Source organism: Sphingomonas faeni (assembly GCF_003053745.1).
In the GTDB taxonomy this organism is placed as follows: Bacteria; Pseudomonadota; Alphaproteobacteria; order Sphingomonadales; family Sphingomonadaceae; genus Sphingomonas; species Sphingomonas faeni.
The window spans coordinates 1-115343 of the sequence record NZ_QAYE01000007.1; the positions used below are offsets into that span (position 1 = coordinate 1).

The following is a 115343-nucleotide window of genomic DNA, read 5'->3' on the forward strand; positions in this document are numbered from 1 at the left end:
GCACTGCGCCGCCTGTCGCCAAAGTCCGACATGGCCAAGGCTATCGCCTATGGCACGAAGCGATGGCTCGCACTGTGTCGCTTCCTCGATGACGGACGCCTGGAGATCGATAACAACATTGCCGAACGCGCGTTGCGCGGCGTTGCCGTCGGACGGCGAAACTGGCTGTTCGCCGGTTCGAAGACGGGCGGCGAGCGCGCCGCAGCGATCTACACCGTCATCCAGACCTGCAAGGCCAATGGCGTCGACCCGCAGGCCTACATCGCCGACGTTATCGCCAGAATTGCCAGCGACTGGCCTGCCAGTCGCTGGGACGAACTGATGCCGTGGAATTGGGCACGTGAACCTGCCAGAATGACGGCATGAGTGCCGAGACCATCGCCCGCCTGCATATCCTCCTGGAGGACATCGAACCTGCAATCTGGCGCCGGGTCGAAGTACCGGTCACCGCCAGCCTCAAGATGCTCCACGACATCGTCCAAGCTGTGATGGGGTGGGAGAATAGTCACCTCTGGCACTTCGAGGCCGGCGACCGGCGCTACGGCGTGCCGGACCCGATGTGGCCGGAGAGCGGCATGGGCGCCGCGAAGAACGTGAAACTCGCTGCCCTCATCGACCGGGGCGTGAGTGAACTCTTCTATACCTACGATATGGGCGACGACTGGCGGCACACCATCACCCTCGAAACGGTCGGTCCCGGCGAGCACGACGTCAAATACCCGCGCTTCGTTGAAGGCCAGCGCCGATGCCCGCCCGAGGATGTCGGTGGCTTGCCCGGATATGAAATGTTCCTCGATGCCATGGCTGACCCTGCGCACGAGGAACACGACCGGCTGCGCGAATGGTACGGCGGCCCATATAACCCTGACGACATCGACGAACGCTTCACCCGCCGTGCCGTCGCCGCCATCGCCATCCGCCGCCATGCCGGTAAGGTCTCCTACCAGAATAGCCTCACCCGATAACAAGGCGGTCTATCGACCACGCTTACCCTTTCCTGCCCGTTTTTCAATCCGGGCAGCAAAACATTACAAACATGTTGCAGAGCTGCAACACGGATGCGTAACGAAAAAGCCGCGCCCGCCTGATGGCGGACGCGGCTTTCGAAAACCCTACGAAATCCTTAAGATCAGTAGCGGTAGTGGTCCGGCTTGAACGGGCCTTCGACCGGCACGCCGATGTAGCCGGCCTGCTTGTCCGAGAGCTTCGACAGCTTCACGCCGAGCTTCTCGAGGTGGAGCATCGCGACCTTCTCGTCGAGGTGCTTCGGCAGGACGTAGACTTCGTTCTTGTAGTTCTCGCCCTTGGTCCAGAGCTCGATCTGCGCGAGCGTCTGGTTGGTGAACGACGCCGACATCACGAACGACGGGTGGCCGGTGGCGCAACCGAGGTTCACCAGGCGACCCTTCGCCAGGATGATGATCTGCTTGCCGTCCGGGAACTTCACTAGGTCGGTGCCGGGCTTCACTTCGGTCCAGTCGTAGTTCGACAGCGCGGCGATCTGGATCTCCGAGTCGAAGTGGCCGATGTTGCAGACGATCGACATCGGCTTCATCGCCTTCATGTGATCGGCGGTGATGACGTCGGCGTTGCCGGTCGCGGTACAGAAGATGTCGGCGCGCTTCACGGCCTCTTCCATCGTCACGACCTCGAAGCCCTCCATCGCCGCCTGCAGTGCGCAGATCGGATCGACTTCGGTGACCATCACGCGTGCGCCGCCGTTGCGGAGCGACTGGGCCGAACCCTTGCCGACGTCACCGAAGCCGGCGACGCAGGCGACCTTGCCGGCGAGCATGACGTCGGTCGCGCGACGGATCGCGTCGACCAGCGACTCCTTGCAGCCGTAGAGGTTGTCGAACTTCGACTTGGTGACCGAATCGTTGACGTTGATCGCCGGGAACGGCAGCTCGCCCTTCTTAGCGATCTCGTACAGGCGGTGGACGCCGGTGGTGGTCTCTTCCGAGACGCCCTTCAGGTTCTTGACGGTCTCGGTCAGGTAGCCGGGGTTCTTCGCGACGTACGCCTTGAGCGCACGCTGCATCTCGACCTCTTCCTCGTTCTCGGGCTCGGGCATCGTGTGGCCGGCTTCGAGCTTGGCGCCCCAGAGTGCGAACATCGTCGCGTCGCCGCCGTCGTCGAGGATGATGTTGGCGGTCTGGCCCTCGACGTCGCGATCCCACGAGAAGATGTCGCCGACATAGTTCCAGTAATCGGCCAGGCTCTCGCCCTTGATCGCGAACACCGGCACGCCGGTCGCGGCGATCGCGGCGGCGGCATGGTCCTGCGTCGAGAAGATGTTGCAGGTCGCCCAGCGGACGTCGGCACCGAGCGCGGTCAGCGTCTCTATCAGCACCGCGGTCTGGATCGTCATGTGCAGCGAACCGGTGATCCGCGCGCCCTTGAGCGGCTGCGCGGCGCCGAATTCGGTGCGCAGCGACATCAGGCCGGGCATTTCGGTCTCGGCGATGTTGATCTCGGCGCGGCCGAAATCGGCGAGGCTGATGTCGGCGACGACGTAGTCGGTCGCATTGCCGGACTGCGCGGGGGCGAGGGTGGTGGCCACGATGGGTCTCCTGGAAATTCTGTGATCGGCGAGCCTCATGCCCGTGCCGGATGCCGTGCCACTTAGGCGATCGAGGGGCTCAAATCAAATATAAAGATATCTTTATATGATGCTCGGGGATGCCGTTGGCGTTAGCTGCATCGCCCTTCTTCGACTCTCCTCCCTGGAAGGGAGGGGTTGGGGGTGGGTCGGTTTGAGGCGTGTGCAGACCCAGCCAACCGGCCGACCCACCCCCAGCCCCTCCCTTCCAGGGAGGGGAGCAGAAGTCAGGCCCGCCCCGTCTCAGCAACGAGCAACCGGGGATCCACGCCGGCCTGCGCAAACGCCATCGTCCAGCGATCCTCCGCCGCGGTATCGAACAGCAGTTCGGTGTCGCCAAGGACATTGAACCACCCCGGCCGCGACAGCTCACCCTCGAGCTGCCCGCCATCCCAACCGGCATAGCCAAGCGCCACTACCCATTCCGACGGCCCCTTCCCCTCGGCGATCGCGCGCAGCACGTCGACCGTGCTCGACAGCTTCCACCGCCCGGCGACATCGACCGAGTCCTGCCCGCCCCAGTCGGACGAATGCACCACGAACCCGCGCCTAGGCTCGACCGGTCCGCCGAAATGCACGGCTGCGTTGGGGGCATCGCCCGGCTCGATCCCGAACTGTTCGAGCAGATCGTGGAAGCCCAACCCGTCGATGGTCGCGCCGATGCCGATCCCGATCGCGCCATTCTCGTCATGGCTGCACATCGCGATCACCGCGCGGGCGAACCGCGGATCGCTCATCCCCGGCATCGCGAGCAGGAATTGTCCGGAAAGAAAGGGCGTCTTGTCCATGCGTTCGAACATAGCGACGCGGACGAGTCCCCGCCACGCTTGAAATACGCGCGCCCGCGTCCAAGGTACGGCTCGCCCGCGACCAATGCGCGGCGACAGGAGATTTCAGATGACGATCAGCGTCGGCGACCGGCTTCCCACCACCAATCTCGTCAAGGCGACCGCAGACGGCCCCGACCAGGTCGATACCGACAGCTTCTTCAAGGGCCGCAAGGTCGCGCTGTTCGCAGTCCCTGGCGCGTTCACGCCGACCTGCTCGGCCAAGCACTTGCCCGGTTTCGTCGAGAAGGAAGCCGAACTGAAGGCCAAGGGCATCGACGAAGTCGCGTGCGTGTCGGTCAACGACGCGTTCGTGATGGGTGCGTGGGGCAAGTCGGCGGGTGCTGGCGACATCACGATGCTGGCCGACGGCAATGGCGATTTCGCCAAGGCGATCGGGCTGACGATGGACGGCTCGGGCTTCGGTATGGGCACGCGCAGCCAGCGTTACTCGATGCTGGTCAACGATGGCGTGGTCGAGCAGCTGAACGTCGAGGCCCCCGGCGAGTTCAAGGTGAGTTCGGCCGAGCACCTCCTCAGCGAGATCTAATCCTCCCCGGCACGGGGAGGGGGACCGTTCGGCACCTTTGCCGAAGGGTGGAGGGGGCTCACCGCGAGCGTTACGGTCGCGGAGCGCCCCCTCCGTCAGCCCGAGTGGGCTGCCACCTCCCCGACACGGGGAGGATTTAGGTGGTCTTGCCACCGTAACGTCCGCCACCTAACACTGCCCGATGACAATCGCATCCGACCTCGTCGCCGAACTCGACCGCCTCTACCGCGCCTCCGTCGAGCGCCTCCAAGCCGCCATGAGCGCGTATATCGCCAACGGCACGACGCCCGATCCCGCCAGCCGCACCGACGGCTCGTTCGCCTATCCTGAGATCCGCCTCATCTATAAGGGCGGCGTCGACCGCCCCACTCCGTTGCGGTCGTTCGGCCGCATGGTCACGCCCGGCGAGTACAAGATCAGCGTCACCAAGCCTGCGATCTTCGCCGAATATCTCATCGAACAGCTGACGCTGCTGATCGAGGATTACGACGTCACCGTCGAAGCGGTCGAGGGTCGCCAGGAAATCCCGTTCCCCTACGTGATCGAGCCCGGCCACGCGCTGAGCCTCGACGAGGTGTCCGCCACCGAATTGTCGCGGCATTTCCCCGCCACCGAACTCGCGCATATCGGCGACGAGATCGCAGACGGCCTGTGGATCGCGCAGGACGAGACGCGGCCGCTCGCGCTGTTCGACGGCCTGCGCACCGACTTCAGCCTCGCCCGCCTGCGCCACTATATGGGCACGCCCGCCGAGCACGCGCAGCGCTTCGTGTTGTTCACCAACTACCACCGCTACGTCGACGAGTTCGTCCGCTGGGCCGGCACGCAGCTTGGTGAAGGCTCGCGCTTTACCAGCCTGTCGGGCGCGGGCGGGATCACGATCTCGTCGGGCGACGACATCGACAAGATCATCTCCGACAGCGCCTGGCGCCGTCACCAGATGCCCGCCTATCATCTGATGGCGGACGACCGCACCGGCATCACGCTCGTCAACATCGGCGTCGGGCCGTCGAACGCGAAGACGATCTGCGACCATCTCGCGGTATTGCGTCCCGAGGCATGGCTGATGATCGGCCATTGCGGCGGCCTGCGTCCCAGCCAGCGGATCGGCGATTACGTTCTCGCACACGCGTACCTGCGCGACGATCATGTCCTCGACGACGTCCTGCCCCCCGAAATCCCGATCCCCGCGATCGCGGAAGTCCAGTTGGCGATGGCGAAGGCGGCAGAGATCGTCTCGGGCCAGTCGGGCGAGGAACTCAAGCGCCGCCTGCGCACGGGCACGATCGTCACCACCGACGACCGCAACTGGGAGCTGCGGTACTCGAAGTCCGCACTCCGCTTCTCACTGTCGCGCGCCGTCGGGATCGACATGGAATCCGCGACGATCGCCGCCCAAGGATATCGCTTCCGCGTTCCGTACGGGACGTTGCTCTGCGTCTCGGACAAGCCGCTCCACGGCGAGCTGAAGCTGCCGGGCCAAGCCAACCGCTTCTACGAGCGCGCGATCAGCGAGCATCTGCGGATCGGGATCGAGACGTGCGAGCAGCTCCGTCTGGAGGGCTCTAAGCTCCACAGCCGCAAGCTCCGGGCCTTCGACGAGCCACCGTTTAGGTAAAAACCGGAGCGCATCGCGCGGGAATGCGTTACGCTTCCGGAATCATTGCTGAGGGAAGATAGAAGTGGCCGACACCGACACGCCCGATACGGAAGCAAAGAAGCCCGCCGCCCGCCGTCGCGCGCCGCGCAAGACGAGCGCACCAAAGGCGGCACCGGCTGCCACGTCGTCGGCCAAGCCGGTCGCGTCCAAGCCCGTGCCGGTTGCGGACAAGCCTGTTACCGCCGCGTCGTCGAAACCGGTGGCCAAGCCGACGCCAAAGCCCCGCTCGACCAAGCGCAGCACGCCCCGCCCGGTGCCTGCACGCAATACGGCCACGCCGGTTCCGGTCGCCAAGCCTCCAGAGAATACCCGTGGCAAATGGGGGGCTGCCGCGATCTTCAGCGGAGTGGCGGTTGCTGGCGCTGCGGTTGGGGCTCTCCTGACTTTACGCGGCAGCACGCCAAAGGCTCAGACAGCACCCAAACCGAAGGGTATGCACGCGCATCAGGCTGACGGGACGGACTCTTCGAAGTCGTTCGACGCAGGCATCGCCGACCCGGGGACGGTGCCGGAGTAAACCACAGTTGTACCACCACCCCGGCGAAGGCCGGGGCCCAATTGGGGGACGCTGCTGACGGAGCGGTTCGCTTCGTTACTCAGGACGTTCCAATTGGGCCCCGGCCTTCGCCGGGGTGGTATTGTTTTGCGCGATCCGAGCACTCTTCTCGTTCCCCCGCGGAGGCGGGGGCCCAGCTAGAGCCACGGAAGCGTTCGTAACCCTGGCCCCCCGCCTCCGCGGGGGAACTAGGTGTTAGCGAACGAACGTCAGCTGGCGATAAGCCAACGCCCCCTCACCACCCGGTCGGCTTCCCCTTGTTCTGCACATCCAGCCAAGCCTTCAACGGCGCGAAATACTCCACCAGCGCCGCCCCCGACATCTCCCGGCTTCCCGTGAACACCTGCAACGCATCCGGCCAAGGCTTCGATTGCCCCATGCTCAGCATCGCGTTCAGCTTCGTCCCCACCGCCTTGTTGTCGTAAAACGAGCAGCGATGCAGCGGCCCCTTCCAGCCGGACTGGTCGCACGCCGCCTTGTAGAACTGGAACTGCAACACCCGCGCCAGGAAGTAGCGCGTGTACGGCACTGCCGCCGGAATATGGTATTTCGCGCCCGCATCGAACTTGGTCTCGTCGCGCGCGACCGGTGGCTTGATACCCTGATACTGGAGCCGCAACTGATCCCACGCCGCCTGATATCCGGTCGCCGGAATCTGCCCCGAGAACACACCCCAGCGCCACTTATCGATCAGCAGCCCGAACGGCAGGAACGCGACCTTGTCCATCGCCTGCCGCAGCAGCAGGCCGATGTCCTTGTCCGCGCTCGGCACCTTCGCCTGGCCGAGCAGGCCGATCTTCACCAGGTAATCCGGCGTGATCGACAGCGCGACGGTATCGCCGATCGCCTCGTGGAAGCCGTCGTTCGCACCGTTCGCGTAGAGGAATGGCTGTGCCTTGTACGCGCGCTGATAGTAATTGTGGCCGAGCTCGTGGTGGATCGTGACGAAGTCGTCGGCGTTCACCTTCGTGCACATCTTGATCCGGATATCGTCCTTGGCGTCGATATCCCACGCCGATGCGTGACAGATCACATCGCGGTCGGCAGGCTTGGTGATCTGCGACCGCTTCCAGAACGTCTCCGGCAGCGGTGCGAAGCCCAGCGACGAATAGAAGCCCTCGCCCTGCTTCACCATCTTGAGCGGATCATAGCCCTTGGCCTTGAGCAGATCGCCGGTGTCGAACCCCAGATCCCCCGCGCCCTTGGGTGCGACGATGTCGTAGATGTTGCCCCATTCCTGCGCCCACATGTTGCCGAGCAGGTCGCTGCGGATCGGCCCGGTCTTCGCCTGCACCGCGTCGCCGTACTTCTCGTTCAGCTTCCACCGCGTGTAGGTGTGGAGCGCCATGTAGAGCGGCTCGACCTGCTTCCAGATCTTGTCGGTTAGCGCCGCGAACTGCTCGGGCGTCATGTCGTAACCCGAGCGCCACAGCGCGCCGACGTCCTTGTAGCCGAGCTCGCGCGCTCCTTCGTTGGAGATCGACGTCATCTTCGCATAATCGCCACGCATCGGCGCGCCGACCTTGTCGTTCCAGCTCGTCCACATCTCGGTCAGCTTGGCGGGATCGCGCACCGAGCCCATCGCCGCCTCGATATCCGACCCGTTGATCGGCTTGCCGTCGAGCGTCCCCATCCCCTTGCCGTAGGACGACGACATCTTGGTGGTGAGCGTCGACAGTTCCTCCGAAGCGCCTGCCCGCGTCGGCGCCGGCAGCGTCAGCCCGCCGCGCAGCAGATCGAGCTTGCGCTTGGTATCGAACGAAAGCCCCGGCAGCGACGCATACCGCGCGGCGCCGAGCGCGTACTTCACCCCGAGATCGGTCATCTCCGCACCCGACTTCGCCGCCAGCGCGTCGGTATCGTCGGTGATGTACGTCGCGTTGACCCACGCCACGCGGTTGGCATCGAGCGAGGCCGCGGTCATCGCCTTCTCGGCCTCAGCAACGAACGCATCGGCCTGCGCGACGGTCGGCTTGCCGGTGGTGGCGGGAGCTACAGTCTGTGCCTGCGCTACGGACGGCACGGCGATCGCGCACGCAAGCGCGATCAGAGAGACGGTACGGATCATGATCTTCCCCTGGATTATGCCTCCAGAGTGATACCCCGCCTTCGCCTGGTCAACCGCCTAGGACCCAATCTGCAATCCTCCCCCGCAAGGGGGAGGATCAAGGACAGGCATCAGCGCGCCAGAAAGTCCGCGATCGCTTGGCCGAGTTCGGGCTTCACCACCGCGCTCATATGACCGCCCGGAGTCTCGACATACGTCCCGTTCGGCAATGCTGCCGCCAGATCCGGTGCCGAACCATTATCCTGATCCTCGCCGCCGCACACGACCAAAGTCGGCTGCTGGATAGCCTTCACCGACTCCAGCGGCGTGTCGACGAACGTCTCTAGGATACCCAGCAACGCGACCGGATCGCCGCCCGTCGTCTTCAGGAACGCCTCCGCCAGCCACTCCGGCGTACCCTGCACATGCTGCCCCAGCTTGGTCAGGATATTCCGGAAATGTCCGGCCCGGCGTGACGTCTGGGTGAGCCCTTCGAGACCCATCCCCGAAAAGATCACGCGCCGCGGCGTCGCGCCGGTCGCCAGCATCCGCGAGGTCGTCCGCGCGCCCAGCGAGTAGCCGCCAAGATCATAGTCCGTCAGCCCGAGGTGCGCGACCAGCGCGTGGCCGTCCTGCGTCAGCGCGTCCGCCGGATACGCCTCGAGCCCGTGCGGCTTCCCGCTTTCGCCGTGCGCGCGCAGGTCCGGCATGATCACGCGGAAGCCCTTGGCGGCAATCTTCGCGGCGTGGCCGTAGCGGATCCAGTTGGTCTTCGCGTCGGAGAAATAGCCGTGGATCAGCACCACCGGCCGCCCCTCGCCTACTTCACGCCACGCCAGCCGCGTGCCGTCGAAGCTCTCGAAAAACTGCGTGTCGCTCGGGGTACTGGCCACGGTCACATCCTGCATTGGTTCGCCGCCAAGTCGTAGCCGCCGCCGCCCAAGTCAACCCGCGCCCTCGTCTTCCCTGGCCTCCAACGTCGAGCGACCCTTAGCCCCAAACGAAAACGGGCGGCCCGAAGGCCGCCCGTTCCCAACTTCCAAAGACAGGATCAGAACTGATACCCGATCCCGCCCGATGCACCGGCACGGCCCTGCGAGTCATAGGTGCCGCTCAGCTTGACGACCGTGTGGCCATCGCTGAACGCCTTCGACATCCCGACCGCGACCGCCGACTGGCCGGCATAGGTGCCGCCACCCATCGCGATCATCCCCTTGCCCGCTTCGTACGCCTGCGGGAGTCCGGCTGCTGCCAGCGCGTTGGAGGTCCCGGCGAAGCTGTCCCGGCGGAGGTTCCGCAGATCGAAGTCGAGCGCCGCGATCCGTCCGTCGGTATAGGCGTTCGCCTGCGTCACCGCGGAGTTGATGCCCGAGTTCAGCTGCCCGACGTTGACCGCGTCGGTGGTCGACACGCCTGCCGCGACGTTGCTCAGAACGGTCGCCTGGCCGCCTGCGTTGAACGTCACGTTGGTACGCGAAGGACCGTATTGCACCGAGTTGCTGCCCAGCGCGAGCGCACTGTTCGCGGTGCCCTGTGCCGTCGCGACCGCCTGGTTGGTGGTGTAGAGCTGCCCACCGTTCACTGCTTCGGCGGACCCCGCCGCGACATTACCGGCGGCGACGTTGGCGATCGTTACCGGCGCCGCGGCATTGCCGCCCGCCAGCGTCACGGTGTTGGTCCGCGCACCGTTGGCATCGGTGTTGTACGACACCGCGTTCACCGCCGTCAGCGCCAGGGCATAGACCTGCCCGCCATTGACCGCGTCGGTCGAACCCGCCGCGATCGAGCCGCCCGCGACGTTGTGCAGGCCGACGGGGCCAGCCGCCGCACCGACCAGCGTCAGGTCGTTGGTCTTCGTGCCGCCGTTCGGCGTGGTGGCGCTGCCGGGGTTCGAGTATTGCACCGGCCCGGTCGCACCGTTGCTGATCTGGTTGCCCAGGTTGGTGATCGCGGTCGTATTGTTCGCCACCTGCGTGTTGGTCGCCGCAAGCTGCGCGCCGTTGACCGCGTCGGTCGACCCGGCGGCAACGTTGCCCGCCGCGACGTTGGTGATGACCGTCCCGCCGGCACCGCCGAGCGTGATCGAGTTCTTCGTGCCGTTGTCGTACTGGACGGTGGTGGTGCCCAGGGCCGCGACCTGCGCCGCGACGCCTGCGACCTGGCCGACATTGGCGGCATCCGTTGCTGCCGTGCCTGCCGCGACGTTGGTGATCTGGCGAGCGCCACCGGCCGACCCGACCGACACTTCGCCGACCGAGTTCTGCAGGCCGGCGAGCCCGAGCGCAGCATAGCCGAGCGTCCCGCCACGCAGTGCCGAGGATCCGGTGCCGATCGCGACACTGTTGTTCGCGGTCGCTTTCGCTTCCGGCCCGATCGCGATGCTGTCGGTGCCCGTCACGACACTGTCGCCGCGGGTCGAGAGGACCCGGAAATACCGGATGCCCGCGCCGCCGTTGATCGCACCATCGACCGCGTCGAAGACCGACTGGACGTTGCCATATTGGACCCCGCCGAACCCGATCGAAGCGAGCACGCGGTTGGTTGCCGCGTCGTAGCTCGACAGGCCGCCCAGACCCGCCGCGACGCTGGTGCCGAGCCCGACGAGCTGCCCGCCGTTGACCGCTTCGGTCGACGCTGCCGCTAGCGTTCCCGCCGCGACGTTGCCGAGCACGACCGGCGCGTTGCCTGCCCCACCGAACGTCACGCGCGTCCGGGTCGGATCGTCATACTGCACCGACAGCGCGGCGAGGTTGCCGACCTGCCCTGAGACGGTTGCCAGCTGGCCGCCGTTGACCGCATCGGTCGAGCCGGCCGCAACCACGCCGTTGCCGACATTGTGCAAGGCGACGGCACCAGCGGCACCTCCGACGAGCGTCACGTCGTTCGACGGTACGCCGCCGTTCGGCGTGGTCGGTGCACCCGCGCTCGAATATTGAAGCGCACCGATCGCGCCATTCGCGATACTGGTCGTCAGGTTGGTGACGTTGGTGTTGGTCGCGAACAGCTGGCTGCCGTTGACCGCCTCGGTCGAGGTCGCGCCGAGCGTGCCTGCCGCGACATTGCCGATCACGACGGGCGCTGCACCCGTACCGACGCCGCCAAGCGTGATCCGCGAGCGGCCGACATCATCATACTGGACCGCGAGTGCCGACAGGCCGCTGACCTGCCCGGAGACACTGGCGAGCTGACCACCGTTGACCGCGTCGGTCGATCCCGCCGCGACATTGCCATTCGCGACATTGTGCAATCCGACCGGGCCAGCCGCCGCACCGACCAGCGCGACGTCGTTGCTCGGCACGCCGCCGTTGGGCGTGGTCGGCGTCGCGGCGTTGGAATATTGCACCGCACCGATCCCGCCATTGGCGATGTTGGTCGTGAGGTTGGTCAGCGCCGTGTTGGTGTTGGTTACGTTGGCGTTGGTGGTGAACAGCTGGCTGCCGTTTACCGCCTCGAGCGAGGTTGCGCCCAGCGTTCCCGCCGCGACGTTGCCGAGCACCACGGGTGCAGCACCAGCCCCGCCGAAGGTCACACGAGAGCGGCTGAGGTCGTCATACTGGACCGCCAAACCGTTCAGCGTGCCGACCTGCCCCGAGACCAGGGCAAGCTGACCGCCATTGACCGCGTCGGTCGAACCTACCGCGACCGCGCCATCGGCGACATTGTGCAGCGCGACCGCGCCGGCGGCACCGCCCACCAGCGTGGCGTCGTTCGTCGGTACGCCACCGTTCGGCGTGGTCGGGGCACCTGCGCTGGAATATTGCAGCGCACCGATCGCGCCATTGGCGATGTTCGTCGTCAGGTTGGTAACGTTGGTGTTGGTCGCGAACAGCTGGCTGCCGTTGACCGCGTCGGTGGAGGTCGCGCCGAGCGCACCTGCAGCGACGTTGCCGAGCCCGACCGGTGCCGCACCGACGCCGCCCAGGGTCACGCGGGCGCGGGTCGCATCGTCATACTGGACCGCCAGAGTGTTGAGCGTGCCGACCTGATCGACGACCGTCGACAGCTGACCGCCGTTGACGGCATCGGTCGATCCCGTTGCGACGACGCCCGTGGCGACATTGTGCAGCCCGACCGGCCCTGCAGCCGCACCGACCAGCGCGACGTCGTTGCTCGGCACGCCGCCATTCGGCACGGTCGGCGTCGCGGCGTTCGAATACTGGACGGCGCCGATGCCGCCATTGCTGATGTTGGTGGTCAGGTTGGTCAGCGCCGTGTTGGTGTTGGTGACGTTGGTATTCGTCGCGAACAGCTGGCTGCCGTTGACCGCCTCGGTCGAGGTCGCACCGAGCGTGCCGGCGGCGACGTTGGTCAGCGCGACAGGCGCTGCGCCAGTCCCGACACCGCCCAATGTCGCCCGCGTCCGCGTCGCGTCGTCATACTGGACGGCGAGCCCGGCCAGCGCGCCGACCTGATCCGTCACGGTCGACAATTGTCCGCCGTTGACCGCATCGGTCGATCCGGCGGTAACGACGCCATTGGCGACATTGTGCAGCCCGACCGGGCCCGCCGCGACACCGACCAGCGCAGCGTCGTTGGAGGGAACGCCGCCATTCGGAACGGTCGGCGTCGCGGCGTTGGAATATTGCAGCGCGCCGATCGCGCCGTTGCTGATGTTGGTCGTCAAGTTCGTGACGTTGGTGTTGGTCGCGAACAGCTGGCTGCCGTTGACCGCCTCGGTCGAGGTCGCGCCCAGCGCACCCGGCGCAACGTTGGCGAGCGTTGTCCCGGCGGCACCCGTCAGCGTCACGTGATCGTGCGCCGCGCCGTCGTACAGCACGGTATTGGCCGCGACGGTGCCGATCTGTGCCTGGACACCCGCGAGCTGCCCGACATTGACCGCGTCGGTCGCGGCGACGCCGGCCGCGACGTTGGTGATCTGGCGTTCGCCGCCGACCGTGCCGACCGAGACTTCACCCGCCGAATTCTGCAGCGCAGCGAGCCCGATCGCGGCGTATCCCGCCTGCGGGCCGCGCGCGGCGAGGCTGCCGGCACCCAGCGCGACGCCGTTCGCACCGGTTGCACTCGCCCCCCTGCCCAGCGCAACCGCGCCGGTCGCGTTCGCGCCGACGGTCGCATCGGTGCCGAGCGCGATCGAGCCGAGCGCAGTCGCATTGGTCAGCGCCCTGTTGCCGAATGCGATCGAGTTCGCCTCGCCTGCAAACGCTTCGGCGCCGGTCGCGCCGAGTCCGGTGATCCGATTGCCGCCAATCGCGATGCCGGCCGGCGTCCGCAACGAGAAGCTGTCCGCCTGCGTATCGCAGCGATCCGCCGGTCCGACGAGCTGTCCGTTGACGTTGAGCACCTGCAAGGTGATGTTGTTGCCCGCCGCAGCATTCGTCAAAAGCGCGGATGCGTTGATGGTGAGCGTCGGCAAGCCCACCAGCGGCAACAACCCGTTGACGGCCCCGGTGATCGGGTTGACGGTGTTTTCGATCGGCGTGACGATGCCGTTGACCACCGGCGTCAGGATATCCGTGACGACCGACCGCGGCAGGCTGACGCCCGAGCATGCCCCGACGATGTTGGGTGGCGGAGCGATCTGCGCCGACGCCGACTGCGCCGCGAACAGCGACGTGGTCGCCAGCCCGATCAACGACGCGCCATCGCGCAGGCGGCGCAGCGAGCGGGTAAAGGTCGGCGACTTTGCAGGATGCGATCCGAGCGTCTTTGCGCCAGTCGGCGTCACGGTGTCTCGATTCTGCGGGCGAACAAACGCGTTGGACATCAAACAACCTCCACTGACGACTGCAACAGCAGCCCTGACTTTCCGCATCGTCGAACTCTAGATTCGACTATCGGAACGGGAGGATGTTCACCCTTGTAATACTAACAGTTTGTTACCGTAATAAAATAATACTAAATGTGGAACAGGCAACGCAATCTGTCGTTATTCAACACAACTTAAACTCAGATTGGCCAAGTTATAAACCCGTTTTTGTTTTAGATTTTGCGGCCACTCTCGAACCACTTGCTAATCCGACCCTTTCTATCGTTAATGAGCGCACCCAAACTGGTCGCTATCCCATTCGACCATCAAATTTAGCTCAATTTGGTTCGATCGATGCGTTTCGCCGCTCGCGCTCGTCGTCCGGCGCGAATCGCAAAACCGCGCCGTCACACGGGGTGACGACGCGGTTTCGATCGGTCGTTTGGAGCGCCTTGGAGGCGCGATGGCCCCGCCGGACTACGCCTTCTGCAGGTGCCGACGCCCGAGCAGTTCCGCGATCTGCACCGCGTTCAGCGCCGCACCCTTGCGCAGGTTGTCGCTGACGCACCACAGGTTGAGGCCGTTCTCGACGGTCGGATCCTCGCGCACGCGGCTGATGTACGTCGCGAAGTCGCCGACGCACTCGATCGGGGTGATGTAGCCGCCGTCCTCGCGCTTATCGACCAGCATGATGCCGGGCGCCTCGCGGAGGATGTTCTGCGCTTCCTCGGCCGTGATCTCGTTCTCGAACTCGATGTTGATCGCTTCCGAATGGCCGACGAACACCGGCACGCGGACGCAGGTCGCGGTGACCTTGATCTTCTTGTCGAGGATCTTCTTGGTCTCGACGACCATCTTCCATTCTTCCTTGGTCGAGCCGTCGTCGAGGAAGCTGTCGATGTGCGGGATCACGTTGAACGCGATCTGCTTGGTGAACAGCTTGGGCTCTGCGGGATCGCCGACGAAGATGTTGCGGCTCTGCTCGAACAGCTCGTCCATGCCAGCCTTGCCCGCGCCCGACACCGACTGGTAGGTCGAGACGACCACGCGCAGGATCTTCGCCGCATCGTGCAGCGGCTTCAGCGCGACGACCATCTGCGCGGTCGAGCAGTTCGGGTTGGCGATGATGTTGCGGACCTTGTAGCCGTCGATCGCTTCGGGGTTCACCTCGGGCACGATCAGCGGCACGTCGGGGTCCATGCGGTAGAGCGACGAATTGTCGATCACGACGCAGCCGGCAGCGGCAGCGATCGGTGCGTAGATCGCCGAACCCTCGGAGCCGATCGCGAACAGCGCCATGTCCCAGCCGTTCCAGTCGAAATGCTCGATGTTCGTGCATTTGATCTGCTTGCCGGTGTCGCCATAGTCGACCATCAACCCCTGGCTGCGCGACGACGCGACGCAGGCGATCTCGTCCGCCGGAAACTCGCGCTCCGCCAGGATGTTGAGGATCTCACGCCCGACATTGCCGGTCGCCCCTGCGACCACCACCCGATAACCCATGTCTTAACTCCGATTGGACTTAGGGCGGGCAGTACCGTCGTTGCGCGGCGAGGTCCAACGGCTTTCGACTTGTTGCGTGGATAGGGGGAGTTGGGGGGGTAGCCGAGGGCGAGCGTTACACTCACTTCCTTGTTCTCCCGCGAAGGCGGGAGCCCACTCTGGGCCCCCGCCTTCGCGGGGGAACAAGCTTCTTTCCGTTCCAATCCAATAGTAGCACCACCCCGGCGGAGGCCGGGGCCCAATTGGAAAGGTCGCAGTAACAGGGGACCGCGCTCCGTTAGCAACGTTCCCCAATTGGGCCCCGGCCTCCGCCGGGGTGGTGGCTGGGGAAGGTGCACAGCTAGATCAGTCCCACCCCTCAATCATGCGTCCGCGCCTGCCACGTCGCATGCTCGATCCCGTGCACCTTCGCCAGGTGATCCGTGATCGCATCCAACTCCTCCGCCGGCACGTTCGTCGCCACCAGCGTAGCCGCAATCTCCACCCGGTCCTCGCCGCGCTCAGTCACGTCCAGCTCCGCCACCTGCAACTGAGCAGCCTCCAGATGCTCGACCACCAGATCGCCGATCGGCCCCGCATCCCCCGCCGCCGCCGTCACCATCACGCTATAGGTGGCCTCGATCGTCCGCCCCTCGGTCGGGATCCGGTTGATCCCGTCGACCAGCGGCCGCAGCGCGGTGTTCGCCAGCAGCACCACGAAGGTGAGCAACCCAGCCTCCGCGATCATGTCGCTGCCCGCGCACGATCCCACCGCCGCCGAGCACCACAAGGTCGCCGCGGTGTTCAGCCCGCGGACGTTCATCCCCTCCTTCATGATCACGCCCGCGCCGAGGAAGCCGATCCCCGACACGACATAGGCAATGATCCGGATCGACTCGACGTCGCCGCCCAGCCGCTGCCCGAGATCGACGAACGCCGCCGACCCGAGCGCGACCAGCGTGTTCGTCCGCAACCCCGCGGTCCGCTGGCGGTATTGCCGCTCCGCCCCGATCAGCGTCCCGAACACGAACGCGGCGATATAGCTCACCACCGTGTCGAGGAACGGCCACAGGTGAAACGTCTCGACGAACCGCACCGGCTTTACTTCACCGGCGCCGCAGCCGCCTCGGGCACCGGCTTGTCCTTCACCGTCCGGTCGAGGAAGTTCAGGATCGTCCCCCAGACATGCTCGCTGATCCCCGGCCCCGCCACGCGGTGCGTGTAGCCGGGGTAGAACATCATCTCGAACGGCGTCGCGGTCGCCTGCATCCGCGCGGCCACCTTGGTCGAGTTGTCGAGGAACACGTTGTCGTCCGCCATGCCGTGGATCAGCAGCAACGGATCGACGATCCGGTTCGCCTCCTCTACCGCCGCCGACGTCGCATAGCTCGCCGGGTCCTTCGCCGGATCGCCCAGATAGCGCTCGGTATAATGCGTGTCGTAAAGCTGCCAGTCGGTGACCGGCGCGCCGGAAACAGCGGCCGCATACACGCCCGGCGTCTTCTCCAGCATCTTCAGCGACATATAGCCGCCATACGACCAGCCATAGGTCGCGATCTTGCTCGGTTCGACGAACGGCAGCGACTTCAGGTAATTCGCACCCGACAGCTGGTCCTCGACCTCGACCGTGCCCATCGCATGATAGATCTGGTCCTCGAACGCCTTGCCGCGGTTATACGAGCCACGATTGTCGATCTTGAAGTAGATCCAGCCGCGATCGACCAGATATTGCGGCAATCCGCCCTGCCACCCGCGCGTGACCTGCTGGCCGGTGCCGGGGCCGCCGTAATGTTCGAAGAACACCGGGTATTTCTTGCCGGGCTCCAGCGGCGGCGTGATCATCTCGTAATGGAGCGTCATGCCGTTCTTGGCTTTCAGTGTCCCGAACTTGGTCTCCTGATGGCTGGCGAGATACGGATAGTAGGGATGCCCCTCGACCACCGCATTCTCGTTGATCCACGAGAGCCGCTTGCCGGTCGCATCTGCCAGATACACCTGCGTCGGCTGCTTCGGGTTCGAGCGCGAGATGATGAACCGGCTTGCCGCCGCATCCATCGTCGCGCTGTTCCACCAGCCCGCTTCGGTCAGCTTGGTGATCGCATTCGGCTTGGCGACGTCGACCGAATATAGCTGCTGCTCGAGCACGTCGTCCTTGTTGCCGAGGAAGAACAGACGTCCCTTAGTCTCGTCAACGCCGACGAGATCGGTGACGACCCAGTCGCCCTTGGTGAGCTGCGTCCACTTGCCCGATGCGAACCGGTAGAGCTGGCCGTAGCCGCTCCGCTCCGACCGCCAGATCAGGCTGCCGTCCTTGAGCACGTGATACGCATCGGACAGGTTGAGCCAGCTCTTCACGCCCGACTTCTCGGTGAACAGCACCGTCGACTTGCCCGTCGCCGGATCGACGCGGAGCATCTCCAGCAGCTTCTGGTCACGGCTCTGGCGCTGCACCAGCAGCATCCGGCCATCCGGCGTCCAGTCGACGCGGGCGAGATAGATGTCGGGGTTGGTGCCAAGATCGACCTTCACCTGCCCCGAGCCATCCGGCTTCATGATGTACAGGTCGACCAGCACGTTCGGCGTACCGGCGGCCGGATAGCGCTGCTCATAAACTTTGGTGCCGGTCGCGCCGATCGACGCGCGCGTAGCTGTGTGGACCGGCGCCTCGTCGAACCGCTCGACCGCGACATATTGCTCTTCGGGCGACCACCAATAGCCGGTGCGGCGATCCATTTCCTCCTGCGCGACGAACTCCGCCTCGCCGAAATGGACCGTGCCGCCGCCGCCGGTCGTCACCGCGCGCGCGTCGCCGCCGGCGAGCGGCTGCACGAAGACGTTCTGGTCGCGCACGAACGAGACGAAGCTCCCCTTGGGGCTGACCACCGGGTTCAGCTCGCCGCCGGGCGTATTGGTCAGCCGCTTCACCTTGCCGTCAAGCCCGGCGAGATACAGGTCGCCGTCGAGTGGCACGAGGATCGACTTGCCGTCGGGCGCCCAGTCATACGCGACGATGCCCTTCTGGCCGCCGATCCGCGCCCGCTCGCGCTGCATCTTCTCGGCCTCGGTCAGTTCGGCGCCGCTGCCGACGGTCTTCGAATCGACCAGCATCCGCGCCTGCCCCGTCGCGGTATCGACCGCCCATAGATCGAAGCGCTCCTTCTCGTCGTCGCGGTTGCGCAAGCTCGTCAGCAACGTCCCGTCGGGCGACAGGCGGACCGCTTTCGGCTGCGATCCCGACAGGTCCGGATTGCCGAACACGCACGCCATCGTCAGGTCGCCGGGCTTGGCGGCTTCGACCGGACGTATCGGTGCAGGGGCGGGTGCAGCGGGGGCAGCCGGCGGCGTGACCTGATCAGCGGCCATCGCGGCGGTTCCGACCGAAGCAAGTGCAAGCCCGAGCAACCATGTGCGCATCCTGTAGTCTCCGTGGGATCATCCCGCCGGATACCGCCCGACGGACCCGAAAATCTTCGGTCGCGCGTTATCGCGGCGGCACGGCCCGTCGTAAAGGGCACATCGTGAGGCCGAGCGAACCGAAACGACTCCGACGCGCATCATCGTCATTTCCCTCCAACACGGCATAATGAACGCTCCGTAAACTCCGTCTTTACGTCCTTCGTTTATGGCAAGCGGGACATCGTCGCGGATCGAGTTTTCCGTGGTGCAGCACGGCCGGGGAATGATGGTTTCGAACGCGGGCATACAAGGCGGAGAGCCGAGCGAGCGGAGCGCATGGGATGCGTTCGTCGCCCTCGCCGACGCGGACGGCAGCGCAGCGCATCCGCATCATGCGCGCCTGACCGCCGGCGGCCCGGGCCAGCGCAACCTCTCCGACGCGGTCCACGCACTGTGCGCGGTCCACGGCGACCATCCCGGCCTGATCGTCGACGTGCTCGCCCGCGCGATCCAGCCGGAGGCATCGGATTGGCTCGCCGACGCCGCCAGTGGCTTCGCCGACGAGCGCACCTATCTCGCACACCTCACCGCCGCGGTCGGCCCCCTACCCTCGACCCCAGGCCAGGCGGAGAGCGAGTCGGCACTGGTCGGCGAACGTCATGCGCTCGAAATGCTGGCTCGCTCGGAGCGCCGCGGATGTGCGACCGGGGCGGTGGCTGCTCTGCTCCATGACTGGCGCGCGATCCGCCGCGTCCTTGATGTCGCCGCCGAGCGGTTCGGGGTAGCCGTCCCCGCGATTACCCTTCCGTCCGAGACCGACACCGCCGCGCTCGTTGCGGAACGCGGTGCATCGCCCGGTTGCCAGCGCGCGATCCTGTTCGGCGCGCAGCAACTTTTCGCGCAGCACCGCGGCCTGTGGTCGCTACTCGAAGCGCGATCGAGCGCACGCGGTGACCTCTGACCGCTTGCACTGACCGACGCTTCCCCTCTATCCATACCCGGTATTCAGAACCGGACGGGACATCGCATGAAGCGCTTCGAGGGCACCCAGAGCTACGTCGCGACCGACGATTTGAAAGTCGCGGTCAACGCCGCCGTGACGCTGCGCCGCCCGCTGCTGATCAAGGGCGAACCCGGCACCGGCAAGACCGTCCTCGCCTACGAGATTGCCAAGGCTTTGGGTGCGCCGCTGATCGAGTGGAACATCAAGTCGACCACCAAGGCGCAGCAGGGGCTGTACGAATACGACGCGGTCGCCCGCCTGCGCGATGGCCAGCTCGGCGACGCGCGCGTCCACGACATCGGCAACTATATCCGCAAGGGCAAGCTGTGGGAGGCGTTCACCCAGCCCGCGCCGCCCGTCCTGCTGATCGACGAGATCGACAAGGCCGATATCGAGTTCCCCAACGACCTGTTGCAGGAACTCGATCGGATGGAATTCCACGTCTACGAGACCAAGGAAACGGTGCGCGCGGTCGAGCGCCCGATCGTCATCATCACCAGCAACAACGAGAAGGAACTGCCCGACGCGTTCCTGCGCCGGTGTTTCTTCCACTACATCAAGTTTCCCGACCGCCAGACGATGCAGGCGATCGTCGACGTCCACTTTCCGGGTATTCAGAAGATCCTCGTCAGCAAGGCGATGGACCTGTTCTACGACGTCCGCGACGTGCCGGGGCTGAAGAAGAAGCCCTCGACCAGCGAGCTGCTCGACTGGTTGAAGCTGCTGCTCCACGAGGACATGCCGCTAGACATTCTCCAGAACCGCGACCCGACCAAGGCGATCCCGCCCTTGCACGGTGCGCTTCTGAAGAACGAACAGGACGTCATGCTGTTCGAACGCCTCGCCTTCATGGCAAAGCGGCAGAAGAACCAGGGGTGATCGGCTCAGCGAACCGGCGGCGTGCGTTCGCGCCGCCGGTTCACGCCACCCCGCTCAGCTGACGTTGGCACCGGTCGGGATATAGTCCAGCGCGAGGTGCGGGATCGTCACCGGACCACGGAAGTTGAACCGCGTCACGGTTGCCGGGTCGGGAATCCATAGCTTCTTGCCCAACGTCACCAGATACTGGGCGGGCGACGTCACGCTGACCGCGGTGAACGAACCCGAGGATAGCGCCGGTCCTCTCGGCATTTCGGCGACTAGATAGTCGCTGACGATGATGTCGTTCCAGTTGTTGAAAACGGTGTTGAAGGTCGCTGCGTCGGGAATTGCGAACAGCTGCCCCCACATTGCCAGATATACCGCACCGCCACTGGCGTTCGAGGCGATCCGGCTGCCGTCATATTGCTTCCAGTTGATGGTTCCGGCCAGTAAAGCCTGCGCCGTGTCCGCACCCATTTTCTCGCTGATGTCGACCGTCATTATCATAATCCTCATTATGTTTTTATGAAAACGCGAAGCTGTGATCATCCGTCCGACTCGATATCTGAACCGACATAAAAACCACGTGACATGCCTAGTCGACGTAGAAACCTGAAGTTAGCGGGGACGCGACCACTTTGGACGCAAAGCACGCGACGTACTGATGATTGCTGGGATGGCTCATTAATACGGTTACGTATCAAGGGCATCGCAAGACAACGACTCACATATTCCGATCGATTGTGATCGGGATTGTGATCGGGATTGTGGGAACCACGTCGAGCGAACAGTCGCGCATCCCTTCAACGACGCTGCTAGACCAAATGCTTGATGCACATTAACCATCTGCGGCAACAATAATGCCATACCTGTCCGGCAAGGTGACGGCATGAGATTGTATGCTTTCCGTCGTTGGGCGCCGGCACTGCTGGCAATCGGCATGGCCGCCCCCGCATCCGCCTCTCTGCTCGACTATGTCGGCCAGTGCGTCCCCTTCGCCCGCGCAGCGTCGGGCATCCAGATCTACGGCAACGCCTGGACATGGTGGGAGCAGGCCGACGGCAAGTACGAACGCACGCACAAGCCAAAGGAAGGCGCGGTCATCGTCTTCGCCAAGACCCCGCGCCTGCCGTTCGGCCATGTCGCGGTGGTCAGCCGGGTGGTCGAGAAGCGCGTCGTCATGCTCACCCACGCCAACTGGTCGCGCCAGAACGGCGAGCGCGGGCATGCCGAACAAGACGTCACGCTGTTCGACGTCTCGCGCAACAACGACTGGAGCGACGTCAAGGTCTGGTACAAGGACGTCGATGGTCTCGGTGGCGGGGTGTATCCGGTGTATGGCTTCATCTACGGCCACGCGCATGCTGCCGCTGAATTGACGAGCCGGAACCCGGATTATGTCGGTGCGCTGATCGACGCGTATGTGCCGGTAAGCGGCGAACCCATCGCACGCTGAACATCCCCTTCCTGCTACCCCCCCTCCCTGGAAGGGAGGGGTCGGGGGTGGGTCGGCCCGCTTTAGTCGCAACCGTGCCGCGATACTGAAACCTACCCACCCCCAGCCCCTCCCTTCCAGGGAGGGGGGGGCCAGAAGAGCCGCGCGCTCAAATACTAAGCATTGCCGCCACCCTCGAAACCGTGCCACCACCGTTGCTGAAAAGACGGTGAGGATGATGATGCGGTTCAAGGCTCTTACGACGGTCACGCTGGCCTTGCTCGCGACCACCGCCCCCACAATCGTCGGCGCACAGAAGGAAAAGTCCCCGCCCCCCGGTGGCGACATCCCCGCCAAGTTCGTCCCCGCCAATACGAGCTTCGACTTCGACCGCCGCGAGGTCGACATCAAGATGCGCGACGGTGTCACGCTCCACGCGGTCATCGTCCAGCGCAAGGGGCTCACCGACGCCCCGATCCTGCTCCAGCGCACGCCCTACAACGCCGAGAGCGTCGCCAGCCGATCCTCCAGCCCGAGCGGTGCGATGAACCTCCGCGCATCCGACGCGATGTTCTTCGACGCCGGCTACATCCGCGTGTTCGAGGACGTCCGCGGCAAGAACGGCTCGAACGGCGCGTACATAAACGAACGCCCGCTGATCGGCCCGCTCAACAAGACGAAAGTCGATCACTCGACCGACGCCTACGACACGATCGACTGGCTCGTGAAGAACCTAAAGAACAGCAACGGTCGCGTCGGCATCATCGGTGGCAGCTACGACGGCATGATGGCCGCGATGGCGCTGGTGAACCCGCACCCGGCACTCAAGGCCGCGGTGCCGATGAACCCGGTGATCAACACCTGGAAGGGCGACGACGACTTCCACGGCGGCGCCTTCCGCCAGATCGGCTACGATTATTACTACACGCAGGACGCAGCGAAGGGCGAAGCCGGCGACCTCTGGCGCGACGCGTACGACGACTACGACACCTTCCTCCGCGCCGGATCCGCCAGCGCGTTCGTGAAGAGCCGCGGGCTCGAACAGCTCCCCTTCGTCAATCGCCTCCACGATCACCCGACCTACGACGCATTCTGGCAAGGTCAGGCGCTCGAGACCATTCTGCCCAAGCAACCGCAGACCGTGCAGACGCTCTGGGTCGCCAGCCAATGGGATCAGGAAGACATCTACGGCGCGGTCGCGGCCTACGAAGCCGTATCGAAAGTCGACCCCAACCACGTCAACCACCTCGCGCTTGGCCCCTGGGCGCATGGCGGCGCGAACGGTGACGGATCGACGCTCGGCGCGATCCGCTTCGATGCCGACACCGCGCTCTGGTTCCGCAAGAACGTCCTGCTTCCGTTCCTGGACGGCGCGCTGAAGACCGGCGCGACACCACCCGCACTCGCCCCCGTCACCGCGTTCCAGACCGGCACCAACCAGTGGCAGACGCTCGGCGGCTGGCCGAACGCGTCCGCTACGCAGAAACTCTATTTCCAGCCCGCCAGCGGCCTCGGCGCCACCGCCCCGGCGCAGGACGGCCACGACGACTACATCTCCGACCCCGCCAAGCCGATCCCCTACCGCCTCCGCCCAATCCGCCCGACCTACGCGACCGGCTCGACCTGGCGGCAATGGCTCGTCGACGACCAGCGCCCGTTCTCCGATCGCACAGACGTCCTGACCTACCAGACGCCCCCGCTGACGACCGCGGTCGCAATCGCCGGCGCCCCCGTCGCGGACCTGATCGCCAGCACCACCGGCACCGACGGCGATTTCGTGGTGAAGCTGATCGACGTCTACCCGGCGGAATATTCCGACAAGCCCGAGATGGGCGGCTACCAGCTCGCCGTGTCGATGGACATTCTGCGCGGCCGCTACCGAGACAGCTTCGAGAAGCCGAGCCCGATCGTCGCCGGCCAGCCCACCCATTTCCGCGTCGTGCTGCCCAACGCCAGCCACGTCTTCCTCCCCGGCCACCGCATCATGGTGCAGGTCCAGTCGAGCTGGTTCCCGCTCTACGACCGCAACCCGCAGACCTACGTCCCCAACATCTTCGACGCGAAACCCGCCGACTACCGCAAGGCCACGATCAGCGTCTTCCACTCGGCCGCGCACCCCAGCGCGATCGAACTGCCGATCGCGGCTACCAAGTGAGGACGTGAGCCTGTGTTCCTGAACTTCCTCGACGAACTCCGCAGCGCCGGCATCCCCGCCAGCCTGAAAGAGCACCTCATCCTGCTGGAGGCGCTCGACGCCGAGGTGATCGAGCGGACGCCCGAGGATTTCTACTACCTCTCCCGCGCGGTGTACGTGAAGGACGAGGGGCTGCTCGACAAGTTCGACCAGGTCTTCGCCAAGGTCTTTCGCGGTCTCGCCTCCAGCTACGGCACACCCGCCGGCGAAGTCCCCGAGGACTGGCTGAAGGCGGTCGCCGAGAAATTCCTGACCCCCGAGGAGATGGCCGCAATCAAGTCGCTCGGCTCGTGGGACGAGATCATGGAGACTCTCAAAAAACGCCTGGAGGAGCAGAAGGAACGCCACCAGGGCGGCAACAAATGGGTCGGCACCGGCGGCACGAGCCCGTATGGCAATGGCGGCTACAACCCCGAAGGCGTCCGCATCGGCGGCGAAAGCACGCACAAGCGCGCGCTGAAAGTCTGGGACCAGCGCGAATTCCGCAACCTCGACAACACCAAGGAGCTCCGCACCCGCAACATCAAGGTCGCGCTCCGCCGCCTGCGCCGCTTCGCGCGCGATGGCGCCGCCGACGAACTCGACATCGACGGCACGATCGCCGGCACCGCGCGGCAGGGCTATCTCGACATCGTCATGCGCGCCGAACGCCGCAATGCGGTGAAACTGCTGCTGTTCCTCGACGTCGGCGGCTCGATGGACCCGTTCGTCAAGCTCTGCGAGGAACTGTTCTCAGCCGCGACCACCGAATTCAAGAATCTCGAATTCTTCTACTTCCACAATTGCCCGTACGAGGGCGTGTGGAAGGACAATACGCGGCGCTTTGCCGAGCGCACGCCGATGTGGGACCTGCTCCACAAATACGGCCATGACTACAAGCTGATCTTCGTCGGCGACGCGTCGATGAGCCCGTACGAGATCACCCATCCCGGCGGCTCGGTCGAGCATTTCAACGAGGAGCCGGGCGCGGTGTGGATGCAGCGGCTGACGAATACCTATCCGGCGGCGGCGTGGCTCAACCCGGTGCCCGAGGCGCAATGGGGCTATTCGCAGTCGGTCCGCATCATCCGCGAGCTGATGACCGACCGGATGTACCCGCTGAGCCTCGCCGGGCTCGACGACGCGATGCGCGAACTGACCCGCAAACGGTGAGTTTGGCGCGGTGAGCGGCTGACCGTAACGGAACCGTCACGGACGCGATCGGTTTATCGGGCATCATCCCCTACCGAAGGACAAGCCCTATGTCGTCGATCCCCAACTCCGCCATGCCGCACGCCAAGGTCCATCACGACGACGACCACAAGCCGAAGCCCGATGCGAAGAAGAACGCGGCGACCAGCGACTGGGTCGAGGACGCGACCGATGCGGCCAAGGCTGGCCTCGCGACCGCGACGGACGCGGTGAAGTCGCACCCGAAGACGGCGATCGCGGTCGGCGCTACGGTGATTGCGGGGATCGCAGCGGCGATCGCAGCGCCTGCGTTGCGCGCGAAGGACGCGGCGGAGAAGAAGGCGCCCGAGAAGAAGCCCGAGCCGAAGAAGCCGGCCAAGGCGAAGAAGCCGCACTGATACTTTAATACGAGATACGAGGCCGCCGCCCACCCCACCCTGCACCACCCCGGCGAAGGCCGGGGCCCAGTTGGAAAGGTCGCAGTGGTAGGGCGCAGCCTCAGTTAGCAACGTCTCCCAACTGGGCCCCGGCCTCCGCCGGGGTGGAGATCCGCCACCGGACGGGCTTGCATTTCCTTGTTCTCCCGCGAAGGCGGGAGCCCAGACTGGGCTCCCGCCTTCGCGGGAGAACAAGCTTTTACACGTTGGCCGACAAACTAAACCCGATCCACAACCCCACCAGCCATCGCCACCGGTACGCCCGTAGTCCCCGGAAAGCTGATCGCCAGCCCCTTCAGCGTCCGAACCGCCATATACGCAAACCCCTCGGCCTCCAGCGCATCGCCGTTCCACCCGAGCACATCGGTAGGCTCCACCACCAACCCGGTCCGCGCGGCGATCATCGCCAGCATCGTCGGATTATGCCGACCACCCCCCGCCACCAGCAACCGAACCGGCCGAGCCGGCAAATGCCGCAAAGCCTCCGCCACCGTCGCCGCGGTAAACGCCGTCAAAGTCGCCGCCCCATCAGCAGCGGACAACCCCCGAGCCGGCTGGATCGTAAAATCATTCCGATCCAGCGACTTCGGCGGAGGCGCATCGAAAAACGGGTGATCGAGCATCGCCGTCAGCACCGTCTCGTCGACCCGCCCGGACGCCGCCAACGCCCCCCCGGCATCATACCGGGCACCAGTCTCCGCCTCGACCCAGCTATCGATCAGCCCGTTCGCCGGCCCGGTATCGAACGCTACCAGCCCATCCCGGTCCATCATCTGCGCCCGCTCCGGCGACATCTCCCGCGAATCATGCATGTCCCGCCCACCGGGAATGAAGGTGATGTTCCCCACCCCACCAAGGTTCAGCACCGCGACCGGCCCCTCGAGCCCCGCCGCCAAGGCCGCATGATACACCGGCAGCAACGGCGCCCCCTGCCCGCCCGCGGCCACATCCGCCGAGCGAAAATCCGACACCGTCGTGATCCCGGTAGCCCGCGCGACCGCCGCCCCATCGCCGATCTGCCACGTCCAGCGCCGATCCGGCCGATGCGCGATCGTCTGCCCGTGGAAACCGATCACATCGACCTCCGCCGCCGCGACGCCAGCATCCGCCAGCAGCTTGTGCACCGCGAACACGTGCGCGCGCGTGATCAGTTCCCCCGCCGCGACCACCGGCGGACTGGCGCGCGGCTTGTCGAACGTCAGCGCCATCCGCGTGGCCTCCGCCAGTTGCGCCCGCGCCGCATCCGAATACGGCTCGCCACGAAACGCGATCGGCCGCACGAACGCCTCGCCGTCGGTCTCGATCAACGCGGCATCGATCCCGTCGAGCGACGTCCCCGACATCAGTCCAATCGCCAGCATATCGGTTCCTTCCCGCGCAATCTCCCCACCCATGGCGGATGCATTTTCCGCCGCCTAGAAAAAACCGAACTTTGCGCCTATGTGCGCGGGCTTCATGGCAACAACACTCCCCTCCCCGCCGAAGATCGGCATGGTCTCGCTCGGCTGTCCGAAGAACCTCGTCGACAGCGAGCGGATTCTCACACAGCTCCGCGGCGACGGCTATCAGATGTCGCCCGACTATGCCGGCGCCGACATCGTCCTCGTCAACACCTGCGGCTTCCTCGACTCCGCCAAGGAGGAGAGCCTCGAGGCGATCGGCGAGGCCATCGCCGAGAACGGCCGCGTCATCGTCACCGGCTGCATGGGCAAGGAAGCCGACGCGATCCGCGCGCGCTTTCCGCAGGTCCTCGCGATCACCGGTGCACACGAATATGAGCAGGTCGTCGGCGCAGTTCACGAGGCGGCACCGATGCCGCCGTCCGCGTTCCTCAACCTGATCCCCGACGCCGGCCTGAAGCTTACCCCGCGCCACTACAGCTATCTGAAGATCTCGGAGGGCTGCAACCACCGTTGCTCGTTCTGCATCATCCCGAGCTTGCGCGGCGACCTCGTCAGCCGCCGCCCCGACGCGATTCTGCGCGAGGCGGAGAAGCTCGTCGAAGCCGGCACCAAGGAACTGCTGGTCATCAGCCAGGACACCTCGGCGTACGGCGTCGACCTGCGCCACGCCAGCTGGCCGGTGAAGACCGGCGGTCCGATGTCGCGCAACGAATCCCGAGATGTCCGCGCGCACATGACCGATCTCTCGCGCGAACTCGGGAAGATCGCGCCGTGGGTCCGCCTCCACTACGTCTATCCGTACCCGCACGTCGACCACGTCATCCCGCTGATGGCGGAGGGCCTCGTGCTGCCGTATCTCGACATTCCGTTCCAGCACGCCGCACCATCGGTGCTGCGCCGGATGAAGCGCCCCGGCAACGACGCGAAAGTGCTCCAGCGCATCCACAACTGGCGGACGATCGCGCCCGACATCACGATCCGCTCGACCTTCGTCGTCGGCTTCCCCGGCGAGACCGAGGAGGATTTCCAGTATCTGCTCGACTGGCTCGACGAGGCGCAACTCGACCGCGTCGGCGCGTTTCGCTTCGAGCCGGTCGAAGGGGCGGCGGCGAACCTGCTCCCCGACCACGTGCCCGAAGAGCTCAAGGAGGAGCGCTACGCCCGCATCATGGAAAAGACCGCGGCGATCTCCGCGGCCAAGTTGCAGGCCAAGATCGGCCTCACGCTCGACGTCATCATCGATGCGGTTGACGAGGAAGGCGCGACCGGCCGCTCAAAGGCGGATGCGCCCGAAATCGACGGCGAAGTCTTCCTCCGCGATGCCGGCCATTTGACGGTCGGCGACATCGTCCCGGTTACGATCGAAGATGCCGACGACCACGACCTCTACGGCGTGCCTGTCGCCTAACCCCGCTTACTGTTCTCCCGCGAAAGCGGGAGCCCAGGATTCCAAGCGATATCGCCCGTAACTCTGGACTCCTGCGTCCGCAGGAGAACCAAAGTCAGACGACGTTGCGGCCGGTAAACAGCTTCACCAGAACGACGATGACCGCGATCACCAGCAGGATGTGGATCAGTCCGCCTGCGACATGGAAGGCAAAGCCTGCCAGCCAGAGGATCAGCAGGATGACGGCGATGGTATACAGCATGGTTGTGTCCCCTAAGACTAAAAAGGCTCCCGGTCGGACGATGAAACGTGCGTGTAACACGACGTGTTCCGTCAACATTTCTGCCCTAGCCTAACCCCTTCAACCGTCACGGAATAAAAATCACGGCGTTGCGCGCGCACGCCGGTTCTGCTTCGTTGCGCGCCATGATCCTCCGCCTCCTCGCCGTCGCCGCGCTGCTCCCCGCTCCCGCCATCGCGCAATCGCTCACCCCCGCCGAAACCGCGCAGATCGACACGCTGGCGACCGGCGCGCTCGGCGATACCGGCGTGCCCTCAGCCTCGATCGCGGTAGTCCGCGGCGGGCGGGTCGTGTTCGCCAAGGCGTACGGCAAACCGTCCGAGGCGATTGCCAAGGCAGACCCTAAGCTCCCCTACCAGATCGCCTCGATCTCAAAGCAGTTCACCGCCGCCGCGATCCTCATGCTCGAGGACGAGGGCAAGCTGAGCCTCGATGACACCGTCGCGAAATACATCCCCGGCATCACCGGCGGCGACCGCATCACGATCCGCCAGTTGCTCAGCCACACCTCCGGCCTCCAGGATTACTGGCCGCAGGATTACAGCTTCGCGGCCATGGCCAAGCCCGTCACGCCGCAGCAGATCGTCGATCGTTGGGCCAAGAAGCCGCTCGATTTCCAGCCCGGCACGCAGTGGCAATATTCGAACACGGGCTACGTCGTCGCCGGCCTGATCGTCGAGAAAGTCGCCAAACAACCGCTGTTGAGCTTCCTCCAGCAACGCATCTTCAAGCCGCTCGACATCCGCGCGCTCGACCAGGACAAGGCGATCGGCAAGGCGTTCCCGCAAGGCTATGGCCGCTTCGCACTAGGCCCGGTCCGCCCCGAAACCCCGAGCGCGGACGGCTGGCTCTACGCCGCCGGCGAACTCTCGATGAGCGCCGAAGACCTCGCTAAATGGGACGTCGCGCGCCTCAACCGCACCACGCTCCCCGCCGACGACTGGGCCGCGCAGGAAACCCCGGTCAAACTCGCGGACGGTAGCAGCAACGGCTACGGCCTCGGCGTCTTCACCGGCAGCGCGAACGGCCGTCGCTACGTCGAACACAGCGGCGAAGCGGTCGGCTTCCTGTCCGAGAACACCGTCTATCCCGACGACAAGGCGGCCATCGTCGTCCTCACCAACAGCTGGTTCAGCGACGCAACGGGCCGCATCGCCGCGGGCGTCGCAAAAATTGTCCTGCCGCCCGCCGCCGCCAGCGCCGAAGACACCGCCGCGCTCGCCCGAGCCCGCGCCGTCTACGACCAGCTCCGGACCGGCACACTCGACCGCAAAGGCCTGACCGAAGACGCGAACTACTACTTCAAGCCGGTCGCGCTGACCGACTACAAGACCAGCCTCGGCGCGCTCGGCGAGCCCACCGCGTTCGCACAAACCGGCAAGACCCGCTTGCGCGGTGGCTTCGTCAACCGCACCTACCGCATCACCTATCCCGACCGCACGCTCTCGCTCAGCACCTATGCCGAGCCCGGCGCGAACGGCCGATACGAACAACTTTTGGTGGCACCCGCACAATGACCGACTTCGCCTCGATGCTCCAACCCGACCGCGGCCAGCCAGCCCGGACGATCCACGTCGTCCAGCCCGACGCGTACGAAGGCTGGCTCGCCAAACAGTCGCAGCGCATCCGCACGACGATCGCGGCACACCGGCTGACCGGCAAGCCCGGCGACCGCGCGGTCCTGCCCGGCGAGACCGCGGACGACTGGTCGATGCTGCTGGTCTGCAACGAAGCCGTCACGTCCCCCTGGCGGATCGCCTCGCTCGGCGCGTCGCTACCCGAGGGCACGTATCGCCTAGCGGAGGGGCCGGTCGGCGCAGCCGGGCTTGGCTGGATGCTCGCCCAGCACCAGTTCACGCGGTACGTGAAGCCCGACGCAACCAGCCCCCGCATACTCCTGACCGCCGACGCTGCGCATATCGACGAGACGGTTCGCCTCGCCGAAGCCACCGCGCTCGTCCGCGACCTCGTCAACACCGGCGCGTCCGACATGGGCCCCGCCGACCTCGAAGCCGCCGCCGAGACGCTCGCCAAACGCCACGGAGCGACCGTCACCACTACGCGAGGCGATGCGCTAGCGACCGGCTACCCGATGATCCAAGCAGTCGGCCAGGCCGCCAGCAAGGACCGCGCGCCACGGCTGATCGAACTCGAATGGGGCGACCCGTCGCACCCCCGCATCGCACTGGTCGGCAAGGGCGTCACCTTCGACACCGGCGGGCTAGATATCAAGCCGTCCGCCGGCATGCGGCTGATGAAGAAGGACATGGGCGGCGCGGCGCACGCGCTGGCGCTGGCGAGCCTCGTGATGGCGGCCAAGCTTCCGGTCCGTCTCCACCTCCTGATCCCTGCGGTCGAGAACTCGATCGCCGGCAACGCCTTCCGCCCCGGCGACGTGCTCGCCACGCGCAAGGGCCTGACGGTCGAGAACACCAACACCGACGCCGAAGGTCGCCTTGTCCTTGGCGACGCGCTGACGAAGGCGGGCGAGAGCAATCCCGAACTGATCGTCGACTTCGCGACGCTGACGGGAGCGGCCCGCGTCGCACTTGGCCCGGACCTGCCGCCGATGTTCACCGATGACGAATCCCTAGCGGCGGACCTGCTTGCGTCGGGGCTCGAGCAAAACGACCAGATGTGGCGCCTGCCGCTTTGGAACGGCTATGACGAGATGCTCAAGTCGGACATCGCCGACATGGTCAACGCACCCGATGGCGGGTTCGCGGGCGCAATCACCGCCGCGCTGTTCCTCCGGCGGTTCGTACCGAAGACCGCGGCGTGGGCCCATCTGGATGTGTTCGCGTGGCGGCCGTCGGCCAAGCCGGGTCGGCCTAAGGGGGGCGAGGCTTACGCCCTCCGCGCCGCGTTCGCGATGTTGGCTAAGCGGTACGACGCCTAGCCGTTCCCCCGCGGAGGCGGGGGCCCAGGGTCTCACAGGATAGCGTTCGTGACCCTGGACCCCCGCCTCCGCGGGGGAACTGGGTATTTTACCGAGTTCCGCGCAGGACCAGCTAACTCGTCGCGAATTGCCCGAACGGCAGCAGCTTGTCCGCCAAAGCCTTCGTCGCATTCGCATCGCCAGCCCGCAACGGCACCAGAACCGCCACGGCAGCTTTCCGCACATACCCGTCGATCGCAGTCGGCGTCGGTGCCTTGCTCGCGGTCTCGACCAAAGCCCGTCCCCGAGCATCGTTCGGGTCCAGCTCCAGCCGCAGCAACCCGGCAAGCCCGGCAAACATCGCCCGGTTACCACCCAGCGCCACCGACCGATCCAAAGCCTCGAACCCGGTAGCCTTTTGAGCGCCCGCGACAGCCCGCCCGACGAACCGCCCGAGCTTCGCGATCACCCCGACATGCCACGCGCCCAGCGCCGCCTGCGCCTCGGCATTGCGCGGATAGCGGACGACCAGCGCCTCATATTGTTTCCGCGCGGCGATCGCCTCGCTCCGGTTGCCGAGCAGCTTGGCGCGATACCCCTTCGCCATCGCCTGCATGATCGCGGCCTCGGCGTCGTTCGGGGAACGGCTCAGCGCCTGCCCCGCCGCCGCCGCCGCCCGGTCGATCCGCGCCAGCGCGACATTGCGATCGCGGTCGACGAACCCGGCCTGCGTCAGCAACTCACGCGGCGTCTCGGCACGCGCCGCGATCGGACACAAAACGGCGCTCGCGATCAGCGAGGCACTCACGCAACCGGGGAACCACCTGGCCATATCAACCCTCGCACCGAAGTTGTCCGATCAAAGTCCCAGCCTGAAACTTGACCGTCGAATCGTGTCACGGACCATAAGACCGCCATGTTTATCGAGACTTAACACGCTCTATCCGAGATCCGGATCGTAAACGTCCAGATCCGGATCAAGATCGACCGGACCGCCCGTCACAACCCCGCGGCTGCCTCGATGATCGGCACGAACTTCTCGGCGGTCAGGCTAGCACCACCGACCAGCGCCCCATCGACATTCGGCGTATCGAGAATCGACGCTGCATTCGCCCCCGTCACCGACCCGCCGTACAGGATCCGCACCCCGGCCGCCGCATCACCGATCAGCATCCGCAACTTCGCGCGCGCGATCGCGTGAATCGCCGCGATTTCGTCCAACGTCGGCGTGCGCCCCGTCCCGATCGCCCAACGCGGCTCGTACGCCAGCGTGAACCAGCTCCCATCCGCATTGTCCGGCACCGACTTCTCGATCTGCGCCTGAACGACACGTTCTGCACGGTCCGCATCGCGCTCCGCCTCGGTCTCACCGCAGCACAGGATCACGTTCAGCCCCTGCCGCCGCGCCGCCGCCGCCTTCGCCCAGGCGTCGTGGCTGGTCTCATGCTGGTCCGCGCGACGCTCGGAATGGCCGACGATCGTGAAGCTAGCGCCGACTTCCTTGACCATCGACGCCGACACGCACCCGGTATGCGCGCCCGAATCCGCCTCGTGCACGTCCTCCGCGCCGATCGCCAACCCAGGCACGCGCTGCGACGCCGCGTCGATCAGCGTGAACGGCACCGCCACCGCGACGTCAACGCCCGGCGCGCCGGCCGCTGCCGCAGCGATCGTATCAAGTTCGGCCAGCGCCGCGCGCGACCCGTTCATCTTCCAGTTTCCGGCTACAAGCTTACGCCGCATCGTCATCTCCCGCGTGTTTTGCCCAGCGATAGCGCCGCACCCGCCCCGCACAACCCCACACAACCCCAAGCAACGTTGCGCGCCCGACTTGAAGAGCCGCCCTCGCCCCCGTAAAGCAACCGCGTTCCTATCCCTGTCGATCGGCTGTCCATGCTCGCTTTCTTCCGCCGCCTTACCCATTCGAAGGTCGGCGTGATCATCACGTTCCTGGTACTCGGCGTGATCGCGCTCGCGTTCGCGGCGGGTGACGTCACCGGGCTCAGCTCGATGACCGGCGGCGCCGGGATCACCGGCGGCGACGTCGCCAAGGTCGGCAAGGCGGACGTCACCGCGAACCAGCTGAAGACGCAGGCGCAGACCGAGATGGAGGGCTTCCGCCAGCAGCAGCCGACGCTCGACATGGCGACCTTCGTCAACCAGGGCGGCTTCGACGGCACGCTCGACCGGATCATCTCCAGCATGGCGCTCGAGCAGTTCGGCCGCGCGCAGGGCATGGTCGTCAGCAAGCGCGCGATCGACGGCCAGATCGCCAGCATCCCCGCGCTGCAGGGCCCGACCGGCAAGTTCGACGAGGATCTCTACCGCCAGGTGCTCGCCCAGCGGAAGCTGACCGACGCGCAGATCCGCAGCGATATCGAGCGGGATACCTTCGCGCAGCAGCTGACGCTGCCGTCGAACGGCGCGACCCAGGTCGCCAGCCAGCTCGCACTTCCCTACGCGTCGCTGCTGCTCGAAAAGCGCACCGGCACGATCGGCTTCATTCCTGCCGCCGTCGTCCCCGTCGGCCCCGCGCCGAGCGATGCGGACCTCAACACCTTCTATCAGCGCAACATCGCCCGCTATACCGTCCCCGAACGCCGCGTCGTCCGCTACGCGATGATCACGCCCGAGGCCGTCAAGGCACAGGCCGTCCCGACCGACGCCGAGATCGCCAAGACCTATCAGCAGGATAGCGCACGCTACGCCGCGACCGAGAAGCGTGACATCACGCAGGTCGTCGTCGCCGACCAGGCCGGTGCCGCCGCGATCGACGCCAAGGTGAAGGGTGGCGCCAGCCTCGCCGACGCCGCCCGCGGTGCAGGGCTCGAAGCCTCGACCCAGACCGGTGTCGAGAAGGCCGCCTATGCCGGAACGACGTCCGCGCAGGTCGCCGATGCCGTCTTCGCCGCCGCCAGCGGTGCGGTGATCGGCCCGGTCCGCACGCCGCTTGGCTGGACCGTTGCCAAGGTCGACAAGATCGAAAAGGTCGCTGCGCGTTCGCTCGATCAGGTCCGTGGCGAAATCGCCGCCGCGCTCGGTATCCAGAAGTCGGCCGAGGCGCTCTCGTCGATCCACGACAAGATCGACGACTCGCTGTCGAAGAACGCGACGTTCGACGAAGTCATCGCCGACCAGAAGCTCGCGGCCGTCACCACGCCTGCGCTGATCGCCAGCGGCCTCAACCCCGACGACCCCGCCAGCAAGCCCGACCCTGCGCTTACGCCGCTCGTCGCCGCAGCGTTCCAGGCTGCCGATGGCGACGGTCCGCAGTTGGTCCAGGTCGGCACCGATGGCGGTTTCGCCGTCGTGGCGCTCGGCCGCGTCGTCCATTCGGCCCCGCGTCCGCTGGCACAGGTTCGCGCCGCGGTGCTCAAGGACGTGACCGCCGATCGTGCTCGCCAGGCCGCACGTCGCGTCGCCGGCGAAGTGCTTGCGCGCATCAACAAGGGCATGCCGATCCAGCAGTCGCTCGCACAGACCAAGCTGCCGATGCCGCCTGCCCGCACGCTGACCGCCGCCCGTGCGCAGCTCGCCGCCGATCCGCGCGGCGCACCGCCCGCGCTCGCGCTGATGTTCAGCATGGCGCCGAACACCGCCAAGACGCTGGCCGCACCCGACGACAGCGGTTGGTTCGTGATCAAGCTCGACAGCGTCCAGAGCGGCAACGCGACCGGCAACGACGCGGCGATCAAGGCAGCACGCGGCAACATCGCCCGCTCGGTCGGTCGCGAATATGTCGAGCAGTTCGCCAAGGCGGTCCGTGCCGATGTCGGCGTGAAGACCAACCCGTCCGCACTCGCGCGCGTCCGTGCCGACCTGCTCGGCCAGGGCAGCGCCGGGAACTGATCGCATGACGAGCGCGCGTGAAGCCTTGGCCGAAGGGCGTCCCGCGCTCGTCTGGCATCGCCAGGTCGCCGACACCGAAACGCCGGTCGCCGCCGCGCTGAAACTGATCGAGCCGGGACGTGGCGACTTCCTGCTCGAATCGGTCGAGGGCGGCGAGACCCGCGGTCGCCACAGCCTGATCGGCCTCGCGCCCGATCTGCTGTTTCGTGCGCATGGCCATAGCGCAGAAATCAACCGTCACTGGGCAACCGATCGCGAGACGTTCGAGCCGTGCCCGGTCCCCACGCTCGATGCGTTGCGCGCGCTGGTCGCGGAATGCCGCGCGGACGTTCCCGCCGAACTGCCCCGCGCGCTAGCCTGCCTCGTCGGCTATTTCGGCTACGAGACGATCGGCTTGGTCGAGACCCTCCCGCAGCCGCCGGTCGATCCGCTCGGGCTGCCCGACATGATCTTCGTACGCCCGACCGTCATCTTGGTGTTCGACCGCCTGACCGACGCGCTCTACCTCGTCGCGCCCGCCTGGCCCGATCCCGCACGCGATGCCGATGCGATCGTGACCGAGGCCGAAGATCGTCTCGACGCGGTCGCCGCCAAGCTCGCCAGCACGCCCGTCCCCGCACCGATCCGCGCCGACGTCGCCGAGCCCACCTACACGCCCGCGCTCCCCGAAGGCCGCTACGGCGAGATGGTCGCGGCAGCAAAGGACTACATCCTCGCCGGCGACATCTTCCAGGTCGTGCTCGCCCAGCGCTTCAGCACGCCGTTCGCACTGCCGCCGTTCGAGCTCTACCGCTCGCTACGTCGCATCAACCCTTCGCCGTTCCTGTATCACCTCGACCTGCCCGGCTTCGCGCTGATCGGCTCGAGCCCCGAGATCCTCGTCCGCGTCCGCGACGACGAAGTCACGATCCGCCCGATCGCCGGCACGCGCCCGCGCGGCAAGACCGCCGCCGAGGACGAAGCGAACCGCATCAGCCTGCTCGCCGACCCCAAGGAGCGCGCCGAACACCTCATGCTGCTCGATCTCGGCCGCAACGACGTCGGCCGCGCCGCGGCGCCGGGGTCGGTGAAGGTGACCGCCAGCTACGGCGTGGAATTTTACAGCCACGTCATGCACATCGTCTCGAACGTCGTCGGCATGTTGTCGCCAGACAAGGACGCGCTCGACGCGCTCTTCGCGGGCTTCCCCGCCGGCACCGTCAGCGGCGCGCCCAAAGTCCGCGCCTGCCAGATCATCGCCGAACTCGAACCCGAACGCCGCGGCGCGTACGCGGGCGGGGTCGGCTATTTTTCCCCCGATGGCTCGATGGACTCGTGCATTGTCCTCCGAACCGCAGTGGTGAAGGACGGCACGATCCACGTCCAGGCCGGCGCGGGTATCGTCGCCGATAGCATCCCCGAATACGAACAACGCGAATGCGAAGCCAAGGCCGGCGCGATCATCGCCGCTGCACGCGAGGCTGTCAGCCGGGCCAAAGCTCCGGGCTTCGGTCAGTAGACCAGCCAGCTAACGCCACCCCGGCGAAGGCCGGGGCCCAGTTGGAAAGGTCGTAGTAACGAAGCGCAGCGATCGGTTGGCGCCGTCCCCCAACTGGGCCCCGGCCTTCGCCGGGGAGATTTAAATCTCAAAATCTCTTATCGCAAAAAAGGCTTACGGCGCGGTATTCGTCTCGCTAGCCGGCGCACGACGCTCCTGGGCATAGGCATTGTTCCGCGCCAGGAAGCAGCCCGACTGGCCACCAGTCCCGACCGCCGAGCATGTATCCGGCAACCCGCCGGCAACACGCCCGAGCTGATCCATCGACGCCGCACGATTGACCCAGCTCTGGTTCTGCGCGGCGATCGGCTTGTCGTCGCGCAACTGCTTCGGGATGCGATACGGCTGGTCGAGCGTCGAACACACCACGACTTCGCCCGCGGTCGACTTCGGGCACGCCTGATCCCCGGTCAGCGTCACGCTGCGAATGCGCTGCGGCGGGGTGTCGACCTGCGCCTCCTGCGCGTACGCCATGGCGGGGAATGCGATCAGTGCGGCGAGGACGGCGGTACGAAACATGGATCAGGCTCCTTTGAGCGAATAACGTCCGTCATGCAGCATTGCTCCGCACTGAATGATGGTCGCCTGCCCGGGCGATATAGGAACCGCCATCGCCGTTCGCGACCTTACCAAGGACAATTAGCGCCGAACCGTCCCGGCCGAGCGCTGTTGCACCGCGCCCCGCATCGGCTATGGCGGCGCCATGATCCTCGTCGTCGACAATTACGACAGCTTCACCTGGAACCTCGTCCATTATCTGATGGAGCTGGGTACCGAGGTGGAGGTCGTCCGCAACGATGCGATCTCCGCCGGGCAGGCTCTGTCGTCGGGCGCGGACGCGTTCCTCATTTCCCCCGGTCCCTGCACGCCGACCGAGGCGGGCGTAAGCCTCGACCTGGTCGCCGCCTGTGCCGATGCCGGCAAGCCGCTGCTGGGCGTGTGCCTCGGCCATCAGGCGATCGGCCAGCATTTCGGCGGCAAGGTCGAGCGCGGCGGCCTCATGCACGGCAAGACCTCGCCCGTCGTCCACGACGATACCGGGCTGTACGCCGGACTGCCTTCGCCGTTCATCGCCACGCGCTATCACTCGCTGATCGTCAACGCAGTCCCCGACACGCTGGTCGTCAACGCGACCACGCAGGACGGCACGGTGATGGGCTTCCGCCACGAGACGCTGCCGATCCACGGCGTCCAGTTCCACCCGGAAAGCATCGCCACCGAACATGGCCACGCAATGCTGGCCAACTTCCTGAAGATGGCCGGCATCCCGATCAAGCCACGCGAAGGCCTTGAGATATGACCGCCGCCCGAGCCCTCCGTCACCCCGGACTAGTTCCGGGGTCCATGGTCCCGCACGCTCGCGATCGATTGGCTACGCGAAACCGTGGATGCCGGAACAAGCCCGGCATGACGGAAAACATTGCGGTGGCGGCATGACCACAACCACCCTCCTTCCCGATCCGTCCTCACCCCTCTCCCGCGAATCCGCCCGAGAAGCGTTCGCCGACATCCTCGACGCTCGCGCGAGCGACGACGCGATCGCCACCTTCCTCACCGACCTCGCGACCCGCGGCGAGACCAGCATCGAGATCGCCGAAGCCGCGCGCGCACTCCGCAACCGGATGATCCCGATCGACGCCCCCGCCGGCGCGATGGACGTCTGCGGCACCGGCGGCGACGGCCACCACACCTTGAACGTCTCGACCGCCGTCGCGCTGGTCGTCGCGGCAACCGGCGTGCCCGTCGCCAAGCACGGCAACCGCGCCGCCTCGAGCAAGGCCGGTGCCGCCGACACATTGGAAGTCCTCGGCCTCGATATGAACCGCGCTGGCGCCACCGCGGAGGCAAGCCTCAACGAGATCGGCATCGCCTTCCTGTTCGCCGCCAACCACCATCCGGCGATGAAGCGCATTACCCCGATCCGCCAACGCATCGGCAAGCGTACGATCTTCAACCTGATGGGCCCGCTCGCCAACCCGGCCGGCACCACCCGCCAGCTCATCGGCATCGCCCGCCCGGACTATGTGTCGCTCTACGCCGAAGCACTCGAACAGCTCGGCACCGAAGCCGCGCTCGTCGTCTCGGGCGAAGAAGGCCTCGACGAACTGTCGGGCGCCGGCCCCAGCATCGTCGCCTCGGTCGGCAGCGTTACGCTCCCCGGCAAGGTCACCCCCGAAGACGCAGGCCTCACCCGCCACGCCATCACCGACATCCGTGGCGGCGACGCGCACCACAACGCCGACGCACTCCGCCGCCTGCTGAAAGGCGAGGCCGGCGCCTACCGCGACGCCGTCCTGCTCAACGCCGCCGCCGCCTTGATGGTCGCCGGCACCGTCCCCACTCTCGTCGACGGCGCTGCTAAAGCCGCCGCCGCCCTCGACACCGGCAGCGCCGACGCGCTGCTCGCCCGCTGGATCGCCTACTGACATGACCATGCTCGACCGTATCCTCGAGACCAAGCGCGCCGAAGTTGCCGCGCGCAAGGCAACGACCTCGCTCGCCGACATCGACGCCGGCATCGCCCGCATGTCGAAGCCCCGCGGCTTCCGCGCCGCGCTCGACGCGAAGACCGGATACGCGCTGGTCGCCGAGGTCAAGAAAGCGAGCCCCTCGAAAGGCCTGATCCGCGCCGATTTCGATCCCGTAGCCCACGCTCGCGCCTACGAAGCCGGCGGCGCCGCATGCCTGTCGGTGCTGACCGACGAAAAGTGGTTCCAGGGCTCCGACGCCTATCTGACGGCCGCGCGCGATGCCGTTTCGATCCCCGTCCTGCGGAAAGACTTCATGGTCGACCCATGGCAGTCGACCGAAGCGCGCGCGATCGGTGCCGACTGCATCCTGATCATCGTCGCCGCGCTCGACGACGTCCAGATGGCCGAGATCGAGGCCTCCGCGCTCGAATGCGGCATGGACGTGCTGGTCGAGGTCCACGACGCGCACGAGATGGAGCGCGCGCTGAGACTCAAGTCGCGCCTGATCGGCGTCAACAACCGCGACCTGCGCGACTTCTCGGTCGACTTCCAGCGCACCTACGACCTCGTCGGCAAGGCGCCCAAGGACTGCACCTTCGTCGCCGAGAGCGGCCTCACGACGCGCGCGGAGCTCGACGCGATGGCCGAACACGACATCCACTGCTTCCTGATCGGCGAAGCGCTCATGCGCCAGGACGACGTCGAAGCGGCCACGCGGGCGCTGATCGGGTGACCGGCCTGACCCACATCGACGAAGCCGGCGCGGCCCGCATGGTCGACGTAGGCGGCAAGGCAGTCACCGCCCGCGAAGCCGTCGCCTCCGGCCGCATAACCATGTCCACCGAAGCCGCAGCGGCGATCGGCGCCGGCACCGCGAAAAAGGGCGATGTCCTGGCAGTCGCGCGCGTCGCCGGCATCATGGCCGCCAAACGCACCAGCGATCTCATCCCCCTCTGCCACCCGCTCCCGCTCACTAAGGTGGAAATCGACCTGGTAGTCGACGAAACCGGCGTCACCGCCACCGCCACCGCCTCGACCGAAGGCAAGACCGGCGTCGAGATGGAAGCGCTCACTGCCGCCACGGTAACGCTCCTGACGATCTACGACATGGCCAAGGCGATCGACAAGACGATGGTCCTCACCGACATCCGCGTCCGCGCAAAGTCCGGCGGCAAATCCGGCAACTGGACCGCCTAAACAAAACCCTCTCCCCAAAGGGGAGAGGGAAAGACGCCAAAGGCGGCGAGGGTGAGGGCAAGCCAAGCGAGGCGAACTCACCCCTCAATCGTCATCCATAGACCAGTCGTGGCTCTCCACGATCGTCGACTCCACTGGTCGCCCCGCCGCATCCAGCGATGGATCATACCGAAACCGCTGCTCGATCAGCCGACACGTCAGTGCATCAAGCTCCCGGCTCCCACTAGACCGGGTCACCCGGCACCGCGACACGCGCCCATCGGTTTCGACCACGTACCGCACGAATACGCGCCCTCTGATCCCGGTCTCGGCACCGTCGTCCGGATAGTCGGAGTCCTTCAACCGCCCCTTGCGCCACCGCGGCGGCGTCTCCTCGCCACCCCCGCCGTCGCCGTCGCCATATCCCCCACTCCCGGTGCCATTCCCGACCCCGCCACTCCCCGTCCCCGGCCCGCGCACATCCGACGCGCCCGCCGTAGCTTGGGCCCCCACCCCAGCCTTCTCCGCAACGACGACCGGCGGCGGGATAACAACCGGCACCACCGGCGGCGGCGCCACCAATTCGGTAGCCTTCGATTTCATATTAGGCGGCGACGCAGCCCCCTCCGGCTTCCGGCTAGGCGACGGTCGAGGTCTGACCTTCTCCTCGGGCGGCGGCGGCGGAGGCGGTGCCACATCGAACACCTTCAACGCGTCGCTCACCGCCGCCGGCATCGTCACCACCAGCCCATTGAGCAGCGCATAGCCCAGCACCCCCGGCAATAGGACAGCGCCCACCGCCGCCCCGATCCTGTCTCTCGCCCGAGGCTGATTGCGTGTCATCATGCTGATCTGGTGTCTCTTTCCCCCAAACAAAGCCCTGCTCCGGATGAACCGGCGCTGGCCGAGCGTGCGAAGAGGCAACAGGCGATCACCTGCATTCCCCCGTTGGTTAGAAAGGGAGTAGCGCCTCTACACAGCACCACCCCGGCGAAGGCCGGGGCCCAATTGGGAAGGTCACAGTAACGAAGCGCGACGTCCGCCCAACCCCTGTTTCCCCGCGAAGGCGGGGACCCAGACTGGACTCCCGCCTTCGCGGGAGAACAAGAAAGATGTCGCAAACGTTCGATATCAAGCAGCCCAGAGAGCAACGGACCGTCCTGTCGCAACTCCAACAACACCTGTCCTACGTCCCAGACCCATGGCAAAGCACCAGACACGCCAAAACTCACCCCCTCCGCCGGACCTTCTACCGGACGAGACCGTTCCAAACCCGAAACCTCAGAACCGCGCCCGCCAAATGTCTCCCAGCGTGTGAACTTCCTGCACTTCCAGCAGGAGAGCCGCCCAGAAACAGAGCCTTACGCATGACCCTAGTCCCAGTCGCCGAAGCCCAGACCCGCCTCTTCGCCATGGCCCCCCGCGTCGCTAGCGAGACCGTGACGCTACGCGAAGCCGCCGGCCGCTGGGCCGCCGAGGACATCCTCGCCCGCCGCACGCAACCCGCCGCCGACCTCTCGGCGATGGACGGCTACGCAATCCGTTACACAGACCTCCCCGGCCCCTGGACCGTCATCGGCGAAAGCGCCGCCGGCCGCCCCTTCGCAGGCCAGGTCGCCGCCGGCCAAGCCACTCGCATCTTCACCGGCGCCGCCATGCCCGAAGGTGCCGACACCGTCATGGTCCAGGAAGAAGCCGAGCGTGACGGCGAAACCCTGATCCTGGCCGGCGAAGGCCCCCCGACGCTCGGTCGCAACACCCGCCGCAAGGGCCTCGACTTCTCCACCGGCACCCGCCTGATCGCCGCGGGCGATCGCCTCAGCCCCGCGCGCATCGCCGTCGCCGCAACCGGCGGCCACGGCAGCCTCACCGTCAACCGTCGCGTCCGTGTCGCCGTCGCCGCCACCGGCGACGAACTGGTCCCGCCCGGCTCGACAACCGACGGCGTCGCGCTCCCCGAATCGAACGGCATCATGCTCGCCGCGATGCTCGCCGACATGCCCGTCGACATCATCGACCTCGGCATCCTCCCCGATAATCTAGACATCCTCCGCGAAGCCTTCGCCGGCGTCGAGGCAGACCTGCTCGTCACCACCGGCGGCGCCTCAGTCGGCGACCACGACCTCGTCCGCCCCGCAATCGAAGCCGCGGGCGGCACCATAGATTTCTGGCGGATCGCGCTACGTCCCGGCAAGCCGATGATGGCCGGCCGGATCGGCGAGATGATGGTGCTCGGCCTCCCCGGCAACCCGGTCTCCGCGTTCGTCACCGCGACGCTGTTCGTGAAGCCCGTCGTCGCGCACATGGCCGGTGCGCGCGACCCGCTCCCCCAATCCACGCACGCACTGCTCGGCGAAGACCTCCCCGCCAACAACGCCCGAACCGACTATCTCCGCGCCGAACTGCGCCACGGGAAAGCCTATGCCTCGACGATCCAGGACAGTTCGATGCTGCTCACGCTCGCGCGGTCGACCTGTATGATCGTCCGCCCCGGCAACGCACCCGTAGCAAAGACAGGCGAATCGGCGGAAATCCTCGTGATCGCGTGAAGCGAGCGCTTGACGGCGTTAATTATGTTCCATAGAAGTTCCCAGTCTGTTCCGGACGGAGAACCGCCATGCTCACGCGCAAGCAGCACGAACTCGTCTGCTTCATCAACGATCGCCTCAACGAAACCGGCGTCTCGCCGTCGTTCGAGGAGATGAAGGAAGCACTCGACCTCAAGTCGAAGTCGGGCGTTCATCGTCTGATCAGCGCGCTCGAGGAGCGCAACTTCATCCGCCGCCTGCCGAACCGCGCGCGCGCGCTCGAAGTGCTGCGCATGCCCGAGCGCCCGGAAAAGAAGACGCCGACCAAGCCATCGAACGTCAAGGCCGCCCCAGCCGCCGCAACGCCGCAACCGGCCAACGACGTCATCGAGATCCCCCTCCACGGCCGCATCGCCGCCGGTGTCCCGATCGAAGCGTTCGAAGGCAGCACCATGCTAGCCGTCCCCGCCGCACTCCTCGGCACCGGCGAACATTACGCCCTGGAAGTCTCAGGCGATTCGATGGTCGAAGCTGGCATTCTCGACGGCGACTACGCCCTGATCCGCCGCACCGAAACGGCGCGAGACGGCGAAATTGTCGTAGCCCTGATCGAAGACAGCGAAGCCACCCTAAAATACTTCCGCCGCGAAGGCGCGATGGTCCGGCTCGACCCCGCCAACCGAGCCTACGACCCCCAACGCTACGCCCCCGCCCAAGTCCGCGTCCAAGGCAAACTCTCCGGCATCCTTCGTCGCTACGACTGAACGGACGCCTCCTACTCCGCGCGGTCGCAAGAATTTGTGCACGCGGAGACGCGGAGGTGTTACGCTCGGGGAGAACCGGCGGATTCAAACGACGTCGGATGAATCACGGGATAGCCATCAAACTGGTCCGGTTCATCGTTTGAGACACTGCTCCGCGTCTCCGCGTGAAAATTCATCGCCGACCACCGCGCGCTTCGGCTGATGATTTGGATCGCGCGAAGGCGCTAAGGCGCGAAGATGTTGCGTTTGGGGGGCGCCTACCTTCACTTCGAAGAGGTCAAGGCGACGACGCTCCCCGATCGCGCGCGGAGTTCGGGATGGTCTCCCGAACCGCATCATCTTCGCGCCTTTGCGCCTTCGCGTGAACATGAGACTTCCAGCGACTTCGGTCGGCCCAAAACCCAGACGTACCATCGTGAAACTCAGCGTGCCGCGATCTGAAAAGATGCGCTGGACGCTCAAGGACAGGCGGATCGCGCCAGGGGTGGCGGTCGCCGGAATTCAAAATCGTCACGACCGTCCCCGTCCCCAAGGTCAGCGCGATGCCGCCCGTATGCCGCAAAACACGGCGGTCCAGTTTCAGCCACCGCGGCACACAGCGTTTCGGCAGACCGCGTTCGCTGACGACGACGTCGGCGGTGCGACAAGCGGCAATCAGTTCCGCAATCGGGACCATATAATCGCTGCGAGTTGCAAGTATCCGCCACGTCCGTCCCCGAGAGGCGATGTCGGTCATACACAGATCGCGGCTGCACCGCGCATCGGGCTGGTCCGCCAACAACAAGGGCTCGCCGTCCACCCCACCATTCTCGGAGAGCATGTCCCGCGTGTAGTCGCCCGCCCGATCGCGCAGCATAGCCAGCCCCGCGGCCGTCCGTACCGCAACGTGGCGACCGTCGCCGGTGATCAGAATGTCCGGGGCGGGTGTCGCAAGTGCCCAGACCGCCCCAGCCGCGAGCGGCAGTAAACCCAGCCGCCGCCAGCGCGTTCGCCATAGCGCGATCCAGATACCGCCGACGATCATCAAGGCGAATGCCGCCGTGGGCATCGCGGGCAACGATCGGACCGATCCCGGCGCGCCGGCGACGACATGCGCGAGCCAGAGAAGCGCGTCGAGCGACCGTTGAACCAGCCACCAGATCGGCGCCCCAAGTCCGCCGGCATCGAGAAGCAACGCCAGCGCCTCCAGCGGCATGACCACGAACGTCGTCAGCGGGATCGCGACTATATTGGCAAACGCGCCGTACAAGCCCGCCTTGTGGAAATGGTAGACCGCGATCGGCATCAGCGCGAACTCGACGAGCAGCCCCGTGAGAAGCAGCGACGCGACGCCCCGTGTGAGACGACGGCCTCGCCCCTCCTCATGCGGTCGGAAAAAAGCGCGGATCGTCGGATGTTCGTGCAGCGCCATGATTGCGGTGATCGCCGCGAACGAGAGCTGAAAGCTGGGTCCCGCCGCCGATTCGGGGAGCACCAGCATGACGCACGCCGCCCCGGCCGCAACGAGGCGCAAGGTCATCGCCTCGCGTCCCATCGCCAGTGCTGCCAGCACGAGCAGCGCGGCGACGCACGACCGGATCGTCGGAACCTGGCTTCCGGTCAGCAACGTATAGCCGATTGCCGCCGCCGCCCCGGCCAGCGCGGCAATCAACGGCAGACGCGCGTGCAAAGCCAGCCAAGGACTGAGCGCCAGCAGCCGCAGCACGATCAACATCGTCGCCGCCACCGCAGCCGTAATATGCAACCCGCTCACCGACAGCAGATGCGCGAGTCCCGCACGGCGCATCGCCTCCGAATCCTCTTCGCTGATCGCACCGACGTCGCCAGTTGCAAGCGCTGCGGCAATCCCGCCAGCGCTGCCATCCAATCGCGAGACGATATGGTGCGAGAGCGCAACGCGGATGCCGGCACCCGACTCGCTCGGCGTTGTCACAGCCACTGGCGCGAAGCCCCGCCCTGTCGCGCCGATCCCGCCGAACCACGCGACGCGGGCAAAGTCGTACGCCCCCGGCACCGAGGGAAGCGGCGGCGGCATCAGCCGGGCCCGCAGATGCACTACCGCTCCCGTTCCCAGCAACTTGGGCGCATCCGCTTCCGCAAGATTGACGCGGACGCGGTACGGCAGGGCGACCGGTTGCCCGTCGGTCTCGGCGCCCTTCCCGATCGGCAGCAGCGTCAACCGGACCAGCTTCCGCGCGATCAGCGGCTCGATCGCCTCGACCCTCGCGGAGAAGCTAGCGATCGTCGGGCCACTCAGCACCGGTCGCGCCACCGACTCCGATCGCGCCCAGATAAGCCCAAGCCCCAGCGCCGCCGTCAGCAACCCGATCGCCAAAGACCGCGCCGCACGGCCACCCTGCCCCACCGCCAGAAACGCCAACGCGCTCGCCACCAACACCAATATCGCCATGCACCAAGCCGCCGGGTCCGGCAGCGCAAACCACAGCGCTATCCCGCCACCCAGCATCACCGGCAGCCACAACACCAACTGGTCGCGCTCCGCCTCGAGCCAGCGTTCCACGGCAAGCCCGACGACAGCCCCCCATCGCGGCACGCCCATTTGTCGCCGCCAAGGACGCATGCTAGGGGCGGCGACGGCTGTCATCGCCATCGTTTCTCCATCGTTTCATCAGTCTGGGAGCACCCGCGGTTGGGCGCAATATCTGATACGGGCACCGCCAACTCGGCCGCACCCGTGGTTACCCGTTTCGCTCCGTCGCCGACGGGGTTCCTGCATCTTGGCGGCGCGCGCACCGCGCTGTTCAACTGGCTGTTCGCCAAGGCGAATGGCGGCAAGTTCCTGCTGCGGATTGAGGATACCGACCGGGTCCGCTCGACCCAACCGGCGATCGACGCGATCATCGACGGGATGCGCTGGCTCGGGCTCGACTGGGACGGCGACGTCGTCATGCAGTTCGCGGGCGCTGAGCGTCATGCGCAGGTCGCGCACGAGATGGTCGCGAACGGCCACGCCTATCGCTGCTACATGACCAACGACGAGATTGCCGCGATGCGTGCCGAGGCGCAGGCCGCGAAGACGCCGCTCCGCATCCGCAGCCCTTGGCGCGATCGTCCCGAGAGCGAAGCACCGAACCTTCCCCATGTCGTCCGTCTGCGCGCGCCGCAGGAAGGTGCCGTCACGATCGAGGACCGGGTACAAGGCGCGGTGACGGTCAAGAACGAAGAGATCGACGACCTCGTCCTGCTCCGTTCGGACGGCACGCCGACCTACATGCTCGCGGTCGTCGTCGACGATCACGACATGGGCGTCACGCACGTCATCCGCGGCGACGATCATCTCAACAACGCGTTCCGCCAGTTGCCGATTTACCGAGCCATGAACTGGCCCGAGCCTATCTACGCGCACATCCCGCTGATCCACGGCCCCGACGGCGCCAAGCTGTCGAAGCGTCACGGCGCGGTGGGCATCGAGGCCTACCGCGACGAGATGGGTATCCTGCCCGAGGCGTTCGACAACTACCTGCTCCGGCTCGGTTGGGGTCATGGCGACGACGAGATCATCAGCCGCGACCAGGCGGTCGAATGGTTCGACCTGTCGGGCGTCGGCAAGTCGCCGTCACGCTTCGACCTGAAGAAGCTCGAGAACCTCAATGGCCATTACATCCGCGAAGCCGACGACGCGCGCCTTGCGCAACTCGCGGCGGATCGTCTCGGCCACGACCTCCCGACCGGCGGACTCGATCTTCTGACTCGCGCGATGCCCGTCCTGAAGCCGCGTGCCGCAAACCTGAACGAGCTCGCCGAAGGGGCGAATTTCCTGTTCAGCCAGCGTCCCCTGGCGATGGATGACGCCGCGGCGAGCCTTTTGCAGGGTGAAGCGAGTTCGATTTTGGTCAATGTCCATGCCGAACTTGACGCGCTCGCCACGTGGGATACGGAGGCGCTCGAAGGCGCGGTACGGCGCGTGGCCGAAGCGCGGGGCGTCAAGCTCGGCCAGGTCGCACAGCCGCTTCGCGCCGCGCTGACGGGACGCAAGACGTCGCCGGGGATCTTCGACGTGCTCGACCTGCTCGGGCGCGACGAGAGCCTGGGACGGATCGCCGACCGGATGGCTAGCTGATAAGATTTCGAGGAAGGATACAAGCATGAGCGAGACCGCAACCCTCAAGGTCGACGGCAAGGATTTCGAGTATCCGGTGATGTCCGGTACGGTCGGACCCGATGTCATCGATATCCGCAAGCTGTACGCGCAGACGGACAATTTCACCTATGATCCGGGCTTTACCTCGACGGCGTCGTGCCAGTCGAAGCTGACCTATATCGATGGTGACGCGGGCACGCTGCTGCACCGCGGCTACACGATCGGCGAACTGGCCGAGCAGTCGAACTTCATGGAAGTCGCCTATCTCCTGCTCAACGGCGAACTGCCGAGCGAAGACGAGCTGGCGAACTTCTCCAACACGATCACGCGCCACACGATGGTGCACGAGCAGCTTGCGCAGTTCTTCCGTGGCTTCCGCCGCGATGCGCATCCGATGGCGATCCTGTGCGGTGTCGTCGGCGCATTGTCGGCGTTCTATCACGATTCGACCGACATCCACGATCCGGCACAGCGCGTCATCGCGTCGCACCGCCTGATCGCCAAGATGCCGACGATCGCCGCGATGGCGTACAAGTACAGCGTCGGCCAGCCGTTCGTCTATCCTGACAACACGCTGAGCTACACCGGCAATTTCCTGAAGATGACGTTCGGCGTCCCCGCCGAGAAGTACGTCGTGAACCCGATCGTCGAGAAGGCGATGGACCGCATCTTCATCCTCCACGCCGATCACGAGCAGAACGCGTCGACCTCGACCGTCCGTCTCGCCGGGTCGTCGGGCGCCAACCCGTTCGCGTGCATCGCCGCCGGCATCGCCTGCCTGTGGGGCCCCGCACACGGCGGCGCGAACGAAGCCGCGCTCAACATGCTGCACGAGATCGGCACCGTCGACCGCATCCCCGAGTACATCGCTCGCGCCAAGGACAAGAACGATCCGTTCCGCCTGATGGGCTTCGGTCACCGCGTCTACAAGAACTACGATCCGCGCGCGGCCGTCATGCAGACGACCGTCAAGGAGGTGCTCGGCGAGCTGGGCGTCACCGACCCCGTGTTCGACGTCGCGATCGAGCTCGAGCGTCTGGCGCTTAGCGATCCGTACTTCATCGAGAAGAAGCTGTTCCCGAACGTCGATTTCTACTCGGGCGTGATCCTGTCGGCGATCGGCTTCCCGACCTCGATGTTCACCGTCCTCTTCGCGCTTGCCCGCACCGTCGGCTGGGTCGCGCAGTGGAACGAGATGATCACCGATCCCGACCAGAAGATCGGCCGTCCACGCCAGCTGTACAGCGGCCCGACCGCGCGTGACTACGTCCCGATGGCGTCACGCTGATGAAGGCCCTCCGGCCGATCCTGATGGTCGTCGGCGTACTGTGCGCGCTGATGGGTCTGCTCTGGATCGGTCAGGGGCTCGGGTACGTCCACTGGCCGCAGTCGAGCTTCATGCTCGACCAGCGGCCATGGGCGGATCGCGGCGCATTCCTCGCCGCGTTCGGCCTCGCGCTGATATTACTGGCGCGCCGGATCCGCCGGTAACGTCAAGACGAACCGCGCGCCTTCGCCGGGCGCGCTCTCGACCGTGAGATCCCCCTGCATCGCCCGCGCCAGGCGCCGTGCGATGTACAGGCCGAGCCCGTTGCCGCCGGCCTCCGACGGATCGACCCGCTCGAACTTCTCGAAAATCCGGACCTGATCCTCGGGCGCGACACCCTTGCCCTTGTCCGCGACCACGACGACTGCGTGGGTCTGCGTCCGCGTCACGGTGACGATCACCTGCGCCCCGCGCGGCGAATAGCGCACCGCGTTGCCGACGAGATTGACCAGCACCTGTAACACGCGGCGGAAATCGCCGAGCGCCGGAACACGCACGTCCAGCGCCGGGCGCGTGATCGTGACGCCTGCGTTCGCCGCGCGCACCGACAACAGCCCCGCCGCCCGTCGCGCCACATCGGCGAGGTCGATCGGCTCGGGCACGAGCGCGAAATCGGGCCGCTCGACCGCCTGGAGATCGACGAGGTCATCGACCAGTTCGAGCAGATGCCGCCCCGCACTGGCGATATCCGCGGCGTAATCCGCATAATCGCCCTGCACCGGACCATCCGCCTGCGCATTGATGCTGTCTGCGTTCGCGACGATACGCGCGAGAGGAACCCGCAACGCCTTGTCGAGTCCGCTCGTAAAGGTCGGCGACAGCGTTTCCGTCGACGCGGCAGGGGGCGGCGCGTCTTCTACCACCATGCGTGCAGCGCCAACGAACCCGGCAAAGTCGCCCGCCGCATCGTGTCGAACATTGGCCGTCAACGTCACCGCGCGTCCGGAACTCCGCAGCCGCGCGGGCTGCGCCGTCATCGGGCGTCGCCGCGCAAGTGAGTCGAGGATCGGCAAAGCCCCATCCGCACCGGTATCCAGCGAAAACATCGCCGTCAGCGGCTGGCCAAGCAACGCGAACGCGTCGAACCCGTGCTTCGGCCCCGCATCGAGCGTGACGAACGTCAGCCGCAGCGCGGAATCCGTCTCCCACCGCCAATCCGTATCGCTGCCATGGAAATCGCCCTGCGTATCGGGCGACGGTCGCGCCGGCCGCCACGCCGCGATCTCGCGCCAGCCGCTTACCGTCAGCCGTACGTTCTCACCATCCGGCTGAGCCCGTACCCAGAGGTCCACATCCGTCTCGTCGTCCGCGACGACCACGCCGCGCGACACGACGATCCCCAGCCGACGTGCGAGCCGGGCGATCGTCGCAAGCTGAGGCACGGCAAGTGGCGCACCGCGCATCCCGCCCGCCCGCTGGTTGAGCGCGACCAGCGCCGGATCCGCAAACGACAGCGAGCCGTCGGGCGCAACGATCGCGTGCGCAATCGGACTTTCGATCGAAGGGTCGAACACGCTCATCGCCGATCCGTACGCGCCAGCGCGCGCAACGCCATCCGAAAATCGCGGTTCAGCGCCAGCGGCGCCAGCGACGCACGTGCATCCTCGACCCCGACCGACACGATCGCGTCGAGCGCATCCGCAAACGCCTCGATATCCCGCCGCGGATCCGCCTCCGACAGCGCCAGCCCGATCCGCGCGATCGTCGGACGATCGAGATCGATCGCACGCAACGCCAGCCACAGCCGATCGCCCTCCGGATCGAGCGTGATCGCTCGCGCCTGATCGAACGCGATGCCGATCGCATGCGCCAGCACCGCGACGAACAACGACAGGCGCCGGTCGCCGATCGATTCGACCAGCACTGCGGGCAGCTCGTTCGGTCGCGCATCCAGCGCGCCGGCGAGCCGCGTCGCCACAGCATCAGGCCGCTCGCCCTCGTCATGCGCGGCGAGACTGCGCTGCGCCGCATCGGTGATCGCCCGGTCGCTCTCCCGCGTGACGGACTTCAAGCCATCGCGGACAGCCGCCGCCACCCACCAGACCAGCCGGTGATGCAGTTCGGCGGGCAATTCACTACCCCCGACCGATCCCTGCTCGTTCGCCACCCGCCGCCGGCTTTCCGCAGCCAGCAACGCAGACGCCGCCGACGCCACCACGCTGTCCGGCACCCCCGCCAGCCGTACCAGCAAGCTCGCTTCGTCGGGTTCCGCGACCTCGACCGGCAACGAGGCGGCAATCAGGTCATGGCGTACACGCGCGATCAGTTCGTCCATCAATTCTTCGTCGCGGAGCAATCCCGCCCGCGTGAGACGATCGAGAACGCCCCCCGCCCCGGCCTTCAGCATTGCTTCACCGGCCTGTGTCGCGCCACTACCCGCCAGCAGTCGCGCGGCATGTCGGCGGATGTCCCACTCGATCGCCCCGACGATCGCGCCGAGCACTTGCGCGAGCATCAGCCGCGTCCGGTCGTCTAGCCGTGCGTCGGCATCGAGAAAGAAATCCGCGATCGTTCCGGTCAGCCGCGCGTCCGCGCGCAGGCGTGCATCCTCCGCTCGCGCAACGGGATCATAGGGCGACACGACGTCACGCACTGGGTCTGGACCGACCGACATGATCCCGTGCTTAGCCTCCGGACGTTAAGGTCCGCCTAAGGCGTTCGGCGCAGTCGCTCGATAACGACAGCCAGCGTCGCGGTCGCATACACCGCGGTCAGGCCGAGCCCGAACACCGGGAACCCCAGGATCGCGAGCAGCGCGACGATCAGCAGATAGGCTGCCGGACTTCCCCACCACATCTGCCGTTCGCGTTCGAGTATGGCGCGTTCGGCCAGCGCGCCGATCGCGACGAGCGCGGTACCGATCGCCAATGCGGTGTTGTTCCCCGCATAGCCGCTGACGAAAAACGCGAAGACCAGGATCGATGCCGCAGCCACGCCGCCGATCGCGAAGGTCTGCCCACGGGCCATCGGCGCATCGTCGCGAAGTCCGCTCAGCACCGAGCCGAGTGCCAGGGCGATGCATCCGACGAGGGACAATACCAGACCGATCGACGGCAGCCCGAAGCCGATCGTCACCAATCCGGCCACGCCCAGCGCAGCGCCGGCGGCTCCAACCGTGGTGCCCGCCGCACCACGATCGACGAGCAGCGGCAATGCGAGCCGCGCGATCGGTGCGAGAACAAAGCGGTCGAACCAGCCTCGCCGCCCCGACACGATCGTCATCAGCACCGCGCGCCCGCGCTCTTCCAGCGTCCGCGCCTGACGCTCTATCCCGTGCCCACCGCGCACCGCGTCGGTCGGCAACAGCACGTGTGTCGCGCGCGATTGTACCGCAAACCGCAACAGCGAAGACTGGAGATCATAATCCTGCGGCAGGCCCGCGACTTCAGCGATCCGGCTCGAACTCAGCCGCGCGACACCGGCCCACGCCATCCGTCCGCCGACACGCTCGAATCCCGGCCCCGCGTCGCTCTCGGGGACGACGAGCAGGCAGTCGCCATCTTCGACCGCCATCGCCTTGACGATCGCGTCGGTGGTGACGAGCCCGTCGCCGAGCATCAGGACCGGCGCGAGCGGGTGAAGTTTCTCGCCCGCTTCCATCGCGGATCGTACCGTATCGACGCTCACGCCGCGCCGTCCGATGCGATTGATCGCCCCGAGCAATTCGGGGGTCATGCGCGCAACGACGATGATGATCTGCGAAACGCCGGCGGCGATCAGCAACCGCGCCTGATACTCGATCAACGTCACGCCACTGAAGGGCAAGGTCGCAGCAAGACGATCGGGGCGATCGTCGGCATCATGAATTGCAAATAATAGGCCGGCAAGCATCGCAGGCTGTTAGGCGGTACGCGCCGTCCTGCAAAGCCCGCGTTCGGCCGAACCGCCCTGCGCCAAGGCTCGGTTCGGCGTTGCAGGCGCGAAACCGCACGTCGATCGATACCCAAATTCTCGCGCGTTCCGTCGACCGACGGTCCCTGCCCCTATGGTGGTCGGACCATACGCCGTGCCGCCCTGCTTACCGGACGGATGAACGTGCGAAGACCGCATCATCCGTTTTGTCCCGCCGCAATTCATGATACTTCCGCAGTTCATGAACGGGGGTTCGTCAATGATCGGGTTTCGCGCGTCGGCAGGCATGCCCATCCCATTCGCGCGGATATCGTGATGGATCCAGTGATAGAAAACATGTCCGACACCGTCACAGAAACGGGCTTCGACGAAGTTTATCAAGAGCCTGCGCGCGACCGCGGACACCTTTACGTGGGTATCGCGGTTGCCGCCGTGGTCGTCTGGCTGGCGGCGATGCTGTGGCTCGCGCGCGGTTCGCTCGCGACGATCGAGCCGGTTGCCTTAGTCCAGTTCATCGCCGCGCTCTGCGTCGTCCCGGCGCTGATCGGCATCGTCTGGCTGCTCGCGATGCGTACCAGCCGTAGCGAGGCGCACCGGTTCGGCATCACCGCGCAGGCGATGCGCGACGAGGCCGCCAACCTCGAACGCACCGTCGCCGCTGTGTCGAACACGATCGATGCCAACCGCCAGCAACTCGCCGAACAATTGAACGCGTTGATGGCGATGGGTGGTGGCGCGACCGAGCAACTCGCAGCGATCGGCCGCGGCATGGTCTCCGAAATCGACCAGGCCGCAGCACACGCGCGCAACCTCGCGACGTCGACCGCCGGCGCGCAGACCAGCCTCGGCGTCCTGATCGCTACCCTCCCCCGTGCGCAGGCCGACATCGACGACGTCGCCAAGCGCCTCGAACGCACCGGGCTGTCTGCGAGCGAACACGCCGCAGCGCTCGACGCGCAGATCGTAGCGTTGGCCGAACGCGGCCGCGACGCCGACGCGATGGCCAGCGGCGCAGCACAGCGCCTCGCCGCACACATCGTCCGTATGGAGGCGACTAGCCAGACCGCGGGCGCGCATCTCGAATCGGTCACCGACGGCATGTCCGCCGCGGTCGACGCGCTGCTCAACCGCACCGCCGATGCCGTCGATCACTCACGCCGTGGCATCGCCGCGCAGGGTGACGCGATGTTGGCAATGGTCGGGGCGAACCAGGCCGCGCTCGACAGCGCCGCCCGCGACAGCGCCGAAGCGCTCGCCAAGCGGATCGCCAGCGTCGAGGACGCGATCGAACGCGTCGCGATCCGCCTCGATCTGCAACGCAGCGCCGGCGACCGGATCGTCGACGATCTTCACACCGGGCTCGGCGAAGTCGAATCCCGGATCGAATTGCTCCATCGCCACGGCACCGAGCGCACGCAGGACCTCGCGGCATCGATCAGCGCGCTCGGCGGCTCTGCCGACGCGATGACCGAGGCGTTGCGAGCCGGCGACGATATGGCGCACCGGACGATTGCGACGACCGAGACGCTGCTCGTCGCACTCGATGCCGCCGCGCGCGAGATCGACGAGACGATGCCCGAAGCACTGGGCCGCCTCGATACGCAGGTGCTCGCCAGCAAGAGCATCGTTGTCTCGGCACGTCCCGAACTACTCGCGCTCGTCACCGCTGCGGAGAGCACGCACGACGCGATCGAGGCGATCGCCGGGGTAATCGGCGAACAGCGTCAAGTTCTAGACACGCTCTCGACCGACCTGCTCAACACGCTCAACACCGGCCGCGCGAAGGCCGATGCGCTCGGTCACATGGTCGATGAAGCTATCGGCCGGACGCAGCATTTCGCCGAAGACGCCGCGCCGCAGTTGATCGAGGCGCTACACCGCGTGCGCGAGACCGCCGCGGTGGCCGCCGACAAGGCGCGCGAGACGCTGTCGAAGGTCATCCCCGAAGCCGCGGCCGCGCTCGAAGCCGCCAGTGCCGACGCGATGCGCCGCGCGACCAACGACACCGTGGAACGTCAGGTCAAGGCGCTCACCGACGCGACCGGCGCCGCGGTCGACGCCGCCACCGGCGCGACCGAACGCCTCGCGCGCGAAGTGCAGGCGATCGTCGACCAGACCGCGATCGTCGAAACGCGGATCCAGGAAGCGCGTACCGAACGCGAAGACGCCGACCAGGACACCTTCGCGCGCCGCGTCTCGCTGCTGATCGAATCGCTCAACTCGGCGTCGATCGACATTACCAAGGCGATCGCGCCCGAAATCTCCGACAGCGCATGGGGCGCGTATCTCAAGGGCGACCGCGGCGTCTTCACGCGACGTGCAGTCCGTATCCTAGACGCCAGCGAAGTCCGCGAGATCGCTGGCCTCTACGACCAGGACGAGACCTTCCGCGAGATGGTCAACCGCTACATCCACGACTTCGAAGCGATGCTCCGCACGATCCTGACGCAACGCGATGGCTCGCCGCTCGGCGTGACGTTGCTGTCGTCCGACATGGGCAAGTTGTACGTCGCACTGGCACAGGCGATCGAGCGGCTACGCTGAACCGGACCTCAAAGGAGCTTTCGAAATGATCCAGCGTCACCGCTAACGCGGCCCTCGCCAGCGGAGCAACCCGCCGACCGGACTCATATTTCGAGGCTTACATGCCCAGACTGAACACCAAGATCTGCGTCGTCACCGGCGCAGCACGTGGCATCGGCCGCGCGATCGCCGAGCGCTTCCATGACGAAGGCGCCATCGTCATCCTCACCGACTTCGACGAAACCGCCGGCGCCGAGACTGCGGCGGCGATCGGCTGCCGGTTCGAAAAGCTCGACATCCGCGAAGAAGCGGATTGGCAGCGCCTAGCGGAGATCCTTCCGGTGGCCGACGTTCTCGTCAACAATGCGGGCGTGACGGGTTTCGAGCACGGCATGACCGCGCATGATCCGGAACATGCTAGCCTCTCAGACTGGCGCGCGGTTCATGCGGTCAATCTCGACGGCACGTTCCTCGGCTGCCGCTATGCGATCGGTGCGATGAAAGCCGCGGGCACGGGGTCGATCATCAACATCTCGTCGCGATCCGGGCTGGTCGGGATCCCTTTAGCTGCGGCCTATGCGTCGTCGAAGGCGGCGATCCGCAATCACAGCAAGACGGTGGCGCTGTACTGCGCGCAGCAGGGGTGGAAGATCCGCTGCAACTCGGTGCACCCGGCCGCGATACTGACGCCGATCTGGGAGCCGATGCTCGGCGATGGGCCGGACCGCGAGACGCGAATGGGAGCGCTGGTGGCCGACACGCCATTGAAGCGGTTCGGGATGCCGGACGAGGTCGCCGCGGTCGCGGTGATGCTCGCGTCGGACGAGGCGACGTATATTACGGGGACTGAGATCAATATCGATGGCGGCTTGCTGGCAGGCTCTGCCGGATCGCCGGGGTAAAGGCTAACCTGTAATCCTCCCCCGCCAGGGGGAGGTGGCTGGCACTTGCCAGACGGAGGGGGAGGTCAGGGAAAACCTCTGTCCCGTGCCCTCCCCCTCCGTCACCTTCGGTGCCACCTCCCCCTTGCGGGGGAGGATCGTGGGGTCGCGCCTCAGCGCGTGACCATGTTGCCGCGATCGAACAGGTCGACGCTCTGCGGAGTGATCCACCCATAAAAATAATTCAGCTGGAAAAGTACGAACAGCACCGTCGCTACGACAGTCACCCGCCACGCCGTCCGCCCCGACCGAAACTCGTGCGGCGCGCTCTCGGCCTGGCCGGGGACGTGTTCGCCCCCGACCTCGCGTGTCGTCTTCACGCCGAATGGCAGGACCAGGAACACCGAGAACGACCAGAACAGGACGTAGATCGCGAGTGCCGAGGTCCAGCGCATCGGCTCAACCCTCGATCAGCAGCACGTCGACGATCGGCTGCTTGCCGGTCCAGCGCTTGGCGACCTTGCGCACCGCGAGCCGGATCTGCTCGCGCATTTTCTCGCTCTCGCGCTTGCCGCCACGTACCGTGTCCGCAGCCGCCTGCACCGCATCGGCGATGAACGCCGCCCGGTCTTCCTCGACCGGCACGCCCTGCACGCGGACCTGCGGCTGGCCGACCATCCGGCCGTCCTTGCCGAGCGCGACACCGACCGAAATCTGGCCGTTGATCGCCAGCTTGCGCCGCTCGCTTAGCGTCGCGCCGTCCGCCGGCAGTATCACGTCGCCGTCGAGCACGAGACGCCCGACCGTCGCATTGCCGATCTTCGCCGGGCCCTTGGGCGCCAAACGGATGATGTCGCCATTGCTCTGCACGATCGCGCGCGGAATGCCCTGCTCGAGACCGAAGCGCGCATGCTCCATCATATGGCGCATCTCCCCGTGCGTCGGCACGAGTACCTCTGGCCGCAGCCAGTCGTACATCTGCGCGAGTTCCGGCTGACCCGGGTGACCCGACACATGGACGTGCGCCTGGCGCTCGGTGATCATGCGAATGCCCTTGGCCGCCAGCGTGTTCTGGATGCGACCGATCTGGACCTCGTTGCCCGGGATCTGCTTCGACGAGAAGATCACCGTGTCGTCGGCCTCGAGCGTGATCGTGTGCTGGCCATTGGCGACACGTGCGAGCGCCGCGCGCTCCTCGCCCTGGCCACCGGTGGCGATGATCAGCACCTTGTTCTTGGGCAGGCGCATCGCCTCGTCGGGGCTGATCGTATCGGGGAAATCCTTCAGATAGCCCGTCGCGCGCGCCACCTTGATGATCCGGTCGAGCGAACGCCCGGTCACACACAGCTTGCGCCCGGTTTCCTTCGCGACTTCGCCGAACGTGTGCAACCGCGCGGCGTTCGACGCGAAGCTGGTGATCATCACGCGGCCCTTGGCCTTGCTGACCTCCTCGAACAGCCCCTTGCGCACGGTGCTCTCGCTGCCCGACGCGGTGGTGTTGAAGATGTTCGTCGAATCGCAGACCAGCACGTCGACGCCCTTGTCGCCGATCGCCATGAAGCCTTCGGGCGTGGTCGGATTGCCGATCACCGGGTTCTTGTCGAGCTTCCAGTCGCCGGTGTGGAACACGCGACCATAAGGCGTGTCGATCAGCAGCGCGTTCGCCTCGGGGATCGAATGCGACATCTCGACGAAGGTGAAGCCGAACGGCCCGAGCTGGAAATTGCTGCCCATCGGGATCATCTTGAGCTTCACGCGGTTGGCGATGCCCTCTTCCTCGAGCTTGCCGCGGATCAGACCCATCGTGAACGGCGTCGCGTAGATCGGCACGCCGAGGTCTTCGGCGAGGTACGGCAGCGAGCCGATGTGATCCTCATGACCATGCGTGATGACGATGCCGAGCAGGTCGTCGATCCGGTCCTCGATGAACGACAGGTCGGGCAGGATCACGTCGACGCCGGGATATTGCGGATCGGCGAAGGTGATGCCGAGATCGACCATCACCCACTTGCCCTGGCAGCCGTACAGGTTGACGTTCATGCCGATTTCGCCGGAGCCGCCAAGGCCACAGAAAAGGAGTTCGTTCTTCGGAGTCATTGATTACTTTCAGGATTATACAGGAATATGGCCCGCAGGCCGGTCGGCGCGAGCCCAATGGCCCTAGATATGGTGACGATCCCACATCATCGCCAGCCCCTGGATCGTCAGGTCGGCTTCGATGACGTCGAACACGTCGGTCTGTTTCTCGAATAATGTGGCAAGGCCGCCGGTGGCGACGACCTTCACGGGACGGCCGATCTCGCGCTTCATCCGCGCGACCAGCCCCTCGATCATCGCAACATAGCCCCAATAGATGCCGATGTGCATCTGCGAGACGGTGTTGAGCCCGATGACGCTGGTATCGGTCGGCGCCTCGATCGCGATCCGCGGCAGCTTCGCCGCGGCGGTCACCAGCGCGTCGAGCGACAGGTTGATCCCCGGCGCAATGATCCCGCCCTTGTACGCGCCGCTATAGTCGACGACGTCGAACGTAGTCGCGGTGCCGAAATCGATCACGATCAGGTCGCCGGGATGCAGCGCATGCGCGGCGATCGTGTTAACCGCGCGGTCTGCGCCGAGCGAGGCCGGCTCGTCGACGTCGATTGCGATGCCCCATTCGACTGGCGCATGGCCGGCGATAAGTGCTTCGGTGTCGAAGTATTTCGACGCGAGCACCTGCAGATTGTGGAGCGCGCGCGGCACGACGGTGGCGACGATCACGCCCTCGACGGCAGTACGATCATGCCCGCCGAGCTGCATCAGCTGGCTCAGCCACACCGCATACTCGTCCGCCGTACGCCGTGGATCGGTCGCGATCCGCCAGCGCGCGACGATCTCGCCGGCTTCGACGAGCGCGAACACGACATTGGTATTGCCGGCATCGATCGCGAGCAGCATCAGCGGGGCCTCAAAGCAGGAAGACGTCGGCAGCGTGAATGACACGCCGCTCGCCAGACGCCAAGCGGAGGATCAGCGCGCCGTCTGCGTCGAGCCCGACGAACAGGCCGTCGATCCCGCTGCCGTCGGGGAGGCGAGCGGTCAGCGCTGTACCGGCCGGGTGCGCGCAATCGACCCAGCGCTCACGCACGGGCGCGATGCCCTCGGTGCGCCAGCGGCCGATCCAGCGCGCGAAACTGTCAGCGAGGATGTCGAGGAACATCGCCGGATCGACCACCACGCCGTGCGCGGCGAGATCGGTCGTGAGACGGTCGGGCAGGTCAGGGTGATGCGCGATGTTGACACCGTAGCCGACGATCACCGCGTTATCTGCACGTTCAAGCAGGATGCCCGACAGCTTGGCGTCCGCGAGCAGGAGGTCATTGGGCCATTTCAGGACCAGCGTCTCGCTCGCGTCGGTTGTACCCTGGCAGATCCCGGCAACGAGGAACGTCGACACGGTTTCCTGCAAGGCGACCGCGGCGACCAGCGCCAGGCTGGCAGCCGGTGGATCGGTCGGCCGCAACCGGACCAGCGTGCTGGCGTAGAGGTTACCCTCGGGCGACGACCATTCGCGCCCGAGCCGCCCCCGCCCCGCCGTCTGACGGATCGCACGCAACCAGAGACCGTCCTCGGCACCGCCGCGTGCAAGCTCCAGCAGGTCGGCGTTGGTCGATCCTGTCTCCGCGACGGTGCGGATGATGCTCAGAACAGCGCCCGTGCGGCCGCCATCGTCCACGCGCCGAGCACGGGGATGAGGAGGTAGCCGGCTGGCGACACGAACACCGCGGCGATGGCGATGAGGCCACCCTCGACCTTGCTCTCCATCGGCGCGAACGCCGGTGCCGGATCGTCGAAGTACATCGTCTTGACGACGCGCAGATAGTAATACGCGCCGATCACCGAGGCCGCGATACCGACGACCGCCAGCGGGAACAGCCCGGCGTCGACCGCCGCGCTGAACACCGCGAACTTCGCGTAGAAGCCGAACAGCGGCGGGATGCCGGCAAGGCTAAACATGAAGATCGCGAGCGCCGCGGCGAGTGCAGGCCGCGTCCGCGACATGCCGGCGAGGCTGTCGATCGTCTCGACCGGCTGCCCGTCGTCACCACGCATCTGCAACACGACCAGGAACGAGCCCAGCGTCATCGCGACGTAGATGGTCAGGTACATCAGCACGCCCGACACGCCTTCCGGCGTCCCGGCCGCAAGACCGATCAGCGCAAAGCCGACGTTATTGATCGACGAATAGGCGAGCAGTCGCTTGATGTTGGTCTGGCCGATTGCCGCCACCGCACCGAGGATGATCGAGGCGAGTGCCGCGAAGATCACGATCTGGCGCCACTGGTCTGTCGCCGGGCCCATCGCATCGACCGCCACGCGGACGCTGAGCGCAAGCGCCGCGACCTTGGGGGCCGACGCGAAGAACGCGGTGACGGGGGTCGGTGCGCCTTCGTACACGTCGGGCGTCCACATGTGGAACGGCACGGCGCTGATCTTGAAGGCAAGGCCAGCGAACACGAACACCAGACCGAACAGCAGGCCGAGCGACTTGGTGCCGGCGTATGCTTCCGAGATGCCCGAGAACAACGTCGTGCCGCTAAACCCGTAGACCAGCGAAATGCCGTACAGCAGGATGCCGCTGGCGAGCGCGCCGAGCACGAAATACTTCAGGCCGGCTTCCGCCGAACGCCCGTCGCGCCGCATAAAGCTGGCGAGGACATAGGCCGCAAGGCTCTGGAGTTCTAGACCGACATACAGCGTCAGCATGTCGGTGGCCGAGACCATGATCCCCATGCCGCAGGCCGACAGCAGGATCAGCACCGGATATTCCGGACGCAGATCGTCGCCGTGGCTACGCGCGAAGAAGCTCGGCGCCATGACGATCGCAACCGCCGAAGCGATGTAGATCAGCACCTTGGCGAACGCGCCGAACGCGTCTGCGCGGTACAGGCCGTCGAACGCATAGCCGCCCGACGAGGCCGGACCGACCAAGGCGATCCCTGCCCCGGCCAGCACGAACACAGCGGCGATCGAGACGGCGCGCGTCGACTTGTCCCCGCCCCAGGCCGAGACGAGCATCAGGGCGATCGCACTCAACGCCAGCACCAGTTCGGGCAGCGTCATGGCGATGTTAGCGGCGTAATCCATCAGTGTGCCTCCCCGTGCGCGGCACTATCGACAGTGGCGGGGTTCCCCGCGTGGACGGTTGCGGGCTTCCCCGCGGTTGGGTTGGAATCGCTGGCCGGCTTGGCGCGGTCGACACGGGCGAGAAGCACGCCCACGTCCTTGCGCATCGGAGCCAGGAAGCTCTCGGGATACACGCCCATCCACAGCACGACGGCGGCGATCGGTGCGAGCAGCCACATCTCGCGGCCCGACAGGTCGACCATAGCGCGAACGTCGTCCGTCTTGATCTCGCCGAACACGACGCGACGGTACAGGAACAGCATGTATGCGGCGCCGAGGATGATGCTCGTCGTGCAAAGCAGCGCGGTCCAGGTCGAGACCTGGTACGTGCCCATCAGCGACAGGAACTCGGCGACGAAGCCGCTGGTGCCCGGCAGGCCGATCGATGCCATCGTGAAGAACAGGAAGAAGATCGCGTACTTCGGCATGTTGATCGCGAGGCCGCCATAGCGCGAGATCTCGCGGGTATGGAGCTGGTCGTAGATCACGCCGACGCACAGGAACAACGCACCCGATACCAGGCCGTGGCTCAGCATCATGATCATCGCGCCTTCGATGCCCTGCCGGTTGAACGCGAACAGGCCGATCGTGACGATCGCCATATGCGCGACCGACGAATAGGCGATCAGCTTCTTCATGTCCGACTGCACGAGCGCGACGAGCGACGTGTAGATCACCGCGACCGCCGACAGACCAAAGATCAGCCAGGTCAACTGGCCCGAGGCTTCGGGGAACATCGGCAGCAGAAAGCGCAGAAAGCCGTATCCGCCGAGCTTCAACAGCACGCCCGCCAGGATCACCGAGCCTGCGGTCGGCGCCTGGACGTGCGCGTCGGGCAACCAGGTGTGGACCGGCCACATCGGCATCTTGACCGCGAACGACGCGAAGAACGCCAGCCACAGCCACGTCTGCACGTGCGTGGGGAAGTCGTAGTTCATCAGTGCCGGGATGCTGGTCGTGCCCGCGGTCTTCGCCATGTACAACATCGCGATGAACATCAGGACGGAGCCGAGCAGCGTGTACAGGAAGAACTTGTACGACGCGTAGATCCGGTTGGCGCCGCCCCAGATGCCGATGATCAGGTACATCGGGATCAGGCCGGCTTCGAAGAACACGTAGAACAGGAACAGGTCCTGCGCCGCGAACGTGCCGATCATCAGCACTTCGGTGAACAGGAACGCCGCCATGTATTCGGGCACGCGCGTCGTGATCGAGCGCCAGCTGGCACCGATGCAGATCGGCATCAGGAACACGCTGAGCATGATCAGCATCAGCGCGAAGCCGTCGATGCCGAGCGACCAGCCGAACGGACCGAAGATGCCGGGGGCATGCTCGACGAACTGCCACTGCGCGCCGCCGATGTCGTAGTTCATCCACAGCACGATGCCGAGAACGAAGTCGATCAGCGTCGCCGCCAGCGCCAGCATCCGGGCCGTGTTCGCCGAGACGAACAGGCACACGACGGCCGCGATCATCGGGACCGCGATCAGGACGGAGAGGATAGGAAAGCCGGTCATTACAGTCCGATCGCCCAGGTTACGGCTGCGGTCAGCCCGATCAGCATGACGAAGGCATAGGTGTAGAGGTATCCCGTCTGGAAGCGGTTGGCCACGCGGCTGCCGATCTGGACGACCCAGGTCGCACCGTCAGGCCCGAACCGGTTGATCGTCTTCTCGTCACCGCGATGCCACAGGAAGCGGCCGATCGCGAACGCCGGGCGAACGAAGATCAGGTCGTACAGCTCATCGAAATACCACTTATGCAGCAGGAAGTCGTAGAGCACGCCGAACTGTTCGACGACCTTGGCCGGGAACGTCGGTGCCTTGATATAGGCGTACCAGGCGGTCAGCAGGCCGAGCAGCATCGCGATCGTCGCCGACAGCTTGATCAGCAACGGCACGCCGTGCATCTCGTGCATCAGATGTTCGCGGAACGCGAGTGCGCCCTTCCAGAACTCTTCGCCTGCGGTCGGCTCGATGAAGAAGCCGTGGAACACGAAGCCGGCAAGGACCGCACCGATCGACAGGACGATCAGCGGGATCAGCATCGGCAACGGGCTCTCGTGCGGGTGATACCCGCCATCGCCTTCGGCCGGTGCATGCGTTGCATCGTGATGACCGTGCGGCGCGTGACCTGCGTCCTCGACCTGCGCCGGGTTCGCGTGATGGTCGTCCGCGTGATGCGCGTCATGCGCGTGCCCTTCGTGACCATGCGCATCGTGGAACGCATGCTGGATGTGCTCCGATGCGGCCCAGCGTGGCTTGCCCCAGAAGGTCAGGAACATCACGCGCCACGAGTAGAAGCTGGTCAGCAATGCGACGAGCACACCGACGAACCACACGCCCGGCTGGCCCGCAGCCCAGCTCGCCTCGATGATCGCATCCTTCGAATGGAAGCCTGCGAAGCCGATCGCGGTGTTGCCGAAGATGCCGGGAATGCCGACGCCGGTGATCGCGAGCGTGCCCGCCATCATCGCCCAGAACGTCACCGGGATCTTCTTACGCAGGCCACCGTAATAGCGCATGTCCTGCTCGTGGTGCATCGCATGGATGACCGAGCCGGCGCCGAGGAACAGCAGCGCCTTGAAGAACGCGTGCGTGAAGAGGTGGAACATAGCCGCGCCGTACGCGCCGACACCCGCCGCGAAGAACATGTAGCCGAGCTGCGAACAGGTCGAATACGCGATCACGCGCTTAATGTCGGTCTGCACGAGGCCGCAGGTGGCGGCGAACAGGCAGGTCGCGGCACCGACGGAAGTGACCACCGTCAGCGCGACCGGGCTCATCTCGAACATCGGCGACAGGCGGCACACCATGAAGACGCCGGCGGTAACCATCGTCGCCGCGTGGATCAGCGCCGACACCGGGGTCGGGCCTTCCATCGCGTCCGGCAGCCAGGTGTGCAGGCCGAGCTGCGCCGACTTGCCCATCGCACCGACGAACAGCAGCAGGCAGAGTACCGTCATCGTGTCGAAGCGGTAGCCGAGGAAGCCGAGCGTCGAGCCGGCCATACCGGGGGCCGCAGCGAGGATCTCGGGGATCGAGACCGTGCCGAACACCAGGAACGTGCCGAAGATGCCGAGCATGAAGCCGAGATCGCCGACGCGGTTGACGACGAACGCCTTGATCGCGGCGGCGCTGGCCGAAGGCTTGCGGAACCAGAAGCCGATCAGGAGGTAGGATGCGAGACCCACGCCTTCCCAGCCGAAGAACATCTGGACGAGGTTGTTGGCCGTCACGAGCATCAGCATCGCGAAGGTGAACAGCGACAGATACGCGAAGAAGCGCGGCTGGTCGGGATCCTCGTCCATATAGCCCCAGCTATACAGGTGGACGAGCGCCGAGACCGACGTGACGACCACGAGCATCACAGCGGTCAGCGCATCGACGCGCAGCGACCACGCGACGTTCATGTCGCCGGAATGGATGAAGTCGAGCAGCGGCGCGACGGTCGCCGTGCTGGTGCCCGAAAGGAAGCCGATGAAGATCGGCCAAGACAACAGGCACGATGCGAACAGCGCAGCCGTGGTGACGAGTTTCGCCGGCACGTTGCCGATCGCGCGATTGCCGAACCCGGCAACGACCGCGGCCAGTAACGGCAGGAAGACGATAAGCTGGATCAACCGTATTACCCCTTCATCCGGTTGACGTCGTCGACCGCGATGGTGCCGCGACCGCGGAAATAGATCACGAGAATGGCGAGGCCGATAGCAGCTTCACCCGCGGCGACCGTCAGCACGAACATCGCGAACACCTGTCCGACGAGATCGTGGAGGAACGCCGAGAACGCGACGAGATTGATGTTCACCGCCAGCAGGATCAGCTCGATCGCCATCAGGATGACGATGAGGTTCTTGCGGTTGAGGAAGATGCCGAGCACCCCCATCGTGAACAGGATCGCCGCGACGACCAGATAATGGACGAGACCGATCGTCACAGTTCGACTCCCTGCCCGACGACCGGGCTCGTGTTGCGCGTGGCGTCCTGCGGACGACGCGCGTTCTGGCGGCTGATGTTCTGCGCCTTGACGCCGCCACGCTGGCGGTGGGTCAGCACGATCGCCCCGATCATCGCGACCAGCAGCACCAGGCCGGCACCCTCGAACACGAACAGATAGCGCGTGTAGAGCAGGTTACCGATCGCCTGGATGTTGGGCACGGTGTCGTCGATCGGTGCGGCACGACGTGCGAGCTGAATTGGCCCCGTGCTCCATGCGCCGATCGCGATCATCACCTCGGCCGCGAGTGCAACCGCAAGTGCGAGGCCGATCCCGAAGTACCGGGCGACGCCTGCGCGAAGCTCGGTGAAGTCGATGTCGAGCATCATGACGACGAACAGGAACAGCACCGCGACTGCACCGACATAGACGATGACGAGCAGCATCGCGATGAACTCGGCACCGACCAGGATCATGAGGCCGGCCGCGTTGAAGAACGCGAGGATCAGCCACATCACCGAATGGACCGGGTTGCGCGACGCGATCGTCAGCGCGCCCGACAGGACGACGACGAAGGCGAAGAGGTAGAAGGCTAAGGCCTGAATCACGATTGCGGCCCCTTAGACGCCCACGAGAAGAATGAGCGCGCCATTAACGGTACGGCGCATCGGCGGCAAGGTTCGCCGCGATCGCGCTTTCCCAACGGTCGCCATTATCGAGCAGCTTCGACTTGTCGTAGATCAGCTCTTCGCGCGTCTCGGTGGCGAACTCATAGTTCGGCCCCTCGACGATCGCATCGACCGGGCACGCCTCGGCACACAGGCCGCAATAGATGCACTTGGTCATGTCGATGTCGTAGCGCGTGGTACGGCGCGAACCGTCGTCGCGCGGCTCGGCCTCGATCGTGATCGCCTGCGCAGGGCACACGGCCTCGCACAGCTTGCACGCGATGCACCGCTCTTCGCCGTTCGGATAACGACGCAGCGCATGCTCGCCACGGAACCGCGGCGACACCGGATTGCGCTCGTACGGATAGTTGATCGTCGCCTTTTCCTTGAAGAAATAGCGAAGCGTCAACGCGTGAGCCTTCACGAATTCCCACAGGGTAAACGACTTGATGATCTGAGCGACGCTCATGAACCCACTCCAACGCGCGTCAGCATGAGATAGCCCGACACGAGGAAAACCCAGAACAGCGAGACGGGGAGGAAGACCTTCCAACCGAGCCGCATCAGCTGATCGTAGCGGTAGCGCGGCACGGTCGCCTTCACCCAGCTGAACAGGAAGAAGAAGAACAGGATCTTGGCGAACAGCCAGATGATCCCCGGCACGTAATACAGCGGCGCCCAGTCGACCGGTGGCAGCCAGCCGCCCCAGAACAACGTCGCGTTGAGCGCGCACATCAGCAGCACGTTGGCGTACTCGCCGAGCCAGAACAGCGCGAACGACATCGACGAATATTCGGTCTGGTACCCGGCGACGAGTTCGCTCTCCGCCTCGGTCAGATCGAACGGCGCACGCTGCGTCTCGGCCAGCGAGGAGATGAAGAACATCACCGCCATCGGGAACATCAGCGGGTTGAGGATGTACCCGTTGAAGAACCAGACGTGCGACTTCTGCGCCATCACGATCGCCGACAGGTTGAAGCTGCCGGTCCACAGCACGACCGAAATCAGGATGAAGCCGATCGCGACTTCATACGACACCATCTGCGCGGCCGCACGAAGCGCCGAGTAGAACGGATATTTCGAGTTCGATGCCCAGCCCGACAGGATGATCCCGTACACGCCGAGCGACGACGCGGCGAGTACGTAGAGCAGCCCTACGTTGATGTCCGCAAGCACGACGCCGACCCCGAACGGCACCACCGCCCAGACGATCAGCGCGACCGTGAAGGTGATGATCGGTGCCAGCAGGAACAGCGTCCGGTTGGCGGCTGCGGGGACGATCGTCTCCTGCAGGAACACCTTCAAGCCGTCGGCAAAGCTCTGCAGCAGACCAAACGGCCCGACGACGTTCGGGCCACGCCGCAACGCCATCGCCGCCCAGATCTTGCGGTCGGCATAGATGATCATTGCCACCGCCAGCATCAGCGGCAGCGCGATCACCAGTATGTCGATGATCGTCGCGAGGAAGAACGCCCAGTCGTAACCGAGCGAGGATTCGAACCAGGAGATCATTCGGCTGCCTCCGCGTAATCTTCTCCGTGGAGAAGTTCAGCCGAGCAGCGCTGCATCGTCGGCGACGCACGGCAGATCGCGTTGGTCAGATAGAAATCCTTGATCGGATAGCCGGCGAGGACACCCTCACCTGCACCGGTGAGCGAAGGCGGGTTCCACTCGAACGTCGCGAGCGCCTGATGACGCAGCGCAGGCACGTCCGCGTACATTTCCTCGCGGAGACCCTCAAAGCTGTCGAACGGCAGCGTGTGGCCGAGCGTGTCGGACAGCGCGCGGAAGATCGACCAGTCGTCACGCGCGTCACCGGGTGCGAACACCGCACGCTCGCCGCGCTGGACACGGCCCTCGAGATTGACCCAGGTCCCCGACTTCTCGGCGTAGGTGACACCCGGCAGGATGACGTCGGCAGCCGCCGCACCCTTGTCGCCGTGATGGCCCACGAACACCTTGAAGCCGGCGAACTTCGAATAGTCCACCTCGTCCGCGCCGAGGAAGAAGCCGAGCTTCGCCCCCATCACGTCGGCGATGCCGCCCTTCTGCGCATAGCCGAGCATCAGCCCGCCCATCCGCGACGCGGCCATGTGGACGACGTTGAAGCCGTTCCAGCCGTCCTTCACGAGACCCAGCGTATCGACCAGCTTCAGCGCAGCCGCATGGCCACCCTTCAGCGCGCCGCCACCGACGATCACCATCGGACGCTCGGCCTTGCCGAAAGCCTCGGTCACCGCCTCGGGCAGAGCGCCGAGCAGCGCGAGATCGTCGCCGAGCCATTCCACCTTGTACGTCAGGTCCGTCTCCGGCCCGATCGCAAAGACCTTCGCACCCTTCTTGATCGCCTTGCGCACCCGCGTGTTCACCAGCGGCGCTTCCCAGCGCAGGTTGGTGCCCACCAACAGGATCGCGTCGGCGCGCTCGGTACCGGCGATCGTCGTGTTGAAATTGACCGCGGCGATGCTCGTCGCGTCATAGTCCATGCCGGTCTGACGACCTTCGAGCAGGCTCGAACCCATCTTCGCGAGCAGCGCCTTGGCGGCGTACATCGTTTCGCAATCGACCAAATCGCCAGCGACGGCTGCAACGCTCGACCCGGCGTTGACCGCCTTGATCGCTGCAAACGCTTCATCCCACGTCGCGGGAACCAGCTTGCCGTTCACCCGGACATAAGGCTTGTCGAGACGACGGCGCACGAGACCGTCGATCGCGTGGCGCGTCTTGTCGGTCGCCCACTCCTCGTTCACGTCCTCGTTGATCCGCGGCACGCAGCGCAGCACCTGGCGACCACGGCTGTCGAGCCGGATGTTGGTGCCGACCGCGTCCATCACGTCGATCGTCAGCGTCTTCCGCAACTCCCACGGACGCGCCTCGAACGCATACGGCTTCGACGTCAGCGCACCCACCGGGCACAGATCGACGACGTTGCCGCTGAGCTCGCTCTTGACCGCATTCTCGAGATACGAGGTGATCTGCATGTCCTCGCCGCGGAAGATCGCTCCGATCTCCTCGACGCCGGACACTTCCTCGGCAAACCGGATGCAGCGCGTGCACTGGATGCAGCGAGTCATGACCGTCTTCACGATCGGACCCATGTACTTCTCAGTGACCGCGCGCTTGTTCTCATCGTAGCGCGAATGGCCGCGGCCATAGGCGACCGACTGGTCCTGCAGATCGCACTCGCCGCCCTGATCGCAGATCGGGCAATCGAGCGGATGGTTGATCAGGAGGAATTCCATGATGCCCTCGCGGGCATTCTTGACCATCGGCGAGTTAGTGAAGATCTCCTGCTTGTCCGCCGCCGGCAGCGCGCACGACGCCTGCGGCTTGGGCGGACCAGGCTTCACCTCAACCAGGCACATCCGGCAATTGCCGGCGATGCTCAGGCGCTCATGATAACAGAAACGCGGGATCTCCTTGCCGGCAAGCTCGCACGCCTGCAGCACGGTGGCGCCCTGCGGCACCTCGATCTCTACGCCATCGACTTTGACTAAAGGCATTACTCTGCGGCTTCCATCATCGGCGCGGTGTCGCCACCGCGCTCACGGATACGGCGCTCCATCTCGGGGCGGAAATGCTTGATCAGGCCCTGGATCGGCCATGCGGCCGCATCACCCAGCGCGCAGATCGAGTGACCCTCGACCTGCTTGGTGACCTGCTGGAGCATGTCGATCTCGGACAGCTCGGCGTCGCCGGTGCGCATCCGCTCCATCACGCGCCACATCCAGCCGGTACCTTCACGGCACGGCGTGCACTGGCCACAGCTCTCATGCTTGTAGAAGTACGAGATGCGGCTGATCGCGCGGACGATGTCGGTCGACTTGTCCATGACGATGATCGCCGCGGTGCCGAGGCCCGAACCGACCGCCTTCAGGCCGTCAAAGTCCATCGCGCAGTCCATGATCTGCGCCGCGGGAACGAGCGGCACCGAAGAGCCACCCGGGATCACCGCGAGCAGATTGTCCCACCCGCCACGGATACCTCCGCAATGCGTCTCGATCAGGTCGCGGAACGAGATGCTCATCTCTTCCTCGACCACGCACGGCTTGTTCACATGGCCGCTGATCTGGAACAGCTTCGTACCGCGGTTGTTCTCCGCGCCGAAGCTGGAGAACCACGCCGCGCCACGGCGCAGGATCGTCGGTGCAACTGCGATCGATTCGACGTTGTTGACCGTCGTCGGGCAACCATACAGGCCAGCACCTGCCGGGAAAGGTGGCTTCAGCCGCGGCTGGCCCTTCTTCCCCTCGAGGCTCTCCAACATCGCGGTCTCTTCGCCGCAGATGTACGCGCCGGCGCCCCGGTGCACGAACACGTCGAAGTCGTAGCCCGACCCGCACGCATTCTTGCCGATAAAGCCGCGGTCATATGCCTCGGCGACGGCTGCGAACAGCGTCTCGGCCTCGCGGATATACTCGCCGCGGATGTAGATGTACGCGGCGCGCGCGCGCATCGCGAACCCGGCGATCAGCGCGCCCTCGATCAGCTTGTGCGGATCGTGGCGGATGATCTCGCGATCCTTGCAGCTGCCCGGCTCGGATTCATCGGCATTGATGACGAGGAAGTTCGGCCGGTCCGGCTTCGGCTCCTTCGGCATGAACGACCATTTGGTGCCGGTCGGGAAGCCCGCGCCGCCACGGCCGCGCAAGCCCGACGCCTTCATCACGTCGATGATCGCGTCCTGGCCGAGTGCCATCAGGTCCTTGGTGTTGTCCCAATCGCCGCGCATGATCGCTGCGTCGATGGTCCACGGCTGGAAACCGTAGACGTTGGTGAAGATGCGGTCCTTGTCGGCGAGCATCAGGCCCACTCCCCCCGGTAATCGTGGTTCGCGTCAACCATCGCCTTCAGCGAGGTCGGGCCGCCTTCGGGGCAGCTTGCGCGACGACCGAATTGCGGGCCCGGCGTCGGGTGCCCGCCATTGGCCAGCGCCTCGAGGATCTCGGTCGTCTTGTCGTAGTCGAGGTCTTCGAAGTTATCGTCGTTGATCTGCACCATCGGCGCGTTGGCGCACGTGCCCAGGCACTCGACCTCGGTCAGCGTGAACATACCGTCCGGCGTCGTGCCACCCTTGACCAGACCGCGGTTCTTGCACGCCGCAAGAACGTCGTCCGACCCGCGCAGCATGCACGGCGTCGTGCCGCAGACCTGGACGTGGAAGCGACCGACCGGCGCCAGATTGAACATCGTGTAGAAGGTCACGACCTCGTACACGCGCATGTACGGCACGCTGATCTGACGCGCGACGAACTCGATCACCGGTACCGGCAACCAGCCCTGCGTCTGCGTTTCCGCGCCGACCTGACGCTGCGCCAGATCGAGCAACGGAATCGACGCCGACTGCTCGCGACCCTTGGGATAGCGCCCAAGGATCTCGTTCGCCTTCACCTGGTTCTCGTCCGTCCACGCGAACGAACCCCAGCGAGCGCGGGTCTCGGCCTCGTCGGGAATTTTCGGAGCTTCAGCCATCAGTATTGCGCCTCAACCATCCGCCGAGCTTCATCAAATAGCATGTCCACCGCAGACTCTCCGGTGGTCATCTTTGCATCCCATTCCGTCTCAAACGGGACGCTAAAACGAACAAACGTCAAACCTATACCGGGCGTTTGAAACGGCAAACGTCGCCCGTCACGAAACACTTCAAATGAAATGATGTGTGGTTCGTTTGCATCCGTAAAAAACAAACACTCGTAAGCCGTCCCGTTATGGTCAAAGTGACGCCTGTACACCTCATTTAAATACTTAGTCATCGATCGCACTCGCCGAACACGATATCCATCGCGCCGAGGATCGCGGTCGTATCCGCCAGCATGTGGCCCTTCGCCATGAAGTCCATGGCTTGCAGATGCGAGAACGCGGTCGGGCGGATCTTGCAGCGGTACGGCTTGTTCGAGCCATCGGCGACCAGATACACGCCGAACTCGCCCTTGGGGCTCTCGGTCGCGACATAGACGTCGCCGGCGGGCACGTGGAAGCCCTCCGTGTAGAGCTTGAAGTGATGGATCAGCGCTTCCATCGACTGCTTCATCTCACCGCGCTTGGGCGGCACGACCTTGCGGTCGAGCGACGCGATGGGCCCCTCGGGCATGTCGCGCAAGCACTGCTTCATGATCCGTGCGGACTGACGCACTTCCTCGACGCGTACCATGAACCGGTCATAGCAATCGCCACGCGTGCCGACCGGCACCTCGAAGTCCATCTTCGCGTACGCGTCGTAGGGCTGCGACTTGCGCAAGTCCCAGGCGATGCCCGAACCGCGGATCATCGGGCCGGAGAAGCCCCACTTGATCGCGTCGTCGCGGCTGACCACGGCGATGTCGACGTTGCGCTGCTTGAAAATGCGGTTGTCCGCGACGAGTGAAATCGCATCCTCGAACAGTCGCGGCAGGCGTGTGTCGAGCCAGTCGCCGATGTCGGCGAGCAGCTTCAAGGGCGCATCCTGATGCACGCCACCCGGACGGAAATAGTTCGAATGCATGCGCGCGCCAGAAACGCGCTCGAAGAAGTTCATGCAGTCTTCGCGGATTTCGAACAGCCACAGGTTCGGCGTCATCGCGCCGACGTCCATGACGTGCGAGCCGAGATTGAGCATGTGGTTCGAGATGCGCGTCAGCTCGGCAAAGAACACCCGCAGATACTGCGCGCGCTCGGGCACTTCGAGGTCGAGCAGCTTCTCGACCGCCAGCACCCAGCTATGCTCCATGCACAGCGGCGAGCAATAATCGAGACGATCGAAATACGGCAGCGCCTGCGTGTACGTCTTGTATTCGATCAGCTTCTCGGTGCCGCGGTGGAGCAAGCCGACATGCGGATCGACGCGCTCGACGATCTCGCCGTCTAGCTCCATGACGAGGCGCAACACGCCGTGCGCGGCCGGATGCTGCGGACCGAAGTTGATCGTGTAGTTCTGGATCGTGACGTCGCCGGTCGTGGGATCGGCTGCGTCGGCTTCACCCAGAAGCTCTTCGACATACAGACTCACTGGTTCTGTCCTCCACCCTTGGTCGGGACCACGTCGGGGTTCGCAGGCTTCGGCGTCGCATCGGACTCCGACTTGCCGGCGCCCGTCTGCGCGGTCGACTCGGTGCTCTTGGGTTCGGTCGGCGCCTGGGTCGGCGACTGCGCCGCATTGGCCTTGACGATCGTGTCCGCCGACAACGGCGTCTGCGCACCCTTGGCCTGTGGCAAGGCGCCCTTCTCGTCGCCGGGGAGCACGTAGTTCGCACCCTCCCACGGGCTCATGAAATCGAACGTGCGGAAATCCTGCGCAAGCTGAACGGGCTCGTACACGACGCGCTTCGACTCTTCCGAATAGCGCAGCTCGACATACCCGGTCAGCGGGAAGTCCTTGCGCTGCGGATGACCGCGGAAGCCGTAATCGGTCAGGATGCGGCGCAGGTCCGGATTGCCGCTGAACAACACGCCGTACATGTCGTACACTTCGCGCTCGAGCCAACCGGCGACCGGCCAGATGTCCGTCACCGACGGCACCGGCTTTTCCTCGTCGGTCGCGACATGAACGCGCAGGCGGTGGTTCCGCGTCAGCGACAGCATGCAATAGACGACCTCGAACCGCTCCGCGCGATCCGGATAGTCGACGCCGGCGATCTCCATGAGCTGCTGGTAGGCAAGCCCCGGCGTGTCGCGCAGCGCGATCATCGCGTCGTACAGGTCTTCGCGGCGAACGTGCAGCGCGACTTCGCCGACATGGTCGACCGCGTCGAGCAGCATGCCACCGAGCGCCGCGCGGGCGCTGTCAATCACGCCGTCGTTCGACGCGTAAGCTGGTGCGGGAGCCCTCAACGCTCGATGCTCCCGGACCGCCGGATCTTCCGCTGCAACTGCATGATGCCGTACAGCAATGCCTCAGCCGTCGGCGGGCAGCCGGGGACGTAGATGTCCACCGGCACGATCCGATCGCAGCCACGCACGACGCTGTAGCTGTAGTGATAATAGCCGCCGCCGTTCGCACACGATCCCATCGAAATCACGTACTTCGGCTCGGACATCTGGTCGTAGACCTTGCGCAGCGCAGGAGCCATTTTGTTGCAGAGCGTGCCGGCAACGATCATCACGTCCGACTGGCGCGGCGACGCGCGCGGTGCGGCACCGAAGCGCTCCAGATCGTAGCGCGGCATGTTGACGTGGATCATCTCGACCGCGCAGCACGCGAGCCCGAACGTCATCCACCACAGCGAGCCGGTACGCGCCCACTGGAACAACTCCTCGGTCGACGTGACGAGGAAACCCTTGTCCGTCAGCTCACCGTTCAATCCGTCGAAAAAGCCCTGGTCGGGTGGCACCAGCGAACTGGGCGAACCGGGTGCGGGCTGAAGCTCTACTCCCAATCGAGTGCTCCCTTCTTCCATGCGTAGACGAGGCCAAGGGCCAATTCGCCGATAAAGATCATCATTGAAATCCACGCGGTCCAGCCGAGCGTGAAGACCGAGACGGCCCAGGGATACAGGAACGCGGCCTCAAGATCGAAGATGATGAAGAGGATGGCGATCAGGTAGAAGCGTACGTCGAACTGTCTCCGCGGATCCTCGAATGCGGGAAAGCCGCACTCGTATTCGCTGAGCTTCTCAGGCGTAGGCTTGTGTGACCCCGTGAGGCGCGCGACGGCCATCGGCAGGAACACGAACGTGCTCGACAATGCGATGGCGATCCCGAGGAACAGGAGGATCGGAAGATAGTGCGAAAGGTCGACCAAATTGCTTCTCGCAAGTGCGAACGGAACGGGGCCGCTTTAGGCCGATGGGGGGTGTTGGGCAAGGCTCGGGGGATGTGAGAATCACTCGCAAGTTGAGGGGCGGAGGTGGCGGGAAACATGCGTTACTTGGCGTGCAGATGATTACGGTCGCGACGCCTACTTGATGTCGATGACGCCACCGAACCGTCCCCGTCACCCCGGACTGGTTCCGGGGTTCACGGCGCCGCAAACGAGCGGTCGGCGAGAATGCGGAACAGTGGATACCGGAACGAGCCGGTATGACGGGCTGGGGCAGAGTCCGCGCCTTGGGATCAGGCTCTTAGAACTTTCGCGGCCACCGCCTTCATCCGTCACCCCAGCGAAAGCTGGGGTATCATGGTTGGCGAGCGCGCCGGCTATCGCGGAGACCCCAGCTTTCGCTGGGGTGACGGATAAGGGGGGAGTATCGCCCTCAGCAGGGTGAACGGATTATTCTCCGACCTCACGATCCTCCCCCGCCAGGGGGAGGTGGCACCGAAGGTGACGGAGGGGGAGGACGCGGAACAGGCGTTACCTTTTCCGCCCCCTCCGTCTGGCAAGCGCCAGCCACCTCCCCCTTGCGGGGGAGGATCGTGCATTCGCCTTAGCGCAGCGCGCCAGCCACCAGCTTATGCAGTCGCGAGTGCAGTGCATCGTTCGCAGCAAGGAACTCGTTACGCTCCATCGCACGATCGCCGCCACGGAAGTCGGTAACGAAGCCGCCGGCTTCCTTCACCAGCAGCATGCCAGCCGCAACATCCCAAGGCTTCAGGTTCGATTCCCAGAACCCGTCGAAACGCCCGGCCGCAAGCCACGCCAGATCCAACGCAGCAGCACCCAAACGACGGATCCCCGCTACCTCAGGTGCAACCGCCCCGAAAATCCGGCTCCACTGCGCGAAGTCGCCATGCCCCAGGAACGGAATGCCTGTGGCGATCAGTGATTCGGACAGATCCCGTCGCGACGACACGCGCAAACGCTGGTCGGTAAGCCATGCCCCCCGGCCCTTCTCGGCCCAGAAGCTCTCGTCGGTCAGCGGCTGGTACACCAGCGCGGTCGTCACCTCGCGCTTGCCGTTCGGCATCGGCTCCTCGACCGCGATCGAGATGCAGAAATGCGGGATGCCGTGGAGGAAGTTCGAGGTGCCATCCAAGGGATCGACGATGAACCGCGGCTTGTTCGGATCGCCGGCGACCTCGCCGCGCTCCTCCATCAGCATGCCCCAGTCGGGACGGGCGTGGCTCAGTTCTTCGAAGATCGTCTGCTCGGCGCGCTGGTCGGCCTGGCTGACGAAGTCGGCCGGACCCTTGCGGCTCACCTGGAGCTGCTGGACCTCGTTGAAGTCGCGGCGCAGGCGCGGCGCGGCCTTGCGGGCGGCGCGCTCGATGACGGTCATGATGCCGGAATGGGAAGCCATTGTATTCTATCTCCCCCCTCCCGCATGCGGGAGGGGTCGGGGGTGGGCTCGCGCTGTCATCGTCGCGCGGCATCGAAATAGGTCGCGCCAGTATCGTCACGTACCATGGAGGGCGGGCGCCCACCCCCCCCGGCCCCCTCCCGCCTGCGGAAGGGGGAGCAGATTTTAGTCCGCGCGCCTTACGTAGGTCTGCTCGTACACATCGACGACGATCCGCGTGCCGGCACCGATATGCGGCGGCACCATTACGCGCACGCCGTTCTCAAGCACTGCGGGCTTATACGAAGACGACGCGGTCTGGCCCTTCACGACGGCATCCGCCTCGACGATCAGCGCCTCGATCGTGTCGGGCAGCTGGACCGAGATCGGCCGCTCTTCCCAAAGCTCCATCACCACGTCCATGCCGTCCTGCAGGAACGCCGCAGCGTCGCCCAGGATGTCGGCATCGAGCGAGATCTGCTCGTAGTTGATCTTGTCCATGAACGTCAGCATGTCGCCTTCGCGGAACAGGAACTGGAAGTCGACGGTCTCGAGCCGCACCTTCTCGACGCTCTCGGCGGAGCGGAAACGGACGTTGTTCTTGCGGCCGTCGATGAGGTTTTTCATCTCGACCTGCATATAGGCACCGCCCTTGCCGGGCTGGGTGTGCTGAATCTTGACGGCGCGCCAGATGCCGCCCTCATATTCAAGAATGTTGCCGGGACGAATCTCGACCGCGTTGATCTTCATGACCGATTCCTGCTGGAAAGAGCTAGGGGCCGTCCGCGAAGCATGGCCCTGAGGCGTGGCTCTGCTGAAACCCGAAGCGGCGGGCTTTAGCGGGGCGACCGGCTTCCGGCAAGCAGCGGGTACGGGTTCACGTTCTCGCCCTGATACCAGCGCTCACCCGGCTGCATCTTCGTAAGCCCGAAATGCAGGTGGTAATTGCCCGCCCCCGCATCGCCGGTATCGCCGACATAGCCGAGCGTATCGCCCGCCTTGACCGCCATCCCCTCGCGGATGCCAGCCGCGTACCCGGCGAGGTGCGCATAATAATAGGTCCAGCGCCGGTCGGGCGAACGGACGTACAGCGTGATCCCGCCAAGCCCGCTCTGGAACAGTTTCTCGACCCGCCCCGGGGCAGCCGCGACCACGGGTGTGCCACCCGGTGCCATGATATCGGTGCCATGATGGCCGCGTAGACCGCCGCCCCGCGCATCGTTCCAGCTATTCGCTATCGCCTTGCGTGGGACGCCCGCCACCGGGACCGCCAGCGCCCCTGGCGTTACGGTAACAGCAGCGACCTCGGCCGGAGGTACCGGCTTGCGCCAAGGTATCCGCCGCTCAATACCGCTACCGCTGCTCCCGAACGACACCATCGACGCAAATCCACCGACCGCCACCACGATCAGCCCGAGAATGATCCAGAACGTCCGCGTCATCGCTTCAGGCCTGGAATACGGCCTTGGTCCCCGGCTTGATCATCATCGACAACCGCGCCGCATCCCAGTTGGTCAGGCGAATACAACCATGGCTTTCCGCACGTCCGATCGTCTCGGGGTTCGGCGTGCCGTGGATGCCGTAATGGTCCTTCGACAGATCCATCCAGACGACGCCGACCGGACCGTTCGGCCCCGGCGGCAACATCTCCTTCTGCTGCCCCTTCTTCGCATCCCAGAACAGCGCGGGATTGAAGTGGAACTTCGGGTTATAATCCGAACCCTTGATGGTCCACGTCCCGAGCGGCAGCGGATCATGGCTCGACCCCATCGTCGCGGAGAATTGCGCGATCAGCTTGTCATTCGCATCGAGCACGCGCAGCACGCCGTCCGACTTGTCGACCACGACATGATCCGCCTGCGGCTGCTTCGCGTCGACATTGAGCATGGTCAGCGTCGCGATCCAGTCGGGCTTCAGCTTCGGATCGTACGCGCGCGACGATGGCAGTGCGTTCGGGACCACGACCTTGGTGCCCGGCGCCAGCTTCGTCGTCGGCGAGTTCAGCGCCACGATCACCGCCGGCGTCGTGTGGAACATCTCGCCGAGCTTCTCCATGACGGTCTTGTAGCCCAGCGACGGGAGCTCGGCTTGCTTGGCCGGATCCTTCGGGAACGGATTGACGAACGGCCCCGCCAGCATCTCGGGCGTCAACGCCACCGTCACCGTCGGCCGCGCGGCGCGGTACGGATACAGTGCCTGCAACGTTCGCGCGTCAGGCTTGCCGGTAATCGGCAACCCCTTCGCCTCCTGGAACCCCTTCAGCGCCGCCACCAGCGACTGCCCGCCGCGCCCGTCAAGCACGCCCGGCCCGAAGCCAAGATGGTCGAGGATCACCTGCACGTGCAGGATGTTGCGATCGATCGGTACGGGCTTGGGCGGCGCTGTCTGCGCCAATGCGGGCGACGCAGCACCCAGCAAGCAGGCCGCAAGAACCGAAGCCTTCATTGCAAATACCATCATGCCCATCATCCCAAACCGTTACGCTGCTGCATCAAACGGTCGGGACGACGGTTGTTTCCCACGGCTCAGCGCTTCGTGAGAACCTCGCCGAACGCCTTGATCGCAGCGACCTCGTCGCCACCCCAAACGGCGCTCGACACCGCAATGAAGTCAGCACCAGCAGCAACGAGCGGACCAGCATTCTCCGGCGTAATCCCGCCGATCGCGACGCACGGCATCTCGAACAGCGTCGACCACCACGACAGGATCACCGGCTCGGCCATATGCTCGACCGTCTTCGTCGTCGTCGGATAGAACGCCCCGAACGCCACGTAATCGGCCCCTGCCTCGCCCGCTTCCATCGCCAGATGACGGCTGCCATGACAGCTCACGCCGATCTGCGCATTAGGCCCAAGCTGCGCCCGCGCCTCACGCGGATCGCCATCGTCCTGCCCGAGATGCACGCCGTCCGCATCGAGCCGCTTGGCCAGTCCGATATCGTCGTTGACGATGAACGCGACATCGCGCTCGGCACAGATCGCCCGTAAAGGCTCGCCCAGCGCGGCAGCCGCATGCTGATCGATATCCTTCACGCGGAACTGGAACGCAGCCACGGGGCCAGCATCAAGCGCCCGAGCGAGACGCTCCGGAAAGTCGCCCCCGCACTCGAGCGGCGACACCAGGTAAAGCTGGCAAGCCGGCCGACGCATGTCGCGGCGGAAATTCTCGGCGAAATTGGGATCGAGCGGGCCCAGCGGATCTTCGAATTCGGTCATGCGACATGCCCCTGCAACGCCCGCTCGCGCAACGCAAGGAACAGCGGCAATCCGCACGACACGCCGACTAGGCCCGTGGCGAGAATCGCCAGCCATCCGTAACGCACATGATCCCGTCGGCCCTGGACGATAACGAAGACGATCAGAACCACCGCGGAGACGATCACGTCAAGCCCGAAGAACGCCCCGATCCGCGTCGAGAAAAGTTCGACGACCAGAGCCCGGATATCCAGACCATGATCGCCGATCCACGGTATCAGACGACTATACGGCAATACGAGGCCGACCGCCGCCAGTGCGAAATATGCAGTGGACAAGCGGTGCGGCCGACGGATCATTCTTCGTTCTTGTAGATCCGGATGATCCGGTCGAGCATCGCCAGCGCTTCGTCGCGCGGGCGCTGGAAGGTGTTGCGGCCGATGATCGAGCCGTTGCCGCCGCCGTCGCGAATGTCGCGCGCGTCCTGGAAGATCGCGTCCTCGCCCTTCGAAGCGCCGCCCGAGAAGACGTTGATGCGACGCCCGGCAAAGCTCGACTGGACGACGTGCTTCACGCGGTCCGACTGCTTCGACCAATCGGTGTTGGCATAGAGCGGCTTGGCTTCCTTCTGCTCGATATGCGCGGTCGGCAGCTTGGTCTTGATGATGTGCGCGCCGAGCAGGGCCGCGATGTGCGCGGCATAAGCACCGACGTCCAAAGCGAGCTCGCCGTCCTTGGTCAACTCGCCGCCGCGCGGGTACGACCAGATCACCGTAGCAATGCCGACCGACTTCGCCTCTTCGCTCAGTTCGCGGATTTCCTCAACGAGGTCGAAGAACTGGTCCGCACCCGGGTAGATCGTGAAGCCGATCGCCGCCGACCCGAGCCGCACCGCGTCCGACACCGTCGCCGTCACCGCCTGATCGATCGTCGTCGCCCAGCTGTTCGAGCTGTTGCACTTCAGGATCGTCGGAATCTGCCCGGCAAACGTATCCGCTCCCGCTTCGAGCATGCCGAGCGGCGCGGCATAGGCACTGAGCCCCGCGTCGATCGCGAGCTGATAATGGTAATGCGGGTCGTACGCCGCGGGATTGACCGAGAAGCTGCGCGCCGGGCCATGCTCGAACCCCTGGTCGACCGGCAGGATCACGAGCTTGCCAGTGCCGCCAAGCTTGCCCTGCATCAGGATGCGCGCGAGGTTCGCCTTCACCGCCGAACTGGTGGCTTCATACTTGTCAAGAATAGTTCTGACTTGCGGAGTGATCGTCGAGGTCATGCTGAAATCCTGTCTTAAAGTTCGAGCCAGCGGCGCAGCGCGTCGTCGACCCGGGTCATGGTGGTGATGGGTATCGTACCGATAATCTTGACGATCTTGTTGCGGTCGAGCGTATCAACTTTGTCGATCTGGATCTCGCTATCGCGAAATAGGCCGGTTTCCGCCGATGCCTCGAGCGACACGCGAAACAGGTTCGTCCCGCTAATGACGCTGGTCAGCGGGCACAGAGAAACCGTCGCGTGATCTGCAAAAAGGTCTGATTGGACCACAAGAAAGGGGCGCGGCTTGCCAGAGAAATCGCCCTTGCCCGCCCCGACGACGATCATACCGCGGACGAATTTCATGCAGGGGGCGTCCCGATGAGTGCGTCCCAATCCTCTTCACCTGCCTGCCTATCGTGATCAGCCGCCGCGAGCGACTGACGCCGTGCCTCCGCCAGGAATGCATCGTCGTGGCGTTCGACATAGCGTCGCACGGCTTCGCGTGCGATATCGCTCTTGCTGCGCCCTTGGGTGCGCGCAACCGCCGCGAGTCGCTCTTCGAGTTCGCTATCGAGCCTGACGCCGAGCATCCGAGTCTCCGTTTAACATGTTAAACTTAGCTCGGACGCACACGTATTTCAACCGCGGAGCGCGGCGACCCCGGGAAGCGTCTTGCCTTCCATCCACTCAAGAAACGCGCCGCCCGCCGTCGAGACGAACGTGAACGCGTCCGCGACGCCAGCGTGGTTGAGCGCCGCAACCGTATCGCCGCCACCCGCGACCGAGACGAGCGATCCGCCTTCGGTGAGTGCCGCAGCGGTCTTGGCGAGCGCGACGGTCGCCTTGTCGAACGGCGGCGTCTCGAACGCACCGAGCGGACCATTCCACACCAACGTGCGGCAATTCTTGAGCACGTCCCCGAGCGACTCGACGGCGGCCGGCCCGACGTCGAGGATCATCTCGTCGGCGGCGACTTCGTGGACGTTGACGGTGCGGGTGGCGGGGTTCGGCTTGAACTCCTTAGCGACCACGACGTCGTACGGCAGGTGAACCGTGCAGTTCGCCTTGTCCGCAGCTTCCATGATCTGTTCGCAAACGCTCGCAAGCTCATGCTCGCAAAGGCTTTTGCCGACATCGACGCCGCGCGCCGCGAGGAAAGTGTTCGCCATGCCGCCGCCGATGATCAAATGATCCACCTTGGTGACGAGATGCCGCAGCACGTCGAGCTTCGACGACACCTTCGCGCCACCAACCACAGCCGCGACCGGATGCTCGGGCTCGCCGAGTGCCTTCTGGAGCGCGTCGAGTTCGGCTTCCATCGCGCGGCCGGCAAAAGCTGGCAGGACGTGGGCAAGGCCTTCGGTCGAAGCATGTGCGCGGTGTGCGGCGGAGAAGGCGTCGTTGACGTACAGGTCACCGAGACTCGCGAACCGGGTCACCACCGCCGCGTCGTTCGTTTCCTCGCCGCCGAAGAAGCGCGTGTTCTCCAGCACCGCGATGTCGCCGGGCTCTAGTGTCGCGACCGCGTCGTCGGCGCCTTCCCAATCAATGTAGCGGACTTCGCGGCCGAGCACTTCGCTGTACGGCTTCACGACCTGCGACAGCGAGAATTCGGGGCTCGGCACCCCCTTCGGACGACCGAAATGCGCGAGGACGAGGACGATCGCACCCTTGTCGGCAAGCTCGCCGACGGTCGCGACGGTCGCGCGCAGGCGGGTGTCGTCGGTGACGCGACCCTCGGCCATCGGCACGTTGAGGTCTTCGCGGACGAGCACGCGCTTGCCCTGGATATCGCCCATATCATCGAGCGTCTTGAATGGCTTGGTCATGGTTCTTCGATCCTGATCTCATCACCGACGGCGATGCTGCCGCCCATCAAAACTCGGGCGCACGCCCCGCCCCGCCAGTCGCGCGTCAGCGCGGCGAACAATCCTGGCGCCAACGCGTCCATGCGGTCGCACGGATCGGTGTGGCGCGTCACCTCCAACACGACGTCGGCGCCGATGCGGAGCCGCGTGCCGGGTATCTGGGGAAGATCGAAGCCGTCGACGAGCAGGTTCGCACGGCGCTCGTACCACGGAATATCGCGCCCGACTTCAGCCATCGCGGCGTCCCAGTCGCCACGTTCGAGCAACGTAACCTGCCGCCGCCCCTTGCCACCGGGCTTCACGCGACCGCGGAAGTCGCCGTGCAGGCCAGCCTCGATGGTGATCTCGACATCGTCGATGACCTCCATCGGAGCTTTCGCGCGGGGGTGGCGCGCGATGCCGGCGATTGTGCCAGCCATCGTTGAGGCCGGAGCCTGAGCCACCGCTCCCTCCCCGTTCGTGTCGAGCGCAGTCGAGACACCATCTGTCACGGGAGACGACTTCTCGACTGCGCTCGAAGCGAACGGAACAGGAGACGCATAGATCGCGAGCTTAGATGAACTTCGCCATCGCCGTCGCCGTATCGACCATGCGGTTCGAGAAGCCCCACTCGTTGTCGTACCAGCTGACGACACGGACCAGCTTGCCGTCGATCACCGCGGTCTCCAGGCTGTCGATCGTCGACGACGCCGGGGTATGCTGGAGATCGATCGAGACGAGCGGCTCGTCCGACCAGTCGAGCACGCCGACCAGCGGGCCGCTCTCGGAGGCCGCCTTCAGCACCGCATTCACCTCTTCACGCGTCGTATCGCGCGACGGCGTGAAGGTCAGGTCGATCAGCGAAACGTCCGGCACCGGCACGCGGATCGCCGAACCGTCGAGCTTGCCCTTCAGCTCCGGCAGCACTTCGGCAACCGCACGAGCAGCACCCGTCGTGGTCGGGATCATCGACATCGCCGCAGCGCGTGCGCGACGCAGGTCGGGGTGGATCTGGTCGAGGATCTTCTGGTCGTTGGTGTACGCGTGCACGGTCGTCATCAGGCCACGCTCGATGCCGATCGCATCGTTCAGCACCTTGGCGACGGGCGCGAGGCAGTTGGTCGTGCACGACGCGTTCGAGACGATCGTGTGCTCGGCGGTCAACTTGTCGTGGTTGACGCCGTAGACGACGGTCAGGTCGACGTTCTTGCCCGGTGCGGAGATCAGCACCTTTTTGGCACCCGCATCGAGATGCTTCTGGCAGCTCGCCTTGTCGGTGAAGAAACCGGTGCATTCCAGCACGATGTCGACGCCCAACTCAGCATGCGGCAGGTTCGCGGGGTCGCGCTCGGCAGTGACGCGGATGCGCTTGCCGTCGACGACCAGCTCGTTGCCTTCGGCCGAAACCTCACCCGGATACTTGCCGTGCACGCTGTCGCGCTTGAACAGCCAGGCGTTCGACTTGGCATCGCCGAGATCGTTGATCGCGACGAGTTCGAGTGCGCCATTCGACTGTTCGAGTACCGCGCGGGCGACGAGACGGCCGATGCGCCCGAAACCGTTGATCGCAACCTTGACCGTCATTGCTGTATCTCCGCTACGCCCGCGAGTCCGTTCCGGGCGCGCAGCCTTTGCGGGGCGGTGGGGCGCCCTGTCAACACCGTGGATGGTGATGGGTTTCGCCTAAACCGACTTGTCGCACCCCCCGTCCATGCTATCTCGCATGGCATGTCAGAAACACTTCCCGACGGACCAACCGCCGTCGAACGGATCGATGCCGCGATCGCACGGATCGAATCCGCCATTGCAGCCCGCACCGAAGCCGGCGACGCGCTCGCCAAGCGCCACGCCGCCCTCAAGGCGCGGATGGCCGAAGCCGTCGCCGCGCTCGACGACGTCATCACGCGCGGGAGCCCCAACTGATGGCCCAGGTCATGCTCGATATCGGCGGCCGTCCCCACGCCGTCGCCTGCCGTGACGGCGAAGAGTCGCGCGTCCGCCTGCTGGGCGCGATGGTCGCCGAACGCTGGGCGACCGCGGACCGCGCGGCGGGCGGCCTCAGCGCTGAACGCGCGATGCTGTTCGTCGCGCTGATGCTCGCCGACGACCTCGACGAAGCCGCGCACCGGCCGCCCGAAGGCTCGGCGGTCAGCGAGATCGCACTGACGCGGATCGCAGATCGTCTCGAAGGGCTCGCCCAGGTTCTCGAACGTACGCCCCTTGAGCTTAGCCCGCCCAACGCCTAGATTGGCCGTGGCGGGTTCTGCCCGGTACGAGCCTTTATTATCCCTGAGGCTATTCATCATCCATAGGGGGCTGTCCCTGTTAGGATCCTGGTCCGAAGCACATGGTCCCCACCTGACGTACCGTGCGTCAGTGGATAACCCGGCACACGGCCATGGTGGGCCCGCCACACCACCATTTTCAAGGTCTCAAGCGCATGACCGACAAGAGCGCGCTGAGAGCCTCGCTCCGCGCCGCGCGGGAAGCGCACCCGCCGGTCGAGCTTCCTGTGCCGTCGGCGTTTCTGGCACGGCTGAAACCCGGATTGACGGTCGCCTCCTACGTCCCGTTCGGCGGCGAGGCCGATCCCTCGCCCTTCGCGCGCGCTGCCGTCGATGCCAGATGCGCCATCGCCCTGCCCCATGTCGTCCGCCGCTCGCTGCCGATGCGGTTCCTGTCCTGGGCGACCGAGGCGGCGCTGATCGCCGGACCGTTCGGGTTGCACCAGCCCGCGGAGGACGCCGCCGAACTCGAACCCGACATCATCCTGACGCCACTCGTCGGCTTCGATCGCCGCGGCAATCGAATCGGCCAGGGTGCCGGCTATTACGACCGCGCCTTCCTTGCCCACCCGAACGCGTGGCGCGTCGGGGTTGCGTTGTCGGTGCAGGAGGTCGAGACGCTGACCCCAGACCCGTGGGACGTCCCGCTCCACGCCATCGCCACCGAATCAGACTGGATCACGCCATGACGCCAACCTGGCGCAAACCCGTCGGGATGCTCGGTATCCTGCTCCTGATCCTGGTGTGGTGCGTGGCTATCGTCAGCTTGTCGAACATCGTCGGCAGCTGGCACTGGCTGGGGCAGTTGGTATTCTACCTGTTCACCGGCCTGATCTGGATCGCCCCGCTGAAGCCGGTCCTGCGCTGGATGGAGCTTGGGCGGTAACCCAGCCCCGCCCGTCGGCTCCCTCAGCCGATGCGCTCCGCCGCCCCCTTCCGTTCGTCCTGAGTAGCCATCGAGTAGTCGCCGTAGGCGGCGTATTGAGATGGCGTATCGAAGGACAGGTTGGCGCGCTGAACCCACGCTTCGATATGAGCCCTCGATAAGCTCCTGACGGAGCTACTCGGTCTCTACTCAGCACGAACGGTGTGGGGGAGATGGTCCTGACCTGGCAGTCGGACTAGATGCTCGCAGCATCCAAAATCTTGAAGGATCTCAGCCACCCCATTAGGGTGGCGCGAGTGACGGGACTCGAACCCGCGACCTCCGGCGTGACAGGCCGGCGCTCTAACCAACTGAGCTACACCCGCATTCCCAATGACGAACCCTAGCGACCCTAAGGCCACGCGGGAAGGCTCGTCAAAACCTTTAACACTATCCCGAACCATCCACCCGGTCAGGGCAAACGATGGCGCGAGTGACGGGACTCGAACCCGCGACCTCCGGCGTGACAGGCCGGCGCTCTAACCAACTGAGCTACACCCGCTGAAACAGCGTGGAGGCGGCAACTAGGCGAGGGTTCGGATACCGTCAACCCAAATTATCCGCCAGTTTCACGTTGTGCCTCGGGCGGGTCCCCGCGACGACGATTTCGCCCGGCCTTGGGCTGGACCAGCGTCCCGTGCTCGAACAGGAACCCGGCGATATCGGGCTTGCCAGCGGCCTTCACGATCGTCTGGATGATGATCAGCAGCGGAACCGCGAGCAGTGCGCCCGACGTGCCCCACACCCATCCCCAGAAGCTCAGCGAGATCAGGATCAGCAACGGGCTGATCGTCAGCCGGTGGCCGACCACGAACGGCGTGATCGCGTTCGCCTCGACCAGGTGCAACCCGTACATCAACGCCGGCGGCAGCATCGCCATCCAGATGTCGGAGAACGTCATCAGCCCGCCCAACGCGAGCAGGAACGCGCCGATCACCGGCCCGAAATACGGAATGTAGTTCAGCAGCGCGACGATCCCGCCCCACATCGCCGGATACGGCATGCCGATGAACCACAACGCGGTCCCAGTGACGATCCCGAGAACGATATTGATCAGCGTGATCGTGCCGAGATAGGCGGACACGTCGTCGACGATATCCTGGATGACGCGGGCGGTCGCCATCGCCCCGTCGAAGCTGGTCCGCCCGGTGATCGTCTGCCGCCGCATCCGCGTCCACCCCGACAGAAAGAAGAACACGATCAGGACACCGAACAGGAACTGTACGATAACCGCCGGCGCCGACGTCGCGGCGAGTTCGAGGATCGAGCCCGGCGCGGCGACGCCAGCGGTTGCCGGCTGCTTGATCGGGGTCGACGCAACCTGCCGAAGCGTCTTGTTCACGTATTTCTCGAGGCTCGAATACAAATCGAGCAACGGTGCGAGGTTGCTCTGGATCCGGTCCAACCGCGTCGGCAGCAAACGGAAGAAGTCGGTCGCAGGCACAAGGATCGCGGCGATCGCGATGTTCGCCGCAATCAGGAACACCAGAAGACACAATATCGCGGCAAGCGGCGAAGGAACATGCCGCCGCTCGAGCCATTCGAGCACCGGCACCAAGGCAACGGAAATCACCAGGGCGATCGTGAGCGGGAGGAAGAACTCCGCTCCGGATTTCAACGCGAACGGCGTCGCGAGTATGAGCCCGACACCCGCGGTCAGCGTCAGCGCCGCCAGCAATCGATCGCGGCGCTGAGCGATTCGCATCGCATCCTCGACCCCGACCGCGATCGGCAGCCCGAACGCACTCTCGGCCGGCGGACCTTCGGTAACGGCGCTGTCCCCGCCTTGCGGCTGGTTCGTTTCGTGGCGAAGGCCCTCGTCCGTCATGGCATTTTCCTTTGTTTCCCCATCCCGTAATCGTGGCTAGCATTCAAGCATGCCGAACGACGCCAATGATCTAATTCTCGTCATCGACGAGGGCACAACCTCCACCCGCGCGATGCTGTTCGCCACCGACGGCCGCTGCATCGCCAGCGAAGCCCGCGCGCTCGACCAGAAATACCCCCGCGCCGGCTGGGTCGAGCATGACGCCGCCGAGATCTGGCGCAAGACGCTCCGCGTGACCGCGGCGATGGTCGCGCAGGCGGGCGGCGCGCACCGGATCGCCGGGATTGGGATCACCAACCAGCGCGAGACTATCGTCTTCTGGGACCGCGTGACCGGCGAACCGCTGGCGCCCGCAATCGTCTGGCAGGACAGGCGTACCGCCGCGACCTGCCGGCACCTGCGTGACCAAGGCCACGAAGCCGAGGTCCAGGCCAAGACCGGTCTTCTCCTCGACCCATATTTCTCCGCCTCGAAGATCGGCTGGGCCATCCGGGAATGGCCCCAGCTCGCCGACGCGGGAGCGCGCCTTGCGATCGGCACGGTCGACAGCTGGCTGATCTGGAAATTGACCGGCGGGTTGCACGTGACCGACGCCACCAACGCCTCGCGCACCGCCTTGATGGACGTGCACACCGGCGACTGGGACGACGGGCTATGCGCGCTGTTCGGCGTGCTGCGCGCGGCGTTGCCCGAGATCGTCGATTGCGCCGGACGATTCGGCGAAACGACCGCATTCGGCGCGGCGATCCCGATCTGCGGCATCGCAGGCGACCAGCAGGCAGCCGCGATCGGCCAGGCCTGCCTTGCACCCGGCCAGACGAAGGCAACGTTCGGCACAGGCGCGTTCATCCTCACCCACGCCGGAGCGACACCGCGGACTTCGGGCCACCGGATGCTGTCGACGGTCGCGTGGCAGCTCGGCGGCGAGCGCGCCTATGCGCTGGAGGGGTCGGTGTTCGTCGCCGGCAGCCTCGTCCAGTGGCTCCGCGACACGCTAGGCCTGATCGGCACGGCGGCCGAAACCGAAGCGCTGGCCCGCAGCGTGCCCGACACCGGCGGCGTGTATCTCGTCCCCGCCCTTAGCGGCCTCGGGGCGCCGTGGTGGGAACCGGACGCCCGCGCGAGCATTTCGGGACTGAGCTTTGCCACCGGCAAGGCGCACGTCGCCCGCGCGGCACTAGAGGCGATGGCGTACCAGGCGCACGACCTGAAGACCGCCTTCGCCGCCGACGGCATCGACTGGCACAGCCTGCGAATCGATGGCGGCATGGTCGCCAACGACTGGATGGCGCAGGACATGGCGGATCTGCTGGCGATCGAGGTCGAGCGGCCGAAATTTGCGGAGACGACCGCATTGGGCGCGGCAATGCTGGCTGGGGTGGGTGCGGGGCTGTTCGGAGGGCCGGAGGAGGCGACGGCCATGCGCGGCGAGGTCGAGACGTTCACGCCGTCGCTAGGGGAGGACGAGCGGCAGGCGCGACTGGCGGGATGGAAGGCTGCGGTCGATGCGGTCGTCGCAGGGTCGAAGCGCTAGAACCGATCGCGCGCCGCAACCCCAACCACCACTCCGGCGGAGGCCGGGGCCCAGTTAGGGAACGTCGCTAACGTAGGACAACGCGTCGTTACCACGGCCTTCCCGACTGGACCCCGGCCTCCGCCGGGGAGGCGCGCCTGGCCAGGCATGCTGCGGCTAAGCCACCACCCCCACCCGGTCCGCAAACAACACCTGCAGGTCCTTCTTCAAGATCTTCCCATTCGCATTCCGCGGCAAAGTCTCATGCACGAAGCGCACGGCGACCGGCGTCTTGAACGCCGCTAGATGTTGCCGCACCCAGCTCTGCAACTCCGCCTCGGTCGTCACCGCACCCGGCGCGAGGTGCACCACCGCCGCGGGCTCCTCCCCCAAAATACGATGTGGAATGCCGATCAGCGCCGCGTCGGTCACCGCGGGGTGCGCGTAGAGGACGTTCTCGACCTCGCTGGAGTATATGTTCTCGCCGCCACGAATGATCATGTCCTTCGCGCGGTCTACTATGTAGCAAAATCCCTCGTCATCCAGCCGCGCCAAGTCTCCGGTGCGGACCCAGCCGTCGACGAAGGTCGATGCGGTCGCGTCTGGCTTATTCCAATAGCCTTTCACGATCATCGGGCCGCGCGCCCATAGCTCGCCGACCTCGCCCAGAGGCACATCCGTCACGCCGTCGTCCGCCATGATCTTCAGGTCGGCAGCCGCGACTGGTGGCCCCGCGCTGGTTGGGCGGTTGAGGTAATCCTCACCCCCGTGATGCGTGACGGTCGCCATCGTCTCGGTCATGCCCCAGCCATTGCCTGGCATCGCGCCGAACTCGGCATGGATGCGCTTCACCAGTTCGGGCGCAGCGGGCGCGCCGCCATAGGCGATCGATTCGAGCGACGAGAGGTCGTAGCGGCCACGATCGGGATGCTCGAGCAACTGCCACGCGATCGTCGGCACGCCCCCGGTGATGTTGACCTTCTCGCGCTCGATGATCTCCATCGCGCGGATCGTGTCCCATTTACGCATGAAGATCATCGTGCTGCCGGTCGCGATCACCCCCATCATCCCCGCCGAGCAGGCAGTGACGTGGAACAGCGGGATCACCGTCAGCGTCACGCGCGGCGTCGGCTCCGGCGGTGCCTCGCCACGGCGCAGGAACGAGCGGGCGGAGGAATAGCCGCCGGACATGATGTTCGACATCATGTTGCGGTGCGTGCCGAGTGCCCCCTTGGGCGCGCCGGTGGTGCCGCTGGTGTAGAAGATCGTTGCATCGTCGTCGGGTGCGATCGTTGCCTCCGGAAGGCCGACATCGGGTAGTGCAGCCCAGTCGTGCGGGGTGCCGATCACGTCCTCCAGCCGCGTCACGATCCCGGTCAGCGGCTCCGCGGCCCGCGCGACGAACACGTGCTCCAGCGCCAGCAACGTCGCGTAGGCCGCCTCCAGCCGATGATGTCGCTCGTCGTCAGTGATCAGCACGCGCGCGCCCGAATCGGCTAAGCCGTATTCCATCTCCGCGCCGGTCCACCACGCATTGAGCGGCACCATGATCGCGCCGATGCTCGCACCCGCAAAGAACGCAACCGGCCATTCGGGCAGGTTGCGCATCGCCAGCGCGACGCGGTCGCCGGGACCGATTCCCATTTCGCGCAACCGGTGCGCCAGTACCGCGATCGCGCGAAAGTTCGCCTCGTAGGTGACGCGCTCGTCCTCGTATGCGGTGAAGACCCGCTCGCCATGCGCGCGCGCCGCCTCGGCCAGCCAGCGCAGCGACGGCGGCGCGTTCTTCCATATGCGCGTCTCGATGCCGTCGATCGTCAGCATCTCCATCTCGAACTTCGCGCCGGGCGCGGTCAGCATTCGCTCGGCATCGGCGAGCGATATCGCCGGCCAGGAGGGATCGATTGCGATGATCGGTTCGCTTGCCAAGACCGGTTGACTCCAGAGTTGAATTTCGGGTTTGGCTTATCGCCTGTTCGAAGACAGGTTATAGTTGATTCCTGCCGCACTCAAGGCAATAGAGGCACCAAGTTCGAACTAGGGGTATGGAGCGGGTCATGGCACGGACGGTCGAATCGTGAAAATCGCTGAACCTGCCGCGCACGGCTTCGATGCGAGCCGGTTGGCGGCGATCGATACGCTGCTCCGGACGCGCTATATCGATTCGGGCAAGCTGCCGAACGCGCAATTGCTGATCGCGCGCGACGGCGAGATCGTCCATTTCTCGAACGCGGGCGCGGCGCGCGAAGGCGGCAAGAGCGTCGACGAAGGATCGCTGTTCCGGATCGCGTCGATGACCAAGCCGATCACCTCGGTCGCGTTCATGATGCTGGTCGAGCAGGGCCTCGTCGCGGTCGATACACCGGTCCACCACGTGCTGCCCGAGTTCAAGGATATCGGCGTCTATGATGGCGGTGGGGGCGGCGTGCCGTTCGTGACCAGGCCGACCGCGGAGCCGATGCGGATGGTCGACCTTCTCCGCCACACCTCGGGGCTGACCTATAGTTTCCAGAACCGCTCGAACGTCGATGCCGCTTACCGCGACGGCAAGATCGAGGGCTGGCATGGCGGGTATGACCTCGACGGCTTCATCGGCGCGCTGGCCAAGATCCCGCTCGAATTCTCGCCCGGCACCGCGTGGAATTATTCGGTCGCGACCGACGTGGTCGGCGCGGTCGTGCAGCGCGTGTCGGGCCTGCCGCTCGACCAGTTCTTCAAGACACGCATCTTCGCGCCGCTGAAGATGGACGACACCTTCTTCCAGGTTCCCTCCGACAAGCTCGACCGGTTGACCGATTGCTACACGCTCGCGCCGGGCAAGGGCCGCGTGATGTACGATCGCGGCGCGGAGAGTGCGTGGAGCCGGCAGCCCAAGCTCGTGTCCGGCGGCGGCGGGCTCGTCTCGACCGCGCTCGATTATCACCGGTTCAATACGATGCTGCTGAACGGGGGCGAACTCGACGGCGCGCGGATTCTCGGGCGCAAGACGCTGGACCTGATGACGCAGAACCATCTGCCCGGAAAATCCGATCTCGCGGCGATGTCGAAGTCGCTGTTCAGCGAGGCGTCAAACGCGGGCACCGGCTTCGGGCTCGGGTTCGCGATCACCGACGACGTCGCGAAGACGATGGTGCCGGGGTCGAAGGGCGAATTCTACTGGGGCGGGATGTTCTCGACCGCGTTCTTCGTCGACCCCGTCGAGCGGCTGTCGATGGTGTTCATGACACAGCTTTCGCCGAGCAGTTTCTATCCCATCCGCCGCGAACTGAAGACGATGATCTACGCGGCGATGACCTGAGTTTCCGTTCTCCTGCGCACGCAGGAGTCCAGTATCACACAGGGCTGCCGATGCGGCCCTGGGCTCCTGCTTTCGCAGGAGAACAAGGAGAATATGATGACCTCGTCAACGACCACTGGCCCGATCCGCACCGAACGCCATGACGACGTGCTCGTCATCATCTCGAACAATCCTCCCGTCAACGCGCTCGGCGCCGCGGTCCGGCAGGGTCTCGAAGCGGCGATCAAGGAAGGCGTTAACGACGACAGCATCACCGCGATGGTGATCCGCTGCGACGGCCGCACGTTCTTCGCGGGTGCCGACATAACCGAGTTCGGCAAGGAAATGGTCGAGCCCGGCCTGCCGACCGTCGTCGACATGATCGAGGCCTCGTCGAAGCCCGTCGTCGCCGCGATCCACGGCACCGCACTCGGCGGTGGCTGCGAAGTGACGCTCGGCTGCCATTACCGCGTCGCCGTGCCCTCGGCGAAGATCGGCACGCCCGAGGTGAAGCTTGGCCTGCTCCCCGGCGCGGGTGGCACGCAGCGTATCCCGCGGATCGCCGGCGTGAAGCTCGCGCTGGAGATGACCGCGAAGGGCGATCCGATCTCGGCGAAGAAGGCGCTCGACGCCGGGCTGATCGACAAGATCGTCGGTGAGGATTCGCTTGAGGCCGATGCCGTCGCCTTCGCGCGCGAGATCGCGACCAAGCGTCCCCTGCCCCGTGCGTCCGAGAAGACCGCGCAGGCCGATCCGGATGCCGTGGCCGCGTTCAAGAAGGAGAATGCGCGCCGCTTCCGGAACTTCGACGCGCCCGCCGCAAACATCGCCTGCGTCGAGAAGGCTGCCGACGGATCGAGCTTCGAAGAGGGCATCGCGTTCGAGCGCCAGGAGTTCATGAAGCTCATGATGGGCGTGCAGTCAGCCGCACAACGCCACATCTTCTTCGCCGAACGCCAAGCCGCCAAGATCGACGACGTCCCCGCGGACACCAAGCTCCGCGAGATCAAGCGCGTCGGCGTGATCGGTGCGGGCACGATGGGCGGCGGCATCTCGATGAACTTCCTGTCCGCGGGCATCCCCGTGACGATCGTCGAGATGCAGCAGGACGCGCTCGACCGGGGCACCGGCGTCGTGCGCAAGAACTACGAGGCGACCGCCGCCAAGGGCCGGATCAAGCCCGAGCAGGTCGAGCAAGCGATGAGCGCGCTGAAGCCGACGCTCGATTTCGCCGATTTCGCCGAATGCGACCTGATCATCGAGGCGGTGTACGAGACGATGGAGGTGAAGAAGGAGATCTTCACCAAGCTCGACGCGATCGCCAAGCCGGGCGCGATCCTGGCGTCGAACACCTCGTACCTCGACATCGACGCGATCGCCGCCTGCACGAAGCGGCCCGAGGACGTGGTCGGCATGCACTTCTTCTCGCCCGCCAACGTGATGAAATTGCTCGAAGTCGTACGCGGCGACAAGACCGCGGACGATGTGCTGGCGACCGTCATGGCGCTCGCGAAGAAGATCAAGAAGGTCGCTGTCGTTGCCGGCGTTACGTACGGGTTCATCGGCAACCGCATGCTGATGCCGCGCCAGGTCGAGGCGACCAAGCTGCTGCTGGAAGGCGCGAGCCCGGAGCAGATCGACAAGGTCCATGTCGCGTTCGGGATGCCGATGGGGCCGTTCCAGATGAGCGATCTCGCGGGCGTCGACATCGGCTGGCATCGCGATCCGAGCCGGATCGAGAACATCCGCGATGCGCTGGCGGCGGAGAATCGCTGGGGCCAGAAGACCAAGGCCGGCTTTTACGATTACGACGAGAAGCGGACGCCGTCGAACTCGGCGCGGGTCACGGAGATCATCGACGATTTCCGCAAGAAATCCGGCGTGACGCCGCGCGAGATCAGCGACGAGGAGATCGTCGTGCGGACGCTCTACACGATGGTGAACGAAGGCGCGCTGATCCTCGAAGAGGGCAAGGCACAGCGCGCGTCGGACGTCGATGTGGTGTGGATCTATGGATATGGCTGGCCGGTGTACCGCGGCGGGCCGATGTTCTGGGCGCAGTCCGAGGGCTTGGCCAAGGTTGTCGCGGGGCTCGAGAAATACGGGTTCCCGGTGGCGAAGTCGCTGAAGGATGCCGCGGCATCGGGCGGTCGGTTGAAGTGATCGGTCGCGGTCGTTTCCTGCCGGTGGTCGCACGCTGATGGAGCGGTCCGCGCTCCAGACGGCGGCGGCGATCCGTGCGGGCGAGACGACCGCGCTCGCCGCGTGCGACGCGGCGATCGCGCGGATCGAGGCTTGCGACGGTGCGATCAACGCCGTCGTCGTCCGCGATTTCGTGCGGGCGCGGGAGGCGGCGCGGGCGCTCGATGCGGAGGGTCCGGACGACCGGCCGCTGTTCGGCGTCCCGATGACGGTCAAGGAATCGTTCGACGTCGCCGGCTTGCCTACCAGCTGGGGAGTCGGGGTCCACCGTGACAATATCGTCGACCGCGATGCCGTGGCCGTCACGCGGCTGAAGGCGGCGGGCGCGGTGATCCTCGGCAAGACCAACGTGCCGGTGCGGCTGAGCGACTGGCAGGCGGATAATCCGATTCATGGCCGGACGAATCATCCCATCGACCCGACGCTGACACCCGGCGGATCGTCGGGTGGTGCCGCGGCGGCGCTCGCGTCGGGGATGGTACCGCTCGAGCTCGGCTCGGACATCGGCGGCTCGATCCGTGTGCCGGCCGCGTTCTGTGGCGTCTGGGGGCACAAGCCTACTTATGGCGCCTTGTCCGATCTCGGCCACCGCGTGCCCGGCACCGATGGGGCGAGCGCCAATCTTGGCGTCATTGGTCCGTTGGCGCGCAATCCGGAGGATCTGGCCGTTGCGCTTGACGTCCTAGCCGATCTTCCGCTGTCTCGCCCGAGCGTCGACCTTTCCCGGCCGCGCATCCTGTTGCTGACCGCGCATCCCTCGGCACGCGTCGATTCGTCGATCGTCGGCGCGATCGGGCGCGTCGGTGAAGCCCTCGCCGCGGCCGGCGCCATCATTTCAAGCGCACCCCCGCCGATCGACCTCGCTGCTCAGCATGCCGACTATATGCGGATGCTCGGCATCGCGATGACCCGCGGCGGACCCGCGCGCGACGGCAAGGTCGCGACGCTGTCGCACTGGTTCGACCTGCTCGACTCGCAGGCGCGGATGCAACGCGCATGGGGCGCGCTGTTCGAGCGGTTCGACGCGGTGATCGCGCCGGCGAGCGGCGTGAACGCCTTCGCGCATATCGCCGAGCGCAACGTCGCGCGGCGCACGCTGTCGATCGATGGCGAGGATACCCCGTTCGGCGTCCAGTTCGCCTGGGCGGGCCTCGCCACCTTCCCCAATCTGCCCGCGACCAGCGTGCCCGTCGGGACCGACCCGCGCGGCCTGCCGATCGGCGTGCAGGTCATTACCAACCGTTACCGCGACCACGACGCGATCGCCGTCGCCGCGCTGTGCAATCGACTAAGCAGGAGCTGATCCGATGTCCGACCTCGATACTTTCCGGTCCGAAACGCGTGCGTGGCTCGCGGAGAATTGCCCGCCCGAGATGCGCAAACCGGTGCGCTCGGAGGACGACGTCTGCTGGGGCGGGCGGCAGTTCAAGCCGTCGTCGCCGGCGCAGAAGGAGTGGCTCGACAAGATGGCCGCCAAGGGCTGGACCGTGCCCGACTGGCCCAAGGCCTATGGCGGCGGCGGTCTGTCGCCCGCCGAAACCAAGATCCTGCGCGAAGAGATGGCGGCAATAAAGGCGCGCAACCCGCTCAATTCGTTCGGGATCTCGATGCTCGGGCCGGCACTACTCAAATACGGCACCGAGGAGCAGAAGCTCCACCACCTGACCAAGATCGCGCGGGGCGAGATCCGCTGGTGCCAGGGGTATTCGGAGCCGAATGCAGGCTCCGACCTTGCCGGGCTCGCGACCTCGGCGGAGGACAAGGGCGACCATTATCTCGTCAATGGGCAGAAGGTGTGGACGTCCTATGCCGACAAGGCCGACTGGATCTTCTGCCTGGTCCGCACCGACAAGACGTCGAAGCAGGGCGGGATCAGCTTCGTGCTGTTCGACATGGCCTCGCCGGGCGTGTCGACCAAGCCGATCCTACTGATCAGCGGCAATTCGCCATTCTGCGAGACGTTCTTCGACAATGTCGAGGTGCCCAAGGTCAACCGCGTCTACGAGGAGAACAAGGGCTGGGACGTCGCGAAGTACCTGCTCGGGCATGAGCGCGAGATGATCTCGGGGATGGGGCTGGCATCGAGCGGCGGCAATCCCTTGATCGATGGCGCGATCGCAACCGTGGGCCTCGGGCATGACGGGCGGCTCGCAGATCCGTTACTGCGCGCGTCGATCGCGCTGTTCGAGGTGCGCGCGAAGGCGTTCGGGGCGATGTCCGAGCGGTTCATCGACGAGTTAAAGGCGGGCAAGGCGCACCCGGCTCAGCCGAGCATGATGAAATATTACGGGACCGAACTGAACAAGGGTCGTTACGAATTGATGATGGCCGCGGGCGGTTCGGACGCGCTCGAATGGGACAGCGAGCGGTCGCGCGGCGGGGCGATCCCACGGTCGTGGCTGCGGACCAAGGCGAACTCGATCGAGGGCGGGACGAGCGAGATCCAACTCAACATCATCGCCAAACGGATCCTGGAACTGCCTGCCTGACCTTTGACCGTTCTCCCGCGAAAGCGGGAGCCCAGAATCACGAACGCTGCGCGTGGGGCTCCTGGGCCCCCGCCTCCGCGGGGGAACCAGAATGCCACTGTATCTAGACGACGACCAGACCGTCCTTCAGGACACCATTCGCGATTTCGTCGCGGAGCACGCTCCCGTGAGCCACATGCGGGCGTTGCGCGATGCCGACGACGCGACTGGCTTCTCACGCGACCTGTGGAAGCAGTTCGCCGAGATGGGCTTTACCGGCATCCTGATCGGCGAGGACCAGGGCGGGCTCGGGCTCGGCCATGTCGAGGCGGGCGTGGTGCTGGAGGAGATCGGGCGGAACCTGTCCCCCTCCCCGTTCCTCTCCACCGCGGTTGCCGCAGTCGAAGCGCTCAAGGGCACGGGGCAGGCCGAACGCTGGTTTCCGGGGATCATCGCCGGCGAGACCGTCGCGGCGCTGGCGATCGACGAGGGTGCCAAGCACCGCGACACCGTGGCGATGACCGCCGAACGCTCGGGCAACGGGTTCAAGCTGACCGGCGCGAAGCGGTTCGTGACGCATGGCCACACCGCTGATTTGATTATTGTCGCGGCGCGCACCGGTGGCAGCGCCAACGATACGGACGGCATCACGTTGTTCGCCGTGCCGAAGGACGCTGCCGGACTGAGCGCGAACGCCGAGCGGTTGGCTGATTCGAGCTTGGCCGCGCGGTTGGAATTCGAGGGTGTCGAGGTCGATGCGGATGCGGTGATCGGTGAGGTCGATGCGGGGCGCACGCCTCTCGACCGCCTGCTCCGCGCAGGGCGGACCGGCGCTTCGGCGGAACTGCTCGGCGTCGGTAGTGGGGCGATGGACATGACCATCGGCTATATGAAGGAGCGCAAGCAGTTCGGGACGCTGATCGGCAGCTTCCAGGCGCTCCAGCACCGTGCCGCGCATCTGTATTCGGAGATGGAGGTGGCGCGGGCCGCCGTTCTCAAGGCGCAGCAGTTGCTCGACCAGGGTAGCGATCGTGCGGACGAGGCGGTGTCGGTGGCCAAGGCGATGACCGCGCTGGCGACGACGCTCAGCGTGCAGGAGGGCGTGCAGATGCATGGCGGGATCGGCATGACCGACGAATACGACATCGGCTTCTACATGAAGCGCGCGCGGGTGCTGGCGGAGATGTTCGGGGATGCGAACTTCCATGCGGATCGGTTGGCCGTAGCCGCGGGGTATTGACCGTAGGGTGTGCTCCCGCGAAGGCGGGGGCCTAGTCTGGGCACCCGCCTTCGCGGGTGAACAAGGAAGTCAGATGCCTGCTGAAACTGCCGACGTAACGCCCGAAGTACTCGCACAAGGCTTGGTCGACCTACTCGAGATCGAGGAAGTCGACACCGACCTGTATGTCGGCAAGCGCCAGCCGGGCGGGGTCGGTCGCGTGTTCGGTGGGCAGGTTATCGCGCAGGCGTTGCAGGCCGCGCAACGATCGACCGAGGCGCCCAAGGCCGCGCATTCATTGCACGCGTATTTCATGCGGCCGGGGAACGAGGATTATCCGATCGTCTACCGCGTGGTGCGCGACTTCGAGGGCCGGAGCTTCGCCACACGGCGCGTGATCGCGATGCAGAAGGGGCAGCCGATCCTCAACATGGCGGCGTCGTTCCAGACGCCTGAGGACGGACTCCATCATCAGGATGCGATGCCCGATGTCGCGCCGCCCGAAGACCTGCGCTCCGATCGCGAGCTACGCCTGGAGAGCATCGACGGCATCCCCGAGAAGTTCCGCGCGCACATGCTGCGCCAGCGCCCGATCGAGATCCGTCCGGTCAACCCGCGCAGTTGGATCGAGCCCGTTCCGCAACCCGCGGCCCATGCCAACTGGTTCCGCCTCGTCGCGCCGATCGGCGACGATCCGGCGATGCACCGCGCGATCCTGTCCTATGCGTCGGACATGGCGTTGCTCGGTACCGCGCTGCTGCCGCACGGCGTCAACTGGATCACGCCGGGGCTGCAGACCGCGAGCCTCGATCATTCGCTCTGGCTGCACGAGGATTTCCGCGCGGACGACTGGCTGCTCTACGCCTGCGACGCACCGTGGTCCGGACATGCCCGCGGGTTCAACCGCGGGCGTATCTTCTCGCGCGACGGCCGGCTCGTCGCCAGCGTCGCGCAGGAGGGGTTGATCAGGATGCGCCAGTAACCCGCGCGGTTACTTGCGCACCCAGACCTTCTCCCCGCCGATCCACGTCTCGCTGACCTTCATCGCGCGCAGGTCGGTCGGCGAGGCCATCGTCGGATCACGGTCAACGACGATAAAGTCCGCACGTTGGCCGGGCGCGAGCGCACCGAACTGCTTCTCGGCGAACCCGGCATAGGCGGCCGCACCGGTCATCGCCCACCACGCCTGTTCGCGCGTGACGAGTTCCTGTGGCTGCCACCCGCCCTGAGGCTGACCATCGGCATCCTGACGCGTGAACGCTGCCGCCCAAGTCGCGAACGGATCGGGCTTCTCGACCGGGAAGTCGGTCCCGAAGGCGAGCTTGGCGCCATTGGTCAGCATCGATTTCCACGCATAGGCGCCGGCCAACCGGTTCGGCCCTAACCGTGCCTCGGCCATCGTCCGGTCGCTGGTTTCGTGCGTGGGCTGCATCGAGGCGATCGTGCCGAACTTGCCGAAGCGCGGCAGGTCGGTCGGATCGACGATCTGCGCATGCTCGATCCGCCAGCGGCGATCGCCGGTATAGGTCTCGCTCTCGACCTGGATCGCGTCGAGCACTTCCCGATTGGCCTTGTCGCCGATCGCATGGACCGCGACTTGGAACCCGTCCATCGCCGCGCGGCTCATCTGATTCTGAAGCTGGTCGTCTGTCAGGAAGCCGAGCCCCGACTGGCCCGGTGCGTCCGAGTAGGGTTTCAGCAGCCACGCGCCGCGCGACCCGAGCGCGCCGTCGGCGTAGAGCTTCACGCCACCCATCCGCAGGTGATCATTGTACAGCCACGGCGTCGGCCCCTTGCCGCCGATCCGGCTCGCGGTTTCGACGCCCATCGCATAGCTCATGATCCGGACGCGAAGCCCGCCGATGTCCGCCATCCGGCGATAGGTGAGCCAGTCGTCGAGGGTGGTGCCCATGTCGGCGACCGCGGTGACGCCGTAGCCCAGCAGGATGCGTTGCGCGGTCAGGAACGCGGCATCGCGCTCCTTGGGAAGCGGCTGCGGCACGATCTTCTCGATTAGCGCCTGCGCGCCGTCGACGAATACGCCCGCGGGCGCGCCGCCGGTCTTCTCGATCCGTCCGCCCGCCGGAGATACGGTCGCGCCGGTGACCCCGGCCTCGCGCATCGCCTCGCGGTTCGCCCAGCCGGCATGCCCATCGGCGCGCGACAGCCAGATCGGGTGGCCGCCGGAAACCGACTCCAGGTCGGCGGCGGTCGGGAAGCGACCCAGCCCCCACGCTTCCTGGTTCCAGCCGCGGCCCAGGACCCATTTGCGATCGGGATTACCAGCGATGTAGGCGGCGATCCGCGACTTCGCCTCGTCGAGCGACTTGGTCATCGACAGGTCGAGCGACAGCGCGCCGAAGCCCATTTCGAGGACATGGCCGTGCGCGTCGATGAAGCCCGGCAACACCGTCTTACCCCCCATGTCGACGCGCCAGTCGTAGAGCGGCTTGCCGGCGTTCTTCTTCAATTCCTTGCGGCTCAGCTTGGGGGCCTCCTCGCCGGGGGGGACGAGACGCGTGACGCGACCATCCTTGTCGACTAGAATCGCCTTGAAGTGGATCACGCGTCCGCCGTCGGCAATGGTGACACCGTTGACGTTGTCGACGATCCCGTCGGCAAGCGCGGGGGTCGGGAGCAGCAATGCCAAGATCAGCGCCGCTCTTGCCCCCCTCCCTGGAAGGGAGGGGTTGGGGGTGGGTCGGCTGGTTGGGGCAGCCTGGTGCCTGGACAATGGGCCAACCCACCCCCGGCCCCTCCCTTTCAGGGAGAGGAGCAGTGCTGTGGTGTTGCGCTTGATCACTTCGGCAATCTCCGTACCAGCGCGCTCGTATCCTGGCGGGCGCCGCCCATCGCCTGAACATCGGCGTAGAATTGATCGACCAGCGCTGCGACCGGCAGAACCGCGCCGTTACGTCGCGCTTCGTCGAGCGCGAGGCCAAGGTCCTTGCGCATCCAGTCGACCGCGAAGCCGAAGTCGAACTCGTCCTTCGCCATCGTCGGCCAGCGATTGACCATCTGCCAGCTCTGCGCCGCGCCGCCCGAGATCGCCTCGAACACCTTGTCGAGATCGAGGCCGGAGTTTTGCGCGAACCGCAGCGATTCGGCGACGCCTTGGATGACGCCGGCGATCGCGATCTGGTTGCACATCTTGGTGGTCTGCCCTGCGCCTGCTTCGCCGACATGGACGATCCGCGCGGCATAGGCCTGCATGAAGGGTTCGGCCTTCGCCATCGCCTCGGCCGAACCGCCGCACATGATCGAGAGCTTGCCGTTCTCCGCGCCAGCCTGTCCGCCCGATACCGGTGCGTCGACGACGAGCGTGCGCTCGCCCGCGAGGCGTCGCGCGATCGAGGCGGAGACGGTGGTGTGATCGACGAACACGGCGTCGTCGCGCATCGCCGCGAACGCGCCGTCGTCGCCTAGAGTGACCGAGGCCAGATCGTCGTCGTTGCCGACGCAGGCGAACACCGCGTCGGCGTCCTTCGCCGCGGCGGCCGGCGTATCGGCAACCTTGCCGCCATATTTATCGGCCCATGCCAACGCCTTGGCCTGAGTCCGATTATAGACGGTGACGTCGTGCCCAGCCGCGGCGAGGTGTCCCGCCATCGGCGCGCCCATGACGCCGGTTCCGATGAATGCCAGTTTTGCCATAGCGTCCGCGCATAAGCGGTGTTTCCCACGCGCGCCAGATGGTCTAGCGGGTCGGACATGGCTACCCACGCTGCCGTAGCGGCACCCACCCTCCCCGTCTCGATCGACGACGTCCGCGTCGCGCATGACCGGATCCGCGACTCGATCGTCCGCACGCCGACGCTGATCAGCAAGACGCTGAGCAAGATGACCGGCGCGACGGTGTATCTGAAGTTCGAGAACTTGCAGTTCACCGCGGCGTACAAGGAGCGCGGGGCGCTCAACACGCTGTTGCAGCTGTCGGCCGAAGCGCGCGCGAAGGGCGTCATCGCCGCGTCGGCGGGCAATCATGCGCAGGGCCTCGCCTATCATGCCAACCGGCTCGGCATCCCGACCACGATCGTGATGCCGACCAACACGCCGACCGTGAAGGTGATGCAGACCGAAGGGCACGGCGCCAACGTCGTGTTGCACGGCGAGACGTTCGACGCGGCCTATGCGCACGCGCGTATCCTCGAGGGCGAGTGCGGGTTCACCTTCGTCCACCCGTTCGACGATCCGCGCGTCATTGCAGGGCAAGGCACCGTCGCGATCGAGATGCTGGAGGACGTGCCGCAACTCGATACTCTGGTCATCCCGATCGGCGGCGGTGGGCTGATCTCGGGCATGTCGACGGTCGCGCGCGCATTGAGCCAGCAGACCGGCGGTCACCCGATCGAAGTCGTCGGCGTGCAGGCCGAGCTGTTCCCGTCGATGTACAACCGGATCAACGGCACCGACATGGCCTGCGCGGGCGATACGCTGGCCGAGGGCATCGCGGTCAAGGAGCCGGGCGCGATCACCTCGAAGATCGTCGCCGAACTGGTCGATGACATCGTTCTTGTCAGCGAGCGCAGCCTTGAGGAATCGGTCAGCCTGCTGCTGCAGATCGAGAAGACGGTCGTCGAGGGTGCGGGTGCCGCCGGGCTCGCCGCGCTGCTGTCGCATCCCCAGCGGTTCGCGGGGAAGACCGTCGGGATCGTGCTGTGCGGGGGCAATATCGATACGCGGCTGCTCGCCAACGTGCTGTTGCGCGATCTGGCGCGGTCGGGGCGTCTCGCACGGTTGCGAATCCGGTTGCAGGACAAGCCCGGCGCGCTGTTCCATGTCGCGCGGATCTTCGACCAGGAACGCGTCAACATCATCGAGATCTATCACCAGCGCGTCTTCACGACGTTGCCGGCGAAGGGCCTGATCACCGACATCGAATGCGAGCTCCGCGACCGCGCGCATCTCGATCGGCTGGTGGGGGCACTGCGGGCTGGCGGTTACGAGACGTCGACCGTCGAGCTGGCATAATCCCATTCTGATACGGTGATTTACCGCGTTAACCGACATTCGTGGTAAACCGATTGCACGTTTGCGCTGGGCGGCCATATACGAGGCGACGCGGCTGATCGCGCCTGCCTGAAGGACTTTCCGCTCGGTGACTGCGCCCTTTCGTTTTCCGCGCTTCTTCGTCACCAGCCCTGCGCCGTGCCCGTATCTGCCGGATCGTCAGGAGCGCAAGGTGTTCACCGAGCTGACCGGTCCGCATGCGAACGAGTTGAACGATGCGCTCGGTCGGATCGGGTTTCGTCGCAGCCAGGGCGTGGCGTATCGGCCGTCTTGCGCGGGGTGCACGGCGTGCGTCTCGGTCCGCGTTGTGACCGACGAGTTCGTGCCCAACGCGACGCAGCGCAAATTGCTGAAGCGGCTCGGCGATATCGAGGTGACCGCCTGCAAGGCGTGGGCGACCGACGAGCAGTTCCAGTTGCTGCGCCGTTACCTCGGGGCGCGGCATCCGGGCGGCGGCATGGCGGGGATGGACGAGGACGACTATGCCGACATGATCGAGCATTCGCCGGTCAATTCGGTGATCGTCGAGTATCGCGAGCCGAGCGTCGACGGCGTTCAGGGCGCGCTGATCGGTGCCTGCCTGACCGATCGCCAGGCGGACGGCCTGTCGATGGTATACAGCTTCTTCGCGGCCGACAACGCGGCGCGACCGGGGCTCGGCAACTTCATCATCATGGACCATATCCTGCGCGCCCGCGATGCCGGGCTACCGTACGTGTATCTCGGATATTGGGTGAAGGGCTCGCCGCGGATGGAGTACAAGACGCGGTATCGACCGCTGGAGGTGCTAGGGCCGGCGGGGTGGCGGCGGTTGGAGGATGCTGATTTGGCGACTCAGGCTGCGCGGGTTGCGGTTTTGGTTTGAAGTTGTAGCTAAAGTAGTTGGATGGCCCGGCGGCCATTCAAAAGCCACCACCCCGGCGAAGGCCGGGGCCTAATTGGGAAACGCTGCTAACTAAGTTCTGCGCTTCGTCACTCCGGCCTTGCCAATTGGGCCCCGGCCTTCGCCGGGGCGGTAATAGCCCAAACCCGAGCGCTTCTTGTTCTCCCGCGAAGGCGGGAGCCCAGTCTGGATCCCCGCCTTCGCGGGGAAACACATCTCAGTCCTCGCGTTGGACCACCACGTCGACGTCGAGCTCCTCGCCACCCTCGCCCAGTCGCGAGCCCGCCACCGGCGCCGCTCCCGCTGCATCGAGCGCCATCGCGACTCGGACGTAATGTTCCTCCGGCGACATCCCCGTGCACGGATCGAAGCCGACCCAGCCGAGCCCGTCGACGAATGCCTCCGCCCAGCCGTGTGGGGTCGGGAGATGCACGACCTCGTGATCGTTGTGATGATAGCCTGACACGTACCGCGCCGGCGCGCCGAGCGATCGCGCGGCGACAGCGAACATCTGCGCCATGTCGCGCGGCGTGGCGCTATCCATGCGAAACGCCGCGGCGGCGGTCCGGCCGGGTTCGGGACGTCCGGCGTCGAATGCAAACCGCTTATGGAACGCTCGGTTCAAACGATGCAACGCGCCGATCCGATCGCGGGCGCCCTCGGCGGCATTGACCGCGAATTTGGCGATTGCTGTATCGAGGACGGTCGCCTCGGTGGACCGGAGGAACAGCGCGGGTGGGAGCGTCTCGTGCACGCCGTGCAGGACGCCGTCGGAATGGCTGGTCAGCACCTCGCCTTTCACGGTGATTTCGATACCGTCGACCGGCCCTTCGGCATACAACATCGTCACCGCGTTGCCGAAACCGTCTCGACCGGGTCGCAGCCGCGCGTCGCAATCGACGTCGATCCGCCACGACGCTACCGTCTGGTCGTGCGTGTTCTCGGGTGTGAGGCGGAGCATCTGCACCAGGCGACCCTGCGGCTGCGCGAAGCGGTAGATCGTGTGATGGTCGATCGACAACCGCATCAGAGGAACTTGAACTGACGGCCGATCGCGCCGTGCAGCAGCGCGTTCTCGGCAATGAACGCCTGCAGATACTGGTGCAGCCCGGAGGCGATGACCTCGCCCGATCGCGTTTTCGCCATCCGCGACGCACGCATCCGAGCCATCCGGTCGGCCTCGCCGTGGTTGCCCGTCCGCTTGGCGAGCAGGTTGAGCACGTCGACGGTCTCCTCAACCGACGCGGCCAGACTGCGTGGTAGTTCGGACCGGGCAAGGAGTAGGTCGATGACATCGGCGGGACGAAGCCCGTCATTGTAGAGCCAGCGATAGGCCGTAACGGCGGACACGGTCTGGAGGATCGTCGTCCACTGGTCACGGTCGATAGCGCCGCCGAGCCGTTCGCCCTCGGGCAGCAGGATGTGGTATTTGACGTCGAGCAGACGCGCGGTGTTGTCTGCGCGCTCGACCGCCTGGCCGAGCCGGATGAACCAGGTCGTCTGGTTGCGGAGCATGCGGTGGACCGCGCCCTCGAAGCCGCGAGTCTCGTTCTTGACCGCCTCTACGAGGTTCAGCTGCGAGGTCGTGCTGCCCGGCGTCGCGCGGTTCTCGAACAGCAGCCATGCGCGGTTGATCGCGGTCCACGCCTCGCGGGTCAGCGCTGTGCGGACCGCTTTGGCATTGTTGCGCGCCATGTCGAGGCAGCGGACGATCGATCCCGGATGGCTCGAATCGAGCGTCAGGAAGCGCACGACGTCGCGCTGGCCGATCTCGACGCCGGTCGCGGCGAAGGCTTCGTCGGTTTCGGTCACGGCGAGCGCAGACGCCCAGGCGGCATCGCCCGAAGGTTGCGACGAGAGCACGTCGAGGCGAACGGTGGCCTCGACGAGCCGGGCGATGAAGTCGGCGCGCTCGAAATAGCGGCCGAGCCAGTAGAGCGAGGATGCGGTGCGCGACAGCATCAGGCGGTCCCGCCCGACGTCTGTGCACCGAGAGTCTGCGTCATGCCGCCCATCGTCTGAGCCATCCCGCCGGCGTTCATCCGCTGTGACTGGTCGGCCATGAGCACGAAGCTGTCCTTGGTGCCGCCGCCCTGGCTGGAATTGACCACCAGCGATCCCTCCTTGAGCGCGACGCGGGTGAGGCCACCGGGTACGACCTGGACTCCTTTTGCACCGCTCAGGACGAACGGGCGGAAGTCGACATGGCGGGGGCTGAGCCCGCCTTGTGCCATCGTCGGGACGGTGGAGAGGGCTAGCGTGGGCTGCGCTATGTAGCGATGGGGTTCGGCGATGAGCGCGGCGCGGAAATCCTCGATCTCCTGCTTCGAGGCGGTGGGGCCGACGAGCATGCCGTAGCCGCCTGAGCCGTCGACCAGCTTGACGACGACGTCTTCGAGATTGTCGAGGACGAACTTGAGCGCCTGCGGTTCGCGGCAGCGCCACGTTTCGACGTTACGCAGCTTGCACTCGCCGCCCGAGTAGAACTTCACGATGTCGGGCATGTAGCTGTAGATCGCCTTGTCGTCGGCGATGCCGTTGCCCGGCGCATTCATGATTGCGACGTTGCCGGCGGCGTAGGCTGCGATCAGCCCGGGGACGCCGAGCGCGGAATCGGGACGGAACACCAGCGGGTCAAGATAATCATCATCGATCCGGCGATAGATCACGTCGACTTTCACCCGCCCCGCGATCGTCCGCATCCAGACGATGTCGTCGTCCACGACAAGATCGGCGGCTTCGACAAGTTCGATTCCCATCGAGTCCGCGAGGAAGCTGTGCTCGTAATAGGCGGAGTTGTAGTGGCCAGGGGTCAGCAGCACGCAGGTCGGGTTCGAGCCCGTGCCGTGCGGCGCGACCGACTTCATCGTCTCGAGCAGCAAATCGGGATAGCTGTCGACGGCCGCGACGCGGAACTCGCGGAACAGTTCGGGGCAGAGACGGAGCATCGCCTCGCGGTTTTCGAGCATGTAGCTGACGCCGGACGGCGTGCGCGCGTTGTCCTCGAGGACAAAGAAGTCGTCGGGGCCGGTGCGGACGAGATCGATGCCGCAGATGTGCGCCCATACGCCGTGGGGAGGACGGATACCGGCGATCTCGGGACGGAACTGCGCGTTCCCGAGCACGAGGTCTTCGGGAAGGATGCCCTCCTTCAGGATACGACGCTCGCCGTAGATATCGTCGAGGAACGCGTTGATCGCCTCGACGCGCTGAACGAGGCCTTCGGAGAGCCGCGTCCATTCGTCGTGGAGGAACACGCGCGGGACGATGTCGAACGGGATGATACGCTCGGCCGCTTCATTCTCGCCGTAGACCGCGAAGGTGATGCCGAGCTGCCGGAACGTCGTCTCGGCAGCTTCCTGCCGGCGTCGCAGCTCGGCGTCGGGCGTATCCTCGATCCACTTGCCGAGAGCCGCCAGTTCGGGCCGGGCGGTCGTGTCGCCCGGTGTGCCCATGATCTCGTCGAACGCTTGTTTCCCCATCGAAACGGTCAATTCCCCATCAAGCGTTGCGGTTCCATGCTGCAACGCATCGCTGCGCTGCACAAGGTCTGAATGTGTATTTGCTCCCCTCCCTGGAAGGGAGGGGCTGGGGGTGGGTCGGCTTGGGGCAGGTGCTGGGCCAGCCAATGGGCCTACCCACCCCTAACCCCTCCCTTTCAGGGAGGGGAATCCTTTTAGGCTCCCAAGCCTTCCAGTAGGCCGGGGGTCAGAACCTGTGGGAGGACCGTGGGCTCGGCGGCACCCGGTGCGTAGTATAGGTACAGCGGCACGCCGGCGCGGTTGTGAGCTTGGATGAAGCGGCCCATTACCGGGTCGCCGTCGGTCCAGTCGCCGATGAGCGTAGCCACCTTATGCTTGGCAAAGGCATCGCGGACGCCGGCGGTGTCGATCGCTGCCTTCTCGTTCACCTTGCACGTCAGGCACCAGTCGGCCGTGAAGTAGACGAACACCGGGCGTTTTTCGGCGCGCAGCGAAGCGAGCTTGGCCTCGGTGAACGCCTCGTCGCCCGCGGTCGCAGTCTTGGCGGCGGCCGGCGGCGCGCGCGAGATCAACACCGCGCTGCCCACGAACACGACGAGCAGCAGGATCTGCGCCACCATGCCGAACGACTTGCCCTTGCGCTGGCGAGATCCGCCGACCCACAGCACCGCGCCGACCGCCAGCACCGCGACCAGCGCCAACGTCAACGCGTCCACGCCGGTCTGGCGCCCGAGCACCCAGCCGAGCGCGATTGCGGTCAGGAACATCGGCACCGACAGGATATGACGGAACGTCTCCATCCATGCGCCGGGCTTCGGCAACCACCGCCGCCACGACGGGATGAACCCGATCGCGAGAAACGGAAGCGACAGCCCAATCCCGAGCCCGCCGAAGACAGCAAGCGCCGCCGGCCAAGGCAGCACCAGTGCCGCGCCGAGTGCTGCGCCCATGAACGGCCCGGTGCACGGCGTTGCGATGAACGCGGCGAGTGCGCCCGTCGCGAACGCGCCGCTCGCGCCACTCTCGCCGGCAAAGCGCGGGGTCGGGACTTCGAACAGCCCGGCGAGGTTGAACGCGATCGCGGTGCTCAGCAACAGCAGCGCGACGATCGCGCCGGGATGCTGCAACTGGAACGCCCAGCCGACTGCGGAACCGCCTGCGCGCAAGGCCAGGATCGCGCCGCCGAGGCCGAGGCAGACCAGCACGACGCCCGCGGTGTAGGCCAAGGCTTCCCCCCGCGCGTCCTTCTCGCTGGCGCCACCGCGCGCGAGGCTCAGCGCCTTCAGGCTGAGGATCGGGAAGACGCACGGCATGATGTTGAGAATCAGCCCACCGAGCACTGCGCCGGCGAATGCAATCAGCGCCGTCAGCCAGAGGCTCTCGCCGTTCGCGCTAGTCGCGTCGCCGCCGGCCGCTTCGGCCACCGCGCCGGGCGTCGCCTTGACGCCGAGCCCCTGCCCGTCGCCGATCCGCAGCACGCCCTCGATCGGTCCGCCAGCCTTGGCGTTCGCCGCGACCTTGGTGCTGATCGTCAGTCGGTCGCCGCCGCGGGCGACCGTCTGCGCCGCGCCATTCTCGATCGCGCCGGTGGTGACCGGGAAGAAATACGCCTTGTCGATCTTCGCGCCTGCCGGGAACGGCACCGCGATCCGCATCGTCCCGTTGCTCGCCGCGTAGGTCGCGCCGGCATCGAGCAGCTTGGGGATCGCCTGACGCCAGCCGGCGAACGCGGCGGCCTGCGATGGCGCGCCGTCGCCGATCGTGAGATCGAGCGACAGCGCCTTCTCTTCGGGCACGCAGATCGTCGCGGAGCAGACGAGGTAGCTCGTCTTCAGGCGGATCGGGAATTTCGACCCCGCCGCCAGCCCCGCCGGAACCTGGATCGTCACGAGCGGCGCATAGGGCGCCTCGTAGACATAGTTCATCAGGCCCGCGATCAGCAGCGTCGTCGGCACTGGCCATTCGGGCTCGCCCGCCTTCGCGCCCGTCGGCAAGGTCCAGTCGAACGTCGCCGGAAAGCCCGCATCGCCGGGGTTGCGCCAATAGCCGTGCCAGCCGGTCTCGGGCGTCGTCGCGAGCGCGATCGTCAGCGGCGCGCCGGCTTTGGGGTGATCGCTTTCGGCGACCAGCTTCATCATCAGATGCTGGCTGGAGCCGTTCAGCGATTCCGCAAGCACGGGCGCACTCGCCAGCCCGCAGACGGCCAGCAAGACCGTCATGAGGACGCAACGTAATCCGCGCATGGCCATCCTTGTTTCGTTCATCGCGCAAAGCCATAGCGGTGACGATCTCGTATTGCACTTCAAAGCGACGGCCCCGTTTGATGGTCGTTGTTGGCTAAAGGACTGTTCGTGAAAGCACTTATCGCCGCGCTCCTGCTGACTTCGGCCGCTTCGGTCTCTGCCCAGACCTCACCGACACCCGCGCCACCTGCACCGGCGACTCCGACGACCCCGCCAAAACTGATCGTCGCGATCTCGGTCGACCAGTTCGCCGCCGACCTGTTCCAGCAATATCGCAACCATTATACCGGCGGCTTCACCCGACTGCTGAACGGCGCGGTGTTTCCGAGCGGGTATCAGAGCCACGCCGCGACCGAGACGTGCCCTGGCCACTCGACGATCCTGACCGGCATGCGGCCTGCGCATACCGGCATCATCGCCAACAACTGGATCGACCAGCGCGCCGGACGGCCCGACAAGGTCGTCTACTGCTCGGAGGACGAGCGCGTCACTGGCAGCACGCACGACAGCTATACCGTGTCGGACATGCACCTGAAGGTGCCGACGCTCGGCGAGATGATGAAGGCGCGCGATCCGCGGACACGCTCGGTGTCGGTCGCGGGGAAGGATCGCGCGGCGGTGATGATGGGCGGCCACAAGGTCGACGAGCTATGGTGGTGGGACGGCAAGACCTATGTCTCCTATGCCGGTCGCGCGGTGCCGCCCGCGGTCCAGCGCACGCGCGATGCGGTCGCCGCGCTGATCGCCAGGCCACAGGCGGCGCTGCCGCTGCCCGGCTATTGCGCGGGCGTGAACCATCCGATCGTGATCGCGGGCAAGACCTATGGCCAGGGGCGCTTCGAGCGCGACGCGGGCGACGCGAAGGGGTTCCGCGTTTCGCCAGCCTCCGACGCTGCGGTGTTCGCGATGGCGGCGGCGCTTGTGCAGGACATGAAGCTCGGCAAGGGTCCGCAGACTGACATCATCGATATCGGCGCGTCGGCGACCGATTATGTCGGCCATACCTACGGGACGCAGGGCTCGGAGATGTGCATCCAGATGGCGCAGCTCGACAAGACGCTCGGTGATTTCTTCGCGGTGATGGATGAGACCGGCGTCGATTACGAGGTCGTGCTGACCGCGGATCACGGCGCGCACGACGCAACCGAGCGCCAGCAGCAGCGGGCGATGCCGATGGAGGCGCACATGGACGAGAACGTCCTCGCCAAGCAGGTCGGCACCGCGATCGCAAAGGACATGGGGCTGCCGGGTAGTGTGCTACTCGGGACCGAGGGCGACGTTTATATCGACGACACGCTGCCGGCGAAGACGCAGGCGAAGGTGCTTGCGGAGGCGCTGCGTCGCTATCGCGCGATGCCGCAGATCGCGGGTGCGTACTCGGCCGCCGAAATAATGGCGACACCGATGGCGAAGTCGCCGCCCGAGACATGGACGCTGATCGAGCGGGCGCGGGCGTCGTTCTATCCGGAGCGGTCGGGGCAGATGGTGGTGCTGCTCAAGCCGCGCGTGACGACGATCGTGTCGCCGGCGGGCGGCTATGTCGAAACGCACGGGTCGCCGTGGGATTACGACCGCCGCGTGCCGATCCTGTTCTGGCGCAAGGGCATGACCGGGTTCGAACAGCCGCTTTCGGTCGAGACGGTGGATATCGTGCCGACCTTGGCGGCGACGATCGGGTTGCCGGTCAGTGGGTTGGATGGGCGGTGCCTGGATCTCGATCCGAGTGCTGCGACCACCTGCGGCAACTAAGCGCCGCGCCTCTCTCAAAAGCATGTTCTCCCGCGAAGGCGGGAGTCCAGTCTGGGCTCCCGCCTTCGCGGGAGAACATGCTTTTTGGAAAGCTACCGCGTCTCGAACGCCCGCAACCCGGTGCCAAGCCGGTTTGCCCCCAGCGCCAGCTTGTCGTGGCTGTAGTCCGCTAGGAACGCCGGGTTGCTGCCATCCCCAGGCGACAGTCGTGCGTCGTTCCCCTCGACCCGCAACCCGGTCGAGGGGTACGTCTGCGCCTCCGCCGCGACGACAATCAAACCGGTGTGGTTCTCCTTGTTGCGCCCCTGCACGAAGGTGTTGCGCGCGATCAGGCCGGTGGCGCCTTCGGGGAGGTCGATCATGTAGTTGGTCTTCTTCCCAGCGGTGTCGTCGAAGCTGTTGTCGATGATCGACACGGTCGGCACGCGGAGCTTGACGTAGTGCCCACCCGTCCCGCGCTCGAACCGCGAGTTGGTGATCGTCACGCTCCCTTTGTTGGCGAGGTAGATCGCGTGCGAGCAGCCGGGCGACTCGTCGCACTGGCCGAGCCCGGCAAACGTCGAGTGGTCGATCTGGATCTTCTGACCGGTCGGTTCGCCGCCGAGAATACCCTCCTGGCTGTCGAGGAACATCGCGTTGGTGACGGTCAGGTCGCCCATCTCGGTGCGGATGCCCGCGCCGTTGCCATCCGACACGCGGTAGCCGCGGAAGACGAGGCCATCGACGACCGAGCCCTGCCCCCGCAGGACCAGCGCGGCCTTGTCCTCGCATGCTACTTTTTCGAAGATCGCGGTGCCGGGCTTGACCGCCTTGAAGGTGATGTGGCCGCCGGCCTGGACTGCGCATTGCCGGTAGGTGCCGGGCGCGATCAGGATCGTCGCGGCGCCCAGCCGGATCGACGAGACCGCCTCCTGCAACGTCGCGAACCCCTGCCCGTTGATCGTGAACGGCGCGGAGCTCTGTGCGAACGCGGGGGCGGCGAACAGCGCGAGGGCGAGCAACGATCGTTTCATCCGAGATCCTCTTCGTTCTGCGACGGTTTCCCGCCGACAATATGGGCTGCGTGATCGCACGGAACGTCGCGCCTCGACCAGTCTGTCCGCCGCGCTTTGACGACACCTGTCCCGTTATGAAGCATTGGAAAGAATGAACCGGGATGGGTCGATCCCGATGTCCGCATATTGCCGTGCCCGCGCTGAACGCATAATACCGCTACCGTAACAAAGCCGGCGGGGGGAACCGACCGGCGCGGGGGATTCACATGCACGCCATGACGCCGACGGAGGTCTTCCTCCTCGCGATACTCATCATCTTCACAATGCCGTATCTGGTGTGGAGGCTTGGGCGGACCGATTACTGGGCGCCGCTGGTGGTGGTGCAGATCTTCGGCGGTATCCTGCTCGGGCCCGGCGTGCTCGGCGCGGCGTATCCCGACTATTATGCGACGGTCTTCACGCCTGCGACCTTGGGCTCTCTGAACGGCATCGCGTGGTGGGCGGTGATGATGTTCGTGTGGGTCGCCGGTATCGAACTCGATCTCGGTGAGGCATGGAAGCGCCGCGGCGAGACCGGCGTGACGGCGGGGTTAGCGCTCGCAGTGCCGCTGATCACCGGCAGCATCGCGGCGGTGTTGATGTTGCGCTACCCCGGCTGGCGCGGGCCGGACGGTGCGACGTGGCAGGTGGTGCTCGGCATTGGCATGGCCTGTGCCGTCACCGCGCTGCCGATCCTCGTGCTGTTTCTCGAAAAGCTCGACGTGCTACGCGAGCCGATCGGCCAGCGGATCCTGCGCTATGCGAGCCTCGACGACATCGCGATCTGGGGCGTGCTGGCGCTGATCCTGCTCGACTGGGAGCGCGTCGGTCGGCAGGGAGGATTCCTAGTCGGATTCGCGGTGGCGACGTTGATCGTGCGCAAACTGATGGCGCGGATCGAGGAGAATGACCGCTGGTATGTCAGCCTGATCTGGCTGGCCGGTTGCGGGTTCGCGGCGGACTGGGCGGGGCTGCACTTCATGGTCGGCGCGTTCCTGTCGGGCGCTGTGCTCGATTCGAAATGGTTCACGACCGCGAAGATGGACCAGTTCCGCCATTTCGTGCTGCTCGCGGTGATGCCGGTGTTCTTCCTGTCCACCGGGTTGAAAACGCAGTGGGCGGTCGGCGGCTATGCGGTATTCGGCGCGGCGGCGTTGCTGCTGGTCGCCTCGGTCGGCGGCAAGCTGGCGGGGGTTCATGCCGCCGGGCGGATCCTGAAGTGGCGACCGGGCGAGGCCTCGGCGATCGGCTGGCTGCTCCAGACCAAGGCACTGATCATGATCATCTTCGTCAACATCCTTCTGGATAAGAAGATCATCACGAATGAGACGTTCACCGCGCTGCTGCTGATGGCGCTGGCGAGCACGATGCTGACCGTGCCGGTGGTCGCGCCGAAGTTGAAGAAGCTGGCGGGGTTGGTGGGGAAGAGCGGGTGACGAAACACCTACGATCCTCCCCCGCAAGGGGGAGGTAGCGCCGAAGGTGACGGAGGGGGAGGCACGCGAAACCTCTGCTCCGTGCCCTCCCCCTCCGTCTGGCAAGAGCCATTCACCTCCCCCTTGCGGGGGAGGATTACTTTAACCGCCAGCGTTGAGGAGGTCGTGGCGTTTCAGGGCGTGGCGGAGTTGGTCGTAGCTCAGGCCTAGCGCTTCGGCGGTGGCGCGTTGGTTGAAGCGGTGTTCCGACAACGCGCGGGAGAGCAGGTCGCGCTCGAAGCGGGATACGCGGGATTTGAAATCCGAGGGGCCTTCTTCGCACGCGACGACCGGGTCCTCACCTTCGTCCGGTTCGACCGCGCGCGGCACCACAACCATAGGCTTCGGCGCAGTCGACGCGCCCGGCCGATGCGGCGACTGGAACGGGTCGATCTCGATCGCGTCGATCGGCCCAGCCTGTTCCCAACGATACACCGCCCGTTCGACGACGTTACGCAGTTCGCGGACGTTCCCCGGCCAGCGATAGGCGATCAGCGCATCCATAGCCGCCGGGCCGAAGCCTTCCCAGCGTTCGCGCCCCAGCTCGGACGCCATGCGCCGGCCGAAATGCTCTGCCAGCACCACCACGTCCCCAGTCCGCGCGCGCAGAGGCGGCAGAGTCACCACCTCGAACGACAAGCGGTCG

General features: G+C 65.8%; 102 protein-coding genes and 2 tRNA genes (1 of these 104 running past the window's edge). 42 read left to right on the forward strand and 62 right to left on the reverse strand.

Annotated features, from left to right (window positions below):
- Together C8J25_RS13055 and C8J25_RS13060 are read left to right on the forward strand one after the other, a co-directional pair.
- On the forward strand, positions 1 to 366 hold a 366-nt coding region (locus tag C8J25_RS13055), incomplete at its 5' end, for an IS66 family transposase (RefSeq protein ID WP_146173336.1).
- A complete protein-coding gene (locus tag C8J25_RS13060) occupies positions 363 to 965 on the forward strand; it encodes a plasmid pRiA4b ORF-3 family protein (RefSeq protein ID WP_107954827.1) in 603 nt (200 codons plus the stop codon). The genes C8J25_RS13055 and C8J25_RS13060, both read left to right, overlap by 4 nt.
- 164 nt (positions 966 to 1129) lie before the next feature.
- Here the strand turns inward: C8J25_RS13060 and ahcY are convergent, their stop codons facing one another.
- Together ahcY and C8J25_RS13070 are read right to left on the reverse strand one after the other, a co-directional pair.
- Positions 1130 to 2563 carry an adenosylhomocysteinase gene (gene ahcY, locus C8J25_RS13065; RefSeq protein ID WP_107954828.1) on the reverse strand — a complete coding sequence of 478 codons (1434 nt, stop codon included), beginning with the start codon at positions 2561 to 2563 and terminating at the stop codon, positions 1130 to 1132.
- 266 nt (positions 2564 to 2829) lie between these two features.
- Positions 2830 to 3390, reverse strand: a complete 561-nt coding sequence (locus C8J25_RS13070; RefSeq protein ID WP_056483005.1) for a YqgE/AlgH family protein — start codon at positions 3388 to 3390, stop codon at positions 2830 to 2832.
- Positions 3391 to 3499: 109 nt separating this feature from the next.
- On the opposite strand from C8J25_RS13070, the gene C8J25_RS13075 reads away from it, so the two are divergent.
- From C8J25_RS13075 to C8J25_RS13085, 3 genes are all read left to right on the forward strand, one after another.
- The gene (locus C8J25_RS13075; protein WP_107954829.1) at positions 3500 to 3979 is read left to right on the forward strand and encodes a peroxiredoxin; all 480 of its coding nucleotides are present in this window, start codon (positions 3500 to 3502) and stop codon (positions 3977 to 3979) included.
- A 181-nt stretch (positions 3980 to 4160) separates the two neighbouring features.
- Positions 4161 to 5597 (forward strand): AMP nucleosidase, encoded by a 1437-nt coding sequence (locus C8J25_RS13080; protein WP_107954830.1) that lies wholly within the window; start codon positions 4161 to 4163, stop codon positions 5595 to 5597.
- Between the two features lie 64 nt (positions 5598 to 5661).
- On the forward strand, positions 5662 to 6156 hold the full coding sequence (locus tag C8J25_RS13085; protein ID WP_107954831.1) for a hypothetical protein: 495 nt from the start codon (positions 5662 to 5664) through the stop codon (positions 6154 to 6156).
- Positions 6157 to 6430: 274 nt separating this feature from the next.
- Here the strand turns inward: C8J25_RS13085 and C8J25_RS13090 are convergent, their stop codons facing one another.
- The 6 genes from C8J25_RS13090 to C8J25_RS13115 form a co-directional block, all read right to left on the reverse strand.
- Positions 6431 to 8263 (reverse strand): M2 family metallopeptidase, encoded by a 1833-nt coding sequence (locus C8J25_RS13090; RefSeq protein WP_107954832.1) that lies wholly within the window; start codon positions 8261 to 8263, stop codon positions 6431 to 6433.
- A 110-nt stretch (positions 8264 to 8373) separates the two neighbouring features.
- Positions 8374 to 9150: an alpha/beta fold hydrolase gene (locus C8J25_RS13095; RefSeq protein ID WP_107954833.1), complete on the reverse strand. Its 777-nt coding sequence runs from the start codon at positions 9148 to 9150 to the stop codon at positions 8374 to 8376.
- Between the two features lie 143 nt (positions 9151 to 9293).
- On the reverse strand, positions 9294 to 13967 hold the full coding sequence (locus tag C8J25_RS13100; protein ID WP_167397721.1) for a beta strand repeat-containing protein: 4674 nt from the start codon (positions 13965 to 13967) through the stop codon (positions 9294 to 9296).
- Positions 13968 to 14426: 459 nt separating this feature from the next.
- Complete coding sequence (locus C8J25_RS13105) at positions 14427 to 15452, reverse strand: aspartate-semialdehyde dehydrogenase (RefSeq protein ID WP_107954835.1); 1026 nt, start codon at positions 15450 to 15452, stop codon at positions 14427 to 14429.
- A 358-nt stretch (positions 15453 to 15810) separates the two neighbouring features.
- Positions 15811 to 16527, reverse strand: coding sequence for an MgtC/SapB family protein (locus C8J25_RS13110; RefSeq protein WP_107954836.1), 717 nt, complete (start codon positions 16525 to 16527; stop codon positions 15811 to 15813).
- Between the two features lie 5 nt (positions 16528 to 16532).
- Complete coding sequence (locus C8J25_RS13115; RefSeq protein ID WP_107954837.1) at positions 16533 to 18845, reverse strand: S9 family peptidase; 2313 nt, start codon at positions 18843 to 18845, stop codon at positions 16533 to 16535.
- Between the two features lie 265 nt (positions 18846 to 19110).
- On the opposite strand from C8J25_RS13115, the gene C8J25_RS13120 reads away from it, so the two are divergent.
- Together C8J25_RS13120 and C8J25_RS13125 are read left to right on the forward strand one after the other, a co-directional pair.
- A complete protein-coding gene (locus C8J25_RS13120; RefSeq protein ID WP_244187078.1) occupies positions 19111 to 19788 on the forward strand; it encodes a DUF6975 family protein in 678 nt (225 codons plus the stop codon).
- Positions 19789 to 19854: 66 nt separating this feature from the next.
- The gene (locus tag C8J25_RS13125) at positions 19855 to 20709 is read left to right on the forward strand and encodes an AAA family ATPase (RefSeq protein WP_060525606.1); all 855 of its coding nucleotides are present in this window, start codon (positions 19855 to 19857) and stop codon (positions 20707 to 20709) included.
- A gap of 54 nt (positions 20710 to 20763) precedes the next feature.
- On the opposite strand, the gene C8J25_RS13130 is transcribed toward C8J25_RS13125, so the two are convergent.
- Positions 20764 to 21192, reverse strand: coding sequence for a hypothetical protein (locus C8J25_RS13130; RefSeq protein ID WP_107954838.1), 429 nt, complete (start codon positions 21190 to 21192; stop codon positions 20764 to 20766).
- Between the two features lie 388 nt (positions 21193 to 21580).
- Here C8J25_RS13130 and C8J25_RS13135 point away from each other — a divergent pair, with 388 nt between their 5' ends.
- The 4 genes from C8J25_RS13135 (at position 21581) to C8J25_RS13155 (ending at position 25888) form a co-directional block, all read left to right on the forward strand.
- The gene (locus C8J25_RS13135; protein WP_056482168.1) at positions 21581 to 22147 is read left to right on the forward strand and encodes a CHAP domain-containing protein; all 567 of its coding nucleotides are present in this window, start codon (positions 21581 to 21583) and stop codon (positions 22145 to 22147) included.
- Between the two features lie 220 nt (positions 22148 to 22367).
- Positions 22368 to 24281: a CocE/NonD family hydrolase gene (locus C8J25_RS13145; RefSeq protein WP_167397722.1), complete on the forward strand. Its 1914-nt coding sequence runs from the start codon at positions 22368 to 22370 to the stop codon at positions 24279 to 24281.
- 12 nt (positions 24282 to 24293) lie between these two features.
- Positions 24294 to 25472, forward strand: a complete 1179-nt coding sequence (locus tag C8J25_RS13150; RefSeq protein ID WP_107954839.1) for a vWA domain-containing protein — start codon at positions 24294 to 24296, stop codon at positions 25470 to 25472.
- 89 nt (positions 25473 to 25561) lie between these two features.
- Positions 25562 to 25888: a hypothetical protein gene (locus C8J25_RS13155; RefSeq protein ID WP_107954840.1), complete on the forward strand. Its 327-nt coding sequence runs from the start codon at positions 25562 to 25564 to the stop codon at positions 25886 to 25888.
- A 257-nt stretch (positions 25889 to 26145) separates the two neighbouring features.
- Here the strand turns inward: C8J25_RS13155 and C8J25_RS13160 are convergent, their stop codons facing one another.
- Positions 26146 to 27288 (reverse strand): anhydro-N-acetylmuramic acid kinase, encoded by a 1143-nt coding sequence (locus C8J25_RS13160; protein WP_107954841.1) that lies wholly within the window; start codon positions 27286 to 27288, stop codon positions 26146 to 26148.
- Positions 27289 to 27382: 94 nt separating this feature from the next.
- On the opposite strand from C8J25_RS13160, the gene rimO reads away from it, so the two are divergent.
- Positions 27383 to 28738, forward strand: a complete 1356-nt coding sequence (rimO, locus tag C8J25_RS13165) for a 30S ribosomal protein S12 methylthiotransferase RimO (RefSeq protein ID WP_107955015.1) — start codon at positions 27383 to 27385, stop codon at positions 28736 to 28738.
- Positions 28739 to 28832: 94 nt separating this feature from the next.
- Here rimO and C8J25_RS13170 read toward each other — a convergent pair whose 3' ends face one another.
- The gene (locus C8J25_RS13170) at positions 28833 to 28979 is read right to left on the reverse strand and encodes a lmo0937 family membrane protein (protein WP_107954842.1); all 147 of its coding nucleotides are present in this window, start codon (positions 28977 to 28979) and stop codon (positions 28833 to 28835) included.
- A gap of 164 nt (positions 28980 to 29143) precedes the next feature.
- Between C8J25_RS13170 and C8J25_RS13175 the strand changes: the two genes are divergently transcribed.
- The gene (locus C8J25_RS13175) at positions 29144 to 30535 is read left to right on the forward strand and encodes a serine hydrolase domain-containing protein (protein WP_107954843.1); all 1392 of its coding nucleotides are present in this window, start codon (positions 29144 to 29146) and stop codon (positions 30533 to 30535) included.
- The gene (locus C8J25_RS13180; RefSeq protein WP_107954844.1) at positions 30532 to 31917 is read left to right on the forward strand and encodes a leucyl aminopeptidase family protein; all 1386 of its coding nucleotides are present in this window, start codon (positions 30532 to 30534) and stop codon (positions 31915 to 31917) included. The genes C8J25_RS13175 and C8J25_RS13180 overlap by 4 nt, the downstream gene beginning before the upstream one ends.
- Positions 31918 to 32029: 112 nt before the next feature.
- On the opposite strand, the gene C8J25_RS13185 is transcribed toward C8J25_RS13180, so the two are convergent.
- Positions 32030 to 32728, reverse strand: coding sequence for a hypothetical protein (locus C8J25_RS13185; protein WP_107954845.1), 699 nt, complete (start codon positions 32726 to 32728; stop codon positions 32030 to 32032).
- A gap of 167 nt (positions 32729 to 32895) precedes the next feature.
- Positions 32896 to 33639, reverse strand: coding sequence for a triose-phosphate isomerase (tpiA, locus tag C8J25_RS13190; RefSeq protein WP_107955016.1), 744 nt, complete (start codon positions 33637 to 33639; stop codon positions 32896 to 32898).
- Between the two features lie 150 nt (positions 33640 to 33789).
- On the opposite strand from tpiA, the gene C8J25_RS13195 reads away from it, so the two are divergent.
- Positions 33790 to 35745: a peptidylprolyl isomerase gene (locus C8J25_RS13195; protein ID WP_107954846.1), complete on the forward strand. Its 1956-nt coding sequence runs from the start codon at positions 33790 to 33792 to the stop codon at positions 35743 to 35745.
- A gap of 4 nt (positions 35746 to 35749) precedes the next feature.
- Complete coding sequence (gene trpE, locus C8J25_RS13200) at positions 35750 to 37243, forward strand: anthranilate synthase component I (protein WP_107954847.1); 1494 nt, start codon at positions 35750 to 35752, stop codon at positions 37241 to 37243.
- 153 nt (positions 37244 to 37396) lie between these two features.
- Here the strand turns inward: trpE and C8J25_RS13205 are convergent, their stop codons facing one another.
- Positions 37397 to 37801, reverse strand: coding sequence for a hypothetical protein (locus C8J25_RS13205; RefSeq protein ID WP_107954848.1), 405 nt, complete (start codon positions 37799 to 37801; stop codon positions 37397 to 37399).
- A 184-nt stretch (positions 37802 to 37985) separates the two neighbouring features.
- Between C8J25_RS13205 and C8J25_RS13210 the strand changes: the two genes are divergently transcribed.
- The 4 genes from C8J25_RS13210 (at position 37986) to moaC (ending at position 40950) form a co-directional block, all read left to right on the forward strand.
- The gene (locus tag C8J25_RS13210) at positions 37986 to 38582 is read left to right on the forward strand and encodes an anthranilate synthase component II (RefSeq protein ID WP_107954849.1); all 597 of its coding nucleotides are present in this window, start codon (positions 37986 to 37988) and stop codon (positions 38580 to 38582) included.
- Positions 38583 to 38715: 133 nt separating this feature from the next.
- Positions 38716 to 39708, forward strand: coding sequence for an anthranilate phosphoribosyltransferase (gene trpD / locus C8J25_RS13215; RefSeq protein WP_107954850.1), 993 nt, complete (start codon positions 38716 to 38718; stop codon positions 39706 to 39708).
- Position 39709: 1 nt separating this feature from the next.
- A complete protein-coding gene (gene trpC / locus C8J25_RS13220) occupies positions 39710 to 40486 on the forward strand; it encodes an indole-3-glycerol phosphate synthase TrpC (RefSeq protein ID WP_107954851.1) in 777 nt (258 codons plus the stop codon).
- Positions 40483 to 40950, forward strand: coding sequence for a cyclic pyranopterin monophosphate synthase MoaC (gene moaC / locus C8J25_RS13225; RefSeq protein ID WP_107954852.1), 468 nt, complete (start codon positions 40483 to 40485; stop codon positions 40948 to 40950). The genes trpC and moaC overlap by 4 nt, the downstream gene beginning before the upstream one ends.
- A gap of 84 nt (positions 40951 to 41034) precedes the next feature.
- On the opposite strand, the gene C8J25_RS13230 is transcribed toward moaC, so the two are convergent.
- On the reverse strand, positions 41035 to 41727 hold the full coding sequence (locus C8J25_RS13230; protein WP_244187080.1) for an energy transducer TonB: 693 nt from the start codon (positions 41725 to 41727) through the stop codon (positions 41035 to 41037).
- 569 nt (positions 41728 to 42296) lie between these two features.
- Here C8J25_RS13230 and C8J25_RS13235 point away from each other — a divergent pair.
- Complete coding sequence (locus tag C8J25_RS13235) at positions 42297 to 43478, forward strand: molybdopterin molybdotransferase MoeA (protein WP_107954853.1); 1182 nt, start codon at positions 42297 to 42299, stop codon at positions 43476 to 43478.
- 68 nt (positions 43479 to 43546) lie between these two features.
- On the forward strand, positions 43547 to 44221 hold the full coding sequence (gene lexA, locus C8J25_RS13240; protein WP_107954854.1) for a transcriptional repressor LexA: 675 nt from the start codon (positions 43547 to 43549) through the stop codon (positions 44219 to 44221).
- Positions 44222 to 44498: 277 nt separating this feature from the next.
- Here the strand turns inward: lexA and C8J25_RS13245 are convergent, their stop codons facing one another.
- Positions 44499 to 46781 carry a ComEC/Rec2 family competence protein gene (locus C8J25_RS13245; RefSeq protein ID WP_208622608.1) on the reverse strand — a complete coding sequence of 761 codons (2283 nt, stop codon included), beginning with the start codon at positions 46779 to 46781 and terminating at the stop codon, positions 44499 to 44501.
- A gap of 90 nt (positions 46782 to 46871) precedes the next feature.
- Here C8J25_RS13245 and gltX point away from each other — a divergent pair, with 90 nt between their 5' ends.
- From gltX to C8J25_RS13260, 3 genes are read left to right on the forward strand one after another with little or no spacing between them, the layout of a single operon-like run.
- Positions 46872 to 48302, forward strand: a complete 1431-nt coding sequence (gltX, locus tag C8J25_RS13250; protein ID WP_425275465.1) for a glutamate--tRNA ligase — start codon at positions 46872 to 46874, stop codon at positions 48300 to 48302.
- A gap of 25 nt (positions 48303 to 48327) precedes the next feature.
- Entirely contained in the window at positions 48328 to 49611 is a 1284-nt protein-coding gene (locus tag C8J25_RS13255) for a citrate synthase (protein ID WP_056048581.1), read from the forward strand.
- Positions 49611 to 49814 carry a hypothetical protein gene (locus tag C8J25_RS13260; RefSeq protein ID WP_107954855.1) on the forward strand — a complete coding sequence of 68 codons (204 nt, stop codon included), beginning with the start codon at positions 49611 to 49613 and terminating at the stop codon, positions 49812 to 49814. The genes C8J25_RS13255 and C8J25_RS13260 overlap by 1 nt, the downstream gene beginning before the upstream one ends.
- Here C8J25_RS13260 and C8J25_RS13265 read toward each other — a convergent pair.
- Genes C8J25_RS13265 through C8J25_RS13275 form a run of 3 tightly spaced genes read right to left on the reverse strand, consistent with a single transcriptional unit; the run spans position 49788 to position 53481 of the window.
- Complete coding sequence (locus tag C8J25_RS13265) at positions 49788 to 51170, reverse strand: sensor histidine kinase (RefSeq protein WP_107954856.1); 1383 nt, start codon at positions 51168 to 51170, stop codon at positions 49788 to 49790. The two genes, C8J25_RS13260 and C8J25_RS13265, sit on opposite strands and share 27 nt — an antisense overlap.
- On the reverse strand, positions 51167 to 52264 hold the full coding sequence (locus tag C8J25_RS13270) for a DUF2336 domain-containing protein (protein ID WP_107954857.1): 1098 nt from the start codon (positions 52262 to 52264) through the stop codon (positions 51167 to 51169). The genes C8J25_RS13265 and C8J25_RS13270 overlap by 4 nt, the downstream gene beginning before the upstream one ends.
- Positions 52265 to 52299: 35 nt before the next feature.
- Positions 52300 to 53481, reverse strand: a complete 1182-nt coding sequence (locus C8J25_RS13275) for a hypothetical protein (protein WP_107954858.1) — start codon at positions 53479 to 53481, stop codon at positions 52300 to 52302.
- A 357-nt stretch (positions 53482 to 53838) separates the two neighbouring features.
- Here C8J25_RS13275 and C8J25_RS13280 point away from each other — a divergent pair, with 357 nt between their 5' ends.
- Both C8J25_RS13280 and C8J25_RS13285 read left to right on the forward strand, forming a co-directional pair.
- Positions 53839 to 56046, forward strand: coding sequence for a coiled-coil domain-containing protein (locus C8J25_RS13280; protein WP_244187085.1), 2208 nt, complete (start codon positions 53839 to 53841; stop codon positions 56044 to 56046).
- 101 nt (positions 56047 to 56147) lie between these two features.
- Entirely contained in the window at positions 56148 to 56927 is a 780-nt protein-coding gene (locus tag C8J25_RS13285; protein ID WP_107954859.1) for an SDR family oxidoreductase, read from the forward strand.
- A gap of 152 nt (positions 56928 to 57079) precedes the next feature.
- Here C8J25_RS13285 and C8J25_RS13290 read toward each other — a convergent pair whose 3' ends face one another.
- From C8J25_RS13290 to gap, 31 genes are all read right to left on the reverse strand, one after another.
- Entirely contained in the window at positions 57080 to 57361 is a 282-nt protein-coding gene (locus C8J25_RS13290) for a DUF1467 family protein (protein WP_107954860.1), read from the reverse strand.
- 4 nt (positions 57362 to 57365) lie between these two features.
- Positions 57366 to 59003: a ribonuclease J gene (locus C8J25_RS13295; protein WP_107954861.1), complete on the reverse strand. Its 1638-nt coding sequence runs from the start codon at positions 59001 to 59003 to the stop codon at positions 57366 to 57368.
- A gap of 63 nt (positions 59004 to 59066) precedes the next feature.
- Positions 59067 to 59843: a type III pantothenate kinase gene (locus tag C8J25_RS13300; RefSeq protein WP_107954862.1), complete on the reverse strand. Its 777-nt coding sequence runs from the start codon at positions 59841 to 59843 to the stop codon at positions 59067 to 59069.
- Positions 59844 to 59853: 10 nt separating this feature from the next.
- The gene (locus tag C8J25_RS13305) at positions 59854 to 60585 is read right to left on the reverse strand and encodes a biotin--[acetyl-CoA-carboxylase] ligase (RefSeq protein ID WP_107955020.1); all 732 of its coding nucleotides are present in this window, start codon (positions 60583 to 60585) and stop codon (positions 59854 to 59856) included.
- Between the two features lie 2 nt (positions 60586 to 60587).
- Complete coding sequence (nuoN, locus tag C8J25_RS13310; protein ID WP_107954863.1) at positions 60588 to 62033, reverse strand: NADH-quinone oxidoreductase subunit NuoN; 1446 nt, start codon at positions 62031 to 62033, stop codon at positions 60588 to 60590.
- Entirely contained in the window at positions 62033 to 63589 is a 1557-nt protein-coding gene (locus C8J25_RS13315; RefSeq protein ID WP_107954864.1) for an NADH-quinone oxidoreductase subunit M, read from the reverse strand. Before C8J25_RS13315 ends, nuoN begins: the two co-directional genes overlap by 1 nt.
- Complete coding sequence (nuoL, locus tag C8J25_RS13320) at positions 63589 to 65694, reverse strand: NADH-quinone oxidoreductase subunit L (RefSeq protein WP_107954865.1); 2106 nt, start codon at positions 65692 to 65694, stop codon at positions 63589 to 63591. Before nuoL ends, C8J25_RS13315 begins: the two co-directional genes overlap by 1 nt.
- Positions 65695 to 65699: 5 nt before the next feature.
- Positions 65700 to 66008 (reverse strand): NADH-quinone oxidoreductase subunit NuoK, encoded by a 309-nt coding sequence (nuoK, locus tag C8J25_RS13325; protein WP_082441002.1) that lies wholly within the window; start codon positions 66006 to 66008, stop codon positions 65700 to 65702.
- Entirely contained in the window at positions 66005 to 66616 is a 612-nt protein-coding gene (locus C8J25_RS13330) for an NADH-quinone oxidoreductase subunit J (RefSeq protein ID WP_056048540.1), read from the reverse strand. The genes nuoK and C8J25_RS13330 overlap by 4 nt, the downstream gene beginning before the upstream one ends.
- Before the next feature lie 43 nt (positions 66617 to 66659).
- Positions 66660 to 67145, reverse strand: a complete 486-nt coding sequence (gene nuoI, locus C8J25_RS13335) for an NADH-quinone oxidoreductase subunit NuoI (RefSeq protein ID WP_055877898.1) — start codon at positions 67143 to 67145, stop codon at positions 66660 to 66662.
- Entirely contained in the window at positions 67142 to 68188 is a 1047-nt protein-coding gene (nuoH, locus tag C8J25_RS13340; protein ID WP_056058320.1) for an NADH-quinone oxidoreductase subunit NuoH, read from the reverse strand. The genes nuoI and nuoH overlap by 4 nt, the downstream gene beginning before the upstream one ends.
- Entirely contained in the window at positions 68185 to 70179 is a 1995-nt protein-coding gene (nuoG, locus tag C8J25_RS13345) for an NADH-quinone oxidoreductase subunit NuoG (RefSeq protein WP_107954866.1), read from the reverse strand. Before nuoG ends, nuoH begins: the two co-directional genes overlap by 4 nt.
- Entirely contained in the window at positions 70179 to 71480 is a 1302-nt protein-coding gene (nuoF, locus tag C8J25_RS13350) for an NADH-quinone oxidoreductase subunit NuoF (protein WP_107955021.1), read from the reverse strand. The genes nuoG and nuoF overlap by 1 nt, the downstream gene beginning before the upstream one ends.
- A complete protein-coding gene (locus C8J25_RS13355) occupies positions 71480 to 72148 on the reverse strand; it encodes a complex I 24 kDa subunit family protein (RefSeq protein WP_056048529.1) in 669 nt (222 codons plus the stop codon). Before C8J25_RS13355 ends, nuoF begins: the two co-directional genes overlap by 1 nt.
- Complete coding sequence (locus C8J25_RS13360) at positions 72148 to 72429, reverse strand: hypothetical protein (RefSeq protein WP_107954867.1); 282 nt, start codon at positions 72427 to 72429, stop codon at positions 72148 to 72150. The genes C8J25_RS13355 and C8J25_RS13360 overlap by 1 nt, the downstream gene beginning before the upstream one ends.
- Entirely contained in the window at positions 72426 to 73637 is a 1212-nt protein-coding gene (locus C8J25_RS13365; RefSeq protein ID WP_274705252.1) for an NADH-quinone oxidoreductase subunit D, read from the reverse strand. Before C8J25_RS13365 ends, C8J25_RS13360 begins: the two co-directional genes overlap by 4 nt.
- 20 nt (positions 73638 to 73657) lie before the next feature.
- On the reverse strand, positions 73658 to 74482 hold the full coding sequence (locus C8J25_RS13370; protein ID WP_107954868.1) for an NADH-quinone oxidoreductase subunit C: 825 nt from the start codon (positions 74480 to 74482) through the stop codon (positions 73658 to 73660).
- The gene (locus C8J25_RS13375; RefSeq protein WP_056058310.1) at positions 74479 to 75027 is read right to left on the reverse strand and encodes a NuoB/complex I 20 kDa subunit family protein; all 549 of its coding nucleotides are present in this window, start codon (positions 75025 to 75027) and stop codon (positions 74479 to 74481) included. Before C8J25_RS13375 ends, C8J25_RS13370 begins: the two co-directional genes overlap by 4 nt.
- Positions 75018 to 75392, reverse strand: a complete 375-nt coding sequence (locus tag C8J25_RS13380; protein WP_107954869.1) for an NADH-quinone oxidoreductase subunit A — start codon at positions 75390 to 75392, stop codon at positions 75018 to 75020. The genes C8J25_RS13375 and C8J25_RS13380 overlap by 10 nt, the downstream gene beginning before the upstream one ends.
- A 622-nt stretch (positions 75393 to 76014) precedes the next feature.
- On the reverse strand, positions 76015 to 76827 hold the full coding sequence (locus tag C8J25_RS13385) for an inositol monophosphatase family protein (RefSeq protein WP_093397281.1): 813 nt from the start codon (positions 76825 to 76827) through the stop codon (positions 76015 to 76017).
- A gap of 165 nt (positions 76828 to 76992) precedes the next feature.
- The gene (gene efp / locus C8J25_RS13390; protein ID WP_107954870.1) at positions 76993 to 77556 is read right to left on the reverse strand and encodes an elongation factor P; all 564 of its coding nucleotides are present in this window, start codon (positions 77554 to 77556) and stop codon (positions 76993 to 76995) included.
- Positions 77557 to 77642: 86 nt separating this feature from the next.
- On the reverse strand, positions 77643 to 78248 hold the full coding sequence (locus tag C8J25_RS13395; protein WP_107954871.1) for a M23 family metallopeptidase: 606 nt from the start codon (positions 78246 to 78248) through the stop codon (positions 77643 to 77645).
- 4 nt (positions 78249 to 78252) lie between these two features.
- On the reverse strand, positions 78253 to 79263 hold the full coding sequence (locus C8J25_RS13400; RefSeq protein ID WP_107955022.1) for a L,D-transpeptidase family protein: 1011 nt from the start codon (positions 79261 to 79263) through the stop codon (positions 78253 to 78255).
- Between the two features lie 68 nt (positions 79264 to 79331).
- Positions 79332 to 80021, reverse strand: coding sequence for a thiamine phosphate synthase (gene thiE, locus C8J25_RS13405; RefSeq protein WP_107954872.1), 690 nt, complete (start codon positions 80019 to 80021; stop codon positions 79332 to 79334).
- Complete coding sequence (locus C8J25_RS13410; protein ID WP_107954873.1) at positions 80018 to 80359, reverse strand: DUF2834 domain-containing protein; 342 nt, start codon at positions 80357 to 80359, stop codon at positions 80018 to 80020. The genes thiE and C8J25_RS13410 overlap by 4 nt, the downstream gene beginning before the upstream one ends.
- Positions 80356 to 81276 (reverse strand): class I fructose-bisphosphate aldolase, encoded by a 921-nt coding sequence (locus C8J25_RS13415; RefSeq protein ID WP_107954874.1) that lies wholly within the window; start codon positions 81274 to 81276, stop codon positions 80356 to 80358. Before C8J25_RS13415 ends, C8J25_RS13410 begins: the two co-directional genes overlap by 4 nt.
- Positions 81277 to 81290: 14 nt before the next feature.
- Positions 81291 to 81620 (reverse strand): type II toxin-antitoxin system PemK/MazF family toxin, encoded by a 330-nt coding sequence (locus tag C8J25_RS13420; RefSeq protein WP_244187087.1) that lies wholly within the window; start codon positions 81618 to 81620, stop codon positions 81291 to 81293.
- Positions 81617 to 81847 carry a type II toxin-antitoxin system RelB family antitoxin gene (gene relB, locus C8J25_RS13425; RefSeq protein ID WP_107954875.1) on the reverse strand — a complete coding sequence of 77 codons (231 nt, stop codon included), beginning with the start codon at positions 81845 to 81847 and terminating at the stop codon, positions 81617 to 81619. The genes C8J25_RS13420 and relB overlap by 4 nt, the downstream gene beginning before the upstream one ends.
- Before the next feature lie 48 nt (positions 81848 to 81895).
- Positions 81896 to 83086 carry a phosphoglycerate kinase gene (locus tag C8J25_RS13430; protein ID WP_107954876.1) on the reverse strand — a complete coding sequence of 397 codons (1191 nt, stop codon included), beginning with the start codon at positions 83084 to 83086 and terminating at the stop codon, positions 81896 to 81898.
- Positions 83083 to 83544, reverse strand: a complete 462-nt coding sequence (locus C8J25_RS13435) for an MOSC domain-containing protein (protein ID WP_107954877.1) — start codon at positions 83542 to 83544, stop codon at positions 83083 to 83085. Before C8J25_RS13435 ends, C8J25_RS13430 begins: the two co-directional genes overlap by 4 nt.
- 133 nt (positions 83545 to 83677) lie before the next feature.
- A complete protein-coding gene (gap, locus tag C8J25_RS13440; RefSeq protein ID WP_056048489.1) occupies positions 83678 to 84688 on the reverse strand; it encodes a type I glyceraldehyde-3-phosphate dehydrogenase in 1011 nt (336 codons plus the stop codon).
- Positions 84689 to 84832: 144 nt separating this feature from the next.
- Between gap and C8J25_RS13445 the strand changes: the two genes are divergently transcribed.
- From C8J25_RS13445 to C8J25_RS13460, 4 genes are all read left to right on the forward strand, one after another.
- Entirely contained in the window at positions 84833 to 85027 is a 195-nt protein-coding gene (locus C8J25_RS13445; RefSeq protein WP_181321090.1) for a hypothetical protein, read from the forward strand.
- Complete coding sequence (locus tag C8J25_RS13450; RefSeq protein WP_060524686.1) at positions 85027 to 85350, forward strand: cell division protein ZapA; 324 nt, start codon at positions 85027 to 85029, stop codon at positions 85348 to 85350. The genes C8J25_RS13445 and C8J25_RS13450 overlap by 1 nt, the downstream gene beginning before the upstream one ends.
- 194 nt (positions 85351 to 85544) lie before the next feature.
- Complete coding sequence (locus C8J25_RS13455; RefSeq protein WP_107954878.1) at positions 85545 to 86078, forward strand: 5-formyltetrahydrofolate cyclo-ligase; 534 nt, start codon at positions 85545 to 85547, stop codon at positions 86076 to 86078.
- Positions 86075 to 86275, forward strand: a complete 201-nt coding sequence (locus C8J25_RS13460) for a DUF2842 domain-containing protein (RefSeq protein WP_056048481.1) — start codon at positions 86075 to 86077, stop codon at positions 86273 to 86275. Before C8J25_RS13455 ends, C8J25_RS13460 begins: the two co-directional genes overlap by 4 nt.
- A 288-nt stretch (positions 86276 to 86563) precedes the next feature.
- Here the strand turns inward: C8J25_RS13460 and C8J25_RS13465 are convergent.
- From C8J25_RS13465 to C8J25_RS13475, 3 genes are all read right to left on the reverse strand, one after another.
- A tRNA-Asp gene (locus C8J25_RS13465) sits at positions 86564 to 86640 on the reverse strand.
- A gap of 99 nt (positions 86641 to 86739) precedes the next feature.
- Positions 86740 to 86816 (reverse strand) — tRNA-Asp (locus C8J25_RS13470).
- A 54-nt stretch (positions 86817 to 86870) separates the two neighbouring features.
- On the reverse strand, positions 86871 to 88019 hold the full coding sequence (locus C8J25_RS13475; protein ID WP_107955024.1) for an AI-2E family transporter: 1149 nt from the start codon (positions 88017 to 88019) through the stop codon (positions 86871 to 86873).
- A gap of 172 nt (positions 88020 to 88191) precedes the next feature.
- On the opposite strand from C8J25_RS13475, the gene glpK reads away from it, so the two are divergent.
- A complete protein-coding gene (gene glpK, locus C8J25_RS13480) occupies positions 88192 to 89676 on the forward strand; it encodes a glycerol kinase GlpK (protein ID WP_107954879.1) in 1485 nt (494 codons plus the stop codon).
- Positions 89677 to 89832: 156 nt separating this feature from the next.
- On the opposite strand, the gene C8J25_RS13485 is transcribed toward glpK, so the two are convergent.
- Positions 89833 to 91584: a class I adenylate-forming enzyme family protein gene (locus C8J25_RS13485; RefSeq protein WP_244187088.1), complete on the reverse strand. Its 1752-nt coding sequence runs from the start codon at positions 91582 to 91584 to the stop codon at positions 89833 to 89835.
- Positions 91585 to 91732: 148 nt separating this feature from the next.
- On the opposite strand from C8J25_RS13485, the gene C8J25_RS13490 reads away from it, so the two are divergent.
- From C8J25_RS13490 to C8J25_RS13515, 6 genes are all read left to right on the forward strand, one after another.
- Positions 91733 to 92953 (forward strand): serine hydrolase domain-containing protein, encoded by a 1221-nt coding sequence (locus C8J25_RS13490; protein WP_107954880.1) that lies wholly within the window; start codon positions 91733 to 91735, stop codon positions 92951 to 92953.
- A gap of 96 nt (positions 92954 to 93049) precedes the next feature.
- Positions 93050 to 95095: a 3-hydroxyacyl-CoA dehydrogenase NAD-binding domain-containing protein gene (locus C8J25_RS13495; RefSeq protein ID WP_107955026.1), complete on the forward strand. Its 2046-nt coding sequence runs from the start codon at positions 93050 to 93052 to the stop codon at positions 95093 to 95095.
- 37 nt (positions 95096 to 95132) lie between these two features.
- Complete coding sequence (locus C8J25_RS13500) at positions 95133 to 96437, forward strand: amidase family protein (RefSeq protein ID WP_107954881.1); 1305 nt, start codon at positions 95133 to 95135, stop codon at positions 96435 to 96437.
- Between the two features lie 4 nt (positions 96438 to 96441).
- Positions 96442 to 97623, forward strand: a complete 1182-nt coding sequence (locus tag C8J25_RS13505) for an acyl-CoA dehydrogenase family protein (RefSeq protein WP_107954882.1) — start codon at positions 96442 to 96444, stop codon at positions 97621 to 97623.
- A gap of 91 nt (positions 97624 to 97714) precedes the next feature.
- Positions 97715 to 98842 (forward strand): acyl-CoA dehydrogenase family protein, encoded by a 1128-nt coding sequence (locus C8J25_RS13510; RefSeq protein ID WP_107954883.1) that lies wholly within the window; start codon positions 97715 to 97717, stop codon positions 98840 to 98842.
- Between the two features lie 73 nt (positions 98843 to 98915).
- On the forward strand, positions 98916 to 99803 hold the full coding sequence (locus C8J25_RS13515; protein WP_107954884.1) for an acyl-CoA thioesterase: 888 nt from the start codon (positions 98916 to 98918) through the stop codon (positions 99801 to 99803).
- A gap of 9 nt (positions 99804 to 99812) precedes the next feature.
- On the opposite strand, the gene C8J25_RS13520 is transcribed toward C8J25_RS13515, so the two are convergent.
- Complete coding sequence (locus C8J25_RS13520) at positions 99813 to 101471, reverse strand: amidohydrolase (protein ID WP_244187090.1); 1659 nt, start codon at positions 101469 to 101471, stop codon at positions 99813 to 99815.
- A 149-nt stretch (positions 101472 to 101620) separates the two neighbouring features.
- Positions 101621 to 102475 carry an NAD(P)-dependent oxidoreductase gene (locus tag C8J25_RS13525; RefSeq protein WP_107954885.1) on the reverse strand — a complete coding sequence of 285 codons (855 nt, stop codon included), beginning with the start codon at positions 102473 to 102475 and terminating at the stop codon, positions 101621 to 101623.
- A gap of 57 nt (positions 102476 to 102532) precedes the next feature.
- On the opposite strand from C8J25_RS13525, the gene C8J25_RS13530 reads away from it, so the two are divergent.
- Together C8J25_RS13530 and C8J25_RS13535 are read left to right on the forward strand one after the other, a co-directional pair.
- Complete coding sequence (locus C8J25_RS13530) at positions 102533 to 103792, forward strand: threonine ammonia-lyase (protein ID WP_107954886.1); 1260 nt, start codon at positions 102533 to 102535, stop codon at positions 103790 to 103792.
- A gap of 127 nt (positions 103793 to 103919) precedes the next feature.
- Positions 103920 to 104696 carry an arginyltransferase gene (locus C8J25_RS13535; RefSeq protein WP_107954887.1) on the forward strand — a complete coding sequence of 259 codons (777 nt, stop codon included), beginning with the start codon at positions 103920 to 103922 and terminating at the stop codon, positions 104694 to 104696.
- 235 nt (positions 104697 to 104931) lie between these two features.
- Here the strand turns inward: C8J25_RS13535 and C8J25_RS13540 are convergent, their stop codons facing one another.
- The 4 genes from C8J25_RS13540 to C8J25_RS13555 form a co-directional block, all read right to left on the reverse strand.
- Positions 104932 to 105741, reverse strand: a complete 810-nt coding sequence (locus C8J25_RS13540; RefSeq protein ID WP_056048451.1) for a transglutaminase family protein — start codon at positions 105739 to 105741, stop codon at positions 104932 to 104934.
- The gene (locus C8J25_RS13545) at positions 105741 to 106676 is read right to left on the reverse strand and encodes an alpha-E domain-containing protein (protein ID WP_056048449.1); all 936 of its coding nucleotides are present in this window, start codon (positions 106674 to 106676) and stop codon (positions 105741 to 105743) included. Before C8J25_RS13545 ends, C8J25_RS13540 begins: the two co-directional genes overlap by 1 nt.
- The gene (locus C8J25_RS13550; RefSeq protein ID WP_107955028.1) at positions 106676 to 108196 is read right to left on the reverse strand and encodes a circularly permuted type 2 ATP-grasp protein; all 1521 of its coding nucleotides are present in this window, start codon (positions 108194 to 108196) and stop codon (positions 106676 to 106678) included. The genes C8J25_RS13545 and C8J25_RS13550 overlap by 1 nt, the downstream gene beginning before the upstream one ends.
- A 194-nt stretch (positions 108197 to 108390) precedes the next feature.
- The gene (locus tag C8J25_RS13555) at positions 108391 to 110439 is read right to left on the reverse strand and encodes a protein-disulfide reductase DsbD family protein (RefSeq protein WP_208622605.1); all 2049 of its coding nucleotides are present in this window, start codon (positions 110437 to 110439) and stop codon (positions 108391 to 108393) included.
- Between the two features lie 108 nt (positions 110440 to 110547).
- On the opposite strand from C8J25_RS13555, the gene C8J25_RS13560 reads away from it, so the two are divergent.
- Positions 110548 to 112188, forward strand: a complete 1641-nt coding sequence (locus C8J25_RS13560) for an alkaline phosphatase family protein (RefSeq protein WP_107955029.1) — start codon at positions 110548 to 110550, stop codon at positions 112186 to 112188.
- A 92-nt stretch (positions 112189 to 112280) separates the two neighbouring features.
- On the opposite strand, the gene C8J25_RS13565 is transcribed toward C8J25_RS13560, so the two are convergent.
- Positions 112281 to 113201 carry a right-handed parallel beta-helix repeat-containing protein gene (locus C8J25_RS13565; protein WP_107954889.1) on the reverse strand — a complete coding sequence of 307 codons (921 nt, stop codon included), beginning with the start codon at positions 113199 to 113201 and terminating at the stop codon, positions 112281 to 112283.
- Positions 113202 to 113449: 248 nt separating this feature from the next.
- On the opposite strand from C8J25_RS13565, the gene C8J25_RS13570 reads away from it, so the two are divergent.
- Positions 113450 to 114658: a cation:proton antiporter gene (locus tag C8J25_RS13570; protein WP_107954890.1), complete on the forward strand. Its 1209-nt coding sequence runs from the start codon at positions 113450 to 113452 to the stop codon at positions 114656 to 114658.
- A gap of 141 nt (positions 114659 to 114799) precedes the next feature.
- On the opposite strand, the gene pspF is transcribed toward C8J25_RS13570, so the two are convergent.
- Positions 114800 to 115343: the 3' portion of a phage shock protein operon transcriptional activator gene (gene pspF, locus C8J25_RS13575; RefSeq protein WP_107954891.1), read on the reverse strand. The gene runs 494 nt beyond the window's last position; 544 of the gene's 1038 nt are visible here — the last part of the coding sequence; its start codon lies off the right edge, out of view — the gene reads right to left on this strand; the stop codon is at positions 114800 to 114802.

What these genes read in the sequence shown, in the direction of transcription:
- C8J25_RS13515 (WP_107954884.1), top strand. Translation starts at nt 98,916, where the DNA reads ATGCCTGCTGAAACTGCCGACGTAACGCCCGAAGTACTCGCACAAGGC.
- trpC (WP_107954851.1), top strand. Translation starts at nt 39,710, where the DNA reads ATGACCATGCTCGACCGTATCCTCGAGACCAAGCGCGCCGAAGTTGCC.
- C8J25_RS13290 (WP_107954860.1), bottom strand. Translation starts at nt 57,361, where the DNA reads ATGCGCTGGACCTCGGCACTCGCGATCTACGTCCTGTTCTGGTCGTTC.
- C8J25_RS13160 (WP_107954841.1), bottom strand. Translation starts at nt 27,288, where the DNA reads ATGCTGGCGATTGGACTGATGTCGGGGACGTCGCTCGACGGGATCGAT.
- C8J25_RS13430 (WP_107954876.1), bottom strand. Translation starts at nt 83,086, where the DNA reads ATGACCAAGCCATTCAAGACGCTCGATGATATGGGCGATATCCAGGGC.
- C8J25_RS13135 (WP_056482168.1), top strand. Translation starts at nt 21,581, where the DNA reads ATGAGATTGTATGCTTTCCGTCGTTGGGCGCCGGCACTGCTGGCAATC.
- nuoG (WP_107954866.1), bottom strand. Translation starts at nt 70,179, where the DNA reads ATGCCTTTAGTCAAAGTCGATGGCGTAGAGATCGAGGTGCCGCAGGGC.
- C8J25_RS13285 (WP_107954859.1), top strand. Translation starts at nt 56,148, where the DNA reads ATGCCCAGACTGAACACCAAGATCTGCGTCGTCACCGGCGCAGCACGT.
- trpE (WP_107954847.1), top strand. Translation starts at nt 35,750, where the DNA reads ATGACGAGCGCGCGTGAAGCCTTGGCCGAAGGGCGTCCCGCGCTCGTC.
- C8J25_RS13070 (WP_056483005.1), bottom strand. Translation starts at nt 3,390, where the DNA reads ATGGACAAGACGCCCTTTCTTTCCGGACAATTCCTGCTCGCGATGCCG.
- C8J25_RS13500 (WP_107954881.1), top strand. Translation starts at nt 95,133, where the DNA reads ATGGAGCGGTCCGCGCTCCAGACGGCGGCGGCGATCCGTGCGGGCGAG.
- rimO (WP_107955015.1), top strand. Translation starts at nt 27,383, where the DNA reads ATGGCAACAACACTCCCCTCCCCGCCGAAGATCGGCATGGTCTCGCTC.
- C8J25_RS13415 (WP_107954874.1), bottom strand. Translation starts at nt 81,276, where the DNA reads ATGACCTCGACGATCACTCCGCAAGTCAGAACTATTCTTGACAAGTAT.
- nuoH (WP_056058320.1), bottom strand. Translation starts at nt 68,188, where the DNA reads ATGATCTCCTGGTTCGAATCCTCGCTCGGTTACGACTGGGCGTTCTTC.
- thiE (WP_107954872.1), bottom strand. Translation starts at nt 80,021, where the DNA reads ATGACCGAATTCGAAGATCCGCTGGGCCCGCTCGATCCCAATTTCGCC.
- C8J25_RS13270 (WP_107954857.1), bottom strand. Translation starts at nt 52,264, where the DNA reads ATGTCGGTCGGTCCAGACCCAGTGCGTGACGTCGTGTCGCCCTATGAT.
- nuoF (WP_107955021.1), bottom strand. Translation starts at nt 71,480, where the DNA reads ATGCTCGCCGACAAGGACCGCATCTTCACCAACGTCTACGGTTTCCAG.
- C8J25_RS13100 (WP_167397721.1), bottom strand. Translation starts at nt 13,967, where the DNA reads ATGTCCAACGCGTTTGTTCGCCCGCAGAATCGAGACACCGTGACGCCG.
- C8J25_RS13400 (WP_107955022.1), bottom strand. Translation starts at nt 79,263, where the DNA reads ATGGTATTTGCAATGAAGGCTTCGGTTCTTGCGGCCTGCTTGCTGGGT.
- C8J25_RS13130 (WP_107954838.1), bottom strand. Translation starts at nt 21,192, where the DNA reads ATGACGGTCGACATCAGCGAGAAAATGGGTGCGGACACGGCGCAGGCT.
- C8J25_RS13255 (WP_056048581.1), top strand. Translation starts at nt 48,328, where the DNA reads ATGAGCGAGACCGCAACCCTCAAGGTCGACGGCAAGGATTTCGAGTAT.
- C8J25_RS13235 (WP_107954853.1), top strand. Translation starts at nt 42,297, where the DNA reads ATGACCCTAGTCCCAGTCGCCGAAGCCCAGACCCGCCTCTTCGCCATG.
- C8J25_RS13530 (WP_107954886.1), top strand. Translation starts at nt 102,533, where the DNA reads ATGGCTACCCACGCTGCCGTAGCGGCACCCACCCTCCCCGTCTCGATC.
- C8J25_RS13540 (WP_056048451.1), bottom strand. Translation starts at nt 105,741, where the DNA reads ATGCGGTTGTCGATCGACCATCACACGATCTACCGCTTCGCGCAGCCG.
- C8J25_RS13145 (WP_167397722.1), top strand. Translation starts at nt 22,368, where the DNA reads ATGCGGTTCAAGGCTCTTACGACGGTCACGCTGGCCTTGCTCGCGACC.
- C8J25_RS13120 (WP_244187078.1), top strand. Translation starts at nt 19,111, where the DNA reads ATGATGGTTTCGAACGCGGGCATACAAGGCGGAGAGCCGAGCGAGCGG.
- C8J25_RS13195 (WP_107954846.1), top strand. Translation starts at nt 33,790, where the DNA reads ATGCTCGCTTTCTTCCGCCGCCTTACCCATTCGAAGGTCGGCGTGATC.
- gap (WP_056048489.1), bottom strand. Translation starts at nt 84,688, where the DNA reads ATGACGGTCAAGGTTGCGATCAACGGTTTCGGGCGCATCGGCCGTCTC.
- C8J25_RS13245 (WP_208622608.1), bottom strand. Translation starts at nt 46,781, where the DNA reads ATGGGCGTGCCGCGATGGGGGGCTGTCGTCGGGCTTGCCGTGGAACGC.
- C8J25_RS13435 (WP_107954877.1), bottom strand. Translation starts at nt 83,544, where the DNA reads ATGGCTGGCACAATCGCCGGCATCGCGCGCCACCCCCGCGCGAAAGCT.
- C8J25_RS13180 (WP_107954844.1), top strand. Translation starts at nt 30,532, where the DNA reads ATGACCGACTTCGCCTCGATGCTCCAACCCGACCGCGGCCAGCCAGCC.
- C8J25_RS13095 (WP_107954833.1), bottom strand. Translation starts at nt 9,150, where the DNA reads ATGCAGGATGTGACCGTGGCCAGTACCCCGAGCGACACGCAGTTTTTC.
- C8J25_RS13460 (WP_056048481.1), top strand. Translation starts at nt 86,075, where the DNA reads ATGACGCCAACCTGGCGCAAACCCGTCGGGATGCTCGGTATCCTGCTC.
- efp (WP_107954870.1), bottom strand. Translation starts at nt 77,556, where the DNA reads ATGAAGATCAACGCGGTCGAGATTCGTCCCGGCAACATTCTTGAATAT.
- C8J25_RS13105 (WP_107954835.1), bottom strand. Translation starts at nt 15,452, where the DNA reads ATGGGTTATCGGGTGGTGGTCGCAGGGGCGACCGGCAATGTCGGGCGT.
- C8J25_RS13115 (WP_107954837.1), bottom strand. Translation starts at nt 18,845, where the DNA reads ATGCGCACATGGTTGCTCGGGCTTGCACTTGCTTCGGTCGGAACCGCC.
- C8J25_RS13315 (WP_107954864.1), bottom strand. Translation starts at nt 63,589, where the DNA reads ATGACCGGCTTTCCTATCCTCTCCGTCCTGATCGCGGTCCCGATGATC.
- C8J25_RS13185 (WP_107954845.1), bottom strand. Translation starts at nt 32,728, where the DNA reads ATGGCCAGGTGGTTCCCCGGTTGCGTGAGTGCCTCGCTGATCGCGAGC.
- C8J25_RS13125 (WP_060525606.1), top strand. Translation starts at nt 19,855, where the DNA reads ATGAAGCGCTTCGAGGGCACCCAGAGCTACGTCGCGACCGACGATTTG.
- C8J25_RS13570 (WP_107954890.1), top strand. Translation starts at nt 113,450, where the DNA reads ATGCACGCCATGACGCCGACGGAGGTCTTCCTCCTCGCGATACTCATC.
- lexA (WP_107954854.1), top strand. Translation starts at nt 43,547, where the DNA reads ATGCTCACGCGCAAGCAGCACGAACTCGTCTGCTTCATCAACGATCGC.
- C8J25_RS13505 (WP_107954882.1), top strand. Translation starts at nt 96,442, where the DNA reads ATGTCCGACCTCGATACTTTCCGGTCCGAAACGCGTGCGTGGCTCGCG.
- C8J25_RS13510 (WP_107954883.1), top strand. Translation starts at nt 97,715, where the DNA reads ATGCCACTGTATCTAGACGACGACCAGACCGTCCTTCAGGACACCATT.
- C8J25_RS13565 (WP_107954889.1), bottom strand. Translation starts at nt 113,201, where the DNA reads ATGAAACGATCGTTGCTCGCCCTCGCGCTGTTCGCCGCCCCCGCGTTC.
- C8J25_RS13300 (WP_107954862.1), bottom strand. Translation starts at nt 59,843, where the DNA reads ATGCTGCTCGCGATCGATGCCGGCAATACCAATGTCGTGTTCGCGCTC.
- C8J25_RS13360 (WP_107954867.1), bottom strand. Translation starts at nt 72,429, where the DNA reads ATGACTAAGTATTTAAATGAGGTGTACAGGCGTCACTTTGACCATAAC.
- C8J25_RS13420 (WP_244187087.1), bottom strand. Translation starts at nt 81,620, where the DNA reads ATGAAATTCGTCCGCGGTATGATCGTCGTCGGGGCGGGCAAGGGCGAT.
- C8J25_RS13175 (WP_107954843.1), top strand. Translation starts at nt 29,144, where the DNA reads ATGATCCTCCGCCTCCTCGCCGTCGCCGCGCTGCTCCCCGCTCCCGCC.
- C8J25_RS13080 (WP_107954830.1), top strand. Translation starts at nt 4,161, where the DNA reads ATGACAATCGCATCCGACCTCGTCGCCGAACTCGACCGCCTCTACCGC.
- C8J25_RS13450 (WP_060524686.1), top strand. Translation starts at nt 85,027, where the DNA reads ATGGCCCAGGTCATGCTCGATATCGGCGGCCGTCCCCACGCCGTCGCC.
- C8J25_RS13260 (WP_107954855.1), top strand. Translation starts at nt 49,611, where the DNA reads ATGAAGGCCCTCCGGCCGATCCTGATGGTCGTCGGCGTACTGTGCGCG.
- tpiA (WP_107955016.1), bottom strand. Translation starts at nt 33,639, where the DNA reads ATGCGGCGTAAGCTTGTAGCCGGAAACTGGAAGATGAACGGGTCGCGC.
- C8J25_RS13475 (WP_107955024.1), bottom strand. Translation starts at nt 88,019, where the DNA reads ATGCGAATCGCTCAGCGCCGCGATCGATTGCTGGCGGCGCTGACGCTG.
- C8J25_RS13295 (WP_107954861.1), bottom strand. Translation starts at nt 59,003, where the DNA reads ATGACTCCGAAGAACGAACTCCTTTTCTGTGGCCTTGGCGGCTCCGGC.
- nuoI (WP_055877898.1), bottom strand. Translation starts at nt 67,145, where the DNA reads ATGAGCGTCGCTCAGATCATCAAGTCGTTTACCCTGTGGGAATTCGTG.
- nuoN (WP_107954863.1), bottom strand. Translation starts at nt 62,033, where the DNA reads ATGGATTACGCCGCTAACATCGCCATGACGCTGCCCGAACTGGTGCTG.
- C8J25_RS13280 (WP_244187085.1), top strand. Translation starts at nt 53,839, where the DNA reads ATGTCCGACACCGTCACAGAAACGGGCTTCGACGAAGTTTATCAAGAG.
- C8J25_RS13395 (WP_107954871.1), bottom strand. Translation starts at nt 78,248, where the DNA reads ATGACGCGGACGTTCTGGATCATTCTCGGGCTGATCGTGGTGGCGGTC.
- C8J25_RS13210 (WP_107954849.1), top strand. Translation starts at nt 37,986, where the DNA reads ATGATCCTCGTCGTCGACAATTACGACAGCTTCACCTGGAACCTCGTC.
- C8J25_RS13090 (WP_107954832.1), bottom strand. Translation starts at nt 8,263, where the DNA reads ATGATCCGTACCGTCTCTCTGATCGCGCTTGCGTGCGCGATCGCCGTG.
- relB (WP_107954875.1), bottom strand. Translation starts at nt 81,847, where the DNA reads ATGCTCGGCGTCAGGCTCGATAGCGAACTCGAAGAGCGACTCGCGGCG.
- C8J25_RS13410 (WP_107954873.1), bottom strand. Translation starts at nt 80,359, where the DNA reads ATGATCCGTCGGCCGCACCGCTTGTCCACTGCATATTTCGCACTGGCG.
- C8J25_RS13495 (WP_107955026.1), top strand. Translation starts at nt 93,050, where the DNA reads ATGACCTCGTCAACGACCACTGGCCCGATCCGCACCGAACGCCATGAC.
- C8J25_RS13385 (WP_093397281.1), bottom strand. Translation starts at nt 76,827, where the DNA reads ATGGCTTCCCATTCCGGCATCATGACCGTCATCGAGCGCGCCGCCCGC.
- C8J25_RS13075 (WP_107954829.1), top strand. Translation starts at nt 3,500, where the DNA reads ATGACGATCAGCGTCGGCGACCGGCTTCCCACCACCAATCTCGTCAAG.
- C8J25_RS13445 (WP_181321090.1), top strand. Translation starts at nt 84,833, where the DNA reads ATGTCAGAAACACTTCCCGACGGACCAACCGCCGTCGAACGGATCGAT.
- C8J25_RS13355 (WP_056048529.1), bottom strand. Translation starts at nt 72,148, where the DNA reads ATGGCTGAAGCTCCGAAAATTCCCGACGAGGCCGAGACCCGCGCTCGC.
- C8J25_RS13550 (WP_107955028.1), bottom strand. Translation starts at nt 108,196, where the DNA reads ATGGGGAAACAAGCGTTCGACGAGATCATGGGCACACCGGGCGACACG.
- C8J25_RS13525 (WP_107954885.1), bottom strand. Translation starts at nt 102,475, where the DNA reads ATGGCAAAACTGGCATTCATCGGAACCGGCGTCATGGGCGCGCCGATG.
- glpK (WP_107954879.1), top strand. Translation starts at nt 88,192, where the DNA reads ATGCCGAACGACGCCAATGATCTAATTCTCGTCATCGACGAGGGCACA.
- C8J25_RS13455 (WP_107954878.1), top strand. Translation starts at nt 85,545, where the DNA reads ATGACCGACAAGAGCGCGCTGAGAGCCTCGCTCCGCGCCGCGCGGGAA.
- trpD (WP_107954850.1), top strand. Translation starts at nt 38,716, where the DNA reads ATGACCACAACCACCCTCCTTCCCGATCCGTCCTCACCCCTCTCCCGC.
- C8J25_RS13060 (WP_107954827.1), top strand. Translation starts at nt 363, where the DNA reads ATGAGTGCCGAGACCATCGCCCGCCTGCATATCCTCCTGGAGGACATC.
- C8J25_RS13265 (WP_107954856.1), bottom strand. Translation starts at nt 51,170, where the DNA reads ATGAGCGTGTTCGACCCTTCGATCGAAAGTCCGATTGCGCACGCGATC.
- C8J25_RS13555 (WP_208622605.1), bottom strand. Translation starts at nt 110,439, where the DNA reads ATGCGCGGATTACGTTGCGTCCTCATGACGGTCTTGCTGGCCGTCTGC.
- C8J25_RS13545 (WP_056048449.1), bottom strand. Translation starts at nt 106,676, where the DNA reads ATGCTGTCGCGCACCGCATCCTCGCTCTACTGGCTCGGCCGCTATTTC.
- C8J25_RS13275 (WP_107954858.1), bottom strand. Translation starts at nt 53,481, where the DNA reads ATGCTTGCCGGCCTATTATTTGCAATTCATGATGCCGACGATCGCCCC.
- C8J25_RS13155 (WP_107954840.1), top strand. Translation starts at nt 25,562, where the DNA reads ATGTCGTCGATCCCCAACTCCGCCATGCCGCACGCCAAGGTCCATCAC.
- C8J25_RS13170 (WP_107954842.1), bottom strand. Translation starts at nt 28,979, where the DNA reads ATGCTGTATACCATCGCCGTCATCCTGCTGATCCTCTGGCTGGCAGGC.
- C8J25_RS13205 (WP_107954848.1), bottom strand. Translation starts at nt 37,801, where the DNA reads ATGTTTCGTACCGCCGTCCTCGCCGCACTGATCGCATTCCCCGCCATG.